Source organism: Chryseobacterium sp. MFBS3-17 (genome assembly GCF_020687745.1).
Classification (GTDB): domain Bacteria; phylum Bacteroidota; class Bacteroidia; order Flavobacteriales; family Weeksellaceae; genus Marnyiella.
Map to the genome: position 1 here is coordinate 115,343 of NZ_JAJEWK010000011.1, position 107,857 is coordinate 223,199.

At 44.5% G+C, this 107,857-nt stretch carries 105 protein-coding genes and 1 pseudogene (1 of these 106 only partly in view); 52 read left to right on the top strand and 54 right to left on the bottom strand.

What is annotated here, in order from left to right:
* The 3 genes from LKO26_RS09790 to LKO26_RS09800 form a co-directional block, all read right to left on the bottom strand.
* On the bottom strand, positions 1–351 hold the 5' portion of the coding sequence (locus LKO26_RS09790; RefSeq protein WP_227587675.1) for an AI-2E family transporter. Its footprint begins 735 nt before the window's first position; 351 of the gene's 1,086 nt are visible here — the first part of the coding sequence; it begins with the start codon at positions 349–351; its stop codon lies off the left edge, out of view.
* A gap of 68 nt (positions 352–419) precedes the next feature.
* Positions 420–1,184, bottom strand: a complete 765-nt coding sequence (locus LKO26_RS09795; protein WP_227587676.1) for a beta-carotene 15,15'-monooxygenase — start codon at positions 1,182–1,184, stop codon at positions 420–422.
* 63 nt (positions 1,185–1,247) lie between these two features.
* Positions 1,248–1,964 (bottom strand): hypothetical protein, encoded by a 717-nt coding sequence (locus LKO26_RS09800; RefSeq protein ID WP_227587677.1) that lies wholly within the window; start codon positions 1,962–1,964, stop codon positions 1,248–1,250.
* A 48-nt stretch (positions 1,965–2,012) separates the two neighbouring features.
* Here LKO26_RS09800 and LKO26_RS09805 point away from each other — a divergent pair, with 48 nt between their 5' ends.
* Together LKO26_RS09805 and LKO26_RS09810 are read left to right on the top strand one after the other, a co-directional pair.
* Positions 2,013–2,990, top strand: a complete 978-nt coding sequence (locus tag LKO26_RS09805) for an aminodeoxychorismate synthase component I (RefSeq protein ID WP_227587678.1) — start codon at positions 2,013–2,015, stop codon at positions 2,988–2,990.
* Entirely contained in the window at positions 2,974–3,600 is a 627-nt protein-coding gene (locus LKO26_RS09810) for an aminotransferase class IV (RefSeq protein ID WP_227587679.1), read from the top strand. Before LKO26_RS09805 ends, LKO26_RS09810 begins: the two co-directional genes overlap by 17 nt.
* A 5-nt stretch (positions 3,601–3,605) precedes the next feature.
* Here the strand turns inward: LKO26_RS09810 and menD are convergent, their stop codons facing one another.
* From menD to LKO26_RS09825, 3 genes are all read right to left on the bottom strand, one after another.
* Positions 3,606–5,270, bottom strand: a complete 1,665-nt coding sequence (gene menD / locus LKO26_RS09815; RefSeq protein WP_227587680.1) for a 2-succinyl-5-enolpyruvyl-6-hydroxy-3-cyclohexene-1-carboxylic-acid synthase — start codon at positions 5,268–5,270, stop codon at positions 3,606–3,608.
* 379 nt (positions 5,271–5,649) lie between these two features.
* Positions 5,650–6,897: a T9SS type A sorting domain-containing protein gene (locus LKO26_RS09820; protein ID WP_227587681.1), complete on the bottom strand. Its 1,248-nt coding sequence runs from the start codon at positions 6,895–6,897 to the stop codon at positions 5,650–5,652.
* A gap of 286 nt (positions 6,898–7,183) precedes the next feature.
* Entirely contained in the window at positions 7,184–7,378 is a 195-nt protein-coding gene (locus LKO26_RS09825; RefSeq protein WP_227587682.1) for a hypothetical protein, read from the bottom strand.
* Between the two features lie 100 nt (positions 7,379–7,478).
* On the opposite strand from LKO26_RS09825, the gene LKO26_RS09830 reads away from it, so the two are divergent.
* Entirely contained in the window at positions 7,479–9,587 is a 2,109-nt protein-coding gene (locus LKO26_RS09830; protein WP_227587683.1) for a prolyl oligopeptidase family serine peptidase, read from the top strand.
* 220 nt (positions 9,588–9,807) lie between these two features.
* Here the strand turns inward: LKO26_RS09830 and LKO26_RS09835 are convergent, their stop codons facing one another.
* The 8 genes from LKO26_RS09835 to LKO26_RS09870 all read right to left on the bottom strand — a co-directional run bounded on the left by LKO26_RS09835 (position 9,808) and on the right by LKO26_RS09870 (position 16,832).
* Positions 9,808–10,044, bottom strand: coding sequence for a DUF3820 family protein (locus tag LKO26_RS09835; RefSeq protein ID WP_227587684.1), 237 nt, complete (start codon positions 10,042–10,044; stop codon positions 9,808–9,810).
* A gap of 136 nt (positions 10,045–10,180) precedes the next feature.
* The gene (locus LKO26_RS09840) at positions 10,181–10,480 is read right to left on the bottom strand and encodes a hypothetical protein (RefSeq protein ID WP_227587685.1); all 300 of its coding nucleotides are present in this window, start codon (positions 10,478–10,480) and stop codon (positions 10,181–10,183) included.
* A 7-nt stretch (positions 10,481–10,487) separates the two neighbouring features.
* Positions 10,488–11,897, bottom strand: a complete 1,410-nt coding sequence (locus LKO26_RS09845; RefSeq protein ID WP_227587686.1) for an MBL fold metallo-hydrolase — start codon at positions 11,895–11,897, stop codon at positions 10,488–10,490.
* Positions 11,898–12,040: 143 nt separating this feature from the next.
* Positions 12,041–12,841 (bottom strand): sulfite exporter TauE/SafE family protein, encoded by an 801-nt coding sequence (locus LKO26_RS09850; RefSeq protein WP_227587687.1) that lies wholly within the window; start codon positions 12,839–12,841, stop codon positions 12,041–12,043.
* A 25-nt stretch (positions 12,842–12,866) separates the two neighbouring features.
* Entirely contained in the window at positions 12,867–13,310 is a 444-nt protein-coding gene (locus tag LKO26_RS09855; RefSeq protein WP_227587688.1) for a hypothetical protein, read from the bottom strand.
* A 180-nt stretch (positions 13,311–13,490) separates the two neighbouring features.
* Positions 13,491–15,479 carry a TonB-dependent receptor domain-containing protein gene (locus LKO26_RS09860; protein WP_227587689.1) on the bottom strand — a complete coding sequence of 663 codons (1,989 nt, stop codon included), beginning with the start codon at positions 15,477–15,479 and terminating at the stop codon, positions 13,491–13,493.
* A gap of 56 nt (positions 15,480–15,535) precedes the next feature.
* Positions 15,536–16,384 (bottom strand): hypothetical protein, encoded by an 849-nt coding sequence (locus LKO26_RS09865; RefSeq protein WP_227587690.1) that lies wholly within the window; start codon positions 16,382–16,384, stop codon positions 15,536–15,538.
* A gap of 79 nt (positions 16,385–16,463) precedes the next feature.
* Positions 16,464–16,832, bottom strand: coding sequence for a hypothetical protein (locus LKO26_RS09870; protein WP_227587691.1), 369 nt, complete (start codon positions 16,830–16,832; stop codon positions 16,464–16,466).
* 131 nt (positions 16,833–16,963) lie between these two features.
* Between LKO26_RS09870 and LKO26_RS09875 the strand changes: the two genes are divergently transcribed.
* From LKO26_RS09875 to LKO26_RS09920, 10 genes and pseudogenes are all read left to right on the top strand, one after another.
* Positions 16,964–18,487: a helicase HerA-like domain-containing protein gene (locus LKO26_RS09875; protein WP_227587692.1), complete on the top strand. Its 1,524-nt coding sequence runs from the start codon at positions 16,964–16,966 to the stop codon at positions 18,485–18,487.
* A gap of 40 nt (positions 18,488–18,527) precedes the next feature.
* Positions 18,528–19,751, top strand: coding sequence for a PolC-type DNA polymerase III (locus LKO26_RS09880; protein ID WP_227587693.1), 1,224 nt, complete (start codon positions 18,528–18,530; stop codon positions 19,749–19,751).
* 122 nt (positions 19,752–19,873) lie between these two features.
* Positions 19,874–21,076 (top strand): annotated as a pseudogene (lysA, locus tag LKO26_RS09885) (diaminopimelate decarboxylase); the annotation flags it as partial.
* 42 nt (positions 21,077–21,118) lie between these two features.
* Positions 21,119–21,601: a hypothetical protein gene (locus LKO26_RS09890; RefSeq protein ID WP_227587695.1), complete on the top strand. Its 483-nt coding sequence runs from the start codon at positions 21,119–21,121 to the stop codon at positions 21,599–21,601.
* Between the two features lie 74 nt (positions 21,602–21,675).
* The gene (locus tag LKO26_RS09895) at positions 21,676–22,398 is read left to right on the top strand and encodes an energy transducer TonB (protein WP_227587696.1); all 723 of its coding nucleotides are present in this window, start codon (positions 21,676–21,678) and stop codon (positions 22,396–22,398) included.
* A gap of 123 nt (positions 22,399–22,521) precedes the next feature.
* Positions 22,522–23,955, top strand: coding sequence for a tRNA (N6-isopentenyl adenosine(37)-C2)-methylthiotransferase MiaB (miaB, locus tag LKO26_RS09900; RefSeq protein WP_227587697.1), 1,434 nt, complete (start codon positions 22,522–22,524; stop codon positions 23,953–23,955).
* A 262-nt stretch (positions 23,956–24,217) separates the two neighbouring features.
* Positions 24,218–25,501 (top strand): sigma-54 interaction domain-containing protein, encoded by a 1,284-nt coding sequence (locus LKO26_RS09905; RefSeq protein WP_227587698.1) that lies wholly within the window; start codon positions 24,218–24,220, stop codon positions 25,499–25,501.
* Between the two features lie 68 nt (positions 25,502–25,569).
* Positions 25,570–26,058: an LptE family protein gene (locus LKO26_RS09910; RefSeq protein WP_227587781.1), complete on the top strand. Its 489-nt coding sequence runs from the start codon at positions 25,570–25,572 to the stop codon at positions 26,056–26,058.
* 1 nt (position 26,059) lies between these two features.
* Complete coding sequence (locus tag LKO26_RS09915; RefSeq protein ID WP_227587699.1) at positions 26,060–27,904, top strand: hypothetical protein; 1,845 nt, start codon at positions 26,060–26,062, stop codon at positions 27,902–27,904.
* A complete protein-coding gene (locus LKO26_RS09920) occupies positions 27,904–28,293 on the top strand; it encodes a sulfite exporter TauE/SafE family protein (RefSeq protein ID WP_227587700.1) in 390 nt (129 codons plus the stop codon). The genes LKO26_RS09915 and LKO26_RS09920 overlap by 1 nt, the downstream gene beginning before the upstream one ends.
* An 8-nt stretch (positions 28,294–28,301) precedes the next feature.
* On the opposite strand, the gene LKO26_RS09925 is transcribed toward LKO26_RS09920, so the two are convergent.
* The 4 genes from LKO26_RS09925 to LKO26_RS09940 form a co-directional block, all read right to left on the bottom strand.
* Positions 28,302–28,949 carry a DUF4126 domain-containing protein gene (locus LKO26_RS09925; protein ID WP_227587701.1) on the bottom strand — a complete coding sequence of 216 codons (648 nt, stop codon included), beginning with the start codon at positions 28,947–28,949 and terminating at the stop codon, positions 28,302–28,304.
* A 63-nt stretch (positions 28,950–29,012) separates the two neighbouring features.
* Positions 29,013–29,384, bottom strand: a complete 372-nt coding sequence (rnpA, locus tag LKO26_RS09930; protein WP_227587702.1) for a ribonuclease P protein component — start codon at positions 29,382–29,384, stop codon at positions 29,013–29,015.
* Positions 29,377–30,102: a ThiF family adenylyltransferase gene (locus LKO26_RS09935; RefSeq protein ID WP_227587703.1), complete on the bottom strand. Its 726-nt coding sequence runs from the start codon at positions 30,100–30,102 to the stop codon at positions 29,377–29,379. The genes rnpA and LKO26_RS09935 overlap by 8 nt, the downstream gene beginning before the upstream one ends.
* Positions 30,103–30,750, bottom strand: a complete 648-nt coding sequence (locus LKO26_RS09940; RefSeq protein ID WP_227587704.1) for a TatD family hydrolase — start codon at positions 30,748–30,750, stop codon at positions 30,103–30,105.
* A gap of 60 nt (positions 30,751–30,810) precedes the next feature.
* Between LKO26_RS09940 and LKO26_RS09945 the strand changes: the two genes are divergently transcribed.
* From LKO26_RS09945 to LKO26_RS09980, 8 genes are all read left to right on the top strand, one after another.
* Positions 30,811–31,440, top strand: coding sequence for a TetR/AcrR family transcriptional regulator (locus tag LKO26_RS09945; RefSeq protein ID WP_227587705.1), 630 nt, complete (start codon positions 30,811–30,813; stop codon positions 31,438–31,440).
* 102 nt (positions 31,441–31,542) lie between these two features.
* A complete protein-coding gene (locus tag LKO26_RS09950; RefSeq protein WP_227587706.1) occupies positions 31,543–32,481 on the top strand; it encodes an outer membrane protein assembly factor BamD in 939 nt (312 codons plus the stop codon).
* 41 nt (positions 32,482–32,522) lie between these two features.
* On the top strand, positions 32,523–32,849 hold the full coding sequence (locus LKO26_RS09955) for a DNA-directed RNA polymerase subunit omega (protein WP_227587707.1): 327 nt from the start codon (positions 32,523–32,525) through the stop codon (positions 32,847–32,849).
* Between the two features lie 105 nt (positions 32,850–32,954).
* Entirely contained in the window at positions 32,955–34,154 is a 1,200-nt protein-coding gene (coaBC, locus tag LKO26_RS09960; RefSeq protein ID WP_227587708.1) for a bifunctional phosphopantothenoylcysteine decarboxylase/phosphopantothenate--cysteine ligase CoaBC, read from the top strand.
* Positions 34,155–34,192: 38 nt separating this feature from the next.
* Entirely contained in the window at positions 34,193–35,095 is a 903-nt protein-coding gene (locus LKO26_RS09965; RefSeq protein WP_227587709.1) for a DUF4835 family protein, read from the top strand.
* A 71-nt stretch (positions 35,096–35,166) separates the two neighbouring features.
* The gene (locus LKO26_RS09970; RefSeq protein WP_227587710.1) at positions 35,167–36,816 is read left to right on the top strand and encodes a DNA repair protein RecN; all 1,650 of its coding nucleotides are present in this window, start codon (positions 35,167–35,169) and stop codon (positions 36,814–36,816) included.
* Positions 36,817–36,924: 108 nt separating this feature from the next.
* Positions 36,925–38,397 carry a DUF5687 family protein gene (locus LKO26_RS09975; protein ID WP_227587711.1) on the top strand — a complete coding sequence of 491 codons (1,473 nt, stop codon included), beginning with the start codon at positions 36,925–36,927 and terminating at the stop codon, positions 38,395–38,397.
* 31 nt (positions 38,398–38,428) lie between these two features.
* Entirely contained in the window at positions 38,429–39,133 is a 705-nt protein-coding gene (locus LKO26_RS09980; RefSeq protein WP_227587712.1) for an ABC transporter ATP-binding protein, read from the top strand.
* On the opposite strand, the gene LKO26_RS09985 is transcribed toward LKO26_RS09980, so the two are convergent.
* From LKO26_RS09985 to LKO26_RS10005, 5 genes are all read right to left on the bottom strand, one after another.
* Complete coding sequence (locus LKO26_RS09985) at positions 39,134–39,643, bottom strand: NUDIX hydrolase (protein WP_227587713.1); 510 nt, start codon at positions 39,641–39,643, stop codon at positions 39,134–39,136.
* Positions 39,640–40,545 (bottom strand): site-specific tyrosine recombinase XerD, encoded by a 906-nt coding sequence (gene xerD / locus LKO26_RS09990; RefSeq protein ID WP_227587782.1) that lies wholly within the window; start codon positions 40,543–40,545, stop codon positions 39,640–39,642. The genes LKO26_RS09985 and xerD overlap by 4 nt, the downstream gene beginning before the upstream one ends.
* A gap of 26 nt (positions 40,546–40,571) precedes the next feature.
* Positions 40,572–41,003: a deoxycytidylate deaminase gene (locus LKO26_RS09995; protein ID WP_227587714.1), complete on the bottom strand. Its 432-nt coding sequence runs from the start codon at positions 41,001–41,003 to the stop codon at positions 40,572–40,574.
* A gap of 33 nt (positions 41,004–41,036) precedes the next feature.
* A complete protein-coding gene (locus tag LKO26_RS10000; protein ID WP_227587715.1) occupies positions 41,037–41,804 on the bottom strand; it encodes an enoyl-CoA hydratase-related protein in 768 nt (255 codons plus the stop codon).
* 74 nt (positions 41,805–41,878) lie between these two features.
* On the bottom strand, positions 41,879–43,369 hold the full coding sequence (locus LKO26_RS10005) for a catalase (RefSeq protein ID WP_227587716.1): 1,491 nt from the start codon (positions 43,367–43,369) through the stop codon (positions 41,879–41,881).
* A 114-nt stretch (positions 43,370–43,483) separates the two neighbouring features.
* Here LKO26_RS10005 and LKO26_RS10010 point away from each other — a divergent pair, with 114 nt between their 5' ends.
* The 5 genes from LKO26_RS10010 to LKO26_RS10030 all read left to right on the top strand — a co-directional run bounded on the left by LKO26_RS10010 (position 43,484) and on the right by LKO26_RS10030 (position 48,140).
* Positions 43,484–44,431, top strand: a complete 948-nt coding sequence (locus LKO26_RS10010) for a LysR substrate-binding domain-containing protein (protein WP_227587717.1) — start codon at positions 43,484–43,486, stop codon at positions 44,429–44,431.
* 184 nt (positions 44,432–44,615) lie between these two features.
* On the top strand, positions 44,616–45,899 hold the full coding sequence (metK, locus tag LKO26_RS10015) for a methionine adenosyltransferase (RefSeq protein ID WP_227587718.1): 1,284 nt from the start codon (positions 44,616–44,618) through the stop codon (positions 45,897–45,899).
* 75 nt (positions 45,900–45,974) lie between these two features.
* Positions 45,975–46,463, top strand: coding sequence for a hypothetical protein (locus LKO26_RS10020; protein ID WP_227587719.1), 489 nt, complete (start codon positions 45,975–45,977; stop codon positions 46,461–46,463).
* A 182-nt stretch (positions 46,464–46,645) separates the two neighbouring features.
* Positions 46,646–47,236: an RNA polymerase sigma factor gene (locus tag LKO26_RS10025; protein ID WP_227587720.1), complete on the top strand. Its 591-nt coding sequence runs from the start codon at positions 46,646–46,648 to the stop codon at positions 47,234–47,236.
* Between the two features lie 208 nt (positions 47,237–47,444).
* On the top strand, positions 47,445–48,140 hold the full coding sequence (locus tag LKO26_RS10030) for a YjjG family noncanonical pyrimidine nucleotidase (RefSeq protein WP_227587721.1): 696 nt from the start codon (positions 47,445–47,447) through the stop codon (positions 48,138–48,140).
* Between the two features lie 113 nt (positions 48,141–48,253).
* Here the strand turns inward: LKO26_RS10030 and trpS are convergent, their stop codons facing one another.
* From trpS to ileS, 4 genes are all read right to left on the bottom strand, one after another.
* A complete protein-coding gene (gene trpS, locus LKO26_RS10035) occupies positions 48,254–49,222 on the bottom strand; it encodes a tryptophan--tRNA ligase (RefSeq protein ID WP_227587722.1) in 969 nt (322 codons plus the stop codon).
* 102 nt (positions 49,223–49,324) lie between these two features.
* Positions 49,325–49,966, bottom strand: a complete 642-nt coding sequence (locus LKO26_RS10040; RefSeq protein ID WP_227587723.1) for a lipoprotein signal peptidase — start codon at positions 49,964–49,966, stop codon at positions 49,325–49,327.
* A 76-nt stretch (positions 49,967–50,042) separates the two neighbouring features.
* Positions 50,043–50,423: a TraR/DksA family transcriptional regulator gene (locus LKO26_RS10045; protein ID WP_227587724.1), complete on the bottom strand. Its 381-nt coding sequence runs from the start codon at positions 50,421–50,423 to the stop codon at positions 50,043–50,045.
* A gap of 59 nt (positions 50,424–50,482) precedes the next feature.
* Entirely contained in the window at positions 50,483–53,875 is a 3,393-nt protein-coding gene (ileS, locus tag LKO26_RS10050) for an isoleucine--tRNA ligase (RefSeq protein WP_227587725.1), read from the bottom strand.
* A 206-nt stretch (positions 53,876–54,081) separates the two neighbouring features.
* Here ileS and LKO26_RS10055 point away from each other — a divergent pair, with 206 nt between their 5' ends.
* Both LKO26_RS10055 and LKO26_RS10060 read left to right on the top strand, forming a co-directional pair.
* Positions 54,082–55,389, top strand: a complete 1,308-nt coding sequence (locus tag LKO26_RS10055) for a phenylacetate--CoA ligase family protein (RefSeq protein WP_410681612.1) — start codon at positions 54,082–54,084, stop codon at positions 55,387–55,389.
* 17 nt (positions 55,390–55,406) lie between these two features.
* Positions 55,407–55,994, top strand: coding sequence for a hypothetical protein (locus LKO26_RS10060; protein ID WP_227587727.1), 588 nt, complete (start codon positions 55,407–55,409; stop codon positions 55,992–55,994).
* Positions 55,995–56,059: 65 nt separating this feature from the next.
* Here LKO26_RS10060 and LKO26_RS10065 read toward each other — a convergent pair whose 3' ends face one another.
* The gene (locus LKO26_RS10065; RefSeq protein WP_227587728.1) at positions 56,060–57,307 is read right to left on the bottom strand and encodes an NAD(P)/FAD-dependent oxidoreductase; all 1,248 of its coding nucleotides are present in this window, start codon (positions 57,305–57,307) and stop codon (positions 56,060–56,062) included.
* A 75-nt stretch (positions 57,308–57,382) separates the two neighbouring features.
* Between LKO26_RS10065 and hutH the strand changes: the two genes are divergently transcribed.
* From hutH to LKO26_RS10100, 7 genes are all read left to right on the top strand, one after another.
* Complete coding sequence (gene hutH, locus LKO26_RS10070) at positions 57,383–58,900, top strand: histidine ammonia-lyase (protein WP_227587729.1); 1,518 nt, start codon at positions 57,383–57,385, stop codon at positions 58,898–58,900.
* Between the two features lie 9 nt (positions 58,901–58,909).
* A complete protein-coding gene (fabG, locus tag LKO26_RS10075; RefSeq protein ID WP_227587730.1) occupies positions 58,910–59,641 on the top strand; it encodes a 3-oxoacyl-ACP reductase FabG in 732 nt (243 codons plus the stop codon).
* Between the two features lie 48 nt (positions 59,642–59,689).
* On the top strand, positions 59,690–60,913 hold the full coding sequence (locus tag LKO26_RS10080; protein ID WP_227587731.1) for a beta-ketoacyl-[acyl-carrier-protein] synthase family protein: 1,224 nt from the start codon (positions 59,690–59,692) through the stop codon (positions 60,911–60,913).
* A 13-nt stretch (positions 60,914–60,926) separates the two neighbouring features.
* The gene (locus LKO26_RS10085; protein ID WP_227587732.1) at positions 60,927–61,187 is read left to right on the top strand and encodes an acyl carrier protein; all 261 of its coding nucleotides are present in this window, start codon (positions 60,927–60,929) and stop codon (positions 61,185–61,187) included.
* A gap of 42 nt (positions 61,188–61,229) precedes the next feature.
* Entirely contained in the window at positions 61,230–62,111 is an 882-nt protein-coding gene (locus tag LKO26_RS10090; protein ID WP_227587733.1) for a lipid A biosynthesis acyltransferase, read from the top strand.
* Positions 62,112–62,331: 220 nt separating this feature from the next.
* Positions 62,332–63,849, top strand: a complete 1,518-nt coding sequence (locus LKO26_RS10095) for a phytoene desaturase family protein (protein WP_227587734.1) — start codon at positions 62,332–62,334, stop codon at positions 63,847–63,849.
* Positions 63,849–65,528, top strand: coding sequence for a C45 family autoproteolytic acyltransferase/hydolase (locus tag LKO26_RS10100; RefSeq protein WP_227587735.1), 1,680 nt, complete (start codon positions 63,849–63,851; stop codon positions 65,526–65,528). The genes LKO26_RS10095 and LKO26_RS10100 overlap by 1 nt, the downstream gene beginning before the upstream one ends.
* A gap of 3 nt (positions 65,529–65,531) precedes the next feature.
* Here the strand turns inward: LKO26_RS10100 and LKO26_RS10105 are convergent, their stop codons facing one another.
* From LKO26_RS10105 to LKO26_RS10195, 19 genes are all read right to left on the bottom strand, one after another.
* Positions 65,532–66,128 (bottom strand): hypothetical protein, encoded by a 597-nt coding sequence (locus LKO26_RS10105; RefSeq protein WP_227587736.1) that lies wholly within the window; start codon positions 66,126–66,128, stop codon positions 65,532–65,534.
* Positions 66,129–66,267: 139 nt separating this feature from the next.
* Positions 66,268–67,449 carry a DUF2062 domain-containing protein gene (locus LKO26_RS10110; protein ID WP_227587737.1) on the bottom strand — a complete coding sequence of 394 codons (1,182 nt, stop codon included), beginning with the start codon at positions 67,447–67,449 and terminating at the stop codon, positions 66,268–66,270.
* A gap of 7 nt (positions 67,450–67,456) precedes the next feature.
* Complete coding sequence (locus LKO26_RS10115) at positions 67,457–67,933, bottom strand: hypothetical protein (RefSeq protein ID WP_227587738.1); 477 nt, start codon at positions 67,931–67,933, stop codon at positions 67,457–67,459.
* Position 67,934: 1 nt separating this feature from the next.
* Positions 67,935–68,300 carry a 3-hydroxyacyl-ACP dehydratase gene (locus LKO26_RS10120; RefSeq protein WP_227587739.1) on the bottom strand — a complete coding sequence of 122 codons (366 nt, stop codon included), beginning with the start codon at positions 68,298–68,300 and terminating at the stop codon, positions 67,935–67,937.
* Positions 68,301–68,310: 10 nt separating this feature from the next.
* The gene (locus tag LKO26_RS10125; RefSeq protein ID WP_227587740.1) at positions 68,311–68,943 is read right to left on the bottom strand and encodes a hypothetical protein; all 633 of its coding nucleotides are present in this window, start codon (positions 68,941–68,943) and stop codon (positions 68,311–68,313) included.
* A complete protein-coding gene (locus tag LKO26_RS10130) occupies positions 68,909–69,529 on the bottom strand; it encodes an outer membrane lipoprotein carrier protein LolA (RefSeq protein ID WP_227587741.1) in 621 nt (206 codons plus the stop codon). The genes LKO26_RS10125 and LKO26_RS10130 overlap by 35 nt, the downstream gene beginning before the upstream one ends.
* 3 nt (positions 69,530–69,532) lie before the next feature.
* Complete coding sequence (locus LKO26_RS10135) at positions 69,533–70,282, bottom strand: polysaccharide deacetylase family protein (protein WP_227587742.1); 750 nt, start codon at positions 70,280–70,282, stop codon at positions 69,533–69,535.
* 345 nt (positions 70,283–70,627) lie between these two features.
* The gene (locus tag LKO26_RS10140) at positions 70,628–71,689 is read right to left on the bottom strand and encodes a beta-ketoacyl synthase N-terminal-like domain-containing protein (RefSeq protein ID WP_227587743.1); all 1,062 of its coding nucleotides are present in this window, start codon (positions 71,687–71,689) and stop codon (positions 70,628–70,630) included.
* A complete protein-coding gene (locus LKO26_RS10145; protein WP_227587744.1) occupies positions 71,686–72,885 on the bottom strand; it encodes a beta-ketoacyl-[acyl-carrier-protein] synthase family protein in 1,200 nt (399 codons plus the stop codon). Before LKO26_RS10145 ends, LKO26_RS10140 begins: the two co-directional genes overlap by 4 nt.
* 9 nt (positions 72,886–72,894) lie before the next feature.
* Positions 72,895–73,146 (bottom strand): phosphopantetheine-binding protein, encoded by a 252-nt coding sequence (locus tag LKO26_RS10150; protein ID WP_227587745.1) that lies wholly within the window; start codon positions 73,144–73,146, stop codon positions 72,895–72,897.
* A 7-nt stretch (positions 73,147–73,153) separates the two neighbouring features.
* Complete coding sequence (locus LKO26_RS10155) at positions 73,154–73,693, bottom strand: 3-oxoacyl-ACP synthase (protein ID WP_227587746.1); 540 nt, start codon at positions 73,691–73,693, stop codon at positions 73,154–73,156.
* Entirely contained in the window at positions 73,690–74,829 is a 1,140-nt protein-coding gene (locus LKO26_RS10160; RefSeq protein WP_227587747.1) for a beta-ketoacyl synthase N-terminal-like domain-containing protein, read from the bottom strand. The genes LKO26_RS10155 and LKO26_RS10160 overlap by 4 nt, the downstream gene beginning before the upstream one ends.
* The gene (locus LKO26_RS10165) at positions 74,829–75,269 is read right to left on the bottom strand and encodes an acyl-CoA thioesterase (RefSeq protein ID WP_227587748.1); all 441 of its coding nucleotides are present in this window, start codon (positions 75,267–75,269) and stop codon (positions 74,829–74,831) included. Before LKO26_RS10165 ends, LKO26_RS10160 begins: the two co-directional genes overlap by 1 nt.
* The gene (locus tag LKO26_RS10170) at positions 75,244–76,512 is read right to left on the bottom strand and encodes an ABC transporter permease (RefSeq protein ID WP_227587749.1); all 1,269 of its coding nucleotides are present in this window, start codon (positions 76,510–76,512) and stop codon (positions 75,244–75,246) included. Before LKO26_RS10170 ends, LKO26_RS10165 begins: the two co-directional genes overlap by 26 nt.
* Entirely contained in the window at positions 76,502–77,257 is a 756-nt protein-coding gene (locus LKO26_RS10175; protein ID WP_227587750.1) for an ABC transporter ATP-binding protein, read from the bottom strand. Before LKO26_RS10175 ends, LKO26_RS10170 begins: the two co-directional genes overlap by 11 nt.
* A gap of 177 nt (positions 77,258–77,434) precedes the next feature.
* Positions 77,435–77,734: a DUF4872 domain-containing protein gene (locus LKO26_RS10180; RefSeq protein ID WP_317206382.1), complete on the bottom strand. Its 300-nt coding sequence runs from the start codon at positions 77,732–77,734 to the stop codon at positions 77,435–77,437.
* 44 nt (positions 77,735–77,778) lie between these two features.
* Positions 77,779–78,360 (bottom strand): DUF6705 family protein, encoded by a 582-nt coding sequence (locus LKO26_RS10185; protein ID WP_227587751.1) that lies wholly within the window; start codon positions 78,358–78,360, stop codon positions 77,779–77,781.
* Positions 78,361–78,362: 2 nt separating this feature from the next.
* On the bottom strand, positions 78,363–79,076 hold the full coding sequence (locus tag LKO26_RS10190) for a hypothetical protein (RefSeq protein ID WP_227587752.1): 714 nt from the start codon (positions 79,074–79,076) through the stop codon (positions 78,363–78,365).
* Entirely contained in the window at positions 79,073–79,549 is a 477-nt protein-coding gene (locus LKO26_RS10195; protein WP_227587753.1) for a hypothetical protein, read from the bottom strand. Before LKO26_RS10195 ends, LKO26_RS10190 begins: the two co-directional genes overlap by 4 nt.
* 186 nt (positions 79,550–79,735) lie before the next feature.
* Between LKO26_RS10195 and LKO26_RS10200 the strand changes: the two genes are divergently transcribed.
* Entirely contained in the window at positions 79,736–79,951 is a 216-nt protein-coding gene (locus LKO26_RS10200; protein ID WP_227587754.1) for a helix-turn-helix domain-containing protein, read from the top strand.
* 16 nt (positions 79,952–79,967) lie between these two features.
* Here the strand turns inward: LKO26_RS10200 and LKO26_RS10205 are convergent, their stop codons facing one another.
* The 7 genes from LKO26_RS10205 to LKO26_RS10235 are packed head-to-tail and all read right to left on the bottom strand — an operon-like array spanning position 79,968 to position 88,011.
* The gene (locus LKO26_RS10205; protein WP_227587755.1) at positions 79,968–80,978 is read right to left on the bottom strand and encodes a BtrH N-terminal domain-containing protein; all 1,011 of its coding nucleotides are present in this window, start codon (positions 80,976–80,978) and stop codon (positions 79,968–79,970) included.
* Positions 80,979–81,383: a hypothetical protein gene (locus LKO26_RS10210; RefSeq protein WP_227587756.1), complete on the bottom strand. Its 405-nt coding sequence runs from the start codon at positions 81,381–81,383 to the stop codon at positions 80,979–80,981.
* Between the two features lie 18 nt (positions 81,384–81,401).
* Positions 81,402–81,836: an ABC transporter permease gene (locus LKO26_RS10215; protein WP_227587757.1), complete on the bottom strand. Its 435-nt coding sequence runs from the start codon at positions 81,834–81,836 to the stop codon at positions 81,402–81,404.
* A gap of 9 nt (positions 81,837–81,845) precedes the next feature.
* Positions 81,846–82,277: a hypothetical protein gene (locus LKO26_RS10220; RefSeq protein ID WP_227587758.1), complete on the bottom strand. Its 432-nt coding sequence runs from the start codon at positions 82,275–82,277 to the stop codon at positions 81,846–81,848.
* Positions 82,277–83,416 (bottom strand): beta-ketoacyl-ACP synthase III, encoded by a 1,140-nt coding sequence (locus LKO26_RS10225; RefSeq protein WP_227587759.1) that lies wholly within the window; start codon positions 83,414–83,416, stop codon positions 82,277–82,279. The genes LKO26_RS10220 and LKO26_RS10225 overlap by 1 nt, the downstream gene beginning before the upstream one ends.
* A 12-nt stretch (positions 83,417–83,428) precedes the next feature.
* Positions 83,429–84,331: a dialkylrecorsinol condensing enzyme DarA gene (locus LKO26_RS10230; RefSeq protein WP_227587760.1), complete on the bottom strand. Its 903-nt coding sequence runs from the start codon at positions 84,329–84,331 to the stop codon at positions 83,429–83,431.
* A 35-nt stretch (positions 84,332–84,366) separates the two neighbouring features.
* Positions 84,367–88,011 carry an MMPL family transporter gene (locus LKO26_RS10235; protein ID WP_227587761.1) on the bottom strand — a complete coding sequence of 1,215 codons (3,645 nt, stop codon included), beginning with the start codon at positions 88,009–88,011 and terminating at the stop codon, positions 84,367–84,369.
* A gap of 182 nt (positions 88,012–88,193) precedes the next feature.
* Between LKO26_RS10235 and topA the strand changes: the two genes are divergently transcribed.
* The 16 genes from topA (at position 88,194) to LKO26_RS10315 (ending at position 107,644) form a co-directional block, all read left to right on the top strand.
* Entirely contained in the window at positions 88,194–90,752 is a 2,559-nt protein-coding gene (topA, locus tag LKO26_RS10240; RefSeq protein ID WP_227587762.1) for a type I DNA topoisomerase, read from the top strand.
* Between the two features lie 109 nt (positions 90,753–90,861).
* Positions 90,862–92,223 (top strand): hypothetical protein, encoded by a 1,362-nt coding sequence (locus LKO26_RS10245; RefSeq protein ID WP_227587763.1) that lies wholly within the window; start codon positions 90,862–90,864, stop codon positions 92,221–92,223.
* Between the two features lie 3 nt (positions 92,224–92,226).
* A complete protein-coding gene (locus LKO26_RS10250; RefSeq protein WP_227587764.1) occupies positions 92,227–93,360 on the top strand; it encodes an EpsG family protein in 1,134 nt (377 codons plus the stop codon).
* A 35-nt stretch (positions 93,361–93,395) separates the two neighbouring features.
* Entirely contained in the window at positions 93,396–94,475 is a 1,080-nt protein-coding gene (locus LKO26_RS10255) for a formimidoylglutamase (protein ID WP_227587765.1), read from the top strand.
* Between the two features lies 1 nt (position 94,476).
* The gene (locus tag LKO26_RS10260; protein WP_227587766.1) at positions 94,477–95,475 is read left to right on the top strand and encodes a glycosyltransferase family 2 protein; all 999 of its coding nucleotides are present in this window, start codon (positions 94,477–94,479) and stop codon (positions 95,473–95,475) included.
* A 31-nt stretch (positions 95,476–95,506) separates the two neighbouring features.
* Positions 95,507–96,631, top strand: a complete 1,125-nt coding sequence (locus LKO26_RS10265; RefSeq protein WP_227587767.1) for a glycosyltransferase family 4 protein — start codon at positions 95,507–95,509, stop codon at positions 96,629–96,631.
* Positions 96,632–96,674: 43 nt separating this feature from the next.
* On the top strand, positions 96,675–97,541 hold the full coding sequence (locus LKO26_RS10270) for a polysaccharide biosynthesis/export family protein (protein ID WP_227587768.1): 867 nt from the start codon (positions 96,675–96,677) through the stop codon (positions 97,539–97,541).
* 1 nt (position 97,542) lies between these two features.
* The gene (locus LKO26_RS10275; protein ID WP_227587769.1) at positions 97,543–100,035 is read left to right on the top strand and encodes an exopolysaccharide transport family protein; all 2,493 of its coding nucleotides are present in this window, start codon (positions 97,543–97,545) and stop codon (positions 100,033–100,035) included.
* A gap of 201 nt (positions 100,036–100,236) precedes the next feature.
* Positions 100,237–101,133: a DUF6089 family protein gene (locus tag LKO26_RS10280; protein ID WP_227587770.1), complete on the top strand. Its 897-nt coding sequence runs from the start codon at positions 100,237–100,239 to the stop codon at positions 101,131–101,133.
* Position 101,134: 1 nt separating this feature from the next.
* Positions 101,135–101,887 (top strand): isoprenyl transferase, encoded by a 753-nt coding sequence (locus LKO26_RS10285; RefSeq protein WP_227587771.1) that lies wholly within the window; start codon positions 101,135–101,137, stop codon positions 101,885–101,887.
* Between the two features lie 26 nt (positions 101,888–101,913).
* Entirely contained in the window at positions 101,914–104,451 is a 2,538-nt protein-coding gene (bamA, locus tag LKO26_RS10290) for an outer membrane protein assembly factor BamA (RefSeq protein ID WP_227587772.1), read from the top strand.
* Between the two features lie 16 nt (positions 104,452–104,467).
* Positions 104,468–105,001: an OmpH family outer membrane protein gene (locus tag LKO26_RS10295; protein WP_227587773.1), complete on the top strand. Its 534-nt coding sequence runs from the start codon at positions 104,468–104,470 to the stop codon at positions 104,999–105,001.
* Positions 105,002–105,065: 64 nt separating this feature from the next.
* Positions 105,066–105,563 carry an OmpH family outer membrane protein gene (locus tag LKO26_RS10300; protein WP_227587774.1) on the top strand — a complete coding sequence of 166 codons (498 nt, stop codon included), beginning with the start codon at positions 105,066–105,068 and terminating at the stop codon, positions 105,561–105,563.
* A 61-nt stretch (positions 105,564–105,624) separates the two neighbouring features.
* Positions 105,625–106,107 carry an acyl-CoA thioesterase gene (locus tag LKO26_RS10305; protein WP_227587775.1) on the top strand — a complete coding sequence of 161 codons (483 nt, stop codon included), beginning with the start codon at positions 105,625–105,627 and terminating at the stop codon, positions 106,105–106,107.
* Between the two features lie 2 nt (positions 106,108–106,109).
* Positions 106,110–106,976 carry a dTDP-4-dehydrorhamnose reductase gene (rfbD, locus tag LKO26_RS10310; RefSeq protein WP_227587776.1) on the top strand — a complete coding sequence of 289 codons (867 nt, stop codon included), beginning with the start codon at positions 106,110–106,112 and terminating at the stop codon, positions 106,974–106,976.
* Entirely contained in the window at positions 106,973–107,644 is a 672-nt protein-coding gene (locus tag LKO26_RS10315) for a hypothetical protein (RefSeq protein WP_227587777.1), read from the top strand. The genes rfbD and LKO26_RS10315 overlap by 4 nt, the downstream gene beginning before the upstream one ends.
* Positions 107,645–107,857 lie beyond the last annotated feature (213 nt).

Here is a 107,857-nt window from a genome sequence, read left to right on the forward strand (position 1 = left end):
GTAAATGAAATCATGGATTTTATCCAGAAAAATATTGAATTTCTCCATATATTCCTTGGAATCTCCCAGACGCTGAACAATCATATCGCCTATCAGATAAACAGGAATTACCAGAACCACCAGGCAAATCAGAATGATGAGCAGGGAAGCCCAGACCGGTTTCCACTCGCGGATTTCCTGCAGATAAAAATTAAATTGCCTGCACACGATATACAGGGTGAGCGCTCCCAGTACAGAGGGTATAAACATGGCCAGATTCCCAAGAATCAGTGTGATGAGTGCGGTGATGATGAGGATCAGAAAAACCTGTTTGATTTTTACCGGGCTTATTTGTGAGTTGGAATTCGGCATAAACAGATGAGTTTAAAAAGAGCAACAGTGTTATGCTGTCGCTCTTTTATTATTTTTTAGGTAAAGGCTTATGACTGCGCAATCTGCCTCGGTACGCCATTGTAGGCCACATAGGCACTGTACATGGCGGCGTAGAAGAACGGAGCGGTAGCCAGAATACCGATTCCACACAGAATAATTCCCGCAATACAAATCAGAAAGGCCACAAAACTTACACCAAGAAGCGTTCCGTAATTGGCTTTGGCAATGTTAAAACTTTTTGAGAGTGCTGCAGTAGCACTTGCGTTTTCAAACAGAATGATCGGGATTCCCAGGAAAAACAGCGGCAATACGAAGAATACCGGAATAACACAAAGCATTGCAGCAATCATCAGGCAAATACCCATAATCAGTCCGTATACAATATACTGAACCGTATTCTGTCTGAACCCGATGAAGAAATCGCCGAAACCTACAGATTGCCCGGTGTTTACCTTATGCATTGCATACACGAAACCGGCATATACCGGATACAGAAGCAAGCCGAAAACATAAGAAAGAATGATGCTTTCCTTATACCCCGGCACACTCATCATCTGGGTAATGGCATCTGTGGGATTCATAGAGCCGCCACTCATCATGTCTTCCATCTGAGCCTGCGCCTCCAGTTGATTATAACCTACCAGTGAGCCCAGCAGCGTAGAAACCAGTGAAGAAACAATCGCAATAAGGATGATGATTAAAATGCTCCAGCCAATAATTTTTACGTAATGGTTGAAACCATGACTGATGATGTCGCTTAGATTTCGCTGTGGGGCAGTGCCCTGCGTGTCAAATTCATTGAATGTGTCCATTGTTTATTTTTTAATGATTTAAATGTATAAATTTTTTTCAACCCGGACAACAAAGCCTTCCGACTATTTGTTTTCTTTGAAAATGTTACGGTAAAGGGCGTATATCACCGCATGGGGAAAGGCAAATGTAAACGGAATCAGAAACATTGTGAAGAAACCGGCATATTTCACCATCAATGCCAGTACAAGTCCTGCAAAAACCGATGGAAAGAAATGTCGCCACGCTTTGATGTTGTACCCGAAGGTTTCAAATATTCTTTTATCCATAAAAAACATCAGCGGCCCTGTAAAAAGGGTAAGCGCTACCCAGATCATGCCCAGAATAAGCGTGGGTGCCGTGTACAGGAAGATGATGAGCCAGAATAAATAATAGCTGGTGTAGATGAAGAAATTGATGCCCAGATACCCTGCAAAAAGGTCCTGAACTGATATTTTTTCGCCCAGATCAATCTTGCGGAACATTTTGTAGAAACCCATATTCAGGGGGAACAGCAAAACCAGGGTACCAATGAGCGCCCATGTAAAATTCATGTAATTGGGATTCTCGGCCATGGCTTTCTGAGCATCTACCATGCTTCCGCCGTTTTGCATGGACTCCACACCGGCCAGATAGTCTGCCAGAATTCCATAATGATCCGCAAAAAAGAATAATACCGTAATTAGAACGGAGAAATACAGCAGTGAAAAAATAATCTGATACAGCAGCGTTCTGTTCCAGTAAAAAAGAGCTTCCTTTAAAACATTCTGAATGCCGGCCTTTCCCGGATCTTTCTCAATCATCAAACCTAAATTTCTGCAAAGTACGCTTAAAAAAATTATTTTTGCGGAATGAAACAGCAATTTCACCCGGCATTTGATACCATGGACGCACTTTCCATGCAGGGCGAACCCTTCTTTTTTATGGTTGATTTCCTAATGGAGCAGGTGGAAGTCTTTCCGCTGCATGAGTTGGAAATTGCGCCACTGTGGATCAGTTTTCCGGGACTTAACTCCGGATATAGACCAGAGGAAATTCAAAAACCATTGCTGCTAAGCGCCAGGCCAGTGTCTGAAGAAGTGTACAAAAAAGGGTTTGATGAGGTTCAGAAGCATTTGAAACTCGGCAATTCCTATCTGGCCAATTATACCACCCAAACGGAAATTGAAGTTAATTATTCACTGGAGGAAATTTTTCTGGCTTCATCAGCAAAATATAAAGTCCTGTACCGTGACCGCTTCGTGTTTTTCTCACCGGAAACTTTTGTGGAGGTTAAAGATCAGCGCATTTATACCCACCCCATGAAGGGAACTATAGATGCAGCAGTGCCCGATGCAGAGCAGGTACTGAAGAATGACATCAAGGAAAAAGCCGAGCATTATACCGTAGTAGATCTCCTTCGGAATGACCTCAGTATGGTGGCTGATGAGGTAAGGCTTACTGAATTTCAGCGGATTGACTTTATCAGAACTCGACAAAAAAACCTGTTGGCCATGAGTTCGGAAATCAGCGGTGCGCTGAAACCTGAATTTCAGGATAAAGTGGGTTCGCTGATGAAAACATTACTGCCGGCAGGCTCCATTCTGGGTGCTCCCAAGCCGAAAACCTTGGAAATCATTCTGGAAGCCGAAGAGTATCACCGGGGTTTTTATACCGGTGTCTGCGGTTATTTTGACGGCCAAAATCTGGACTCCTGCGTCATGATCCGGTTTGTCGAAAAGCTGAATGATCAGTTGTTTTTCAAAAGTGGCGGTGGCATCACTCATTTAAGTAAATTAGCAGACGAGTATCAGGAAATGAAAAACAAAATTTATGTCCCAGTTCATTGAAAGTATTAAAATTGAGGATCAGAAACCTTTTCTGCTGAATCTGCATCAAAAACGTGTGAATGAAACCTTTGCGTATTTTGGCAAAGAAGGAACTGTGAATCTGGAGGCCGTTGTAAAAGCACTGGATCCGGATGAAAATGGTCTGTTTAAACTGCGCGTGGTGTACAGCCTGGATCATACCTTCAGTACCCGCCTGATTCCTTATGCCATTTCCTCCATTGAGTCCTTTGAACTGGTGGAGCATAATTTCCTGGACTATGCCTTTAAATCTGAGGACCGCAAAATTTTCGATCAGATGAAAGCCCGTGCCAAATCTCCGGAAATTATCATTGTAAAAAACAATCACATCACCGATACTTCTTTTTCTAATCTGCTGTTCAAAAAAGGCAAAACCTGGTACACGCCATGTACCTGCCTGCTGAACGGGGTGCAGAGACAGCATCTGCTGAAAACCAAAAAAATAAAAGAGGCCGATATTACCCTGCAGAATATCCGTGAATATTCTCATTTTCAGTTAATTAATGCGCTCAATGATTTTGATGATATGTTCATCTATCCTTTGTCCAGAATCCGCAATCTGCCCGGAAATGACGATGATTTTCTGCTCTGAAAAATCTAATCCAGATGTCTGAAATAATCCTTCAGGATTTCTGCATTTTCTACAGCTGAGGTATCCACTTCCAGAATTTTGGGTTTGCTATCGGGTTTAAAGAAGTTATCGAGGACGCGGATCAGCGTTTCTTCGTCATCCACACGGGTGTATCCGAAACCGAAATTTTTGGCCATCAGTTCGGCATTGCGTTGGTGTTTGGTCAGGATGAACTCGTCTAGCGCATTGGTAGAGGCGGGTCCGGGGATGATTCTGAAAATGTCGCCACCGCCATTATTGAAGACGATGATGCGGGTATAGGGCGGAATATACTGATTCCACAATCCGTTAATATCATAGAAGAAACTCAGTTCACCGGTAATGAGCAGGGTGGGCTCGGGATTCTTCATGGCGTATCCCATGGCTGTGGAGGTGGAGCCGTCTATGCCACTGGTACCGCGGTTGCAATGCACGTGGTATTTCTGAAAATCAAACAACTGTGCATACCGGATGGCTGAACTGTTGCTGAAGTGCACATGCCAGTTTTCCGGAATTTTATAGGACAGTATTTCAAAAAGCTTGAAATCTGAAAAGGAGGATCTTCTGCAGTATTCCAGGTGTTTTTCGTCCTTTTTATCGCGCAGCACATCCCAGAGATTGAAATAGGTGCGGGGTTCCAGTGCAATGAAATTCAGGAGCCTTCCAAAGAACGCCTCGGCAGAAACTTCTATTTTTTCAGTCAGCGCAAAGTAGGTATCCGGTTGCCAGTGCGGGTCTATGTGCCAGTGCTGTTTGGGTGCCGCCTTCCGCAGAAACTGTTTTACTCTTTTGGATACGACGTTCTGCCCCACTGTAATCAGAAGATCAGGGGCATAGGTTCGGAAATCTTCTTCTGTAAAGGAAGTGATGTAGCGGTCTGTATGGCTGAAAAACTTGGGATGATTCAGGTTAGAGTTCACTTCTGTAAGGACTACAGCACTGTGATTCTTTACCAGTTGCTGCAGTTGCATGTCCAGATCCTTGCTGTGATCGCGCGTGCCGGTCAGAATCATAATTCTTTTTGCCAGATTCCACTCTGCTACCAGCGTACTAGGAATTTCATATTTCTTTTTCTGTATCGTTTTTTCTACGGCAGGATACATGGGCAGTTCAGAAAGTAATTCGTACAGGGGTTCTGCCAGCGGTATATTGATGTGTACCGGGCCGCATTTTTCCAGACAAAGTTCAATGGCTTTTTTTGCAAGATTAAAGTTGGTATCGTCTGCGCCTTCTGCATCGTCTTCCAGCAACTGGAAATCCCCGTAAGAGTGCTGCTGAAACAGGTGCTGCTGCCTGATGGTCTGGCCATCAAACAGATCCACATAATCTGCGGGGCGGTCTGCAGTAAGAATCAGCAGGGGGATGTTCTGATAAAAAGCCTCGGTTACGGCAGGATAATAATTGGCCGCCGCCGAACCGCTGGTGCATGTGATGGCTACCGGTTTCTTTTCACTTTTTGCCATGCCCAGTCCTGCAAATGCTGCGCTGCGTTCATCTACAATGCTATAGCAGTTAAAATCGTCTGTTTCAGAAAAATGAATGGCCAGAGGTGCGTTTCGGCTTCCGGGTGAAATGACCACATTGTGAATGCCATATTCTTTTAACATATGGGCCAGAATTTGTATGCTGCGTTTAGACGTAAATTGTTTCATTGAAAGTATCTGCTTTATTTTTTATTCCTGCGGAGCAATGCCGGCAAAAGGTAAGTAAAATTTTTTATCTGAATTTCTTAATGTTGAAATATGGGGCTTGTTTTTATCATTAAGGGTTTCAGATTGACGTTATTATATTTATTAAGCATATCAATATATTGATTTGTTTTTAGAAGTTTAAGTTCAAAGCCCGTTTCCTAAAAATCTTCATCAGAATTAATTTCTTCATTGAGTACGGTTGTTAAACTCAATTTGCAAATTTAAAGAATATTCAACGAGAATATTTATTTTATGGTGTATTCTGCCACACCTGGATTTCCCAAACATGGTCATTAAAAAAGGGACAGTCATTTGTCCCTTTAAATTGTATTGATGGTGTTTACTTTTTAATGAAGATGTGTGAACTGGTGTTTTTGTTGGTTTCTATTTTCAACAGATAAGTGCCTGCGGTCATTTGGGAAACATTGATGGTATTCCGGACTGGTTTGGGAGTGCTTATCAATCGGCCGGAGGTATCGTAAATGTTAAGGCTGAGTATTTTGACTGTTCCCGAAATGTGCAACTCTGTAGTGGCAGGATTCGGGTAAATCTTAAAGGGCGAACGGTCATCGGTTTCCCGGACGGATAGTTTATCCTCACAATTGAAGGTGATATAAACCGGATAGTTTTTTGAGATATTGGTGCCATCTCCCAGCTGCCCATAATCATTATTGCCCCAACTCCAAAGCGTTTTGTCACTCTTCATGGCATATTGGGTGGTATTCGCATAGTATCCGAGGGCACTCCAGGCAGTTTCGGTTCCTACTTGCGCCGGAACGGTGTTTCCGATATTGGTGCCGTTGCCCAAACCGCCAAAATTGTTAGATCCCCAAGTCCAAAGCGTGCCGTTATTTTGAAGGGCGGCACTATGGAAGTATCCGGAATTGATTTCCTTCCAGTCTGTTGAGGTTCCTATTTGAACCGGAGTGAACTTGGTACTGGTTGTGCCGTCACCCACTTGTCCCCAGCCGTTGTAACCCCACCCCCACAGCGATCCATTGTTTTTGATTGCCAAAGTATGAGAGCCACCCGCAGCGGCTGTCTTCCAGTCATTGGCAGTGCCTTGTTGGTGTGGCGTATTCTGCATGGCCGAGCCGGCGGAGGTTTGCCCTGAGGTATTATTGCCCCAGCCCCAGAGTGTGCCGTCGTTTTTAATGGCCATGCTATACTCTTCACCGCTGGTGATGAATCTCCAGTCTGTTGCGGTTCCGATCTGCAGGGGTAGGGAGCGGTTGCTGAAGGTACCATCTCCAAGTTGTCCATATTCGTTGCCGCCCCAAGTCCAGAGAGTTCCGTTGGTTTTTAGGGCAACACTGTGATTAAAGCCTGCGGCCACTTCCTTCCAGTCTGTGGCGGTGCCTATTTGTACCGGATTCCATTTATTGTTGGTGGTGCCGTCGCCTACCATTCCCTTGTTGTTCCAGCCCCAGGCCCAAAGCGTACCGTCTGTTTTGATGGCTAAGGCGTGGTGATATCCCCAACTTATTTTGGACCAGTTGTTTGCTGTTCCCACTTGAGTAGGTATATTTTTGTCAATATTGTCGCCAACACCTAATTGACCAATACCATTCCAGCCCCAGGCCCACAAAGTACCGTCTTCCAGAATGGCAAGTGCAGATCCACCGCCCCCGTCTATTGTTTTCCAGCATTGTGCAAAAGATATTTGCCAGGCCAGCAGGCAGAGTAAAAGAGTAGATTTTCTTACCAGAATTATTTCTTTAGATTAGCTAAGTTAATGATTATGTTGAATATAAAGAATAAAAAAAGAATTTTTTCAGTGATTAAATTTTGGCAGTGGGTATATGTGGCATTCAGAGCACAAAAAAAAATCCTGCTATTAAAAACTGCAGGATTCTTTTCGCTGGCAGTAATGCCTACATCATTGATAAATATTCTACGCCGTGCGCAGTTTCTTCGCGGTATCTTTTGTCAAAATGACGGTGGAAATCAGAATAGTAATCATCGTAATCCTGATTTCTTTTTTTGAAAAACCTTTTAAATCCATATATCCCTAACCCAATCAGAACGCCCAGGCTCGCCGCCAATACTATTTCACTCCCATTTTTCATAAATCGATATTTGACAAATCTGTTGCAAATTTTATTCCCTTTTTCCTTACATACTTTAAGCATCTGTTAAATTTTACTTAATTTTGACAAAAATCTGTATATGAAACTGAATACCGTATTCGTAACTGCAGGAGCATTTTTTCTGACATCCTGCGCCACTCATATGGCCCAAAATCTGAAATACCCCGAAACCAAAAAAATCCAGCATACTGACACTTATTTTGGCACCCATGTGGAAGACCCGTACCGGTGGCTGGAAGATGACCGTGCCGCAGATACCAAAGACTGGGTGCAGCGTCAGGTGAACTTTAGCAGTGACTACCTTTCGAAAATAACTTTCCGGGAAGAGATCCGCAAGCAGATGAAAGACCTGTGGAATTATGAGAAAATAGGAGCGCCGTTCAAGGAAGGAGATTATACCTATTTCTACAAGAATGATGGTCTGCAGGCGCAATATGTTCTTTACCGCACAGACAAAAACGGCAAAACAGAAGTTTTCCTGGATCCCAATACTTTTTCCGCTGCGGGAACCACATCGCTTGCATCGGTTTCATTTAATAAGAAGGGAAATCTGGTCGCTTATTCTATATCAGAAGGTGGCAGTGACTGGAATAAAATCATTGTGATGGACGCTATCACCAAGAAAAAAATCGGTGAACCCATTCAGGATGTGAAATTCTCCGGGATCAGCTGGCTGGGAGACGAAGGCTTCTTCTATTCCAGCTATGATAAGCCGGATGGCAGTGAACTCTCGGCCAAAACCGATACCCATAAAGTGTATTTCCATAAAATCGGAACACCGCAGAGCAGCGATCAGCTCATCAAAGGGGGTGCAGATTTCAAACGGCGCTACATGAATGTAGGCCTCACAGAAGATCAGCGCTTTCAGATTCTGAGTGCTTCTGAAGCGACCAATGGCAATGAATTGTATATCAGGGATATGAAGACGGGGAAAGATTTTGCTGCCATTCAGAAGGGATATAAGTTTAATACTGATGTAGTAGATTCCAAAGGTGATTTCATCTACATGCTGACGGATAAAGGTGCGCCCAACCGGCGCCTTGTGAAGATGAATGTCAACAATCCGGGCGTGTGGACAGACGTGATCCCGGAAACAGACAATGTGCTCAGTGTTTCCACAGCTGGCGGATATCTTTTTGCAAGATATATGCAGGATGCGGTCTCAGCCATTAAACAATATGATTATGACGGAAAACTGATCCGGGAGGTGAAACTTCCGGGAGTGGGTACAGCAGGCGGATTTGGCGGTAAAAAGGAAGACAAGGAAATTTATTATTCTTTTACCAATTACATTACGCCGGGAACGATTTACAAATACAACCTGGCGAGTGGCGCCTCTGAAGTATATCAAAAACCAAAAGTGAACTTTAATCCGGATGATTATGTGTCAGAGCAGGTGTTTTATACATCAAAGGATGGTACCCGCATCCCCATGATGATTAACTATAAAAAAGGAACGAAACTGGATGGAAAAAATCCTACCATTCTGTATTCTTATGGTGGTTTCAACATCAGCCTGCAGCCCGGTTTCTCGGTAGTAAATGCCATCTGGATGGACAATGGCGGAATCTATGCAGTACCGAATATCCGCGGGGGCGGTGAGTATGGCAAAAAATGGCATGATGCAGGAACCAAGTTGCAGAAGAAGAATGTTTTTGAAGACTTTATCGCAGCTGGAGAGTATCTGCAGAGCAAGGGCTATACATCACCGGAATATATGGCGCTCTCAGGCCGTTCAAACGGAGGTCTGCTGGTAGGTGCTACCATGACCATGCGTCCGGATCTTGCCAAAGTGGCTTTCCCGGGTGTAGGCGTTCTGGATATGCTGCGTTACAACAAGTTTACAGCCGGTGCCGGCTGGAGTTACGACTATGGAACCGCCGAGGATTCCAGAGAAATGTTTGATTACCTGAAGTCGTACTCACCGGTGCACAACGTGCGCAAGGGCGTGTGCTATCCGTCTACCATGATTATTACCAGTGACCATGATGACCGCGTGGTGCCTGCCCACTCCTTTAAATTCGGGGCTGAACTGCAGGAAAAACAATCATGCAGCAATCCTGTGCTGGTCAGAATTGAAATGAATGCGGGTCATGGCGCGGGACGCAGCACCGATCAGGTGATTGGCGAAAATACAGACATGCTGAGTTTTGCCCTATATGAAATGGGCGTCCGCAGTCTGAAGTAGATATAATCGGAGGCCGCACTACCGGCGTCTGAAAAACCATCCGGAGGTCATGCGATCTCCGGATTTTTATTTAAATGTCTGATATTCAGCGATGTATTTTTGTGAAATTCCTGCAGTCGGATTTCTCAGGAGCAGATTCGTGTTGGTGTTCGGAAATCAAAGACCGGTTTGAGTCATTGCAAATATTCCTGACCCGAAAATTACTTCTGCCGTATGGTCATTACATCTTCCTCAGCTGCTGCTTTACCGGAATCAGCAGGTCTGTAAGACCATTCAGTTTGATTTCGTAAATGGTATGCAGTTGCATCCCGAGTTTACCTTTGGGCATCCCCTGGCGCATAAACCATTCCAGATAAGATACGGGTAAGTCCGCGATGAGGGTGCCTTTGTATTTGCCAAACGGCATCTTTTCGGTACATATTTCTACCAATATTTGAGGGTTCGCACCTTCATTCATAATAAAGTTTTGAGTGTTCAGGAAATCCGGAATCGGCAAGCATCGTTTGAACTCATCAGATAAAAAAAGCACAAATCCCGGAACGTTCCGTAATCTTGGGGCAAAGGAACGACTCGTTCTGGAATCCGTGCAGATCTTAAATGACTTTTTTGGTAATCAGAAAAAGGTTTTCTGCATCCAGCCCTTCCACGTGATGCACTTCTTCCAGTGGAATTTCAAAAAAATCCAGACTGTTCAGTGTCAGTTCGCGGTCCGGTAATACAAATCGGATGCTGCCTTTCAGGACAATAAGCGTAGCCGGAATACTGGTTTTATGCTTCTCCAGCACGGCACCTTTGCCCAGAGCTATCGCTATTTGTTGAATCCGGTCGGTTATCTTAATCTGAAAAACAGAGGACCTGTCCGGCAGGAAATCGGTGTATTTTAAGATGTTCATATCAGTTTCAGGCTTTTTTGGAAGAACAGATAAACTGGGAAGTCGGAATTTTTTCGGTTTTCTTAATCCCGTTGAATCCGCCTCCTATTTCGGTGAAATTACGTACTCCTCTGGAATTCAGGATGCTGGCGGCTATCATACTGCGGTATCCGCCTGCACAGTGCAGGAAAAAATGTTCGGTATCATCTATTGTTCCGGCCCACTCAGCAATCTGATCAAGCGGCAGGCTATGGGCATTTTCTATATGTTCCGATTCAAATTCAGTGTCTTTACGTACATCGATAATTTTGGTTCCCGGCTCAAATTTCCCGACAAACTCTTCGGGTGTAATGCGTTGAATTTCATCGGTTTCACCGCCAAAGTCGTTCCAGCTTTCATATCCGCCTTCCAGATAACCCAGCACCTGATCAAAACCTACACGGGATAACCGGGTGATGGCTTCTTCTTCCGTTCCAGGATCAGAAACAAGCAAAATGGGTTGTTGTACGTCCACAATCATGGCCCCTACCCATGGGGCAAAATCACCCTTCAATCCTATATTTACCGAGTTGGGCACAAATCCTTTATGAAAATCTGCTGCGCTCCGGGTGTCCAGAATCAGGGCGTTGGTATCTTCTGCAGTCTGTTCGAAATCAGATGCTGGAACCGGATTGAGGCCTTTCTGAAGTACCTGGTCAAAACTGTCATAACCGCCTTTGTTCATGGCCACATTCATTCCGAAGTATTTCGGCGGTGCAGAAAGTCCGTCCAGTACAGCTTCTATAAATGCTTCACGGTTAGGCTGATTGAGGGCATAATTGGTGCGCTTCTGATTTCCGAGGGTGTCCACAGTTTCCTTCTGCATATTCTTTCCGCAGGCAGATCCGGCACCATGAGCGGGATATACGGTAATGTCATCTGCCAGCGGCATAATCTTCGCCTGGAGGCTGTCATACAGCATTCCTGCCAGGTCTTCCTGAGTCATGCTGGCAGCTTTCTGAGCAAGATCCGGACGGCCTACATCTCCCAGAAACAGAGTGTCTCCTGAGAAAATGGCGGTTTCTTTTCCGTTTTCGTCAATCAGCAGGTAGGTAGAACTTTCCAGCGTGTGACCCGGTGTATGCAGTACTTTAATTTTTATTTTTCCAATTTCGAAAATCTGATTATCAGTAGCCGTGATGGCCTCAAAAGCAGGCTCGGCAGTGGGTCCGTACACAATGGGTGCACCGGTTTTCTTGCTGAGGTCCAGATGTCCCGAAACAAAATCTGCATGGAAATGCGTTTCGAAGATATATTTCAGGGTTACACCATCCTGTTCCAAACGGTTCAGGTAGGGCTGGACTTCGCGCAGCGGATCTATAATGGCAGCTTCACCATCAGAGACTATATAGTATGCACCCTGTGCCAGACATCCGGTATATATTTGTTCTACTTTCATATCATGTTCGTTTTTTTGGTTCAATGCAAATTTCGGTTTATTTATTGGATTGCGATGTGATGAATGTCAGTTTTAACGATTGATAACATCAATGATTATGATGATTGATTTTTGCTTTTGTCTGATTGTCAAATGTTTGTTTGTTACATCACCTGCTTCACCAGCAGCTCATTCAGGATGATGAAGATGGCCATGCTGAGTACAAACCATCCGAATACAGGCCTCAGTTTCCGGCCGGCAATCTTGCGGGAAATGCGTACGCCAATGAGAATTCCGATGACGGAAAGTGCCGTAAAAGACAGCAGAAAAACCCAGTTGACATCTACCTTGTCCAGTGAGGAAATAAATCCGATGAGTGAATTGACTGAAATAATCACCAGTGACGTGGCCACCGCCTGTTTCATAGACACCCGGAGCAGCATCACGAGAGCCGGCACAATCAGGAATCCGCCGCCGGCACCTATGAACCCGGTTACAATGCCTACCAGCAATCCCTGGGATACCAAAAGAGTGTAGTTCACTTCCTCTGATTTCGGAATCCGCTGCCGGTCTATTTTTTTAATCATTTTGAAAGATGAAACCAGCATCAGAATGGCAAACAGTACCAGGATGAACATATCCTTGGTAAGGGTGATGCCCCAGCGGTTAATGATGTATTCCGGCAAATGCGGCAGTACCACACGCCTGGAAAACAAAATCCCGGCCACCGAAGGGAGTCCGAAGAGGAAAGCGTTTTTAAAGTGAACAATCCCCTGGCGAATGTACCCCACGGAACCCACCGAGCTGGTGACTCCCACTACAAAAAGTGACAGCGTGGTCGCCGTCATGGCATCAATCCCGAAGATATAAGCGAATACCGGAACGCTCAGGATGCTTCCGCCCCCACCAATGAGTCCCATGACGAACCCGATGATGATGGCAAAAAAATATCCGAGAAATTCCATACCGGTGCTCTACTTGGTTTAGTGATTAATGAATAGCGGTGATGTTGATGGTTTTGTTGCCCATTTCTAAAGCATCGCCCTCTTTTTTGCCTTTTATTTTACCGTAAATAGGTGCCTCCGGTGAAATACAGAACACATCTTTTCCCTGAAATTTAAAAGCTGGCAATGCTACCCCCAGAAAGAAATAATTCTGGTCGGTTTCTATCAGTGCGCCCTGTTCTGCTTCGGTGTGGCTTTTATCTTTTTCTGCCAGCACAAAAAGAAGGTCGTTTTTTTCCTTACTCAGCATTTTTTCAAACCGCAACTGCATGTCTTTGGCCTCAGTTTGCCGGGCATAATCATCCGGGTCAGAGGTGTCGTCCTCATCCATATCAGACTCTTTTTTATACAATTCCACAGAGTGTTGCAGGTTGTCAATGACTTTATATTGTTCTTCTAAAATTTTACTTAAAATTTCGGTTCTTATCATGATTGTAAGTTTATCGGGTATCAAATTTAATAAAAATAAACCATTGAACAGTCAGACTTTCACTGATAAGAATCAATTTTTACGGTGATTTATGTGGAGTACCTCCGACAACTTATGGTGATTATTTCATTCTGATTCTTTGGTGGGTTTTTACTTGAAATGCTGATAACCGAACTCAGGTTAATAGTCAAACTGAAGGTGAATAAAGAAATTTCGCCCGGGTCTTGGGATATGGTTCCAGTCTGCATAAGTGGTATAGTGCCGGTCCAAAAGGTTTTCCACGCCGGTTTTTAACTGCCATTTTCCATTTCCGCTGCCGAACGTATATCCTGCGGCAGCATTCAGCAGAAAATACCCGGAATTCGGAAGTTCTCCCTGTTCGGCACTGTAGTTTCGGTGTTTACTGTTTCCTGATGCAGAAACCTCAGCAGTCATTTTTTTTAAGGTGTATCTGAGTTTCGAAGTATATGCAAACGGACTGATGTACGGCAGGTTCTTTTGGGCAACATCCTTACCCCGGGCATAAACAAGCCCGACATGCCACTGCAGAGCCGGCCACAGTTTCCATTCTGATTCATAACTGACATTCAGAATCCTGGCATGAGGAAGCGCACTGTAAATCTTCACGCCATGTGCTCCTATGGTCATGGGTGATAAATCCGGATTGATTTTGCCGGTGATAAAATTTGAAATATGAAAGAACGTACCGTTTATTCTGGCTGAAAACTCATCAGTTTTGTATTGCAGGAATGCATTGAGTTCGGCAGAAGTTTCGTTTTTGAGGTCCGGATTTCCAATATAATCATAATTCTCCGCACTGTTAAACAAATAAAATCCATAACCTTCGGATACAGAGGGGGCGCGGTCTCCGTATCCGGCTCCAATGCCATAGGAAAACCGGCGGATACGGTTGCTGTACTGCGCTGATGCGCTTTTTACAAACCTGTTCTGGCCGTCGGTCATCTCGGGATAAAAAATCTGGAGACTGTTCAGGCCTTCCTCCCGGGCTATGCTGTTGCGGTGAAATCCGATGGCTACCGAAAGTTTTAGTTGATTGTCCGGTCTCAGCGAGATGCGGTCTTCCAGATACAGGCCCTGGTACAGGGTGCGGACATCCGGCCAGGTGTACATGAACATCAGATGCTCTTCCGGATTCTCCGGATACATGGTCATTTCTGCCAGCGACTGGTTATAGTATCCGTTCAGGTTAACTGAGATTTGATGTGAATGCCGGATTGCAGATGCTTTGGAGTAATAACCGTACGTTTTACTCCAGCCGGGCATATCCATGTGTATGGGAACATTCGGCCTTTTGGTATCGTCCATGCGGTGGGTAATCGTGTTGTAATACAATTTGGTTTCCCACTCCTTTAGGGAAGCTTGCTCTGGTTGATAAAGATATTTCAGAGAAGCAATGGTGGCTTCTGCCAGAGAAACATCCATGGGAAGGGCAGGGTAGCCCACGTCATGAGCCTTGTCATAGATGACAGAGGTTTCCAGGGTGTAGTGTTCTTTCACGAGGAGGCCGGCAGTACCGGAGACATTCAATTTGCTGAACTGAGAAAAGTCCACTTCTTGACCGCCACCGGATTTGTAATTTTCTGCGTCGCGGTTCATAAAATCAATCGAAGTGTACAGTTTCGGATTTCTATAATGTACTGATGCGCCGAATATTTTCTGCTGGTTCACACTTTCATATCCGGAGTGAATGCCATATTTCCAACGCTTCTCACCGAAGTTTCCGGTTTTGCGCTTCAGGTCTATCGCTCCACCGATGGTCGAGCCGTGGCAGGAACCTGATTGCCCGGAAGAAATTTCAGCAGCAGCGAGGTTAGAAACTTCCACGTAGGAGGTTATGGGATCCATTTTATCTGTGCACGCCCCGAAAATTCGCATGCCATCAATGGTGAGGACGGTTCTTTCGGTACTCATATTGTTGATGAGCGGTTCCCATGCATAAGCACCGCGTTTCAGCATTTGTACCTGTGCAGATTGCTGCAGGTATTCGTCTATGGAACTCAGAGGCTTTGCCTGGCGGGATCCGGGATCTCCGTGACCTATAATGATCACTTCCTGAATCATTGCATGTCCCGTACTGTCCCCAGGGTGATGTTGTGCAGGCGATGTGCCCGTGGCCAGCAGCATTACGGGAATTATTATTTTTTTCATGTAAAGGGAGGTTTAAATGAACCGGGCGTGATCTGTAGATGCCACCCGGTCGGTAATTAAAATTCCAGTTCAAAAAATAAACTGCTTTCCGGGTGGATGTCAGTCACGGCTTCTCCTTTCAGAATGCTGCCGTCTGCTGCCAGTAATTGCAGGTTCAGTTTCCAGTAACCGGTCATGGTAAGTGACACTTTACCCTGATAAAAACCATTGGTCTGGCTTTGTATGGCATCTTCATTATTTGGCGAACTGTGATTGCCCATTCCCGGCATGCGCGGATCCAGTTTTAGTTTCAATCCGTTGGCCACAGGAAATGTCATCATATCCTGCATTTTCCAGATGCCTACAGTCCAGTTGTTGATGGCTACTTTTGGCGATGATGGCTCTATGTGGGCAATGACATAGCGCTGTCCATCTGCACCAAGTACCGCATTTACATTTTTGCGCTGTACAGGCTGTACGGTAATGGGTGCTGTGGCCGTATAAGCTACACCATTAAGGACATAATCAAGCGTCAGATCCCAGTATTCTGTATTGTTTTGGGGCATCTGAAACACGATATATCCGTGGTATAGCGAGGTGGCAGAAGGAGTAATGGCAGACCGCGGGCAGGAATGTGTCATGGAGGTCATGTGCATGCGGGGGGTCCACGTGATGTTTGCATTGGCCTCATATTGATTATTGCTGAGGTTCCTGATGCGCAGCGTAATGTCATTATATCCGGTCTGGAAAGTGCCGCGTACGGTATACAGTTCTATGGCATGTGTACTGTTGGTGATTTCCTGGACTTTTAGCAGATTCTGTAAGCCGTTGGTCTCGGGAATTTTGGGGTCTTCGGTGCTGCGACAGGACAGCATGATGGCGGACATGACGATGAGCGCCATGAATATTTTAAAAGAAAATTTCATTTTGAATAAAATTTAAGGGGTAAAATTGGGTTCTGAACAGATGAATGTCCGGAACCTTTGAAATAAATCCGAAAAGAGTTTACTTTTCAATCTTTGGCGGGTGCGGCAATATACGGTGATAGCCTTTGAGGGTATCAGCGGTTTTGTGGAGGACAAGATCTTCACTTTTTCGGTAAACAACCGCATTCTTTAGTGGAAATTCAACTGCAGCGAGTGGAAAAATGTGAAACTCAAAATGCTTTTTGATGACCTGTACCGGTGCTGAACTGTTTTCATTGACTTTTTTTACCTCACACTTGCCGTGGCATTCCAGTTCGGGATTTGCAGTATTGATGCAGTGTTTTTCGTAAAAATTCCGGTTCAGATAATAGTCTGCCAGTATCAGCGTGTTCTGGAAACTTACCAGAAAAACAAGCGTGGACAGTATACTGAGCAGAATGGTTTTCATTTTATGAATCAAATTTAAGACTTTTTAGTTTTAAATAAAAATGATTATAATCAGTAGATTCATCTGTTTTCCTGTTCCACACAGATTCTCGTGATTTTTTTTATCTTTAGCTCGTAAAACAGAAAACACTCATGGCAGACCAAGCAAAATTTATAGAGCAACTCTCCGCAAGATATACACCGAAAGGTGAGTTTATTACCCTGGGAAAAGGAATGCTGGATGGTGAAGTGGTCACAGAAGTAGATGTAACCATTCCGCTGAAGACCATAAACCGCCACGGACTCATTGCAGGAGCTACCGGAACAGGGAAAACCAAAACGCTGCAGGTCTTTGCCGAGCAACTTTCGCATCAGGGAATTCCGTCACTGGTCCTGGATATCAAAGGAGATTTCTCCGGAATTGCAGCGGCAGGAGATCAGAATGCAGTGATTACCGAACGCTATGCAAAAACGCAACTGCCCTACAATCCGCAGTCATTTCCGGTGGAGCTGATGACCATTTCCGGTGAACAGGGAGTGAAGTTACGGGCCACGGTAACCGAGTTCGGACCGTTACTCTTATCTAAAATTTTAGATTTGAATGAAACCCAGACCAGTATTATTTCCATTGTATTTAAATATTGTGATGACAAGGGTCTGCCGCTTATTGACCTGGAGGATCTGAAGAAAGTACTGCAGTATGTGACAGATAATCCTAACGGGAAAGCCGAACTCATCAGCCATTATGGTTCTATTTCTCCTGCTTCACTCGGTGCCATTCTCCGGTCTATCGTAGCACTGGAGCAGCAGGGTGCAGCACTTTTTTTTGGAGAACCGAGTTTTGATGTGGAAGATTTGCTGCAACACCGAAACGGAAAGGGGGTGGTCAATATTCTACGGGTAGGCAACATCCAGAGCAAGCCCCAGCTGTTTTCTACTTTTATGCTGTCACTTTTTGCCGAAATTTATATGACGTTTCCGGAGGAAGGTGACTCGGGAAAGCCAAAGCTGGTTCTTTTTATAGATGAAGCGCATCTGATTTTTAAAGAAGCCTCCAAAGCATTGCTGAGCCAGATTGAAACCATGGTGAAACTGATCCGCTCCAAAGGGGTGGGTATCTATTTCATTACACAGATTCCGGGAGATGTGCCCGAAAATGTGCTGAGCCAGCTGGGGTTGAAAATTCAGCATGCGCTGAGAGGATTTACTGCCAAAGACCGAAAAGAAATTCAAAAAGCCGTAGAAAATTATCCGATTACTGAATTTTATAAAGCAGAAGACCTGATTCAGAATCTGGGAATTGGTGAGGCCTTTATCACTGCACTGGATGAAAAAGGAATTCCCACGCCGCTGGTACACACCTACCTTATTTCTCCGGAATCGCGGATGGATATTCTGAGCGATGCCGAAGTCTACGAACTGACCAACCGGTCTGCGCTTGTGGCAAAATATGAAGAAGCGGTCAATAAAGACTCGGCCTATGAGATGTTGGTGACACGCATGGAGCAGGCCGCTGAGCAGGCACCGCCCCAAAGAAGCAAGAAGGTGAAAGAGGAACCCGGCATGTTCGAATCGGTCATGAAATCCCGCGCTGGCAGAACCTTTACCAATACTCTGGCTCGGGAAGGCGCAAAATTTGTGCTGGGAATGCTTGGATTGGGCGGCAGAAGAAAGTAAATTGCGCTCTGCTTTAAAATAACAAGCCCGAACCACAAAAATGTATGCTGTAATAGACATAGAAAGCAATGGAGCCGGTTTCCGGCAGGAGTCCATTATCGAGATCGCCATTTACCGGTATGACGGGCATGAGATTGTGGATCAGTTCATCTCTCTGGTCAATCCGGAGAGTGATATCACTCCTTTTGTGCAAAAACTCACCAAAATTACCCCAAAAATGGTGAAAACTGCACCAAAATTTCACGAAATAGCCAGAAGAGTGATTGAGATTACAGAAAAATGTACACTGGTGGGACACAATATTGAATTTGATTACCGTATGCTGCGCCAGTCCTTCAAGCGATTGGGTTATGAATTCAAAATCAATACTTTAGACACCATACCTTTGGCCAAGAAACTGATTCCGGAAGCCGAGAGTTATTCCCTGGGCAAACTGGTGAAAAGTCTGGGAATTCCGCTGGTAGATCATCACCGGGCATCCGGAGATGCACGGGCTACGCTGGAACTGTTTAAACTGCTCATGACAAAAGATCAAAACTCTGAAATCATTCAGCAGCACCATGAAGAAGTAAATGCGAAAACGTACGTGAATAAAGTGCGGGATCTTACCCGGGATTTACCTGCAGAACGGGGTATTATTTACTTTCAGAACGGCGAAGGCAAAATTATTTTCTTTGATTTTGTGGAAGACCTGAGCCGCTTTTCCAAAATGATATTCAACTCAAAATCCAAACGCTGGCAGGCGGTGCAGCAAGATACAGAGCAGATTCACTATGAGCTGACCGGCAGTGATATACTGGCCAGATTGATGATGAAAACCAAAGGGCTGCGCAAGCGCGAAAAGCTTCCTTTCGGAATGTATTACCAGAAAGGCCGATACTATGCCGAGAAAATCAGCAATGAAAAGGAAAAAAAACCTTTGCTGAAATTTAAATCCTTCACCCAGGGGCTGAAAGCAGTAACGTATCTCCAGTCTCAGGAAAAATTCGCCGATGTCAATGCTCTGGCAGCTGCCATCAGCATGAAAGGCCGCAGCGAGATGTGGCTCATCCCCGGCCGTACGCTGGGAGAAAAAGCTTTTCTGATTTTTGCCAATGGAAAACTGACCGGTTATGGTTTTTACGATTTGCATACCCGCATCAGTTCCCGCAAAAAACTGGATGCAATCACTATTGAAGTTGCTGGCAATGCGGCAGATATGACCAATGATTTGCAACTGGCACTCCTGCGGGGAGAACCGGAAATTGTGAAGCTTCCGCGGTAATTATATTCTGATTTTTTTTACTTTTGCAAGCGCTTTTGCTTTTCACCGATTTGCGGTGGCGGCAATGCTGCAAATAACGCTCTGAGTCTGCACAGCCTTGCAGACAGCTAAATAATTCATTAACAATGACCAATAAAGATCTTTTACACATTGCCGGCGAATTCGGAACCCCGACCTATGTTTATGATGCAGAATCCATTAAAATTCAGTACGAAAAGCTGACTTCGTCTTTTCATAAAAGCACCCGGTTTTTCTATGCGTGTAAAGCTTTGTCCAATATCAATATTTTAAAATACATCAACAGCCTCGGCGGTAACCTGGACTGTGTATCCATCAATGAGGTAAAACTGGGACTGAGAGCAGGCTTCAAGCCGGAAAACATCCTTTTTACACCCAATTGCGTGGATCTGGCAGAGATAGAAGAAGCCATGGCATTGCAGGTGCACATCAACATAGACAATATCTCCATCCTGGAACAGTTCGGAAATAAATACGGCGGTTCTTATCCTATCTTTGTAAGAATCAATCCGCATATTTTTGCCGGAGGTAACTATAAAATTTCAACGGGACATATTGATTCTAAATTTGGAATTTCCATCCATCAGTTGCGCCATATAGAACGGGTGATGAAAACTACAGGGATTAATGTGGAAGGTCTGCACATGCATACCGGCAGTGAAATTAAAGATCCCAATGTGTTTCTGGAAGGCTTGGAAATCATGTTTGAACTGGCAGAGCATTTCCCGAATCTGAAATATCTGGATATGGGAAGCGGTTTCAAAGTGCCGTATCAGGAGGGAGACCTGGAAACCGATGTGAAAACTCTGGGGAAGAAAGTGGAAAAAGCCGTAGCCGATTTCTCGAAAATCTCAGGTAAGAAATTCCAGCTCTGGTTTGAACCGGGAAAATTTCTGGTGAGTGGCAGCGGACATTTACTCGTGAAGACCAATGTCATTAAGCAGACTACCGCTACGGTATTTGCAGGCATCAATTCCGGGTTTAATCATCTGATCCGGCCTATGTTCTACGATTCTTATCACATTATCGAAAATCTGTCTAATCCGAAAGGAAAAGAACGAATCTATACCGTGGTAGGAAATATCTGTGAAACCGATACTTTTGCGTGGGACCGCAAACTCCATGAAGTGCGGGAAGGCGATATCCTGGTGTTCCGCAATGCCGGTGCCTACGGTTTTGAAATGAGCTCTAACTTTAACTCCCGGCTGAAGCCTGCAGAGGTGCTGTTTCTGGATGGTAAGGCGCACCTGATCCGTAAGCGCGATGAATTTGAAGATTTGCTGAAAAATCAGATCGAAGTATTGTAATCGTAACCTTCAGTTTTCGTACTTTTACGTTAAATTTAGAGAATGAAAAAGCTATTGTTACTGCTTTTGTGCTCCTGCTCGTTCCTGCAGGCACAGTATCTCATTGAGGATAATGATATTACAGAAAACATCAAGGAAACCGGGCGGCAGATTATTTCATATGACATGAATAATCCTATGGAGTTCTACCGCCTGAAGTGCGATAATGCCACCTATGCGCAGTTTCCGGGTGGCGAAAATGCTTTTAAGAAAGTGCTGTCTGAGCACATGAAAAGCTATCTGGATTCTGGTGTGTATTCGGTAAATGGCACCTTTGAAATCATTTTATTCGTGACTAAAGATGGCCGCCTGCAGCGGATTCAGTTGAAGCCGGAAGTTCCGAACAGTAATTTTCTGTACCGCGATCTGGAGCTGTCCGTACGCAGTGTAAAATCCAACTGGACTCCCGCTGAATGCAACGGTATTCCCGTAGATTCCAAAATCAGGCAGAAGATAAATTTCCGCACAGACGGATTTGATTTTTAGAGATAACGCTTAGGCCTTGCACTATTTGCAAGGTTTTTTTATTGATTAAATTTGCCGCAAACCCAAAAAATCCAATGATGAGAAATCAGTTCATTTTTTTTATGGCACTTCTGGGATGGTGTACCGCCACTCAGGCACAGATTCTGGAAACCTACCCGGAGGGTCAGGAGAGCTATAAGGGAGGTAACATTCAGTTCTACAAAGATTTTAACCGGATTTTAAAGGAACAGAACGCCCAACCCTGTAGCGATACAAAAGAATATCATGTTTTTAAGGTAGTGGTCTACCCGGACAGCACCATAAAGTATCTGAAAGTTGATGAGGATATTGCAAATAAGCAAAAATGCGCCATAGAACTCAGCAGGCAGACTGCAAAATATATGAAGGGCTGGAAACCGGCCGAAGTAAATGGAGAGAAAGTGGCTGCTGTTGCACGTTTTTGGATTATTCCACACGAACTTTTTGGTGATTTGCCGAAAAATTACGATCCCGAAGCCCATCTGAAAATAGCCTCCTTTGATGGCGGAATGAATAATTTCAGAGCGCTGGTAGTCCGCAATATAGACCTTACCCGTTTTAAATTTGATTCCACAGTCAGATTAGAAGTGGTCTTTGTGATAGACCGCGAAGGCAATATAACTGAGTTGGAACTCGCTCAGTCGTCGGGGCTGAAGGAGTTTGATGATATGGTATTGGCCGGTATTTCCCGCATCCGCAAAAAATGGAAGCCTGCCCATATAAGCAATATACCGGTACCTTTCAAATTCAGGCTGCCGCTTGTATTTGCAACCCGATAATTCCTCTGCCATTCTGGCAGAAAAATGCTTATCTTTGCACACTAACTTTTAGTTTGAGGTTTAATGTTTTAGGTCGTCGTGCCTTCATGTGGATTAGCCTGAAACCGCATCAAATTTAGAATTGTGCAAGAAAAATACATAGACGAAACCAAACAGGGCGAAGCTTTCGCCATTGCAGAAAAACCACAGAATACCAAGAAGTTATTCCTGGAAAGCTACGGCTGCCAGATGAATTTCTCGGATTCTGAAATCGTGGCTTCCATCCTGAATGAACAGGGGTACAATACCACCCTGAAGCAGGAAGAAGCAGACCTGATTCTGCTCAATACCTGCTCTATACGGGAAAAGGCTGAACAAACCGTACGCATGCGCTTGTCCCAGTTCAAAAATCTTAAAAAAGAAAAACCCAACCTTACCGTGGGTGTACTGGGCTGCATGGCCGAACGGCTGAAAACCAAATTCCTGGAAGAAGAACATCTGGTAGACCTGGTGGTGGGCCCCGACGCTTATCGTGATCTTCCAAACCTACTGAAGGAAACCGACGGCGGCCGGGATGCCATCAATGTGATCCTGTCCAAAGAAGAAACCTATGCAGACATCAATCCCGTACGTTTGGGAGGCAACGGGGTAACCGCTTTTGTCACCATCACCCGCGGTTGCGATAATATGTGTACCTTCTGCGTAGTGCCGTTTACCCGTGGCCGGGAGCGCAGCAGGGATCCTCATTCCATCATAGAAGAATGCAAAGATCTCTGGAATCAAGGCTATAAAGAGGTGACTCTGCTGGGTCAGAATGTGGATTCCTACCTGTGGTATGGCGGTGGTCCCAAAAAAGACTTTGCAAAAGCCTCAGAAATGCAGAAACTGACCGCTGTCAGATTCTCGCAGTTGCTGGATATGGTGGCGGTGGCAGTGCCCCACATGAGAATCCGTTTTTCTACGTCCAATCCGCATGATATGACCACAGACGTGTTCGAAATTATGGCAAAGCACAGTAATATCTGTAAATATGTGCACCTTCCGGTACAGAGCGGCAGCGACAGGATGTTGGAAAAAATGAACCGCCAGCATACACGGGCAGAGTATCTGAACCTTATTCACAGCGCCAGAAAAATCGTTCCGGATATCGCATTTTCACAAGATATGATCATAGGATTCTGTGGCGAAACCGAAGAAGATCACCGGCTTACCCTCTCCCTGATGAAGGAAGTGGAGTATGATTATGGCTATATGTTTGCCTACTCCGAGAGACCGGGCACGCCGGCGCACAAGAAAATGGAAGACGATGTGCCGGAAGACGTGAAAAAACGCAGACTTGCAGAGGTCATTGCGTTGCAGGGCGAGTTGTCACGCCACCGGATGGCATCTTACGTGGGCAAAACCCATGAAATCCTGATTGAAGGCATCTCCAAAAAGAACGAAAATCAGTGGAAAGGAAGAAATTCCCAGAACGCTGTGTGTGTGTTTGATAAAAAAGAAGGCCAGAAACCGGGTGATTTTGTGAACGTATACGTGCACGGAAACACTCAGGGAACATTGCTGGGAGAAGTTATTTAAGAGGCGTAGTGTTATGCTGCTTCTTTTTTTAGGGCAGCAATTCCGTCCTCCGCTCCCGCTTTTTTGCTCGTCGTGCCTCCTCACAAAAAGAGCTCCGCTCAGGCCGGGCTGCAGTGTGGCCGCTGACGCAACAGTCCGGGAAAAATAAATACAGTGTGGGAATCCGCACACAAGAAAAAGAACTTGCAGCACAAATCATTGATTTTCAGATGATGGCCTGCATAAATATGTAACAGAACGGTAATATTCGAATCATTTAAAAATGACAGACTTACAATCCATAAAAACCCGCTTCGGCATCATCGGTAACTTCCCGGCGCTGAACCGCGCGCTGGAAAAAGCCATACAGGTGGCTCCTACAGATATTTCAGTGCTGGTCATTGGCGAAAGTGGGGTGGGAAAGGAATTTATCCCCAAAATCATTCACGGAGAATCCCGCCGCAAACATCAGCCCTATATTGTGGTAAACTGTGGCGCCATACCGGAGGGAACCATAGATTCTGAACTATTCGGGCACGAGAAAGGAGCCTTCACGGGCGCTACGGCTACCAGAAAGGGTTATTTTGAAGTGGCAGATGGCGGAACCATCTTCCTGGATGAAGTAGGAGAACTGCCTCTGCAAACCCAGGTACGCTTGCTGCGCGTGCTGGAAAGCGGCGAATTTATGAAAGTGGGTTCTTCGCAGATTCAGAAAACGAATGTCCGGATCGTGGCTGCTACCAATGTGAATATGATGAAAGCCATTGCAGACGGCCGTTTCCGGGAGGATCTGTATTACCGCCTGAATACCGTGCAGATTGATATGCCGCCGCTGCGCGAGCGCAAAGGAGACATCCACCTGCTGTTTCGTAAATTTGCCATAGACTTTGCCGAAAAATACCGCATGCCGGAACTGCAGCTCACAGAGGATGCCATCAATTATCTGGAAAATTATGCGTTTCCCGGAAATGTTCGGCAGCTGCGAAATTTGGTGGAGCAGATGACCGTGGTAGAACAAAACCGTAGCGTAAATTCTGTGAAACTGGCAGAATATATCCCGATGAATGCGCATCTGCCCGCCGTTGTGAAAAAGGAATCACAGGGCGGTGTGTCCAGCAGTGAGTTTCACTCTGAGCGCGAAATCATGTACAAAATTCTCTTTGACATGCGCAATGACCTGAACGATTTAAAATCCTTAACTTCGGAACTGATTAAAAACCGGGACAGAAGTGACCTGAGTTCTCAAGAGCAGAATCTCATCAACAGGGTGTTTACTCCGGATGCTTCTGCACAGAACCAGAACTCCTTACTGTATTTTGAAAACAATCCGCAGACTTCTTCCCAGTCAGTAATGTACTCCGGAACGGGAGATAATTATGATGATGTGGAAGATGTAGAGATTGAAGAAACAAAAGAAGATTCCCTGTCCCTGCAAAATAACGAAAGGGAACTGATTGTGAAAGCCCTGGAAAAACACAAGGGCAGAAGAAACAAGGCTGCAGAAGAACTGGGAATTTCACAGAGAACCCTGTACCGAAAAATCAAACAGTATAATTTAGAAGATTAATGGTTTTATTTTCATCTACAAAAACATCCGCCTGCCGCAAAAGCCGCACAATCGCTGCAGCGTTTTTTATGGCATTGCTGGTCCTGCAAAGTTGCTATTCATTCACAGGATCATCACTCAGTCCGGAGATTAAGACGGTGCAGATCAATGAATTTGTCAATAATGCGCCGCTGGTGAACCCTACGCTGGCACAGCAGTTTTCCACAGATATCCAGAACCGTTTTCTGCAAAGAACTACGCTGAAGGGAACCAAAGAAAATCCGGATATGCTCATCGAAGGTGAAATTATTGATTACAGCATTTCGCCTACTACCATCTCATCCGGGGTCAATGCAGCCGGCGGAAGCATTCAGGCTGCTCAGAACAAACTGACCATCACCGTGCGGGTGCACTATGAGAATAAAATAGAGCCGGACAAAAGTTTTGACCGGACATTTTCTGACGAAGCGGTTTTCAACAGTGATCTGGACATTAACGCCATAGAAACTTCGCAGGTCAAGATTGTGAATGAAAGAATCATCAATAAAATTTTTAATGATATTGTAGCCAACTGGTAATATGAACGCAAGAGCTTTAGAACTTATTAAAAATCCGCAATTGCTGCAGGCAGAAGATCTGGGCCTTCTTTCTAAGGAGATTCAGAAAACCCCCTATGCACAGAGTCTCCGGGCCTTGTATCTTTTGGGAGTTTCCAGATTTGATTCAGAAAATTATCAGCAAACACTGGCTACAACCGCAGCATATACCACAGATAAAAAAATACTCTATCACCTCATCAATGGTGAATCTTATGCGGTGCAGACTGCAAAAGACACGGAGAACCGGGAATCAGAAGAAACGAGTCATTCTTCCGGCACACAACCGGAAAACGTTGGCCACCAACACATTCCTGAGCAGACTGACAGCGGTTTCGTACAGCACATTATTACCGAAACACCGCTTCCCAAACCCGTTTATGTAAACGGTGAACTGAACCGGATTCTTTTTGAGGGTGAAGAAGAATTTATGAATCAGGATGCCGGTACAATAGATCTGGAAGCCTCCCAGGAATCCGGAACTCTGGTGGTGGAATCTGCCGGCAAACGCGGAGAACAGACGAAAGAATCATTGCCTGTTGCAACAGAAACACAGAAATCTGAAACAGTGGAACCTGTAGAAATTGCACCGATGCACGTACAGCCTGAGGAACTCACGGCTGATGATCTTAGTACAGAAATAGTGATTGCTGCCGGTGAAGACACTCCCGTTTCGGAAACGATTACCTCAGATTTGCAAGAAACTCCTGCAGAGCCGGAAGTTCAAAAAGAAATAGCAGGGGAAGACCAGCCCGCAGATCGCTCCAATTCCCCGGAAACACCAACGGAACATCCAGACCAGCCAATTGGTGAATCTGAGGCATTAAATTTACATGATACGGCATCCTTCCTCCCCGAAGTGAAATTGCAGCCTGCCGCTACTGCACCACTGAAAGCAGCGCCTCAGAGTGCCAAGGCCAATAAACATGAAGAGGAAATGAAGCGACTGCTGGAAGAAGTGGAACGAAAAATTCAGGAGAACAAGAAAAACAGGCAACCCAAAGCGCCCGAGACAGATGCAGAACCGCACACAGATGCCGGAATCAGTTTTGCAGAAACTCAGAAATTTTTAGCTGCAGAGCCGGTTACAAAAGTAGCTGAAGAAAAACGTGAGGAGCAGATTCAGGAGGAGAAAACAGCCGCCTCAGAAGAAATAAAGGAGCATTCAGCGGTTCAGACGCCGGTTGTAATTCAGCAGACCGCAGAAACCGGAACAGAAATGCCATCTGCGTCATCTTCCTGGAAGCCCATGAATTTTAACGCCGGTACGCCGGATGCACTCATCGGCAAAGTGCCCGATGCACCTGTGACAAAAACTCCGGAAAGTGAACCGGCAGAAATCACCACGCACCTGGAAGCAGTTGAGTTGCCGGAAGCAGCAGTGAGCCTGTCTGCGGATCCGGAAATTCCGGCCAAAGAAGATGTGGATCCGGAAATTTCCACCGCAAATAAAGCAAACATCGAACAGGACAGCAACGTTCCGCAGTTCATCAATACCTGGCAAAACTGGCTGAAAATAGACCGTTCAGCAAAACAAAAAACGGAGGAGCAGCCAAAGGAGAAAGCAAAAGCCGAAATCATAGAAAAATTCATTGAAACGGCCCCTAAAATTTCTCAGCTGAAGGAAGAAACATCTTATGTGGTGAAGGAGAAAAAAGATGATATTTCCCATTTAATGACCGAAACACTGGCCAATATTTATCTGGAACAGAAGCTCTACGCCAAGGCGGTGGAAGCATTTCAGATTCTGGCCAAAAAGCACCCGGAAAAGAAAGCCTATTTCAGAGACCGCATCAAAGAGGTCAATCAGCTCCGGAGTAAAATTTAATGATAAACCGAATGAAAATGGATGGCATCACATTAATTATAGGATTGGTTATTCTCGGGCTGATAGCCGGCTACCTCAGCGGGTTAGTAGGCATTGGCGGCGGCATTGTGATGGTGCCGGTGCTGGTATTGCTATTCGGTTTTACACAGTATAAAGCGCAGGGAACAACCCTGGCGCTCCTGATGGTGCCGGTAGGATTTTTCGGAGTGATGAATTATTACAAAACGGGTAATGTGGATGTGAAAACGGCGTTGCTCCTTTGCTGTGGTTTCATGCTCGGGTCGTATCTGGGCAGTAAAACAGCGATTTCACTGTCTCAGGAAACCCTCCGAAAGGTGTTTGCCGTGCTGATGTTTGTGGTGGCCGTCAAAATGTTTTTTCAGAAGTAACGCTCCGGCTATTCAATGTTTTTTCGGTCTACAGCTTCCACATCAATGGTGTGCGAAGGTTTATCTGACTGATAGTTCCGGAATTTTTTCCAAATTTTTTTGCCCAGAACCCAAACGGTAATCACCAGAATCAGCGCTACTATGGCTGCAATTACGGGGGCTGCAAGCGCCAGAACAGACATCAGACCTGCGCCTGCGGTTTCGGTGGTGGCAACTACAGAATTTCCCAGGCCACCGGTGGTGGCAGTAGAGGCAGCCCTGGTTCCCGCAAATCCGGAACTGATGGTTGCTGCTGTTCCTCCACCGGCAATCAGAGCAAGTGCCCAGAGCGGCAGCGTCCCGATATCTGTAAACTGAGTGGCAAAAATTACGGAACCGGCAATGGTAGCCAGCGGTACCGAGAGTGTGTCCAGCAGGTGATCTACAAAGGGAATATAATACGCCAGAATTTCTACCGCAGTGGCAATTCCTGTGGTAATGAGTGCCGGAAGTCCAGAGAGCCATTCAAAATTTTCATTCATGGGAATCCAGCCCAGATAAGAAGCCAGACTTACGGCAAACATGGGCAGAAAAACTCTGAAACCGGTAGCCGCAGCCAGACCAATTCCAATGAAGGCACTCAGAATATAAGGGAGATATGGGATGTGATCCAGCATTTTGTAATTTTTTTGAATGATTTTAACTCAAATTTACAAAAAGTATGCAAATGAAGCCCAGATTTATTTTTGATTCCGGCACAGCTTAAGGAATTGTGCTTCTACTTCCTGATAGTGTTCTGGTTTTTTTGATGAAGCCCAGAACAGCATGGATATGCCTGAACTTCCGAATGCCTGGACGAATTCAGATTTGTTCAGTCGGTAAGCCTCGCGCAGCAGTCTTTTCACACGGTTACGATCCGTGGCTTTCTTGAAATTTCTTTTGGATACAGAAACGGCCAGTTTTGGAACCTGCAGGTCGGCTTGTGGCAGTGTGATGATTCGCAGATGGCCGCAGGTGAACCACTTACCCTTTTCAAACAATAAGGTAATTTCTTTTTTGGATTTCAGTTTTTCCTGTCCGGGATAGCGGAAGTTAGGGCTGGTATCACTCATTTTTCAGCAGATAATTGATGACTTCTGCAGCGGCATATAATCCAAATTGAGCCGGTATGAAGCTGATGGTTCCATAAAAGGACTTTTTGAAATTGCTGCCGTCTGTCATTTTCAGGCTCTCCTCTTTCTGGATTTCTGTGGAAAAAACACAGCGGAATCCTTTATTGATGTGCTCTTTCTTCAGTCGTTTTCTCACCTGCTTGGCCAGGAAACAGTTGTGGGTTTTACTGATGTCCCGCACCATCACCTTGGCCGGATCGGTCTTTCCGCCGGCTCCCATACAACTTACGATTTTAATCTTACGTTTCCGCGCTGCTTTGATCAGGGTGATTTTCGGCGTCACGCTGTCTATACAATCCAGCACATAATCAAAACGATTCTGGTCCAGGATTTCTTCCATGCGTTCGGGTTCCAGAAATTCATTAATGGTGGTGAGTTCCAACATCGGGTTAATGTCCAGTAGACGGGTAGTCATCAGTGCGGCTTTGGATTGTCCTGCGGTGGAGTGCAGTGCGGGCAATTGCCGGTTGATGTTAGTGAGATCTACCACATCACCGTCTGCTATGGTCATTTTTCCTACCCCCGCTCTGGCCAGAAATTCTGCAGCAAAAGAACCTACACCGCCCAGTCCTATGACCAGCAGATTGGCGTTTTTGAGTTTTTGAATGCCCTCCGGGGTAATTAACAGTTCTGTGCGTTCCAGCCAGTCTTTATCCATTTAATCTGTCAGCTTTAATAAGGTTTGTACATTATTTGTGATGATTCCGGACAGGGTTTCAATGCTGATGCCCTTTAGCGAACTGACTGTTTCGTATAATTCTGCCAGATTAAAATCTGCCGAATCGGTTTCCAGAAACAGACGGTCTGCAGGGAATACTTTCACAAACTGCTGCAAATTTACATGATGAAGGACAGATTTTCCAAAACTGAGATAAAAATTATGTTTCATCATTTCCTCGCCTATGGTGCTGCGGTTGTTAAAGCCATGAATCACCATCGGCACTTTCGCTGTCTTTTTATAATGCAGCAATGCGGAATGCCGTTTTACACAGTGAATAATCAGCGGCTTACGCACCTCATTAGCAATTTCAATCTGTTTCATGAATATTTCTGCCTGAATTTTTTCATCGGTCGCAATCAGTCCGTCCAGTCCGCATTCGCCTATTGCCACACATCTTGGGTGCAGTACGGCTTCCTTTAACCATTGAAAATGCGGCGCAGTATCCGCGGGAATATCATGCGGATGAATGCCAGCCGAAAAGTAAGACGGTGGCCATGGCTCGCCGTATCTCAAATTGTAAATCCCACCGGTTTTTCCGTCAGTATGATGGTGGAAGTCAAAGAAATCTGTGGTGGGAATCTTCATTTTTCGGACTAAACGTTTGTTTGTATCTAGATTTTTGATAAATTTACTCAAAATCACTGTATGGCGAAAAAATTTACGGAAAAACAAATTCATATTCTGAATACCGCAGAGGAGCTGATTGCAAAAAAAGGATTTGACGGAACCTCGGTTCGTGATATTTCTGCGGGAGCGGGGGTCAATGTGGCCATGATTTCCTATTACTTTGGCTCTAAGGAGAAAATGATGTACTATCTGTATCATTTTCGGGTGCAGCGTACAAGGGAGCATTTTTCTGAATTTGCGGAAACCATCAAGGATGGTAAACCGGAAATGCAGTTGCGTGAGATTGTGAAATATATTGTGAGTCATTTGTATAAATACGCCTATTTCCACGGATTTGTATCTCAGGAATTGCGGCAAAATGATCATCTGAAACAGGAATTGATGACCTTTTACCAGTATTGTGTATTAAAATTTGATGAGATTCTGAAGAAGGGTATCGCTTCGGGGGTATTCACTTTTGCGCCGAAGCCGGAGGATATCCTGTCTATTTTGCTGGGCACAACGTTATTTAACATCCGCAACCGGAGTTTTCTGGATCTATATGTGCGCTATGATTCTGAAGAAGAGTACCTGCGTGAGGCAGAAAAAAAGACCAAATCCAGCGTGATGCTCACTGTATTTGCGCTTTTGGGTTATGTGCATGAATAAAACAGCGTTAAATACTCTTAAAATCAAAACTATTGGCAAAAAAATTATATTTTTGCAATCGCATGGGCCGGAAAAATATTTCGGGCCTCTCTACAATATCTTATGAAAAAAATATTTTTAATTCTTATTGCCGCTGTTCTTGTTACGGCTTGTAAAACAGCTCATGATGAAGCACTGAAAAGTGCAGATAAGGATTTTATTCTGAAAGTGGCCAATGAACATTTTGCCAATAGAAAATGGCATAAAGCCGTAGCCCTGTACGAGAGACTCTCGAATCTGGTAGCCGGGACAGATGATGCACCCAATGTGGTCTTTAATTCTGCCTATGCCAATTACTATGACAAAAATTACAAGCTGGCCGGGCATCAGTTCAAGAATTTTGCAGTAACCTTCCCGCAGGATCCGCGCAAGGAGGAAGCGGCCTATATGTCTGCACTGTGCTACTATGAAGGGTCTATGGACTATAACCTGGATCAGACCTCTACGGAACTGGCGATCACCGAACTCCAGAATTTCCTCAATGATTATCCGGAGTCCGAAAGATCCAAAAACATCAGTGAACTGGTAGATGAACTGTCATATAAACTGGAGTTTAAAGCATACGAAAACGCAAAACAGTATTACAGAATGGCAGAATATAAAGCTGCCGATGTTGCCTTTGAAAATGTGCTGGATGATTACCCTTCCACGAAATTACGCCCAAGCATATATGACTATATCATGAAATCCCGCTACGAACTGGCCGTGAACTCCGTGTACAGTCTGAAAGAAGAAAGAATAGAAAATGCACTGGCATTTTCCAGACAGGTAGAAAAGGATCTCCCGGATTCAGACGTGGCCAAAACTGCTGTTTCATTAAGAGAAAAACTGGTGAAAGAGCAACAGGATTTCAGCAAATTGAAAAAACAGATAGAAGAACAGAAAGAGGCTTATGAAGCAAAACAACTGCGTGAAGCAGAGAAGCAAACCGCCCAGGCACTGCGTGACAGCGTGATAGCAACCACGCCGCCACCTTCTGTAACTATTCCAATTCAAAAATAATCACTACATTTGCAGTCTAAATTTTTAACAACCCTCTCAAAATGAGCGCAAAAGATATTAAAGCAGAATTAAACACCATTACCTACGACAGAGATAAAATTGAAGAAAAAGTGGATTCAATTTACGAGGCGATCGTGATTATGGGTAAAAGAGCAGAGCAGATTAACGCAGAAATCCGCACCGAACTGCATTCTAAACTGGATGAATTTGCAGTGCATAATGCTACGCTGGAAGAGGTTTTTGAAAACCGTGAGCAGATTGAGATTTCCAAGTATTACGAAAAACTGCCGAAGCCTACTTCCATAGCAGTGGCAGAATGGCTGCAGGACGAAATTTATTTCAGAAAAACAGAAGACAGAAACGCTTAATATTTGTTTCTTATGCTTATAAAGTCACCACAGTTTTGCTGTTGTGACTTTTTTTATTTCGGTATTTATGGTAAAAATGGGTAAATTAGTCCCCAAAATGACAAGATGAGTCTTCAGGATAAAAAAATACTGATCGGAATCACCGGCGGTATTGCTGCATATAAAATTAGTTTTCTGATCCGCGATTTTGTGAAGCAGGGTGCAGAAGTACAGGTCATCATGACGCCGTCTGCCAGAACGTTTGTATCAGAACTTACCCTCGCTACCCTCAGTAAAAATCCCGTGTATTCTGATTTCTATGGTGAAAACGGCACCTGGAACAATCATGTGGAACTGGGCATGTGGGCAGATGCCATGATTATAGCACCCTGTACGGCCAATACGCTGTCCAAAATGGTGCATGGACAATGTGACCATTTGTTACTCGCTACCTATCTCTCTGCGAGGTGCCCGGTGTTTATTGCGCCGGCTATGGATCTGGATATGTACGCTCATCCGTCCACCAGACAAAATCTGGAAATGGCCGAAGATTTTGGTCATATCGTCATTCCGGCCGAGGAAGGGGAGCTGGCCAGTGGTCTTGTGGGACCGGGACGTATGGCCGAGCCGGAAACCATTTTGTATGCTGTAAAGAATTATTTTCTGCCGCAGCATAAAAGCCTGCAGGGCAAAACCGTGCTGATTACAGCCGGACCTACGTATGAAGCCATAGACCCGGTGCGTTTCATCGGCAATCATTCTTCGGGAAAAATGGGATTTGAATTAGCCAAAGAAGCCGCTGCCAGAGGTGCAAAAGTAATCCTGGTAAGCGGGCCCACAGCACTTGTGCCGGAAAACCGGGAGATAGACCTGCACCGGGTAACTTCGGCGGCAGAGATGCTGGATGAGGTTTTCAAGCATTATCACCATGCTGATATTGCCATCGCCAGTGCGGCTGTAGCAGACTATGCACCAAAGGAAATCGCACCAGAAAAAATTAAGAAAAATGACGACCATCTTACCATAGAACTGGTGAAAAACCCGGATATTCTGAAAACCATGGGCGCACAGAAAAAGCAACAGTTTCTGGTAGGGTTTGCGCTGGAGACTCAGAATGAAGAAGCCAACGCCCTGGCGAAACTCGAAAAGAAAAATCTGGATATGATTGTCCTGAATTCCCTTCGGGACGAAGGCGCCGGATTTAAAAATGACACCAACCGCATTACAATTTTCACAAAACAAGAGCAGATCGGATTTGACCTGAAATCCAAGAAGGAAGTTGCAGCAGATATTCTGGATGCGGTAGAAATGAGATTATTAAAATAAATTAAGTAAATTTCCGTTTTGAAATTCAGATGTTTACCATGAAAAAATTCTTTACCTTATTTATATTCTTATGTTTGGCAAGCCTGATTCCTGCACAGGAAATTATGGCAAACGTCACCGTAAACTCCCAGCAGCTGGGTGGCAGTAACCAGCAGGTGTATCGCACACTGGAGAAAAACATCCGGGATTTCATCAATAAAACCAGCTGGACGGGAAAACGTCTGGAAAATTTTGAGAAAGTAAAATGTAACTTCGCCTTCATTATTTCTGGAAAAGACGGGAATAAGTATAACGGATCGCTGGTAGTGCAGGCGGTAAGACCGGTTTTTAACTCTACTTATGAATCCCCGTTGGTGAATGTAAACGATACCAAAATTATTTTTGAGTACGTGGAAAATGAAAATCTGATCTTTAACGAAAGACAGTTTTCCGGGAAAAATTTAACAGATATCATCAGCTTTTACGTATATCTGGTTCTGGGATACGATGCAGACAGCTTTCAGGCCATGGGCGGGCAATCTCACTTTCAGAAAGCACAGCAAATTTCCCGCAATTCTATGAATAAAGGATTTGAAGGATGGTCTGTGGTAGAAGGACCCCGTACACGAGGAGGTCTGATAGACGGCATCATCAATCCTTCTTACAACGGAATCCGTGCCTTGTCCTATAAATACCACCGCTCCGGACTGGACAATTTGTATAATCAGGATCAGTCTTCTGCCAAAAAAGTGATTGCTGACGCAGTGATGGGCCTTAAACAGTATGAAAATACCTTTCAGCAGAATTATGCCATCAATCTGTTTCTGGATACCAAGGTGAATGAGATTTATAATATTTTTGATTCCCGGAATAACGGACCGGTAAACATCAACGAACTGAAGCAACTCATGATTGTGATGTCGCCCAAAAACACTGAATCCAAGTGGAATAACTGGAAATAATTTGCAGCGTTAACAATTTACCAATATTTTTGCAGAGCTTTAGGTTTTTCTTAAAGCTCATCTTATTATCTATGCTGAACCGAATTTTCATCACGAATTTTGCTTTGATCGACTCCCTGGAGATTTCTCTGAATAAGGGTTTACAGGTGATTACCGGTGAAACCGGAGCGGGTAAGTCAATTATTCTGGGGGCTCTGCGTCTGATTCTGGGAGAGCGGGCAGATGTGAAAAGCATACAGAATGCCTCTGCCAAAAGTATTGTGGAAGCAGAATTTACCGTCAACGAAAGTCTGAAGCCTTTTTTTGACGATCATAATCTGGATTTTGAGTTACAAACCATCGTGCGCAGGGAGATCATGCCCTCAGGAAAATCGCGGGCTTTTGTCAATGATGTACCGGTCACGCTGGATGTTCTGAAATCCCTTACTGCCAGATTGATAGACATTCATTCCCAGTTTGAAACTTCCAATCTTTTTAATGAAGATTATCAGTTCCGGATTATCGACGGACTTTCCGGGAATGCAAGTTTGATTACGGCATACCGGTCAGATTTTCAGGAATATAAACGGTTAAAACAAGTGCTGAGCCGTAGCATTACAGAACTGGAAGAACAAAACCGGGAGACCGATTATAAGCAGTTCTTACTTCAGGAACTGGCAGATATGAATCTGGATGAATTTGATCTGGAGGAGGTGCAGAATCAACTCAGAAAACATGAAAATGCAGAGTTGATTACCGATACGCTGCACGATATTTTTGCCCGACTGGATGCCGAGGAGATTGGAATTCTGGATACCCTGAATGACCTTAAAAGTAAAGTGGGGAAGGTGTCTGAGCTCTCTCATGAGTTTTCTGAACTGAATACGCGGCTGAACGAAACTCTGGTAGAATTCAAGGACATTATCTTTGAACTTCATAACGAGTCCGAGAAAATTGAAATAGATCCCGAATCCCTGCAACAACTGCAGGAAAAAGTAAATGCCGTACAGTCCCTGTTCCTGAAACATCATGTGAATAGTGTAGAAGAGCTGATTGTAATCCGTGATACGCTGCAGGCAGAGCAAGCCGGTTTTGACGGACTGAAGGAGCTTATTGCTCATACAGAAAAAGAAATTGAAGCCAAAGCGCAATCCCTTACTGAACAGGCCGCTTTACTTTCTGAGAATCGCCGGAAAGCAGTTCCCGTATTCAAAGATAAGATGGAATCACTTCTCCGGAAACTGGGGCTGCCGAAAGCAAAAATCGAGGTAGAGCTGAAGGATACAGAAGATTTTAATCACCTCGGCAAAGAAGGTATACAATTTTTATTTCAGGCCAATGCCGGTTTCCCGCTGAAGCCGGTTCAGGAAGCGATCTCCGGCGGTGAACGCTCCCGGGTGATGCTTTCTGTGAAGAAAATTATGGCAGAAAATGCCGAACTTCCCACCCTGATTCTGGACGAAATAGACACCGGTGTATCCGGCAAAGTGGCAGAGGAAATCGGAAATCTGATGCGGGAAATGTCTGCAGATACACAATTGATCGTCATTACCCATCTGGCACAGGTCGCCGCCAAAGGAGATGACCATTTCAAAGTGCAGAAAGACGAAACAGCCGGAAAAACCCAAACCCGGATTGTACACCTGAATGAGGAGCAGAAATTACTGGAAGTAGCACAATTGCTTTCCGGATCACAGATTACTGATGCTGCCATTTTGCAAGCCAGAGAATTGATGAAATAATACCACTTTTCTGCTCATTTTGACCGAAATTCTATTTTTTGTTGCTGTTTTTTGCCGTTTTATGTAACATTCTGTGAAATTTCTCTACTTATTTCTATAAAATAAATCATGGTATATCTGAAACTCTTAAGGCTGGAGCTTAAAAACTTTTTGCGCAATCCACAGTTTGGAACCCAACTGGCCATGAGAATATTGATGGCTTTTTCCTTTGCCAGCATTGCAATGATGTTTTTGGTCATGGCGGTGGCATTGTATTTCATCTCTGTAGAGGAACTGAACGAGGATCCACTGCTGATTTTTTCCAGATATTTTCTTTATTATGCTGCTTTTGACCTGGTCGTGCGGTATCTGTTGCAACAAATGCCTACTCAGAATATCAAGCCATTTCTCACGCAGAATATTGCCAAAAGTAAACTGGTAAACTATACCATTCTGAAAATTATTTTTAATTTCTTCAACTGGGGTTATCTGATTTTCATGCTGCCGTTTTGCATCCTGCTCATCTTCCATGGTGGTTATTCATTTGTGGGCGTGCTGATGTTTCTTATCGGGGTTATTGCCGTGTTTTATTTCATTAACTTCCTGAATATTATTCTCAATAAGAAAAATGCCGTGGTATGGGCCGTGGGCATTCTTATGGCTGCTTTTGGTTTTCTGGAATACGCAGGCCATCTGAAGCTGTCGGTTTTTTCAGAGCAGATTATTTCTGCCTTATACCATGTTCCGGGTGCATTTCTGGTGCCGCTGCTCATGGCTGCAGGAATGGGCTATTGGGCGTACCGCAATATCCGGGCAAATTTTTACCTGGACCGCGGACTGCAACTAGAACAGGCAGTGGGAAAGACTGAAAATATAGAATTCCTGAACAGATTCGGCTACCTGGGAACCTTTATTAATAATGATATCCGGCTTCTGAAGCGGAGTAAGGCGGCAAAAACAGCAGTGGTTTCGGGCGTGATGTTCTTGTTTTACGGATTGCTTTATTTTGCGGGCGACGCGTACAGTACAGATTTTATGAGGGTGTTTCTGGGTATTTTTGTAACCGGTGGCTTTATGATGATGTTCGGACAGCGGGTACCGGCATGGGACAGTTCATATTATCCTTTGATGATGACCCAGAAAGTGCCCTATAAAGAATACCTGAAAGCCAAATGGTATGTAGTGGTTCTGGCTACGGGAATTTCAATTATTGCGGCGTCTGCGTACCTGCTCATCAGCTGGGAGTTTTATCTCACGGTGCTGGCAGCCGGATTATACAATCTGGGGGTCAATTCTTACCTCACGCTATTGGCCGGAGCCTTTAACAAACAACCTATTGATCTGAACGCTACTTCCAAATCATATGGAGGTGGCGGGAATAATTTTAACATGAAAGTGCTGCTGATGATGATTCCACAAATGGTGGTGCCCATGTCTGTTTTTGCAATCGTGAAATATTTTTTCGGCATAGAACTGGCGGTGGCAAGCCTGGGGATCTTGGGACTCATCGGTTTTCTGTTGCGCAATAAAATATTCAATCATATTGTAAAACTGTACAAATCTCATAAGTACAATACTCTGGAAGCCTTCAAAAAAGGATAAACAGCAATTTTTAATTATTAATAACATCATCATGATAAAAATTCAGAATATTTCTAAAATTTACGGTTCCACAAAAGTGCTGGGCATAGACCACCTCGAGATTCCCAAAGGTGAAAGTTTCGGACTGGTAGGAAATAACGGTGCCGGAAAAACAACCTTGTTCTCGCTATTGCTGGATCTGATAGAAGCCAGCAGCGGAGAGATTCTGATTGATGATGAAAACGTGGCTGCCTCAGAACAATGGAAACAGAAAGTATCGGCATTCATAGATGATACCTTTCTGATAGGCTATCTCACGCCGGAAGAGTACTTTTATTTTCTGGGTGAATTGCGCGGGCAGGACAAAAAAGCGGTGGATGCTTTCCTGGTGCAGTTCAGTGATTTCTTTAACGGGGAAATTCTCAATGCCAAAAAATATATCCGGGATTTGTCTAAAGGGAATCAGAAAAAAGTAGGAATTGTAGGAGCGCTTATTGGTACCCCGGAGATCATTGTTCTGGATGAACCCTTCGCCAATCTGGATCCTACTACGCAATTTAAGTTGAAAAAACTCATCAAAGACTGGTCTCAAAAAGAGCAGGTGACCTTCCTGATTTCCAGTCACGATTTGGCACACACCACAGAAGTGAGCAACAGGATTGTGGTACTGAACAAAGGAGCAGTGGTTCGGGATATCATCACCAATCCGGAAACGCTGAAAGAGCTGGAGTCTTTCTTTGCTGGCTCTGCAGAATAATCAGGAACAATATTCCTTCAGGAACTTTTTCTGAGAGTCAAAGGCCAGATCATCTGGCTGAATGCGGCTTTTCGGAATCCAGACGGTTTCGGAAATTTCTGAAATCTCGGGATCCGGCTCAAACCTGGCATCCACAGTATATTCGTAAAAAAGATCCAGTGTCTGGTAATCTATTCCTTTATAATGATAAATATTGGGCAGGCTGCCCATATATTTTAACCGGGACAGATCTACCTCCAGTTTGAGTTCCTCGTAGAGTTCGCGCCGGCAGGTTTCTTCTCCCGTTTCACCGGGGTCGGTGAATCCTCCTGCCAGATCCAGTTTCCCTTTTTGCGGATTTTGGTTTCTGCGGGTGAGGAAAATCTCATCCCCATGCCTGATGATGACAGCCACCGCCGCAGCCACGTTGTTAAACAGTACAAAACCACAATTGCAGCTCCATTTTTTCTCCAAGTCCCAGCTCAGGGTGTCACCACCACATGCAGGGCAGTATTTCAGTTCATTGTTCATGCTTTGTTGCGTGGATGGTAGTTCAGGATTACTTCCCGTAATTCCTCAGTTTTCAGATGGGTGTACACGGAGGTAGTGGTGATGCTGGAGTGTCCCAGCATTTCCTGTATATAGCGAAGGTCAGCCCCATTTTGCAGCAAATGGGTGGCAAATGAATGCCGGAAAGTATGCGGCGAAATTCTCTTGCTGATGCCGGCTTTTTGAGTAAGCTCTTTAATGATGATGAAAACAATCACCCGGGACATGGCAGATCCGCGGCTGTTCAGAAAAAGCACGTCTTCGTGTTTTTTGTTGATTTTGTACTGCGACCGCACCTCCTGTATATAATCCCGGATCAGGCGCGCGGTGTAGTCTGCAATGGGTACAAATCTGGTCTTGTCTCCTTTTCCATCAATTTTAAGGTAGTTTTCCCTGAAGTTAATGTTGGAAATTTTAATGTCAATAAGTTCCGAAACCCGCAGTCCGCAACCGTACAAAACCTCAATCATGCAGTGGTTTCTTCTGCCCAGATCTGTCGTTTTGTCTATAGCGGTGATAATGCGCTCTATGTCTTCAAAAGAAAGCGTGTCCGGCAGATAGAGACCCAGCTTGGGGCCTTCCAGCAAGGTGGCGGGATTATCTTCGCGGATTTCCTCTTCCAGAAGAAAATTAAAGAACGCCTTTATAGAAGATACCCAGCGGGCCTGTGAGCGCTCACTGAATTTTTGTTTGCTGAGCTGGTACAGGTATTCCTGCAGCTGATCAAACGAAATAACAGCCGGGCTTATGCCTCCCAGGTCTGTTTCTGCATACGCTTGTAGTTTTCTGATATCTCTGGAATAGGCGTCTAGAGTGTTGTCGGAAAAGTTTCTTTCGAATTTTAAAAAATTTTCGAAGTCTTTTAATTTTTCTTGCCAGCTCATCATTTGTGTGTTTTTATTGGGGATTATCAGGGATGGTGTAACTCATTTTCCGGAATTTGAAGTACTTCTATGCCGTGGTTTTTAAGGAAGGTGATGCCTTCTTCATCTTTATATCCGTGCAGGTACACCACACGGCTTATGCCGGCCTGCAGGACCAGTTTGCTGCAATCACGGCAGGGAGAAAGCGTGAGGTACAGGGTGGATCCCTTGGCAGATTGTGTGCTTGCAGCCAGTTTCAGTATGGCGTTGGCTTCTGCGTGCAGTACATACCAGTGGGTGTCTCCTTCATCGTCTTCACATTGGTTTTCAGATCCGGACGGGGTACCGTTATACCCGTCAGAGATAATCATACGGTCTTTTACAATCAGGGCGCCTACCTGTTTTCGCTTGCAGTAGGATAAAGTAGCCCATTCCCTTGCCATGCGCAGGTATGCCAGATCAAATTTATTATAAGTCAACGTTTCCAGTTGTTGTTTTTTAAAGGTTAAAGATCAGAAATTAGGTTTTCTTTTTTCCAGAAATGCATTCACACCTTCTTGCTTGTCGGCCATTTCAAAAAGCTTTGCAAAGGACATGATCTCCGCTTCGTAGCCCGCGTCTGTGTCCGAAAGGTTTACAGCACGGATGGCTTCAGAGATTCCCATCGGGGAATTGGCTGCAATTACGGAGGCCAGTTCTTTAGCTTTCGGCAGTAATTCTTCCTGGCTGAAAACTTCATTTACCAGACCCGTTTCTCTGGCCCGGTCTGCAGAAATCATTTTAGCAGAAAATATCATTTCATTGGCAATGCCTTTCCCAACCAGTTTCGCCAGCCTTTGTGTACCGCCATATCCAGGGATAAGTCCCAGAGTGACTTCCGGTAATCCCAGTTTTGCGTTAGACGATGCATACCGGATGTGACAGGCCATGGCCAGTTCCAGACCGCCACCCAGTGCAAATCCGTTGACGGCAGCAATGACCGGTTTATTCATATCTTCAATTTTATTGAACAGCGTATTTTGGCCGTTCCGTGCCAGTTGTTCTGCTTCTTTTGCATTGAAATTACTGAATTCCTTGATGTCTGCACCGGCAACAAAAGATTTTTCACCGCTGCCCGTAAGCAAAATCACGCGTATGCCATCATCTTCGTTCATGGCATCCAGCGCAGTGCTGAGTTCAGCGATGGTTTGTCCGTTCAGAGCATTCAGTGCCTGTGGCCGGTTAATGGTGATGGTGGCCATTTTTTCTTCGCGCAGGACGGTAATATTCTCGTAGTTCATGTAGTGGATTAATTATAGATAAAGGTTTGCAAATTACTAATTTTTTTAATGGGAAAGAAAAGTGTTTCTTTCTCTTATATTTTGCTGTGATTCAGCATGCTGGAGTCAATGGTGACCTGGAGTCCCTTGGCGATTTTCATTCCCATTTCCAGGTTCGCACGGAAAAAATGACACAACTGTCGGTTCACAATTTCGTCCCGCTTTTCACCACTGATTTTACTCATGCTGGTGATGATGTTTTGCACAAGGTTTTCCCGGTCTGTAGGGTTCATCGCTCTGGAATAGAGCAGTCCCGGCTGCGTATAGTGGTCATCATCATTAAGGTTCCGGTTAAAATGACTGATGTAATTGCTTTCTGTTTCATATTCAAAACTCCGGTATGCGGCATCCGGTTTTATGGTGTCAAAACTGTTCGGGTGATAATTGGGTAGGTCAGCATATGCGGCAGAATCTGCCATGGCACCGTCCCGCTGGTAGTTCCGGAATCCGAATGGACATCTGTTTACCTCCAGCAGGTGATAATTGGCTCCCAGTCTGTATCTTTGCGCATCTGCGTATGACAATAATCTTCCCTGCAACATTTTATCCGGCGAAAAACTGATTCCGTTAATCAAATTGGCAGGCGAAAAAGCAGCTTGTTCCACGTGCGCAAAATAATTGACCGGAATTTCATTGAGTTCCAGTTCTCCCACTTCTATCAAAGGGAAATCATCATGAAACCACACTTTTGTGACATCAAAGGGGTTCCAGCGGTAATGTTTGGCCTGTTCTTCGGTCATCACCTGGATGTACAGGGTCCACTTCGGGAAATTTCCTCCGGCAATAGCTTCGCATAAATCCTGCTGAGCAAAATCCGGATTCTCACCGCACATCATGACGGCTTCCTGATGGGTGAAGTTCCGGATGCCCTGCCGGGTTCTGAAATGAAATTTGACCCATAACCGCTCGTTTTCTGCATTGATCATGGAAAAAGTATGAGATCCGAATCCGTGCATGTGGCGGTATCCCACAGGCGTGCCGCGGTCTGACATCAATATGAGAACCTGGTGCAGGCTTTCGGGGTTCAGGCTCCAGAAATCCCACATCATGGTGGCGCTTTTCAGGTGGTCTTTTGGTGTTCTTTTCTGACTGTGTATAAAGTCCGGAAACTTCTTGGCATCTTTAATGAAAAAGACCGGTGTATTATTGCCTACCAGATCCCAGTTGCCGTCTTCGGTATAGAATTTCAGGGCAAAACCGCGTGGATCTCTGGCTGAATCGGCACTTCCTTTTTCGCCGCCTACCGTAGAGAACCTGGCAAAAACCCTGCAGGTATTGCCTGTTTTCGCAAACAACTTTGCTTTGGTATATTTTGTAATGTCATGGGTCACGGTGAACTTGCCGTAGGCACCGGTGCCATGTGCATTTACTACCCGCTCCGGTATGCGTTCCCGAACAAAATGTGCAAGGTTCTCCTGCAGTATGAAATCCTGCAATAAAACCGGTCCGCGCGGCCCAGCCGTCTGCGAGTCCTGATGTTCGTAATAAGGTGCACCTGATGAGGATGTTAATGGTTCGGTTTTCATCTGAAAATGATTTGCGTACAGCAAATTTAATGAATTAAATGAGGGAAACAAATGAGATGTTTTGATACATATTATCAAAAACAATGTATATTTGTAATAGATAAAATTGATTTTATGAACATTCAGCAATTGGAGTATCTTATCGCTGTAGATAAGTATAAGCATTTCGGAAAGGCCGCACAGGCCTGTTTTATAACCCAGCCTACGCTCAGTGCAATGATTCAGAAACTGGAAGATGAATTGGATGTTAAGATCTTTGACCGTACCACGCACCCTATACGTACCACAGATGTGGGCGTACAGATCATAGAGCATGCCACGCGTGTGATAGATGCAGTGAATGAGTTGCGCAATAAAGCAGATTTACTGAATAATGTACTGGGCGGCAAGATCAATCTGGGCATTATCCCTACGGTTTCTTCCTATATCATTCCCACAGAGATTTTCGGGTTTTTAAAAGAACACCCGAAAGTAGAAATGACCGTGAAGGAAATGACCACGGATAATATCATAAAAGCCCTGAAATCCGGTGAGCTAGATGCGGGGATTATCTCTACGCCCTATGAGGGTGCCAATGAGTTTTCTCAGGATTTCCTCTTTAACGAGGAGCTGATGCTCTATACCACAGACCAGACCATGAACGAAGACAGCTTTGTCATGCCAAAGGACATCAATGTAGAGCGGGTATGGTTGCTGGAAGAGGGCAATTGCCTGCGCACCCAGTTTGAGAATATCTGTCATTTGAAGGAGAACGAAATGAAACCCAAAAACCTGGAGTTTCTGGCCTCCAGTGTGAGCACTATGGTGCAGATGGTAGATAAAATGGGAGGTATTTCCATACTGCCGGAACTGGCTGCAGAGGAATTTACAGAAGCACAAAGAAAGAATGTCCTGCGTTTCCGCAAGCCATTTCCTTACCGCGAAATCAGCATTATTTATTATAAACCTACCTACAAGCAAAAAATCATTGATGAACTGGTGCAGGCCATACAGCAGTCTATGGAAACCAAGCTGAATTTTAATAAAAATCCGGAAGATTACAAGAGTGTTTCTCCGCAATAAATTTTTTGGAAGAAAAGGTTTTTTGCCGTGTGAAAAATAGTCTGTAAATTTGCACCGATTTATCAGAGGAAAAATTTGACTGATTGCAACCTCAGAAAAAAAATGCTAAAACAGAATTTCTATTTCTTTCTGGCTGTTTTCTTTTCAGATTTTCCTGGTTTTTTAACTTTTTTAAAACATAATTATGTCATATTTATTTACGTCTGAATCCGTTTCAGAAGGACATCCGGATAAAATATCCGACCAGATTTCAGATGCGCTTATTGATAATTTTTTGGCTTACGACCGTAACTCAAAGGTGGCCTGCGAAACTCTGGTAACCACCGGACAGGTAGTTTTGGCGGGAGAAGTAAAGTCTGAAGCGTATCTGGATGTTCAGGAAATTGCCCGCAAGGTCATCAACCGGATCGGTTATACCAAAAGTGAATATATGTTTAATGGGGATTCCTGCGGCATCATCTCTGCCATACATGAGCAGTCTCCGGATATCAATCAGGGTGTAGACCGCGTGGCAGATGATGCTGATCCCGAAGCGAAAGCCAATAGCCAGGGTGCAGGTGACCAGGGAATGATGTTCGGGTATGCCACCAGCGAAACCGACAATTATATGCCTCTTGCACTGGATCTGGCACACACCATTCTGAAAGAACTTGCTGTACTGAGAAGAGAAAATGATGCCGTAAAATACCTTCGTCCGGATGCAAAATCCCAGGTGACCATCGAATATTCAGATGACCACAAACCGGTGAGAATTGATACTATTGTGATTTCTACCCAACATGATGATTTCGATAATGAAGAGGTGATGCTGGCGAAGATTAAAAAAGACATGATAGAAATCCTGATGCCGAAAGTCATTGCAGCACAGAAGCCGGAGATTCAGAAATTGTTTAATGACCAGATTCAATACCACATCAATCCTACCGGTAAATTCGTAATCGGCGGCCCTCATGGGGATACCGGACTTACCGGAAGAAAAATCATTGTAGATACGTACGGCGGTAAAGGCGCACATGGAGGTGGAGCCTTCTCCGGGAAAGATCCGTCTAAAGTAGACAGAAGTGCCGCTTATGCCACCCGTCATATTGCCAAAAATCTGGTGGCAGCAGGTGTTGCAGATGAAGTGCTGGTGCAGGTTTCATACGCCATTGGTGTGGCACAACCTTGCGGTCTCTACATCAATACCTATGGTACATCAAAAATCAATATGACAGATGGCGAAATTTCAGATGCTGTTCTGAAATTATTTGACCTTCGTCCGTATGCCATAGAACAGAATTTGAAACTGAGAAACCCTATTTACGAAGAAACCGCTTCTTACGGACATATGGGCAGAGATTATTACGTAGGTAAAAAAATCTTTAACGAAGGAAAAAAGAACGAAAAAATCATCGAAAACCTGGAGTTTTTCACCTGGGAAAAACTGGACCGGGTAGATGATATTAAAGCCGCATTCGGATTGGCTTAATGCAAACGCTGACTGCTTTATCTTCCGGATAAAGCAGTTTTTTTTAACTTTACACCCGATCACTAATCCAATTTCATGAAAAAGTTTCCGGTCGTTTTACTTTTTTTGCTTGCATGGGGCACACAATTCAGCCAGGCACAACTGACCATGCACCCATTAATCCATGCAGGGTATGTGTATCAGAATCAGAGTTTTGGTGAAATTGGCGGCCGACTGCTTTTTTTGGAAAATGATGATGTCATCTACCGCATTGGTGCTTCGGCATTGCTGGGTTCTGTAAACCATGAATTTGCAGCCATGCCCAAAGTCCAGGCAGATGTTCTGCTTAATTTTGAGCGGAATGTAGATTTTTATCACTCGTATTATTTTCTGGCGGGAGCAGAAGCAACCAGCAAGTATGTAGCACCCAAAGTTGGTGTCACGCTTTTTGGTTTACTGGACCTCACCGGGGGTTATGCGTTCCCGGTAAGTAAAACCGGACTGAATGGCAAGGAATTGAAAGGTCTTAATATTAACTTTACCCTCAATATCCCCGTAGTCATGATCCGGGAAGTGTTATTTTGATTATAAATTCAAAGAAATATTGAATTTTATGTTAAAGTGGCACCATATTAAAATTATGTTTATATTTACACCATAATATCTGAGCGTATAGAATAAAATTTACTTCTTTTTTAACCCCTTGCAATCTTTTGTCTCCGGCCCGCCCGGGGTGGATGACAGAGTAATTATATGAAGTAAATGTTATGAAAAATAAGTCTGACAGCTCACTTATTTCCCAATACCAGTCCGGTGACGAAAAAGCCCTTGCCATTCTTATAGAAAGATACCAGAAGGAACTCTATTCCTTTATTTTTTATAAGGTGATGGATGAAGATCTGGCCAATGATATTTTTCAGGATGCCTTCATGAAAATTATCGTAACCCTGAAGGATGGAAAATACAACGAAGAAGGAAAATTCATTCTCTGGGCCAAACGGATTTCCCACAACCTGATTATTGACCATTACCGGCTGAAAGCAAAACATATCAAAGTTTCTGAAACCTCTTATGAAAATGAAGAATTTTCAATTTTTGACCTCATCCGTGAGCAGGACGAGAACGTGGAAGACCGCCTGGTGACAGAGCAGATCAACAGTGATTTGTTCCGGATGCTGACCTATCTGCCGGAAAACCAGCAGGAAGTCATCAAACTTCGCTTTTTTGATGGACTGAGTTTCAGAGAAATAGCAGAGCAAACGGACTCCAGCATCAATACCACGCTGGGCCGGGTGCGCTACGCGTTGATTAACCTGAGAAAAATCATGCAGGAAAACCACATAATTTTAACGCGGTAACAATATTTTGAAATATGTGTCGTTTCAAAGTAAAACAAGCATTCGCCTATGAAAAAAAATGACACTTTAAGCAAGAAATTGTTGAAACCCAGAAAACAAACCATCGATTTTTTATTGCAATACTCCAAAAGTATTGAAACAGTGAAAACCAAAACTAAGATGGTGATTGTTAGTAAAAACTGATCTTTAATCCTTAATTTTGTGCTGTATGAATATTCAGCACATTTTTTTTGACCTGGACAATACCCTCTGGGATCACCGCCGCAATGCCTACCTTACCCTGAAAGAAATTTTTGCAAGAGAACGGGTACACGAAAAATACAATATCGGTTTCGAAGATTTTCATAAAGAATACTTTACCATCAACGAACGCCTCTGGGAGCAGATCCGCGATGGCGAAATAGACAAGGAATACCTCAGAAAGCACCGGTTTTACGATTCATTTCTTTTTTTTGGTATCGATGATGCCGAACTGGCTGATGTCTTTGAGAATAATTTTCTGGATCAGATTCTGAACTATAATGATTTGGTGGAGGGAGCTTTTGAGTTGCTGGAGCACCTTTCCGGTCAGGGCTATCAGTTGCATGTCCTCTCTAATGGTTTCCAGGAAGTAACAGCCCGGAAATGTGAATTGTCAGGAATTAAAAACTACTTCAAAACCATTACCAGTGCTGATGAAATAAATATCCGCAAACCGCATCCTGAAATCTATGAGTACGCCCTGAATAAAGCCGGTGCAGAAAAAGGGAACAGCGTGATGATTGGTGATGACTGGATTGCCGATGTGGAGGGCGGGAAGGCCTTCGGTATGCAGGTGATTTTCTTTGATGTATTTGATGATCATTATAAAGCAGACGGCGTACGGGTCATCCGGAAACTGAGTGAATTGATGGATGTTTTTTAACCGGATAACATCTATAGGGGGTTTTCACTGCAGATGTCATTTGCAAAACATCTGAAGTAAAAGCAATATGCCGTTCACTTCACAAAAAACCTTGCCGGCGGCAAGGTTTATCATTACATTCCTAAGCTTTCGCGAACCCTCTGCAGTGTTCCGGCCGCTATTTTTCTTGTTTTCTCAGCGCCTTCCTGCAGTTTGGCTTCCAGTTCGTCCCGGTGCTCCATATAGTAGGCAAACAGTTCGCGCTCCCGGCCAAAGCGTTCCAGAACCAGATTCAGGAGCTCGGTTTTGGCGTGGCCGTACCCGAAGTTGCCGGCCAGATATTTTTGTCTTAAAATTTCGGTTTGCTCTGCGGTACCGATGAGTTCGTAAATGGCGAAAACCTTGTCGGTTTCCGGATCTTTCGGTTCCTCCAGAGATCTGGAATCGGTTTCAATGCTCATTACCTGCTTCTTGAGTTGCTTTTCCGGTAAGAAAATATTGATAATGTTGCCTCTGGATTTAGACATCTTCTGGCCGTCTGTGCCGGGCACATACATGGTGTTTTCCTGAAGCTCGGCTTGTGGCAGCACGAAAACATCACCCATTTGATTGTTAAAGCGGGCGCCCATGTCACGGGCCATCTCCAGATGCTGAAGCTGGTCTTTGCCCACGGGGACAATTTCGGCATCATACAGCAAAATGTCTGCAGCCATGAGTACGGGATAGGTGAAAAGGCCGGTGTTTACATCCTGAAGCCGGTCTGCCTTGTCCTTGAAAGAGTGTGCCAGCGTAAGGCGCTGGTAGGGAAAAAAGCAGGAAAGATACCAGGACAGTTCGCACACCTCGGGGATGTCACTTTGCCGGTAAAAGTAGGTTTTATCTGTATCCAGTCCGCATGCCAGCCAGGCTGCCGCTATTTCGGCAGTGTTCTGCTTCAGTTCTTCCGCATTTTTGATCTGCGTAAGCGAGTGCATGTTGGCAATAAACAGAAAAGATTCGTTTTCTGCTTTTTGGGAAAGTTCAATGGCCGGGATGATGGCACCCAGCAGATTGCCGAGATGCGGAGTTCCGGTAGCCTGGATTCCGGTGAGAATGCGTGACATAATCGTAAATTTGTAGTTGCAATATTGTTCTGCGAAAATAAGCAAAAGAAAAACTTCAGGCAACGCACTGAAGTTTTGATATCCATATAAGATGATATATTTTTAAAAATCCAACCCGTTTGGAAATGCTTTTTTCCTGAAAATAAAAAGTAACGCGGCTCCTACCGTAATGGCAGAATCGGCAATATTAAAGATGTATTTGAAGAATTCAATGTGTTTTCCGCCAATCACCGGCCAGCTTTCCGGTACGTACCAGTCTACCAGAGGGAAGTGCAGCATATCTACCACACACCCTTTCATGAAGGAGGAATAGCCGTTCCCGAAGGCAGTTACCTGGGAAATTCCACCATAATCAATCCATCTGCCGATGCTTTCATCATATACGGTTCCGCTGTCGAAGATCATTCCGTAGAACATGCCGTCTATGAGATTTCCAATGGCTCCGGCAAAAATCATGGACATGGGCAGCAGCAGGTAGTTGCTGTTACGGCCTTCTTTTATCCATTTACTGAAGAGGTACACCATCCCGCCAATCAGAAAAATGCGGATGATGACCAGAAGATATTTGCCCAGCAGTCCTCCAAAATGAAACCCGTATGCCATGCCAGGATTTTCCACAAAGGTGAGTTTGAAACCGGGAAAAACATCTACACTTTCCCCCAGGTGAAAAGTGGTTTTAATGTAAAATTTGGAAATCTGATCGATTAATAAGATGATGATCGTGACAAGGGCGATTTTCTTCATTGGGAAATTCTGAAATGGTGAACACAGAGAGGAGAGACCGTTTTTGGCGGTCTCTCAGGTGTGCTCAGGTCGTATATTATCGTTGCATATTTTTGGCTTCAATGCTCAGCGTGGCGTGTGGTACCGCTCTCAGCCTTTCTTTGCCGATGAGTTTTCCGGTGACCCTGCAGATGCCGTAGGTTTTGTTTTCAATACGGATCAGAGCGTTCTTCAGGTCCCGCACAAACTTTTCCTGTCTGCCGGCCAGAATGGCGTTCTGTTCCTTACTCAGGGTTTCCGCTCCCTCTTCAAATGCCTTGAAGGTGGGCGAGGTATCATCGGTGCCGTTATTCTGGTCATTGATGAAACTTTCGCGGATGAGTGCCAGATCTTTTTCTGCTTTTTCTATTTTTTGTTGAATGAGTTCTTTAAATTCCTGCAAATCTGCATCGCTATAGCGTTGTCTTTCTTCTGCCATGTCTGTTAAATTTATTGGTTCCGAAGAGCATCAAAGCAAATTATGCTGCTTTAATGATTTCAGATTTTGTTAATACTTACATTAAATTCACGTTCATCAATTTCTATTGTGTCAGAAATTGTGAGTGAAGATACTATTTCTATTTTATCTGACAATACTTCTGCGGAGATATATTGTTCGTTGTGTATAAGTTCTTTTTCAAAAGGTGAATTTTCCTCCAGGCGGATGCTGATCCGGTCTGTGAGTTCAAAATCCTTGTCTTTGCGCAGATTTTGAATCCGGTTGATGAACTCGCGGGCGATTCCTTCTGATTTCAGTTCGTCTGTAAGCGTCAAATCCAGTGCCACAGTCAGTTTTCCTTCGCTGGCAACCACCCATCCCGGGATATCTTTGGTAAAGATTTCTACATCTGCAGTGGTGATTTCGTGTCCGGAAATCTGCATTTTTCCTTCCTTTTCCAGTGCGGCAATTTCTTCTGTACTCATGTTGCTGATGGCAGAACCTACCGTTTTCATATCCTTGCCCAGACGGGATCCGAGTGCTTTGAAATTCGGTTTGATTTGTTTTACAATCAGATGCGCGGCCTCATCTGCGTTGATGAGTTGTAATTCCTTTACATTCACTTCCTGTTTGATGAGGTCTGAAACGGCGGTAATCTGAGCGGCTGTTTTGTCGTCCAGTACCGGAATCATGACCTTCTGAAGGGGTTGTCTTACCTTGATGTTTTCCTTTTTTCTCAATGAAAATACCATGGAGGTAATTTGCTGCGCCAGGTGGGTTTTTTGAACCAGTTCAGTATCAATCAGATTTTCGGCCGCCACAGGGAAATCGGTAAGGTGTACAGACTGTGCGGCGTCTTTTCCGGTCATCTCATTCAGATCCCGGTAGAGTTGATCCATGAAAAACGGTGCAATGGGCGCCGAGATTTTGGCTACCGTCTCCAGACAGGTGTAGAGGGTCTGATATGCCGAAATTTTGTCTTCGGTATAATCACCTTTCCAGAAGCGTCTGCGGCAAAGTCTCACGTACCAGTTCGACAAGTTGTCATTGACAAAAGTATTAATGGCACGGGCTACCTTGGTAGGTTCATAGTCTTCGTAGAATGCTTTTACATCTTTGACCAGTATATTGAGCTCAGACAGAATCCAGCGGTCTATTTCCGGGCGGTTCTGAACTTCTGTTTCTGCATATCTGAAGCCGTCTACATTGGCATACAGTGCAAAGAACGAATACGTGTTGTACAGGGTTCCGAAGAATTTTCTGCGGACTTCATCAATTCCGTCTGCATCAAATTTCAGGTTCTCCCATGGGTTGGCATTGGCAATCATATACCAGCGCGTGGCATCGGGGCCGTATTTTTTCAGCGTTTCAAAAGGATCTACGGCATTCCCGAGGCGCTTGCTCATTTTTTGCCCGTTTTTGTCCAGTACCAGCCCGTTGCTCACTACATTTTTGTAGGCAACGGAATCAAAAACAGCAGTGGCAATGGCATGAAGCGTGTAAAACCAACCGCGGGTCTGGTCTACGCCTTCTGCAATGAAATCTGCAGGAAATGCTTTGCCTTCATCTATCAATTCTTTATTTTCAAAAGGATAGTGGAGCTGCGCATACGGCATGGAACCCGAGTCAAACCAAACATCAATAAGGTCGCTTTCGCGTTTCATGGGTTTTCCCTGGTCTGAAACCAGCGTGATGGCATCTACAATATTTTTGTGAAGGTCAATTTTTGCGTAATTTTCTTCTGACATATTGCCGGCCTCAAATCCGCTGAAGGGATTTTCAGTCATGAGTCCTGCGGCTATAGATTTTTCAATCTCCTGATACAGTTCTTCTACCGAGCCCATGATTTTTTCTTCTTTCAGATCTTCGGTACGCCAGATGGGAAGCGGGATGCCCCAATATCTGGACCGGGACAGATTCCAGTCGTTCACATTTTCCAGCCAGTTGGCAAAACGTCCCTCACCGGTAGATTTTGGCTTCCAGTTGATGGTTTCGTTCAGTTCTACCAAACGGTTTTTCACGGCAGTCATCTGTACAAACCATGAATCCAGCGGGTAGTAGAGTACCGGCTTGTCGGTACGCCAGCAATGCGGATAACTGTGAACGTATTTTTCTACTTTAAACGCTTTATTTTCGGTTTTCAGAAGGATGGCGAGTTCCACGTCCCAGGATCTTTCCGGTGCAGTTCCTTCGTCATAATATTCGTTTTTAATGTATTGGCCGGCAAAAACCTCCGGTGTATTGCCCCCGGTAATGAATCTTCCCTGCAAATCTACCAGCGGAACCAGATTGTCATTCTCATCTTTTACCAACATCGGCGGTACGCCGGCTTCTTTGGCCACGCGGGCATCGTCTGCACCAAAAGTAGGTGCGGTATGCACAATTCCGGTACCGTCTTCTGTGGTTACAAAATCTCCCGGAATCACCCGGAATGCCTGTTCAGGATTTTCTGCCGGTAAAAACCACGGAATCAGCTGTTCATAAGTGGTTCCTGTAAGGTCTCTGCCTTTAAATTCAGCCAGTATCTGGTAAGGAATTACTTTACTTTCTGAAGTATATTGTGCAAGGTCTTCAGCGCTTCCTTCGCTGTATTTTTTGCCGAACTGTTTGTTAATCAGTGCTTTTGCCAGAATAACATTAATGGGTTCAAATGTATATTGGTTGTAGGTTTTGATTAAGACGTAGTCTATGTCATTGCCTACCGTAAGAGCAGTGTTGGAGGGCAGCGTCCACGGTGTGGTGGTCCATGCCAGGATGTGTGCCGGCAAATACTCAATCAGATGAGATAAGCTGGCAGATAATTCTTTTATCTTAAACTGCGCCACAACGGTGGTATCGGTCACGTCACGATAGGTTCCGGGTTGGTTCAGTTCGTGAGATGAGAGTCCGGTTCCTGCTTTCGGGGAATACGGCTGAATGGTATAGCCTTTATAAATCAGTTTTTTATCATACAATTGCTTCAGCAGCCACCATACGGTTTCCATGTATTTCGGCTCGTAAGTGATGTAAGGGTTTTCCAGATCTACCCAGTAGCCGATTTTTTCGGTAAGGTCGTTCCAGACATCGGTATAGCGCATTACAGCTTCGCGGCAGGCTTTGTTGTAATCTTCTACCGAGATTTTTTTTCCGATATCTTCCTTGGTGATGCCCAGTTCTTTCTCAACACCCAATTCTATGGGCAGTCCGTGGGTGTCCCAGCCGGCTTTTCTGAAAACTTTTTTTCCGTTCTGAGTCTGGAAGCGGCAGAAAATATCCTTGATCGCACGTGCCATTACGTGGTGAATTCCCGGCATACCGTTGGCCGAAGGCGGTCCTTCATAAAAAACATATTCAGGCTGTCCTTCACGGATTTCTACTGATTTTTTAAACGTGTGTTGCTCTTTCCAGAAATTTGAAACCTGTTCCGCCACTTCGGTCAGATTCAAATTTTTATATTCCTTAAACTTCTTCATTTTCAGGTGTTTCTCTACGAAAAATTTAGTGTGCGAATATAGTGATTTCTGATGGATTAATCATGGAATTGCCACCGGTTTTTTGCTCCGTTTCAGCATGAAATGGCACTTTGATGGGTGGAAATTATATTTTTTAGCTTTTTTATCATGCAGTTTGCCATCTTTTCTGAGAATGATTACTTTTGAACAAAATCCATTAAGCATCAATTTTGAACCTCTATCCACCTATAGAATTTGCTTCCGCCGAAGAAATAACAGCGTTGCAGGAGCAGAAACTCCGCACATTGCTGCAGTATCTGCAGGAACATTCACCGTATTACCGCCGGCTGTTTTCCGAACATCAGATTCGCATTGATGAAATCCGGACGGTCGCTGATCTGGTGAAAATTCCGGTTACTTCCAAAACCGATCTCCAACAGTATAATATGGATTTTTTCTGTGTTCCCCAAAACAGGATTGTAGATTACAGTACCACATCCGGCACTCTGGGCGATCCGGTAACCTTCGGACTTTCAGATGCGGATTTGGAACGGCTTTCCTATAACGAAGCGGTTTCCTTTGCGTGCGCAGGCATTAAACCAGGTGATCTGGTGCAAGCGATGACCACCATCGATAAACGCTTTATGGCCGGACTGGCATATTTTCTGGGACTGAGGAAAATGGGAGCCGGTATCATCCGGATGGGACCCGGTATTCCCGAACTGCAATGGGATTCTATTCTCCGGTACCAGCCGAAATATCTGATAACGGTGCCGTCTTTTTTACTGAAGATGATTGAATATGCGGAAAGGCAGGGCATTGATTATCGCAATTCATCTGTAAGAGCAGCCGTGTGTATTGGTGAAAGTTTGCGAAACCAGGATTTTACTCCGAGTCCGCTGGCCAGAAAAATAGGTGAAAAATGGAATCTGAAACTGTATTCCACCTATGCTTCCACAGAGATGAGTACAGCATTTACGGAATGTGAACATCAGCAGGGAGGGCACTTGCATCCCGAACTCATCATTACCGAAATTCTGGATGATAATCTGAATCCCGTGGCGCCCGGCGAAAGCGGGGAACTGGTCATCACCACGCTGGGGGTAGAAGCGCTGCCGCTGTTGCGGTTCCGGACCGGCGATATAGTACGTGCCCACCATGCACCCTGTGCCTGCGGAAGAAATACCTTGCGTCTGGGACCGGTGCTGGGGAGAAAACAACAGATGATTAAGTACAAAGGAACCACTTTGTATCCGCCGGCTTTTAATGATTTACTGAGTATTTACCCCGGTATTTCGGTGCATCAGATTGTGATTCAGAGTAATGAAATCGGGATGGATGAAATTATTGTGAAAATCAGCTGTGATGATGAGTCAGAACTGTTTACCAAAGAAGTACGGGATCATTTCAGGGCCAAATTAAGGGTGACCCCGGAAATCCGGATCTGCCCGAAAGAACAGCTGATGAAAGATGTTTTTCGCGAGACCGGGCGCAAACCGGTGTACTTTGTAGATTTGCGCAAACAAAACTATTAACCCTAAAAATTATATTTATGAAAAAATTATGTGTACTGATGGTGTTGTTGACTGGTTTTGTAGTCAATGCCCAGAAATTAAAGCTTATTTCCGGTGACTTGTCTTTCCTGAAAGGTCAGACCTCTGTTGTGGTAGATTTTAATTATGACCACGTACTGTTTTACAAAGAAAACATGAATGAGAAAGAGTATGTGAGCAAACGGAGAACGGAGATTGCAGCAGATAAAGGTGCAGCAGAAGCTGACAAGTGGGAAAAAGACTGGAACCATTCAAAAAACAACACATTCCCAGAGAAATATAAGGCCTCCTGGAATAAAAACAGTAAATTGAAAATCGCTGATACCGCTCCATATAGAATGGTGGTGGAAACGGTTTGGATTTATCCGGGCTGGTTTGCAGGAGTGATGACTCAACCGGCAAAGGTGTCCACCAAAATTCATTTTGTGGAAAGTTCTAAACCCAAAACTATTCTGGCTACAATTGACAGTAAAGACGCGCCAGGTAATGGTAATTTTGTGGGGGTGGCCAATAATAATGACCGTATAGCAGAAGGATACGCCAAAACAGCAAAATCTGTTGCAGGTTTGGTGAATAAAAAACTGTAAAACCAATAATGAAAAAGAGCTGCTTCCCGAAAAGCAGCTCTTGTTTTACAGCAGGTCAAGTCAAACTAAACTTTCAGCTCAGTATTATTGTCGATAAGCATCGCCAGGTTGCGAATCACGTGTTCATGTTTTTTTACGAAAGGATTTTCCTTGTCCCACACGTAACCGGCCAGAACCGCACATATTTTTCTCTTGATGTCCGGATTTTCCGGCTGATGAAAGAATAACTTCTGCAGATTTCCCGTGTACCATTCCTTCACATAAGTATGGAATACCCGAACCCCCGAAAGGATGTATTCCGAGTATTCTTTTTCCCAGTCTATTTTTTCGCCTTCCAGTTGCCGTTTGGCCAGTTTGGCAGCCAGCATACCGGATTCTGTGGCAAAAGCCATCCCCGATGAGAAGACCGGATCCAGAAATTCGGCCGCATTTCCCGTAAGCGCATAACCTTCCCCGTACAATTGTTTTACCGCACAGGAATAATTGGTCATCCGTCTTGGCTCAAAAAGAAATTCCAGGTCACCATAGCGGTCACGGTAATAATCTGAACGTTTAATGGCAGTGCGCAGTGCTTCTGCCGTGTCACCACTCTCAGAAAGTGCATCTATATATTCTGTAGGACCTACAATGCCTACGCTGGTATTTCCGTTAGAAAAAGGAATGACCCAAAGCCATACCGTAGTTTCCAGAATGTCAAAGGAAATCAGTGTTCCTTCTTCACCCGGGACCCGTGTGGTGTCTTTTACATGGGTAAAAATGGCAGAATGAGGATCCAGAGATGATGGTTTCTCCAGATTCAGCAGTCGGGGCAGTACACGTCCGTAACCGCTGCTGTCTATCACAAATTTTGCATGGATTTCCCGGGATTCACCCTCTTTATTTTTTACCGTCACTACAGAATTGCTTCCGTCAAAACGGATGGCGGTTACTTCGGTTTCATATTCCAGATCTACACCTTTTCGCACCACTTCATCGGCCATTACTTTGTCAAAATCTGCCCGGGGTACTTGCCAGGTCCAGTCCCAGCCTTCGCCATACTTATTACTAAAATCAAAGATGCAGACCTCTTCTCCCCGGATAAAACGGGCTCCTGGTTTTTTCTCAAATCCCTGACTGTTCAGCGCGTCGAAAAGTCCGGCTTCGTCAAAGTGATCCATCACTCTGGGAATCAGGCTTTCGCCGATGACAAATCTGGGAAACCTGGCTTTTTCCACCACTTTCACCCGGATACCATTCTGGTGAAGGTACGATGAAGAAACACATCCGGAAGGGCCGGCTCCAATCACCAGTACGTCTGTAACTTCTTTAATCATTTTCTGTAGAGTTTTAATATCTTTGCCACAAATTTAGTCATTTTGAGCTATCTTTTTTATATAATGTTAAGTTGAATGAAATTAGTCAATAATTTGAAAATTGAAGACTTTCAGCGGGTTATTTTCCAGAATGAAAGCGTGGAACTGGATGAAAGCCTCCTGGCCAAAGTAGAAAACAGTTTTCAGTTTTTAAGGAAATTTTCTGAAAAGAAAGTGATATACGGGGTGAATACCGGTTTCGGGCCTATGGCACAATACCGCATCCCGGAGGAAGATAAACATCAGTTGCAATACAACCTCATCCGCAGTCATTCTTCCGGTGTAGGGGTTCCTCTGAAGCCGCAAGCAGCCAAAGCAGCCATGCTGGCACGTCTGAACACACTGGCTCAGGCCAGGTCGGGTGTGCATCCTTCGGTCATTATTTTGCTGAAGGAACTGATTAACCGCGAAGTTACACCGCTGATATTTGAACATGGTGGCGTGGGCGCCAGCGGCGATTTGGTTCAGCTGGCACACCTGGCACTGGTGCTGATTGGTGAGGGCGAAGTTTTTTATAAAGGAGAAAGAAGACCTGCCGCAGAAGTTTTTGAAGAGCTGAACCTGAAGCCCATTCAGATTGAATTGCGCGAAGGTCTGGGACTGATGAACGGAACCTCTGTCATGTCCGGCATCGGCATTCTGAATTCATACAATACCAGAAAGCTGGTTGATATTTCCGTAAGGCTCAGTTGTGCTATAAACGAAATTGTACAAGCGTATGACGATCATTTTTCGGAATCGCTCAATGCCACAAAAAGACATGGCGGGCAGCAGAAAATCGCAGAGAAAATGCGTGAACTGCTGAAGGACAGTAAACTGATCAGAAAACGCGAAGATCATTTGTATAATAAAGAAACCAGTGAAGATATTTTCAAGGACAAGGTTCAGGAATATTATTCACTGCGCTGTGTGCCTCAGATTCTGGGCCCTGTACTGGATACGCTGGATTTTGCAGAGAAAGTGCTGGAAGATGAGATTAATTCTGCTAATGATAATCCCATCATCATCCCGGAAGAAGCACATGTGTACCACGGCGGAAATTTCCATGGAGATTATGTCTCATTGGAGATGGACAAGCTGAAACTGGTGGTTACCAGACTGACCATGCTTGCAGAGCGGCAGTTGAACTACCTGCTGAACGCCAAAATCAACGAAATCCTGCCGCCTTTTGTAAATTTGGGCAGACTGGGCTTCAACTTTGGAATGCAGGGCGTGCAGTTTACAGCGGTTTCCACTACCGCAGAAAATCAGACCTTGTCTGCATCCATGTATGTACACAGTATCCCGAATAATAATGATAATCAGGATATTGTAAGTATGGGAACCAATGCAGCGGTGATCTGTAGTAAAGTCATTGAGAATGCCTTCGAAGTGCTTGCGATCGAGCTGATTACCATAGTGCAGGCCATAGAATATCTTGGATATCAGAACGAAGTGTCTGAATCTACGGCGAAATTATACCGGGAAATCCGCGAACGGGTACCACCTTTCCGCGATGATTTGATTATGTATCCCTATGTGGAGAAAGTAAAAAACTATCTTATCAATTTTTAAGATTTGACTATGAAATGTGCTTTAGTAACCGGCGGATCTAGAGGGATTGGCAGAGCAGTCTGCCTGAAACTTGCCGAAGACAAAAAATACCATCTGCTCATTAACTATACCTCTAATGAAGCTGCTGCAGTTGAGACTCTGGAAAAGGTTCAGGCGCTGGGAGCTACCGGTGAGATTCTGAAATTTGATGTATCAGACGGGGCAGAAACGCAGGGAGTGCTGGAAAAATGGCAGGAAACTCATGAGGAGGCCGTAGTGGAGGTTATTGTTAATAATGCCGGAATTACCCGTGACGGACTCTTCATGTGGATGAAGCCCGAAGACTGGTCTGCCGTCATCAATACCAGCCTGAACGGTTTTTATAATGTAACCAGTTTCTTCATTCAAAAAATGCTGCGGAACAAATATGGCCGCATTATCAATATGGTATCGGTTTCCGGAGTGAAGGGTACTGCCGGGCAAACCAACTATTCTGCCGCAAAAGCTGCTCTGGTGGGTGCTACCAAAGCCTTGGCCCAGGAAGTGGCGAAGAGAAAAATTACCGTAAATGCCGTGGCTCCGGGGTTCATCAGAACAGATATGACGCATGAGTTTGATGAAAACGAACTGAAACAAATGATTCCGGCCAACCGTTTCGGTGAGGCAGAAGAAGTGGCTGATCTGGTGGCATTTTTGGCCTCAGACAAGGCCTCGTACATTACCGGCGAAGTGATTAACATCAATGGTGGTATATATTCCTAAAAATCCGTAACTTAGAATTCAGATTATTCAGCAAAACTATTTTTTCAGATGGAGAACAGAGTTGTAATCACCGGAATGGGGATCTATTCCTGTCTCGGAATTACGTTAGATGAGGTAAAGGAATCTCTTTACCATGGAAAATCCGGCATCATTTTCAATCCGGAACGCAAGGATTTTGGCTACCGCTCCGGGCTTACCGGCTACGTGCCAAAACCAGACCTTAAAGCATATCTGAACCGCCGCCAGCGCATCAGCATGGGCGAGGAGAGTGAATATGCCTATATGGCTACTATTCAGGCATTTGAAAATGCCGGTATTACTCAGGAATTTCTGGATGAGCATGAAGTCGGGATTCTCTATGGAAACGACAGTGTATCTCAGGCAGTAATTGAAGCTACCGATATTGTACGCGAGAAAAAAGACACCACGCTCATGGGTTCCGGCGCTATTTTCAAGTCTATGAACTCTACCGTCACCATGAATCTTTCCACCATTTTTAAACTCCGCGGCATCAATATGACCGTGAGTGCAGCGTGCGCCAGCGGCTCCCACTCGCTGGGTTTGGCATACATGATGATTAAAAATAAAATGCAGGATATTGTGGTCTGCGGCGGTGCACAGGAAACCAATCAATACGGGATGGCAAGTTTTGACGGGCTGGGTGTTTTCTCGGTTCGTGAAGAAGATCCTGCCGGAGCCTCCCGTCCTTTTGACAGCGGCAGAGACGGCCTTATTCCCAGCGGCGGTGCGGCTACACTCATTGTAGAAAGTCTGGAAAGTGCACGGAAAAGAGGTGCCCCCGTGATTGCAGAAATTCTGGGTTATGGATTCTCATCAAATGGCGGACATATCTCTACGCCCAATGTGACAGGACCTTCCACCGCGATGAGACGCTCGCTGGAAAATGCAGGTCTCCGGGCTTCAGATATAGACTATATCAACGCACACGCCACTTCTACGCCCATTGGCGATGCCAATGAAGCAAAAGCGATTTATGAAATCTTCGGTGGCGATGTGCCAGTAAGTTCTACCAAATCCATGACCGGCCATGAATGCTGGATGGCCGGTGCCAGTGAAATTGTGTACTCACTGCTGATGATGCAGCATAGTTTTATTGCACCGAACATCAATCTGGAAAATCCGGACGAGGATGCAAAAAATATTAATTTAATTGTGGAGACAAAAAATCAAAATATTGACGTATTTTTGTCGAATTCTTTTGGCTTCGGCGGAACCAATTCTGCACTGATAGTCAGCAAGTTTAAAAACTAAAATGTATAGAGAGATGGAAAAAGAAAGAATTATTACCATAGTCAATGAATTTCTGATCAATGAGTTTGAAATTGATGCAGGAGATATTCAGAATAATGCACCGCTGAAGGAAACATTAGGACTGGACAGTCTGGATTATATAGATCTGGTGGTGATCATTGAAAGTAATTTCGGGGTAAAACTGGGCGAAGCAGATTTTAAAAAGATGATTACGTTTGATGATTTTTATACCGCAATTCAGGATAGAATAGAAGCCAAACCTATGGTTTCTTAATGAAGTAGTTTCACACAAAATCAGTTTCAGAGCAGCACAGACATGGCAAAATGGACCGGGAAATCGCGCGGTACCCTGCTGGGATATAAAATTTTTGTTTTTTGTATCCGCTATCTGGGAGTCCGGGCGGCCTATACCGTGCTGTATTTCGTGGCCGCATACTATGTTCTGTTTCTGAAGAAAAGCAATCAGTATATTTTCTATTATTTCCGGAAGAGACTGGGATGGACTGCCGCCAAAGCACGCAGAGCTGTCTATCGGAATTATTTTATTTTCGGGCAGACCATCATAGACCGTACCGCTATCAGTGCCGGTTTGCGTAACCGGTTTACCTATGAATTTGACGGGATAGAAAACCTGAAGAAAATGATGTCGGACCGCAAAGGTGGCGTACTGATCAGTGCGCATATCGGCAACTTTGAAATTGCAGAGCGTTTTTTTGCCGAAATCGATTTTGATTATCAGATTAATCTGGTCACCACAGATCTGGAGCACAGTGTCATCAAGGAATATCTGGAAAGTGTATCAGTGCAAAAGAGTTCGGTAAAATTTATTTTTATCAGAGAAGATATGTCGCATATTTTCGAGATCAATCGTGCACTGGCAAATAATGAACTCATTTGTTTCACCGGAGACCGCTATTTCGAAGGGTCTAAATATTTTGAGGGTGATTTGCTGGGCAAAACAGCTAAGTTTCCCCCCGGGCCTTTCCTCATTGCTTCCCGCCTGCAGGTTCCCGTAGCTTATGTGTATGTGATGAAGGAGCCGGATCTGCATTACCATCTGTATGCACGCGTGGCACAGGTAAAACACCGGGACGCCCAGGGACTGCTGAATTCCTATGTGGAAAACCTGGAAACCATGCTGAACAAATACCCTACCCAATGGTTCAATTATTTCGACTTCTGGGAGGAGGTGGATTAATTGCTGGTCAGATTTTAGCAATTCGCGTAAAAAAAGTTCCGGATTTGCTCGATAGAAGGAATAAACCACCGCAGGATGTGATGACAAGCCTGTCCGAATCATTGAAAAACGGAAAGCAGATAAAATACATACTGATAAAAGATTAAATGATACCTTTGTAACGCTGAAATTTTCAGCGTTTTTTATTTAATCAGCAGATTTTAAAACGTTTCAGATTGTTTTGACAAAAGAATTCGACATCGTCATCATCGGCAGCGGGCTCGGCGGTCTGGTATCTGCTCTGGTATTGGCCAAAGAAGGCCTCAGCGTCTGTGTGCTGGAGAAAAACAACCAGTTCGGTGGCAATCTTCAGACCTTCTCGCGCCGCAAATTGATTTTTGATACCGGGGTTCATTACCTCGGCGGACTTTCTGAAGGTCAGAATTTGTATCAGTACTTTTCGTACCTCGGCATTATGGATCAGCTGAAACTGAAAAAATTGTCAGAAGACGGGTTCGACAGGATTACATTTGATAATGATGAAACCGAATATCCGCACGCCCAGGGATATGATAATTTTGTAGAGCAACTGGCGCGTATTTTCCCTGATGAACGGCAGAATCTGCAGCGGTATGCTGGAGAAATACAGCATGTCTGCAACCAGTTTCCGCGCTACAATCTGGTGGGCGAAAATAAATACGATGACGACCTGCTCTACGTCAATGCGGTGGATTTTATAAAATCCATTACCCAAAATGAAAAATTGCAGGCAGTGCTTTCGGGATCAAGCTTTTTGTATGCCGGGGTGGCACAGCGCACACCGCTCTACGTGCACGCGCTTACCATAAATTCCTATATTCAGAGTGCCTATAAGTGTCTGAACGGCGGAAGTCAGATTTCGAAGCTCATCATCCGGGAGTTGCGGAAATACGGTGCCGAAATTCATAAACATGCAGAGGTTACTGCATTTTGCTATGATGAAAATGGTATTCTGAATGCCGTGAGAACTAAAAATAAGCACAAATATTACGGTAAAAATTTCATTTCTAATATTGAAATCCGGGAAACTTTGAAACTTGCCGGCGAGGGAAAATTCAAAAAATCCTTTATTCACCGGGTAGAAGATCTGGAGCCTACCTCTTCGTGCTTCAGCATTTATCTGGCGTTGAAACGGGGTGAAGTGCCTTATTTTAACCACAATTATTACCATTACCGCGATACAGAAGCCCTCTGGAAAACCACCACTTATGATGCTGAATCCTGGCCGGAATCTTATATGCTTTCCTGCTCTCCAGACCGCAAAAATCCGGGCTTTGCCGAAAGTTTTACCGCCATTGCCTATATGAATTTTGACGAAGTACGGGAGTGGGCAGATACACAGAATACGGTGGCAGACCCCGAAGACAGAGGTGCTGGCTATGCTGAATTTAAAAGAAAAAAAGCCGAGAAATTCCTGGATTTTCTGGAGCAAAAGTATCCAGGACTCAGAAATTCAGTGGCAGAAATCCATACCTCCTCGCCCTTGTCGTACCGGGATTATATTGGCAGTTACCGGGGCAATATGTACGGCTATGTAAAAGATGCCGGCAACCCGCTGAAAAGTATTATTTCGCCTAAAACAAAAATCAGCAATCTGTTTCTCACCGGGCAAAGCGTGAATATGCACGGCATTTTGGGCGTCACCATCGGGGCTTTTGTCACCTGCTCCGAAATTCTGGGTAAAGAAGTGATTGATGAACGGCTGAAAACAGTTTTGTAATGAAGGATACTCAGAAAGTAATGAGGTTTTGTACGGCCATCTTCATGGTGCTGTTCTTGTGCATATCCTGCGGTACTGCAAAACTGGACTCGTACTTGCCGGATCTCACCTCATATACCGTGGAAGTTCCGCAGGTAAAGAAGAAAAACGACAGTACCTTCGTGTACGGAGATAATTTTCTCACCAAAAACAAACAGTCACTCTGGGAAATGTACCTCAGCGGAAATGCACTGCAACTTGGGTATAATAACGGCGCACTGAGTCAGAAACTGCTGCAGAATCAGGAGCGTATTTTCTTTTCCAAAGTAGAGGAACTGGTGCCCTCACCCCGTAAACAGCGCCTGCTGCGCACGGTACTGAAATTTTATAACAGAAAGATGCCGGATTTTATCCGAAATGATTTTCAGGCAGAAATCTATGGATTGTCCCGCTATTCCTCAGACCGGTATGATGATATTGCTCCCAAATTTCTTCGCAATCTTTATTTGCATGGTGCCCATGATATAGGTCATGCCATGCAGGATTTGATGCTGGTGGGGTGCTCCTCTCTGGCCGTGTGGAACAAGCAATCTGAAAACGGAAAATTGCTCATCGGCAGAAATTTTGACTTTTATGCAGGCGATGATTTTGCAGCCGAAAAAATGGTGGTTTTTGTAAAACCTGAGCGTGGAATTCCTTATTTGTCCGTCGGCTGGCCCGGAATGACCGGCGTGGTCTCCGGAATGAACAAAAACGGCCTTACCGTGACCATCAATGCCGGAAAATCCCGGATCCCCTGGTCTGCCAAAACACCGGTGTCACTGGTGACCAAAGAGATTTTACAGTTTGCCTCTACCATAGACGAAGCCATCGCCATCGCCCGCCATCGTCAGGTTTTCGTCTCCGAAAGTATCATGGTAGGGAGTGCACAGGATGGTAAAGCTGTATTAATTGAAGTTTCACCTAAAAATTTCGGTGTACATGAAGTGGCCAACACCGGCAGGCTGATCTGCTCCAACCATTTTCAGTCAGAGTCGTACCAGACCGACCGCAGAAATGCCCGGCATCAGGCAGAGAGTCATTCGCAGTACCGCTGGGACCGCATGCAGGAACTGCTGGCGGCAGAACCAAAACTCAACCCCGAATCTATGGCGGCTGTTTTGCGGAACCGCCAGGGACTTCAGGATGAGTCGCTGGGTTATGGTAATGAAAAAGCATTGAACCAGTTACTGGCACATCATGCGGTTATTTTTTCACCTGATGAGCGCCTGGTTTGGGTTTCTTCCAGTCCTTACCAACTGGGCGAAATGGTGGCGTATGACCTCAACGAGATTTTTTCGGAAGACCCTGTAAACGGCCTGCTTGCCGCAGAGGATCTGAATATTGCACGGGATTCTTTCGCTTCTTCTCAGGCATTTCTCAATTATGAAGAATACCGCGCTGAAGACCGGCGCATTGCAGGCATGATTCAGGAAGGTAAGCCGGTGAGTGATGAAAGATGGCAGGCATGGCAGCAGCTCAACCCGGATTTGTGGTCGGTATATTATAAGGCCGGCATCTACTATTATCACCGTGGTGCATATGCCAAAGCAATCTCGCAGCTGGAAACTGCGCTGACTAAGGTCATTACCACAGTGCCCGAGGAACAGCGGGTTCAGAAATACCTCCGGAAAGCACGCCGTAAAGCCTCAGGGAATTAAGCCTTAGTTCAGCATCTGCCCGATATCCTGCAGTACCTTGTTCAGTTGGTCAGCCGTTTTATGACTGGTCATTTTAATGACCATTTTATCAATGGCGGGCTTGTTGTTTTTCAGCCTGGTGCAGACCACATTCAGGTAGGCAATATCATCATCCCGTTTGGATACTTTGTGGAATTTAATAATCTTTTCCAAATCCCAGTATTCTGCTATTCCGGCAGGGTTTCCTCTCTTTGAAACCGGGGAGAGTTCCAGAATATGTCCGTTAAACACCGCAGATATGCGAACCGTTTTGCTGCTTTTGGAAATGGCATAAGTGTTAATCAGTCGCTGTGCCTCTTCTTTAGCTTCCTCCACATTGCTGTATTTGCCGTAGATTTCCTCGGTTCCGTTCTGATAGCGGATTTTATACACATCACCTTTGGCGATTTTAACCCGGGGACCTTCGGGTGTGTTTTCAGACACGTATTCAATCTCATGATGGAAGATGGTCATTACTTTTGCATTAATTTCGGTTCCGTTTTTAAGGATGATGTGGTCTTGTGCAGTAAGATTGGTAGAGGCCATAATCATTGCAGCCAGCATTAAAATTTTAATTCTCATGAGTGTATTTTTCGGAGCCAAAATTACAAAATTTCCTGCAGAATTGCAGTATCCGACGGAGTAGTGCACATGAAATCAGGGGGTATGAGGACTTCGGCTGATTGGTTTCTAATTGCCGCAATAGCAGGTTGTACCTGAGTCAGTTCTGTTTTTTTCGTTCGGGATTCACCTGTTCGAGAAACAGATAAAAACCCGTTCCCAACACAATAGAAGTGGTGGTGGCCAGAACGAAACTGCCGATGGCATACTGCAGAAAATGCTGTTTCACCAGATCCCAGTTCAGCTCGGTATCCGTAAGTGAAACAGAATGACCGGTGATAAAGCCGCCAATGCTGAGTGAAATAAAGATGATAAACGGAATAAACGGCGGAATACTGAGGTTGGAAAACGCAAACGCCAGTAACTTATTAAGTTTCAGTAATACGGCAAGTGAAATGGTAAGCAGGGTGTGTAGTCCAAACAAAGGCGTGAGGCCTATGAAGGTGCCCAGGGCAATGGATAGTGCCTTGCTGCGGTTGCTTCCGCTGCTCTCCAGTACATCTTCCTTTACAAACTGACGAAAGCTTTTTTTGCGGAAATTGCGGATGAAATTTCGCGGGGCTATGTAAAATATGGTGATGAAAACCAACACAATATTCAGTACGCTGATCCTCGCAAAATCTTTTACAGGCCGGAAGTGCGAAACCCTTTCGGCCGGATCGTACAGCACCCGTACAGGAATGTTTTTCAGGGGAACGCCTTTCCATGCGGTGCGCACCATGATTTCGATTTCAAATTCAAATTTGGGCGTATAAAATTTCTGCGGAATTTTGTGCAAAGGGTAAAGACGATAGCCCGACTGGGTGTCCTGAAGGCGGATGCCGGTTTCAAACCAGAGCCAGAAACTGGAAATACGGTTACCAAAACTGCTTTTTTTGGGAATGCCGCCAGCAGCCATATTCCGGTCGCCAACCAGCAGCACATCTCCCTTTTCTTCTTGCAGTGCCTCTACAAACACCGGTATATCGTCCGGATAATGCTGTCCGTCAGAATCCAGGGTAATGGCATGATGAAATCCGAGTTTCCGCGCCTCCCGGAAGCCGACACGGAGTGCATTGCCCTTACCTTTATTCTGCAGAAGATGGATCGTGTGCAAGGCCGGATAACGGCTCAGAATTTCATGTGTATCATCGGTAGAGCCATCATTAATGACCAGAATATCATCGGTATAAGCCAGTACGCCGTTCAGCACCCGTTCCAGGGTTTTACAGTTGTTGTACGTGGGAATCAGAATACAGATCCGGTGATGTTTCAGTGTAATTCTGGTCTCGTCTGGGGTCATGGTGTCACTATTTCAGGCGCTCGCGGTCGGCTGCAGTAAAGCTTTTGGAGTTGGCGGCAAACTTGCGGATATAAGATTTCAGGGCGCTGTTTTGTGCAGCGTAGCTGCGCAAAAGATATGCTTTGTCCTTTTCTATGGAAGAACGGTAATTGATGATTTTCGGCAGGCTTTCCTGTATGCTGAGGCGGATGAGTCGTAACTCGGCATTGTCCGGATCTTTTTTGATGATTTGCTCCAGCGCGGCGGCACCTTCTTTAATGAGCTTCGTACGCCCCTCACCCTTTGCATATTTAGCTTGAATGATGCGTGCGGCAGCCTTGTATCCTTCCATGGTGTTGCCTTTGCCACCGGCTACCAGCTTCGCAAAACGGTCTGCGTTCAGGCTGGAGGAGTGTGCGGCAGGATATTGTTCGCGCACGGTTTCCAGATCGGTTGCGGCAATCATCCATAAAAAACTGCTGAGGAGCAACAAGATTGTTTTCATATCAGTTATTTTTAAATTGAACTGACATCTTTAAAGCAATAGTCTCGCCAAAACGGGTTACATTTTTTACCCGTACACCATCCTCTTCTTCCTTCAGATCCAGTTCCAAAGACAGGTCCGGGGTTTCTTCCGGATTAATGATGGCCATAAATTTCACATTGGAGGCTGAGCTCAGAAACAACGGGCGTTTCAGGATGTTTTCTGTAAGTTCTTTAATCATCTGAATCATGCACACGCCCGGCGCAACCGGATTTCCGGGAAAATGCCCTCGGAATATTTCATGCTCCGGATTCAGGGTGATTTCGGCGGTGTACAGCCCGTTGCCTGTACAGGATTTTACGGTATAAAAGTCTTTTAATAGGCTCATTGGCTTGGTTTTACTGTGAGTCTCCGGTAATATGAGTCAGCTCTATTTGCAGGGAAATATCTTTGTGAATCAGCTGTACCGCATCGGCGAAGATAGGAGATTTTCCTTCAAAACTGAAAACTAATTGCTCTTTTCCACGGCGCAATTGCTGCAGGTTTGTCAGTAAACCCTCACTATTGTAGTACAAATTTACGGTTCGCCCGTTCTGAGCAGCGGTATAGATGCTTTGTTCCGTATCATCCACCGAGGTCTGTATGTAAAATTTCGGGGTGAGCAGCAGCCGGAAGTCTTGTTCCAGGATTTTGCGAACCACTTTGCGGTCCATTGCCGGAGCAGCATAGTGCATTTGAAATTCCGATTGGGAGATTTCAAAATCCAGCATTTTATTGCCAAAATCCGTGGTGAGAACAACACGGTGTTTTTCCGGACTTATTTTTTTGATGATGAGTAGCCCGCTGAGATTGTGGCCGTAAATCTCCATCCGCATTTTGTACAGATAATCGGTTTTGAGGTCGGAAAAATACAGGTTTTCGGCCGTCGTCAGATGGTCAGGGATTACGTTTGTGCCTGCCGGTCGGTTTGTCGTGCAGGCGCTCAGCGTGAGGAGGTTAATGAGCAAAAACAGATGCAGGAACAGGCGCATTGACTTTGGTGTTTTTAAAATCTATGGTAGTGGTATCGCCGGAGGCTTCCAGCATGGTCACACGGGATGCCGTGGTTTTGCCTATAGGGAACTGTATTTCAACCTGTCTGATGTATTTCAGCAGTTGGGCAGATTTTGGTGTGAACCGGGCAATGTTATGGCTGCCGGTTTTCAGATAGGCAATGCTGAACTCCCGGTCGGTAAAGAGTGTGCCGCTGGCACTGCCCATCATCAGCTTGTTAATCTTTTCAAACATTTTACTGCGGGCATCGGCAGTTGATTTTTTGCCCTGATCGTTGATGTATATTTTGTTGTTTTTAAATTTAATGCTGTATTGATAAGGATGGGTGTAACTCCAGCTGAGCAGATCCGGTGCCTGAAAGGCCATTTTCCCGGAAGTCACAATATCCTTATTTAGAAAATCCATTTTTTTGGTTTGTACGAAATCGTTCTGAAGGGTTTTGAACTGTTTGCCGTCGTAGGTAACTTTATAGACAAAATCTCGAATCTCTGCCTTGGTCATGGCGGTTTGTGAGTGAAGAAAACTGCTGAATAAAACAGTGAATATCAATAAATAAACTCTCATTTTTTATTTAAAATCAAATAGTTGGGACAGCGTCACGCTGCGGTAATTTTCCTGCTCCAAAAATACTAATAATTCTTTCAGTACCCGGTATGTTTTCTCTGAGGTATCATGCAACAGAATCACACTGCCCGGTTTTACAGCCGGGATAATGCGGTTCAGAATCCGGGTTTCGCTGTCCCCGGTGGTATCCAGGGAGCGGATGGTCCACCCCATGCTTTTTTTACCGGTACGTTGTATGGCACGGGCAATATGAGGATTGGTAATGCCAAATGGCGGCCGGTAGAGATCGGTTTTAATCCCGGCATGCTTTTCCATGATTACATCTGCCTTTTCAATTTCGGAAACCATGGCCCGGGTAGAGAGAAATCCTGTTTTTGTTTGGTGCGAAAAGGTATGGTTGCCGATTTCATGTCCGGCATTAATCGTCCTTTTAAAAACTTCCGGGTATTGCTCAATCTGCTTTCCGATGCAAAAAAAAGTGGCTTTCTGGCCATATTGATTGAGTAATTCCAGAAACTTCGGGGTAAGTGGCGTGGGACCGTCATCAAAAGTAAGGGCTACAAGGCGTTCTTCCTGTCCCGGCGGTTTCGTATAATTTTTCAGGAACCAGTTCAGGTCCATGCGGGCCACACCCAGAGTGGTGAGTGCTAAAAAGATAATAACTACCGCTCCGGAAAACCACAAGTTTCTGGTCAGAAAGTAAATAAGTGCCACTGCAATGAGGCAAATCAGTATGGCAAAGCGGTGTTTCAACGAATTTGGTTATAAACGTGCAAATTTAAATAAAAATTACTGCATGTTTCACCTTTTCAGCAAAATCAAATTGTGGTCTTCTCCCAAAAGGTGATTGTAAATCAATATATTGCGGATTTCGGAGGGGGTGTTGCTGTTCATGCGCATCACCTCCGGAATCTGCTGTTTTATTTCAGGATTGCACAAGCCATAAACCTATAATTAAAAGCTTGCCTAAAGGTTTGAGAAGTGAAGTTTACCGGGGTAGGTGCTTGAAATGTAATGCATTAAGTGTTTCTACATGACCTCTGAAAATGATTTGATTATGGAGAAGATGATTGGGAACACTATACGTGATTGATTTTTTTAGCATCTCTTCAGCAAAATCAAACTGTGGTCTTCTCCCAAAAGGTGATTGTAAATCAATACATTGCGGATTTCGGCGGGGGTGTTGCTGTTCATGCGCATCACCTCCGGAATCTGCTGTTCTTTCAGGATTGCACAAGCCATGAACAGTGCAAATCCTGAAGCAGTATTGTATTCCCCGCACAGATGTTTGAAGTATAACTGTGCCGAGCCGCCAAATGCAGGAAGTGCTTCTTTGTAATAGGTATCGCTTGCTGCATCACCGCTGAACCCCGTCAATATTACGTCTATGTCTGAAGGTTGTAATTGGTTTTTAGCTAAAAAACTACGGATGAATTCCGGAACTTCTTCCGGAGTCTGCCGGTTTGTAAAACAGGTGTCTGCCAGTTCTGCCCGGGTATTTTCGGCGCGCCGGGTGTCCAGCACAAAAAATGCAGAACCTTCTCCCCAGATCACACCAGGTGTTTCGGCATTCAGATAATCTGCCGGCAGGTACGCTTCTTTTTTAATGGTACCGTTCAGCTGATACAATTCCATGGTGCGCGCTGCTTTTTCATCGGTACCGCCCACCAGCACAGCGTTCGACTCGCCGTTCTGCAACTGCAGGCTGGCATCCAGCAGACTCATTTCCAGGGAAGAGCCGGTATTGACATAGGTGAAATTGTACGCATGGCAGGACTGCACCAGCGCAATTTGTCCGGCCACGGTATTGTGGGTAGATTGTATAAAATGCGTGGGGGTCAGGAATTCCTCATTGTTTTCAATGACATTTTTCAGAAATTTTTCCGAATCTTCCTCACAACCCATTCCGGTGCCTACAATAATGGCATCGGGCTTTTCCACGCCTGCTTCCGTTAAGGCTTTCTGAGCGGCTACAGAGCTCATTTTTACGGTTTTAGACATCCTTCTGATTAGTGCCGGCGGAATGTATTCTTTGTAATTGGGCGCTATGGCATTCAGGAAAAGGGTGGTGGTATGAGGCTGAAGTTGTTTAAAGTCAAAATCCTCTAAGGTGTCCTGTGCAGAGATGCATTTTGCACTGTTGATGTAAACCGGCTTCATGATTTTGAAAAGATTAAAGTGGAACAGTTGCCCCCGAATCCAAAGGAGTTAGAAAGTATATGGCGAATTTCCTTATGCTGAAGCTCCGTAACCGGTATCAGGTTGAATTCCTTCATTTTGGTCCTGAAGTTAAGGTTCGGGAAGATCACGCCGTGCTCTAAAGCCAGCAGTGAATATACGGCTTCTATGGCTGCCGCCGCCGCCAGGGTATGGCCGGTGAATGCTTTTGTAGAACTGAAATCCGGCACATTTTCTTCGCCGAAAATTCTGATCATGGCGCGCCCTTCAGACAAATCATTATTCGGGGTGGCCGTGCCGTGGACATTGATGTAGTCAATATCTTCCTTTGCCAATCCGGAGATTTTCAGTGCCTGTTCCATGGCCAGAAATGCACCCGTACCTTCTTCTGAGGAAGCGGTCTGGTGGTGTGCATCATTGGCATTGGCATAACCGGTAAGGTATCCCAATACTTTTTTTCTACTTTTTTGAACTGCGGCATCGCTTTCCAGCACCAGGAAGGCCGCTGCTTCGCCCAGGTTCAGACCTTTCCGGTCATCATCAAAAGGGGTATTGTAACGGTCTGTGACAATCATCAGAGTGCTGAAGCCGTTCAGGGTAAATTTGGAAAGTGCATCAGTACCACCCACAATCACACGATCCAGAATTCCGGCCTTAATGAGTTTTGCACCCATCATGATGGCATTGGCAGCAGAAGAGCAGGCTGTGGAAATGGTAGAAACCATACCCCTAAGCCCCAGTTCATTGGCAATGGCATGGGAAGAATGTCCTGCATCATGTGCGGCAATATATTTTTGCTTGTCCGGATGGTCTTCGTAGGAGTAGAAATATTTTTCAGTCACATCCATACCGCCTACACTCGTAGAGGAAATGAGTCCGGTGCGAAGATCGTTGATGCCGGTAATGCCCGCGCTTTGCACGGCTTGTTTTGCAGCAATAATGCCCAATAATGTTGTTCTGGGATAGTTATGACCGGTTGCTACACCCGCTTTTTCTGTCAGTTGGTCATTGGTGAGTTTTATTTCGCCCAGTTTTACGGCTCCGCGGTGCCGGGTTTCCAGGATTTCGATATCAGAAATGCCGTGCCGGGAGTGGATTAAAGACTGATAGTTTTCTTCGGCATTGTTCCCGATACACGATATAATGCCCATACCGGTAATGGCAATTTTCTGACTCATGAAGGTGATTTATCTGTTGGCTTCTATGAACTGAGCCATGGTTTCTATGGATTCAAAGATTTCTTTTCCTTTTTTTGGATCAGAAAGTTTAATGCCGTACTGTTTGTCCAGCAATACGATGAGTTCCAGCGCATCTATGCTGTCCAGACCCAGACCGCCGCCGAAGAGGGGTGCGTCATTGGCAATATCTTCCGGAGATACATCTTCCAGATTCAGTACTTCTATAATTTTGTGTTTGAGTTCTTCTCTTAAATTTTCCATTGTTTTTCTATAAGGTCAACAAATATACAAAACCTTTATAATTTTCCTGAAACATTTCTGCCCATCCGCAGAGTACCTGCGTGGCTTTTCCGCTTTTCAGAAGGTTTTCACTGTATTTTTTTAAAAATGTCTCATCATATTCATCCAGCACAAAAAAAGCATTTTCGGTCTGTAAACCGTGTCGGATGCTGATTTCACCAATGCAGATATTGGGCAATGTGTACACAAATACGGCGGGACTGGGGAAATAATCATCCGGTGAGTTGATGCTCTGCTGATATTTCAAATCGGTATCCAGACTTGCTGAACGGTTGGCCAGCACCAGTGCCGTGTTTTTGTGCTTCTCGTCACGCAGCAGAACTTCGGCGGCCAGAAAGGCAAGTTTGCTCAGCGCATCCATTTTATGGAATTTCGGATAATCGGTTTTCAGATGTTTATAGGCGGCTTTGGCAAAATCATGAAATGAAGTTCCGGCGGCCGTAAACAGGGTGTTACCATTCAGTTCGATTTTTGAATTTTCGATAAGACAGGTTTTCTGTACAGTCATGGCTTGTGTTTTTTGAGGATTACTGCGGCATTGCACCCCCCGAATCCCGAGGCGGTTTTCAGGATATAATTTGTTTCCTTCTCCAGATGTTCCGTGAGGATATTCAAAGGATGAGAAACTCCGGATTCCCGGTAATTTTTGGAGGCGATCAAGGTATTTCGTTTTGCGCTTTCCATGGCCAGTACGAGTTCCAGCAGACCTGCCGCTCCCAGCGTATGACCGTAGAAGCCTTTCAAGCTGTTTACCGGTACTTGCTGCAATCCGGCTCTGGTAAAGGCAATGCTTTCCATTTCATCATTGTACACAGTAGCCGTGCCGTGTGCCGATAGATAGTCTATGGCCGCTGCAGGTATGCCGGCTTCCCGAAGCGCATTGGTGATGCTGAGGTACAGTCCTTCGCCCGTGCGCGATGGTCCGGAAATATGATTGGCGTCATTCACTGCGCTTTCACCGCATATTTCGAAAAAGATTTCATTTTCGGGAACCGTGGTGGTTACATACACTGCCGCTGTGGCCTCACCGATGGAAATGCCGTTCCGCGACGCATCATATGGTTTGCAGGGTTCAGGACTCAGAGCCTGGAAGGAGTTGAAGCCGGAAAGTACAAATTCAGAAACTTCATCTCCGGCAATGACAAAGGCATCACGGTACATGCCGCTTTCCAACAGGTTTTTGGCAAGAGATACCGCCATCACTCCGGAGACGCATGCATTGGAGATGATCACCGGTCTGGTGCTGAAGGCAAAAAAATCTGCGATGCGCTGTGCCAGTACCGGGAGGTAAGATGCTTCCGGCGGAAATGCGCAATTTTTCAGGTGGCTTATATTTCCTTTGGTGGTAGAGAGAATCAGCACCGAATCCGGTGAAACGGTATGTTTCTCGATCAATGGTTTCAGGCTCAGCATCAGCATTTTTTCCAGTCGGGTAAAGGAAGGATGGTCAAAATTGTCCCGGAATTTCTCATTCAGCGCATCATCATCCATGCGTGAGGCCAAAAATGACGGCTGGCCCTCAATGAGGGTGTGGTTTTTTATTTCGGAATGGCCTGCCAGAAGCTGCTGCCAGTTGGTATCGGTGTCAAATCCCAGTGGCGTCACACACCGGCCTTCGGTGATATAGGTTTTTATGGCAGACATCAGTTTAGTTTCATTTTAGATTTCCAATCCGCAAAAAACGGCGGATTATACAATTGCAGATCTCCGTTCTGATCGATGAAAACCTGAGTCGTCTCGCCGGCGCACACCCGTTGATTGGTTTCATTAAACAATTCGTAACAGAAGATCATTTTGGCGCTGTTGCTGTTCATGAAAGTGGTTTCTATGCGTACAATTTCGCCATATTTCAGGGGGAGAAAATGCTCGGTGGTGGTTTTCACAATGGGGGTGGCAAATCCGTTGCGCTGCACATCCAGATAGGTAAGTCCGTGCTCTCGCCCGAATGCCTCGCGTCCGTCTTCAAAGTAAACGATATAATGTCCGTGCCATACAATGCCCAGCGGGTCGCATTCATTGAACCGGACCCGGGTGGTATGGCTGTTTTTCAGCAAAATGTCAGATGGAGTTTTTCTTTCTTTCATAGAGTAAGGCAATAAAAACAGTGATGCAGTAAAAGGCAAAAAGCAGCGCCGTTTTCGGCAGGATGTCGCGGAAGCCGGAGTTGCGCAGAATGATGTCATAATAGGCATTGAGTCCCCAGTTCATAGGAGAAAATTGGGAAATGGTCTGCATGAAGGCAGGCATCATGAACACCGGAACCCAGATCCCGCCGATAGCGGCGAGTATTACCACAGAGGTGGCACCCATGGGGGCAGATTGTTCCTGAGTATCGGTAAGGGTGCCCAGCAAAATTCCGAATCCTATGGCTGCCAGTCCGGCAAAGAAGGTGACGAAAAGCAGCTGCGGCATATTCCCGCCGATTTCAAATGTGGGCAGTCCGATGAGCGGAAACAGAAAGACACCCACGGCCAGCATCAGCAGAAATTGAATCATGCAGATGATGAGGTAGGTAAAGGTTTTGCCCAGTACATGAACTACATACGGCGTATGGCTGGTAAGGATCCGCACCATGGTTCCCTGATTTTTTTCTTTCACCAGATTGATGGAAAGCGGGACCACGATGAAGAAAATAGCAAACAGCGCCCAGGCAGGAACATTGTGCTGTACCGAGTTGGGCAGGGCATCCTCATGACTGGCAGGCGTGATTTCTTTAAAACTGATGAATTTCTGATTCAGGGACAAATCCTCTTCTGTGCCCAGTTCTTCCTGAAAAGCTGCATAAATCTTCTGATTTTCTATGGTAGCCAGCATTTCATTCACCGAACTCCGCACGCCACTTTTGAAACCGGCACTGGTTACCGGGTCAAAATACAGATGGATTTCACGGTTTTCGGGCAATGGTTTGGTAGCTGCTGCCGAATCGGTTTCGCCTACGCCCATAGAACTGATGATGCTCTGAACTTTGGAATCAATACTGAGGTTCATGTTCCGGGTCAGGTTTTCGGGGATGACGATGGCCATCTGATACTCGCCACCAAAAACGGCATCTCTTGCAGTCTCTTCTGTGAATTTTCCGCTTATCAGCTCAAAGGTATCATTGTGCATCAGCCCTTTGCGGATGATTTCCGAAACATCAGAACGGTCGTGATCTACCAGAATGAGCGGAATTTTGGATCCTTCTAAGTTTTTGAAGGTGCCATCCTGAATGAGGGTGATGGTGACAATGAGAACCAGCGGCATGAAGAAAATAATGACAATGCCGCCCAGATCCCGTTTCAGTAGCAGGATTTCTTTCCAGAGTGCGCGTCTTAGTTTATATAGCATCTCGTAGGTCTTTTCCGGTGAGTGTAATGAAAACGTCTTCCAGATTGCGGGCTTCCGGTGTGGAGGCAATCAGTGCCGCCGGACTGCCTTCCGCGTATATTTTTCCGTGGTCTATGATGGCGATTTTCGTGCAAAATTCCTCGGCCTCCTGCAGATGATGAGAGGTGTACACAATGCTCATGCCCTGCTGGTTCAGTTCCTGCAGATATTCTATAATCATGCTGCGGGACTGCACATCTACCCCTACGGTAGGTTCGTCCAGAAAAAGAATCCTGGGCTGGTGCATAATGCCGGCCACCAGATTGCACCGACGCTTCATGCCTCCGGAGAAATGCTCTATTTGTTTGTCTGCAAAAGCGCTGAGGCCTACACGGTCCAGCATTTCGTTTATGGTGTGTTTTAGGGTCTCATGTTTCAGACCGTAGAGTGACCCGAAGAACATCAGGTTTTCCCTGGCGGTCAGCGTGGGGTAGAGTGCGTATTCCTGTGGCACAATGCCGGTGATTTTCTTCATGTCATTCAGCCGGTCTTTGGGCGATAAGCCGCAGAGGGTGTAGTGGCCGGCGGTAGGCTTTATAAGCCCGCAAAGCATGGAGATGAGGGTGGTTTTCCCGGCACCGTTGGGTCCCAGGATGCCGTAAATTTCACCCTGGGCGATCTGCAAGGAAACATTCTGGACAGAGAAATCTGCCGCATTCTTATATTTCTTGTAGAGCTGGTGAATTTCAATAATGGGTGTAGCCAAAGTCTGATTTTTTCAGCCTGCAAAATACTGAATAATTGTGAAGCGGAGAAAAGTAATAGTTGCAGAAAGTAATTTTTGCTAATCGATTATAAACTATGAGTGAATGCACGCAATACTGTATTAATTCTTGAAAGATTGTTATATCCACTTGTATTTTCGAAAATTTTTATTAAAAATCTATTCATTTATAAGAAAATTTATATTATCTTTATTAAATCGAAACATTAAAAAAATTAGATTATAAAAAAAGTATTTTACTGTATCAGTATTTTGAGTTTGCATGCGGATCAGCTGACCCAGATAATGGTTCGTGGTTTTCGCTCCTTTTTTATCGGCCCATTTCGGGATGCTGCGCGCTACCCACCGGATGGCTTTCACACCAATTAGCGGTACAGGCGCCAGCATTTTGTTGCAGGTGTCTTTAATGCCTTTCACTATGGCACCTTTCAGATCCGGATTTTCGCTGATGTATTGCAAAAATCCCCTTCAGATGAAGAGGATTTTGGAGTTATTGGATAAGGTTATTGCTTTGTAAACACTAAGTCCTGACTGACGGGTAAATAAACTTTTAAATCCTGCCCGGAAGGACAATTGGAATCATTGAGTAAACTTGAATTGGGTGAATACTTCCATAAGAATTGATTATTGTTCAATTTTGTGATTTCAATACCACCCCATCCAACACCGCAATTTGTTCCTGAATAGGTAAAGAGAACAGAATTACCATTATCTTCTGTTTTGTAACTGTAAATCGCATGTTTGTCGTACGTTGTATTAAAATTTAAATTTTGGGTATCTTGTAAAATTAAAACTTCGTTTTCCGTTTTTATCGTATAACGAATGGAAAGCATATCCTGATAAATATCAAGAGTATTATTTAATTTATTGATACTTTTTGATATGTAAAAAGTGTATGATTTTCCGTCAAATGCAGCCTTCCAGGTACCTACTAAGGTGTCCAGATCTTGGTTAAGATCCTTCATGTACGAATGAGTGGGCAATGTGTAGGGATTCGAGTTCAGGGGATGTATTTGTTGAGCTTTAATAGAGATATTTATTAATAGCACTACTAAAAGTATTTGATATTTTTTTATTGTTTTCATATTTAATTACATATTATGGGTAAATTAATGCTGCCATCAGCATCTTGTGTAATATTTATGATTGTGCTATTGTTTTCAATTCTTTGCAAAGTTATTAAACTTTCAAGACCCATATCCTGCAAAGTTTTGAAAAATACTTTTTCTCTACCTTCTTGATTAATGAAACCATTGTCCGGTACATTTTTATAAGCGTCTCTTAAAGTTCGTTCAAACATAGTTTGATTAGTGCTCCATTTTCTTAATTTATTTTCGGAAAACGGAAGTTGCAAATTTTGCATTTGTGCTGGGGTTCCGGTAAATCGGATTACATAATGAATATACTTTATACCACCGGGACAATTGGCACAAGGTTCTTTTGCTATTAGTCCTACATAGCCATTGCTTATATGGCTGGAAGGTGTCTGGACAAGTGCATAGTCAATTAAACTAGCTATGTCTTTTGGTGAAAAAATGTTTATGCTTCCAAGTCCATTAGGATGAACATGGTAGACACCATAATGTCCCATTGCTGGTCCTGACGTAGTAGAATATTCACCAACGGTTGTCATAGAAATATTACCATTGAAATCTTCTGTAAAACCTGTTTCATTTTTTTCCGCCTCCGGCGTATCTAAGAACTCTATTAAATCCTCAATGCCTTCCTCAACATTTGAATTTTCTAAAGTGTTCTTAGTTTGAGTACATATGTCTTTAGGTTTTCCGGGTATAATAATCACACCAGAACCATCATTACAATGTGCCGATACTTTTTGTGCAGTTTCATCCTCGTGCTCAACAAGATAAATATAATCGTTTGTGCAATTATTGTAATATCCAACTGTTTTTTCCGGATCTTCAGCGAATTGATCAATACTGCCGGCTGTGATAATTTCCCAACATCCGGTATCTCCGCCACCTGTGTTAGAGCCAGTATTATTCCCAGGCCAGCCGGGTGCGGAAATAGGGCTCCCCGGATTTCCAGGATATACTGGCTTAGGAGAAGGATAATTTTCGCTTCCGCCAGCACTACCTCATCGCCGTGATAGAGCTGCGGTTCAGCATCTTTGTTAAATAGATCTTGCCTGCAACTACCTGGCAGCACAGCAAGCACTATCATTGCCAGAGCAATGACCCAATTTTTTTCTTCACTTTGTTGTTGTTTAAATGTTCTACAATATTTTTCCGATAGCAGTTTTGATTTTCCGGACAATCAAAACTGGTAACCGAATTGCAAAAATTATAGAATGTTTTTGATTATAAAAGGGGAAAAACACCCTTTTTTACAGTGCATTTTTTTACCATTATGACTAATGTTTTAGAAATTTTATCAGACAAGGATAAATAAAAACTCAAAACGAGCAAATATGCCTGCTGTAAACTTTTCAAATTTTGTACAATGAAAATAGGTCGGCCACTAAAACTAGAGGTAAAAGAATTCGTGAATTACGTTTGCAAAGAAATCACACAAAAAGATTTGGCATTTGAAATTAACGTAGAAATATCACAAATAACAAGAATTGAGAGGGGAGTTATAAATACTTCTATCCTCAATTTGGTAAAGATTTCAAAAGCTTTAAATGTTCATATAGCAGAATTGTTCGTTACGGTTTAACGAAACTGTTTTTTCCTTATTTCACCGCTTGTTTTAGTTTTTTGAAGAAGGCTTCCTCACGGTCGGCAATTTGTAACAAACTACGGGAGAGGTGATTGTACACATCAGACTGGCTGTTGCGGTTTTTATAGACCCGGGCAATAGCTACTGCAAAATCCCGCCATTCATCCCCAATAGATGTAATCTCTGCCGAAAGTTCCTTCAGTTCCGGCCGGTTCAGAATCTCTGAAGCTTCGTGCAGAAATGCCCCGTAAATATACCGGAAACCACCGCCACCGGTTCCTATCTCCTCTTGCATGCGGATCAGCTGACCCAGATAATGGTTGGTGGTTTTCGCTCCTTTTTTATCGGCCCATTTCGGGATGCTGCGCGCTACCCACCGGATGGCTTTCACACCAATTAGCGGTACAGGCGCCAGCATTTTGTTGCAGGTGTCTTTAATGCCTTTGATGATGGCACCTTTCAGATCCGGATTTCCCGGAATCTGCGTAGGGTAGTACATGTGACCTTTGGGTGCCATCACCCCTTTGGCATACCGTACGCGTTCCAGTTCAGCTTCGGTAAGGCGGGTGGTCTCATTCATTACCGGATCACTGATCAGAAACTCACCGTCCTGCTTACCGTACACCACCAGATTGTGAGCGTTGAAATGGAATTTGTACTCCTCCGGAAAATAGGTGAGGTGAAAAACGCCCACCTGTAAACCGGTGGGAATGTTGTTTTTAAGATTCTGCTCCAGTGCTTTTTGCGCCTCCGCAGGATTACGGAATTTTTGTCTTTTTATTTTGATGCCCAGTCGCCGTGCTGCTTTGCTGAAGATGTGTCCGGGCATAGGCCGGTAGCTGAATCCCGGGGCAAAATTCACTTTAAGGAAAGGCAGATAGACGAAGTATAAGCCGGACCCGATCCCGAAAATCATGGGTTCGCTCAGGTTCAGTCCTTTATCTTTCAGGAGGTTAGAGGCTACACCGTTTTCGCAGTGTGCCGCCTGGTGGTGGGTGAAGTCCAGTTTGAGTTCTTCGTTCATTTATTTACCGTCAAAATTGATGAGTTCTTCTTTAGAAATCCCGAAGGCATCGGCGTATTTCTGAAGGGTTTTGTTTTTTAATTTTTTAAATTTAGCTGCCCTGGCATGCTGTTTTACGAAGAAAGTCCAGATTCCCGTATAGCTGGCCAGTATTCCGAAGTCCATTTTATTGAGTTCCATAAAGTACACAATGGGACTTGCCGTACCTTCTGCCACTGCTTTGCGGGCGGCTTCCATGCGCTCGCGGATCAGTTCCATACTTTCGTCCAGTGCTTTGGCTTTGGCATCCCAGCCGGTGCTTTGTGCCGTGGTGAAATTTCCCTCGTCATCGGTCACATAGTACAGATCCGTCATATTGGCGGATTCCAGTACGCTTTTTTCCTGCGGAACTTCTTCTTTTTTCATGGTTCTGAATTCAATTTTTTAAACTGCTTTGATGAACAGACTGATTTCTGCTGTGGCCAGCAGGGTATTCCCCGCAAACGTCTCGCAGAAGATGCTGCAGATTTCGCCAAACTGCGATAACAGCGTCGCTCTGGAGGTGATTTCCGTACCCGCCGCTGGCTTGTGCTTAATGGTCAATTTCTTAATCTGGGTAATGAAACCGATGACCCTGGCTCCCGGATCGTCACTCTGCCGGATGTCCTCGCCGAAATCCTGCCCAATAATCGCCGAACACGTCTGCGCAATATGTTCAATCATCCCCGCTTCTGAAAACAGGCCATTTTCCACAAAAATATTGTCATCCTTAATGAAAAATGAGGTTACGGCATGCTCCCGGCCAATCTCTACAATTGCATCTGCCATGAGCATGGGCTCGCGGTGCGGCAGGTAGTTTTGTATGTTGATGGTTGGCATGCTCCAGGTTTATTTAATTACTGTTTTCATTTCAGACGATGCGATTGCACTGCCGTTCAGCAGGGTGGTGGTTTTCACCAGAGTCACGCCCATCATTTCGCTCAGAATATGAACATGGGTTTCCAGTGTATCGCCGGCGGCCGGCAATGCGGTTACTTCGAATCGCTTTACAGCACCGATATATCCTACGGGAGGTGCTTCATTCTTCAGGAAATAATCATATCCGGTATGCAGTGCTACGCTCTGTGCCTGGTGCTCCAGAATTCCTGCGGCCTGAAAGATGCCGTTTTCCACAAAAATATGATCTCCCGGAACGGTAAATGCCGATTGCAGTTCAGTATCCTGCCATTGCAGCAGCGCATCTACCATCACGAAAGGTTTTTTCTGCGGAATGATGCTTTCCACGAAAGCTTTATCTCTTACAGGTAATACCTTGCTCATTACATTACGGTAAGCAGTGCACAGGAATAGGCAAATCTGCCACTCTCCGGAATGCACAGCAGTACTTTTTCTCCGGTTTTCAGTTTTCCGGAAGCCATTAATTCCTCCAGCGCGATATAGATGGATGCAGCGCCAATGTTTCCTACTTCAGACAGGTTATAAAACCATTTCTCCTGCGGGAAATCCATGCCCAATGCGGCAAACTCTTCACGCAGGCCGTCCTTGAAGAAATTGGAGGAAATATGCGCCAGTACATAATCCATATCTGCCGGGTTCAGGTTGTGCTTGTCAAAAGATGCCCGCAATGCCTGAGCTCCTTTTTTCAGGATGTTTTCACCCAAAAGTTTGGTGTCCTGTTTCAGGGAGAAGATGGATTGCTTCAGCCATTCGTCGGCAGAATATTCTGCCCAGGATTTCAGGCTTCCGTCTTCCTGTTTTTCGCAACCGGCATACATACATGCTTCCAGCTCATGGGCGTAGGAATAGAAGTCAATGAATTCTACCCGCAGATTTACGCTGCCTTCGCGGGGTTTATTTTCCAGCAGGAAGGTTCCGGCACCGTCTGAAAGCATCCATCTCAGAAACTCTCTTTTGAAGGCGATGATGGGTTTTTCTTCCAGCAGCTTCAGATTTTCGGCTTCGTGGTTGAATTTATCAGCCGTCATCCAGGCAGAGAAACGCTCGGAACCTACACAAACGGCGTTGTTGGAATTTCCAGATTTCACAGACATATACCCATATTGCATGGCATTCATTCCTGCATTACACAATCCCATAGAAGTATTGATCTCTATAGAGTGGCTGGGTTTCAGCACGCCGTGAACCATAGACGCATGAGACGGCTGAATCTGATCTGCAGAGGTAGTACCGCAGGACAGGAGCTCCATATCCTCTCTGGTAAAATCTTCGTCAAACAGTTTTTCAATCGCTTTGGCCGTAATTTCGGCATTGGTTTCGGTAGGCTTCTGGTTTTTGTCTAAGGCGTAGTATCTGGTTTTGATTCCGTTATTTCTCAGAATCAATGCTTTAGCTTTAGATGGGGTGTCATTTACGTATCCCAGGTAGTCTTCCATTTCGTCGTTGGACACCGGGGCGCCCGGAAGATATTTTGCAGCCCTGGTGATGTACACTTGGTTCATATAATATAGGTGTTAAATTCCTTGATAGTTTTCAATTTGTTTCTTTCTTTTTTTCAGGAAAAAAGGAGTGAGCAATGTATAAAAAAATAAAACAATGGGCGAAACGACCCAGATGGCAAACATCAGATAAAATTTATAGACGCCCACCCAGAATTTTCTTTTGGCTGGATTGCGCTTAATAATCCGGGAAAATACGGTAAACAGTTTATTGCCCACTGTCTCCACTTTCAGCAGAAAAGGTCTTACTTCTACGGCCCCGTGGCTTACCAGTTCTTTCTGCATGCCTTCATAATTTCCGTGTGCCGCATATTTTTCAATAATGACACCAAATTTTCCGCACTGGTCTATTTCCTGCTGTGACACGCCGGCCGGCGGCAAAGGTCTGGGTTGTTCTTTTTTACCGGTTTGCAACCAGTTCAGGATAGTGATGACGCTGGTATAATTGTCATGCCGGTCTACCAGCGCAATGTTTCCCACCAGTTCTGCCTGAAGGCGGTTCAGGTGAATTTTCAGTTTATCCTGAGAGAGCATCCACATATTGCGCGTTCCGGAAACGGTGACTACCGCTGTCTGGCCCAGTATTTTTGCAGCATACGGGCTTTTCAGAAAAGAGATGACCGGAATAGAAGGGGTAAGAAACCATACCTGATAACCGAACAGCACCAGATCGTACCGGGTATTCAGAATCTCTTCTGAAGGTGGCAGAATTTCCCGCGGTTCCTGCAGATAGCTTTCGGGGAAGGTATCATAAAAGACCTCGGGTTTCCAGGGGAACTCAAAATCTTCTTTCAGCCTGATTTCATAGTATGTAACCTCGTATTCATCGTGGTTTCTGAATACTTCAGACACGTTCTTCATAATTTCCTCCAGCTGTCCCGTCTGTGAGTAATACGTTACCAATATTTTCTTCGGCATTGTTCTCTGTTGATGTTTGTACAAAAATATTAAAATTAATCTATTATGGTAAAAATATAAAGCCCGGTTTTGTCTGTGATTTTCTGATACCCTTCTATATGATCCGGCGCAAAACTTTCTTCCATGAAAATAATCTGCGGAACTTCTACAGACAGAATTTCCGGTCTGTAACCGGGGTCAGAAATCAGCAGCACATCCGGGGTTTCCGCAATGATTTCCCAGGAATCCGGATACTTGATTTTACGCTTTTTTACCAGGTAATTCTGACCGGCAACTGCTCTTTTTTCAAGATCCCGGATATAGGAATAAACCGTTCTGGCCGCTTCCTGCAAGGTGAGCAACACATCGGTCTGACCAAAATTGTCGGCCATATGAAATATGGTGTCTTTTTTGCCAATATACCGGTTCAGACGGTGGTATTTCTTTTTGTTCTGCTCAAAATCCCGTTTTACGGCATCTGCCACTTCATTTTCTTTATAATGAAAACTCAGAAACAGCATTTTGCGGAAGTAATTTTCATCTTCAAGCAGGGTGCGCAGTTCTGCAAATTCCTGGCGGAACAGGGAATTGATTTTTTTGGTCTTTTCAGAATAATTTTTTCCGAAAGAGGCATCATCCTTAGAAATCCGCTGCCCCACTTTTACGGTGATGCTGCCATCAAAAATAAACAGTTCGCCCTTTGGCATGACCTCAGAATTGCCATGAATATAAATGGGCAGGATGTCCAGGTTCAACTCTTCGGCCAGATAGAAAGCTCCTTTATGAAATCTGCGGATGTTATTATCCGGGGATCGCTCTGCTTCCGGAAATGCCATCAGGGAATAGCCTTGCTCCACTTTCTTCCGCAGGAGTTCCGTACTGCCTTCCACACCCTGAGATACCGGATAGAAGCCCAATGCCTGTACCAGTTTGCCAAAAACCGGCGACTGGTACACCCAGTCATTAACCAGATACACGATTTTATGATGGGCCAAAGCCAGTGCCAGCGTATCCAGCGAGGAATTGTGATTGGCAATAATCACCGCAGGCCGTTCAAATTTTTCGCCCACATCATTGATTAATTTTTTCCGGACAAAAGGATTGGAATACAATACGGTTTTCAGATAAAAAGCAATGAAACGTTTGATGTTTCCCAGGGTTTTGCCTTTGGCTTCAGGAATAATGAACCTGCCGGTGCTGCCAAAGAAAATCCCTCCGAAGGTATAGATGAACAGGGAGAAAACAGAATTGATGATGATGCGGAATGTGACCGGAGTAAGGCCTTTGGCTGAGCGGTTTTTAATGAAATTAAACATCAGCGGGTACATGGCAAATGAAATGATGACCACCGCCACCAACCCGATGAGTGCTACGGCAGATACGGAATGCAGTGCGGGATGTTTGGCAAAAACCAGCGCCCCAATGGCCAGAATGGTGGTGAGCAGCGCCAGAATAATGGATACCCGATACACAGGCAACTGATCCTTGCCCGTAGTGAGTTCTTTCTGCAAGGCCTGAGTGAGGAAAATATTGAAATCCACGCCTGCTCCGAAAATAAGAGTGCAGACAATGGTAGAGAAAATATTCAGTTCCAGTCCCAGAAAATAGAGTATCCCGGCAGTGACTACACCGGAAAGCACAATGGGAATGACCGCCATCAGGGTGAGATCCACATTTCGGAAGAATAACAAGAAAATAATGATGACGGCAATGAGCGAGTAATTAATGAGGTTTCCGAAGTCGTCCTTCAGCAGTCCCAGGAAATTTTCATTCAGCTGCTGGCGGTCTATGGCAAGCACTCCGCCGGATTCTTCCACATTTTTGATGAAGGTATCGCGGTGATTTTCATCCAGTTTTACCAGGGTGGAAACGGTATGAAGGCCTTGGCTCTCATTCATGACTCCTGAGAGTTTCAGTGCTTTCAGTTCGCTGTAGTCCTTCGGAGTCAGGATGCTGTAGGTTTTATTCAGCATTCCACTGAAATCCTCAAATGCAGCGTCATTAAAACCCAAGGGTGTTCCGGCGCGGTGTAAATCGCGTAGAATGCGGTTCTTTTTTTCTTCTGTCCAGAAAGCATTCCACCGGTTTATTTTCTTTTGCTGATCTTCCCTGGACTGAATTATTTGTCCTGCAGAACTGTAACTGGAAATGCGCTGCGCCTGTTTTTCCTGCTCCAGAATCCGGGTAATTTCTGTGTTTTTCTGCAGGGCTTCATCGGCTGTATTCCCGTAAGAAACCACATAGATAGATTTATCCGTATAATCAGAAAGTTCGCTCAGTTTTTTCTCACTGGCTTTCATATCATCCGGTACATAATTGAGATCGGCAATATTCTGGTTGAATTGTATATGTCTGAATCCGAAAAAGGTGGCCACAATCAGCACCGAGCAGATGATGACCAGCCATTTGTTTTTTTCATAAGGATAAGCACCTACTTTATCAATAATGGTAGGGGCAGTGCCGGCTGCTTCTGCTTTCGGATGATAGAGATGCGGGATGATGATTAATGTAAATACTGCTGAAACCATCACCGTTACGGAAGCGAAAATTCCCAGATCCTTCAGTGCTTCAGAACGTACAAAAACCAGACATAAAAATGAAATGGCGGTAGTGGCAGCGCTCATGATGACCGGATGCGTAATCTCTTTGAAAACCTCTTCAATATTGCTTTTATGCTTGTAATGAGTGAGTACATGTATGGCATAATCTACCGTGATGCCAATGAGAATCGCACTCACACTGAGGGAGATTGCAGAGATTTTATCTTTTACAAAATACAAGAGCATCAGTCCGGCCGCGGCACCGAAAATGGTGGGAATAAAGATGATGAGCGGTGCAAAAAAATTCCGGAAATAAAAGATGAGCAGAAATAACAAAACGGTAGCTGAAATGGCTACTGTGCTCTGAATGTCTTTTTTGATCTGTTTGGCATTGGCCACCGCAATAAATGGAGAACCGAAATAGCTGATTTCTGTATCCCGGAACTTTGCATTGAGGTCATCCCTGATGCGGTTCAGTGCTTCTGTGAAGGCTTCGTTGTTTTTGGTTTCACTGCCACCGTACCGGGGTTCAATGAAGAGCAGCAGATTTTTGCCGTCACGGGTCATCACGTAATTGTTTTCCAGAATGAAATCGCTGCTTACGTTCAACTGGTTCAGTTTTTCGAGGCCGGTAAATGAAATCCCGAGCGGATCTTTTTTAATGAAATCTTTGGTCACCAGCGCAGTGGGCGAAACCAGTGCGCGGTAGTTGTTTTCTACGCGGGTGGAAATACTGTCCGGGTGCAGCCGTTTTTCAAGATGAGCATAATCTTCTTCATCCAGAAAAAGGGGAATATTGTCATACACAAAACTGAAGGCTTCAGAGATGTTTTCGTCTTCGATTTTTCCCTCCACAGATGAAATATAGGGTTTCAGTGGTTCTATTTCCTCCAGAAAAGCATCTGCAGCACCGGCAAGATTGCTTTCGGATTCCGTGCTTTCAAAAATCACAACAATTTTGTCTGAGAAATTCAGTTGGGACAATACTTTAGCGGTAATGTCGGATTTTTCATTTTTTGGGATGATCTGATTGATGTCTTCGTCAAAATCGATTCTGGAGGCAAAATACGCAGCCGTTGCCAGAAAGCACAGCGCAGCCACCACGGCCGGTAGCCGGTTTCTGCGGATGAGGTAATATATGTATATGAAAATCCTGTGCATTGATGAATCTGCAAAAGTAATTCTTTCTGATTAATAGAAAAGAATTTGTGATCCTTTAGCCATTCATGTACACGCCTTTAAATCCGGTTCTGCATATATGAAATACAAAACCGGAGTCCTCCGGAAATGCAGCAAAAATTGGCACTTAAAAAAAATCTTCTACTTTTGCAAAAAATTCCTGCATGTCGAAAAATTTAGTGATTGTTGAGTCCCCTGCGAAAGCAAAGACCATTCAGAAGTATCTTGGGAAGGATTATGAGGTAAAGTCCAGTTTCGGGCATATCCGTGATCTTCCGAAGAAAGGAATGGGCATTGATCTGGAAAATTTTACTCCGGATTATGAAGTTCCTGCAGATAAAAAGAAGATTGTAGCAGATCTGAAAGCTGCAGTGAAAAAAGCCGATATGGTGTGGCTGGCGTCTGATGAGGACCGTGAAGGAGAAGCCATAGCCTGGCACCTGGCGCAGGAACTGAAATTGAATCCGGACAATGCAAAACGAATTGTTTTTCACGAGATTACTAAAAATGCGATTCTGAAAGCCATTGAAAATCCGCGCAGCATAGATCAGAATCTGGTGAATGCACAGCAGGCCCGCCGTGTGCTGGACCGTATTGTAGGTTTTGAGATGTCCCCCGTACTCTGGAAAAAAATTAAAACCGGACTCTCTGCCGGTCGCGTACAATCTGTAGCGGTACGGTTAATTGTGGAAAGAGAACTGGAAATAAGAGCGTTTCAGCCCAAATCCAGTTTCCGCGTAGATGGCGTTTTTCTGAATGACGGCAAACAGGAAATTGCTGCAAAGCTGAAAAAAGATTTTGCCGCCGAAGAGGAAGCCGAAGATTTCCTGAAAAAATCTCAGCACACAGAATTCAAGGTACTCAATGTAGAGAAAAAGCCCGGAACCCGGTCTGCATCTGCTCCTTTTACCACCTCTACGCTGCAGCAGGAAGCCAGCAACAGGCTGGGTTATGGCGTGACTGCTACCATGCGGGTGGCGCAGCGGCTGTATGAGGAAGGGTACATTACCTATATGAGAACAGACTCGGTAAACCTTTCTCAGGAAGCCATAAACGGTGCCAAAGCGCAGATTATTTCAGAATATGGCGAGGAATATTCCAACCCCAGAAATTATACAACCAAATCAGCATCTGCTCAGGAAGCTCACGAAGCCATCCGTCCCACGGATTTCTCAGTGAAAACTATTGGCGATGCGCAGCTGAACAAACTCTATCAGCTGATTTATAAAAGAACCCTGGCCAGCCAGATGGCCAATGCCCGGATAGAGAAAACCGTAATTGAAATCGGTAATCCGGCGCTGACTCAGCATTTTGAGGCGCAGGGAGAAGTCATTGTTTTTGATGGATTCCTGAAGGTGTACGGCATTACCAAAAATGAAGATGACGAAGAGGAAAGCAATGATAAACTCCTGCCGAAAGTAGCGGCCGGTGAAGTATTGCAGTACAAAAAAATAGAAGCTACACAGAAATTCACCAAACCGGCAGCCAGATATACCGAAGCCGGACTGGTGAAAAAACTGGAAGAACTGGGCATTGGACGGCCTTCCACGTATGCGCCTACCATTCAGACCATTCAGAATCGTGAGTACGTAGATAAAAGAGAGATTTTGCCGCAGGAGAGAGAGATTGTGAAGATGACTTTAGGCAAAACAGATCTGAAAAAGCAGGTGCTCACTGAAAAGTTCGGGGGCGATAAGAATAAATTTGTTCCCACCGATATCGGTGAGGTGGTTAATGAATTTTTAACCGAAAATTTCGCAGAAGTTCTGGATTACGGATTTACCGCAAAAGTAGAGCAGGAGTTTGATGAAATTGCAGACGGCGGGAAGGAATGGAAAAATGTGATGACGGATTTTTACGAATTTTTTCATCCCAGAATTGAGGAAGTGGAAGCCCATGCAGACCGTGCTACCGGAGAAAGACTGCTGGGCAAGGATCCTAAATCCGGAAAGAATGTGTATGCCAGAATGGGTCGCTACGGTGCCATGGTACAGATTGGTGAAACCGATGATGAAGAGAAACCGGCCTTCGCAAGCCTGATGGTATCACAAAACATAGCCACCATTACTCTGGAAGAAGCTCTGGAACTTTTCAGACTTCCGTTTGATCTGAAAGAAGTAGACGGATTGCCAGTACTGGTAGGGGTGGGGCGTTTCGGTCCGTATGTGAAGTGGGGTGATTCCTTCATCAGTATTCCGAAAGGCGAAGATCCGCTCACCGTCACCCAGGAGCGTGCCGAAGAAATCATTAACGAAAAGAAAATTGCAGATGCGCCGGTAGCTACCTTTAAGGGAGAGCCGGTAACCAAAGGAACAGGACGTTTCGGTCCGTATATCAAATATCAGTCTATGTTTGTGAATGTGCCGAAGCGTTATGATTTTGATCATCTTTCGCAAAGCGACATCAACGAACTTATAGAAGCCAAACTGGAGAAGGAAGCCAACCGCTATATTCAGCAGTGGGAAAAAGAGAAAATCTCTCTGGAAAATGGAAGATGGGGTCCCTTCATCAAATTCGGGAAAACCATGTATAAAATTCCGAAGAATAAAAAGGATGAAAAATACACTGCAGAAGAACTGAAAGAAATTTCTCTGGAAGAGGTGAAAAAATGGATTACGGCGCAGGATAAAGATGCCTTCAAAGAGAAACCTGCAAAAAAAGCTGCTGCCAAGAAAACCACTGCCCGGAAAACCACCGGTGGTAAGTCTTCTTCAAAAAAGTAAAAAACAACGCGAACCTGCCGGATCACCGGCAGGTTTTTTTGTGCTCAGCAGGTTTTACCGCAGATATCTCAGCAAAATTGTGTTATTTTGTGCTGCAAAAACCAAACTGATGAACAATTTTAAACTGACCCCGGATATGAGGTCCTTTTTTCCGTTGAAATCCTTCTATTGGATTATAGGCGTATGGCTTGTGCTGGCAGCGCTGAACTTCTGGTCATTGGAGCACTGGAAGTTTACGGGTGCCGACCTGTTTTTTCCATTTTCAGTACTCTATCCTTCAAACTTCCTGCTTTCCGGATTTTTATTTGCCGGTGTTTTTTTGCTGATGGGCTATTATTTCTGGCAGCGGCAAGAGGGTTTCAGTATTACTCAGGTGCTTTTTATTTCGGTTTTACTGGTCATCTTTGGGAATATGGCACAGGGAAACCTGGACATCGCCATGGAGCAGCCTTTTTATCTGAAAGGACGTCAGTATTATCATGATGCGGTACACGTGTTACATCCTGCGCAGTTCTTGGAAACTTTTAATGCAAATCAGGATCAGTTTCAGATGCATACCAGAACGCACCCGCCATTTGTGGTACTTCTGCACTGGGTTTTTCTCAAAATTTCGGGAGGCAGTATCTTATTTTTATCAGTCGCATTCTTTTTAATTTCTGCCTTGTTTTTTCCGGTGCTTCATCAGATTCTGAAGAATTTTGGTTTCAGTGCGCGCCGCCGCAGGAAAGTGCTGCTTCTGGCTGCGGTGATTCCTTCTGTCAATATCTATCTGCTGGTTTCGCTAGACGGAATTATACTGATGACGGTTTCCCTCCTGCTATGGGCCATCAGCCGGATTTATCGTGACGGAAGAACCGACGCAAAATCTGTTTTGCTGATGGTGTCCTCTGTTATTTTAACCAATATGCTTTCCTTTTCAGGATTGTTTCTCCTCGCTTTTCTGGGTCTCTATTCATTATTCTTTATGGCGAAGAGGCAGTTTGGTTTTGTGTGGATTACAGCAGCGCTGACCGGCATCATGATTCTGTTTTTCACTATCATTTATTGGGTTTCCGGATACCATCAGCTGGATGCGTTCCTGCATGCCTCTGCCTCAGAAAATCCAAAGGGATTCATGTTGCTTCATCAGCCTTATATTTACTTCTGGACCAGGCTTCAGGCAGCGGGTGAAATTATGATGTTTCTTTCTCTGGGGTTCTGTGCCGTGCTGCTGGGCGGCCACAAATATTCTGTGCAGCTTTTTGCAGATGCTGCCATCAACCGCGTCTTTATAGCAGGGGTGTCTGCATTACTCCTGATGTTCCTTACCGGAGCCTACGGAACGGGTGAGACTGCCCGCGCATGTTTGTTCATTGTACCGTTTTTCTTATTATTGCTGAAGAATCTCAGAAACGAGACAATTTTTATCGTATATTTCTTAAGTTTGTTTCAGACATTTGGTATGCAGACTATAGGCAATTTTTTCTGGTAATTTATGGTATTTTTACATCCGGTATTTACAGTGGTTTTCATCGTCATGATTCTTTTCAGTTTCATGGAGATCAACGGAAACCGAAAATATTCCAAACTGGTCATGATCCTGCTTTGCATTGCGCTGATTATTTTTTCGGGGCTGCGGGGGTTTGTAGGCGCAGATTACGGGGTGTACCGTCAGATGTATAATGTGTACTTTCCTACCATGGTAGAGTACAGTGAGCTGTACGATAAGGCACTGTTTCGGCAGACCGCGGTAGAAATAGAATGGCTCTACGCGTGGATTAATAAATTTTTCCTGCAACTTACCGGTTTGCCGTTTCATTTTTTCACCCTGCTTGTGTCTGTTTTTGTGATTTCACTGAAATTTATCACCTTTTTTAAAAATTCGGCAGCACCGGTCTTCGCACTGCTCTTCTATTTTATACCGGTATATTTCATTGCAGACAGTGGCCACATGCGGCAGGCATTGGGAATGACGGTTTTGCTGTTTTCATTCAAATATATTAAAGAAAGAAAAGTCTGGATGTATCTGCTCTGCATCTATATTGCGTTTGGATTTCACAAATCCAGTATTGTTTTTTTGCCGGCGTATTGGTTTGCTACGGTAAATCTTAATGCGCGGAAAATAGTGGCGCTGGTTCTGGTGAGCATTGCATTGTCGCCCCTGCAGATTTACGAATACTTTGGTTTTTTTCTGGACGCCGTCTCAGTACAGGAAATAAATGAAGGTTTTGAAGGCTATATTATTTATGAAATAGATGAAACCGGAGTACTGAAGTTCCCGGATGTGCTCTCCTTGTTCTATGCCGTCATGATGATCATGTATGATAAGGAAACCTGCCGGAAGATTCCCTACTACGAGTATATGAGGAATATAGGCGTGCTGGGAGTCTGCATTTATTTTGTGATGCGGGAGAATCCGGTGTTTTCTACCCGTCTGGTAGGCCCGTATATGCTTTACATGACCCTGATAATGTCTAATGTCTTCGCCAGCATAAGTGATGGCCGGCGCCGGTCTCTGATGCATGCGTCGTATATTGTTTTTATTATATTTTATTACTTTGTATTTGCACGGTATCAGGCGGTACAGGGGCGTTTTACATGGGATTTATATGAGAATTTCCTTTGGTAAACGCCCGCAGTTATTAACTTTAGCTAAAAAAAATTATGAATATTGAAGATCTGACGATCGCCCCGAAACCCGACCAGTATGAGCCCTGGCAGCTGGGCAGCCTGCTGAAGGAGGATCTGCCCGAAGTGGGTATTGCTTTCATCTTTGTCTCAGATTGCAGAGGTGCCGGCAGAGGTGCCGAAATTCAGGATTTCACGCTGCTCCGGCAGCAGTTGTATACTTTATCTGCACTGGATTTTGAAACACCTCTTTATGATTACGGAGATTTGATTTCCGGGAAAACCCTCCAGGACACCCATTTCGTACTGCAGGAAATACTTTCTCAGTGCCATTACAAAAATACGATTCCGGTAGTGATAGGTGGCGGAAATGACCTGGCATTTTCATTATTTCTGGCGCTGAATTTCCATCATCAGCATCTCAATTACACTCAGATTTCCAATGTGGTGAATCTGGGCGATACGCCGGGAGAAATCACAGAGAAAAATTTCCTGAACCGGATTTTTTCGGCTAAAAACTTCTCTTTAAAGAATTACCATCATCTTGGATATCAGAAACATCTGAATGCCACAGACAGCATTAAACTCATAGAACAGGTAGAGTTTGATGTCATGCGTCTGGCAGAAATGATGGGTACTACCGCAGCAGCAGAACCGTTTTTCAGAAATGCCGATCTGGTCACCATCAATTGTGATGCAGTAGAGAGTTTTGCAAGTCCTTTTTCCCTGAATCCTCAGGTTAATGGTCTGAACCGGCGCGAAATCTGTGCCTATATGAAGGAGGCAGGTCTGAGTTCCCAACTGAAATGTGCGGGGATATTTAATTTTGAACTTCAGACACGGAGTTTTCTGAACGTACAATTGCTGGCACAGATGGTCTGGCATCTGGCAGAAGGCATCAATATTCAGAAATCACATCCGAAAGAGAAAAATCTGGAAACCTTCTGGGTGCTGATTGATGATGAACAATATGCTTTTAAGCGGGATGTTTTTACCGGTTTGTGGTATTTTGGGAATGATGATGCAATAGAAAATTGTCTGCCATGCTCTGAGCAGGAGTTTAACAAGGCGAAGCAAGGCGTGCTGAGCAGAAGACTGGAGAAATTTTTGAAATAAAATGGCAAAGGTTTCCGTAATTGTCCCGGTGTATAATGTAGAGTGTTTTCTGGCTAAATGTCTGGATTCATTGGTAAATCAGACCCTGGATGATATGGAAATTATTGTGGTAAATGACGGCAGTACGGACCGTTCAGCTGCCATTATGAGGGATTTTGCAGAGCGTTTTCCGGAAAAAGTAAAAACATTCAGTAAACCAAACGGTGGTCTCAGTGATGCCCGCAATTTTGGTCTGGATCGCTGCACCGGTCAGTTCATTGGTTTTGTGGACAGTGATGATTATGTAACCGGCACCATGTTCGAAGATATGCTGAATCTGGCCGAAAAGCACGATGCCGAAATGGTCATCTGTAATCTGCAGAAGGTAAATGAGGATGGAAGTATAAGCCGGAAACTCACGCAGATTCCGCATTTGCCTGAAGTGTTTCTGCTGAAGGACTATTTTTCGGTGTTTTCAGACCTGGGGTACTTTGCCTGCAATAAACTCTTCAGCAAGGAACTGTTCCGGGAGGCCCGGTTTAAAAAGGAGGTACATTTTGAAGATATACAGCTTATTCCGCAGTTATTGCTGAAGTGTAAAACGATAGCGCAGACCCAGGCGTATCATTATCACTATCTGGAGCGCACCGATTCCATTTCCAAAACCCATACAGAAAAGGGGCTGGACATGCTGCATGCGGTTCGTGATGTAGAAAAATCCTTTCAGGGGTCCGCCTTCTCAGACCGGGCCGGTGCGCTGAAGAACTTCCAGATTCTGCAGGGGGTATATTCGTTTCTGGCTTATATGGCTTTTGTAAAGGATGAGGATATTTTCAGAAAACTGTCTGCAGAACTCAGTAAATTTATGAAGGAACGGGGGATTTCCCGTACAGATATCTTACAATATGAAAGGTTTGATAGAAATTATCTGTTATCTTTGCCCCTGAAGAAAAAAATTTATTACCTGCTTTACATTTGGGGCTTTGAGTCACTTTTGCGAAGCTTGATCAAAAATACCTGAGAAAATACAAATAAACAGATGAAAAAGAATTATGGACAAAATAGAACATCTGCTGAATAGTAGTGGAATACATATCTTCTACGTAAAAGTAATATTCGGTTTTGTGTGTTCGTTTCTGGTGACGTTTTTTTCCATACCGGTGATCGTTAAAATTTCACGCAGAAAGAATCTCATGGATGAGCCGGGATCCAGAAGTTCCCATATCAGAAAAATTCCGAATCTGGGTGGCATAGCACTGTTCTATGCCATTTGCATCTGTGCGTCGGTTTTCGCATATGAATTGTTTGATATTTACCGCTTTCTTTTTGCCTCTCTGGTCATTCTGCTCTATATCGGGGTTATGGACGATATTGTGGTGATGCGGGCTTACAAAAAACTCATTGCTCAGATTATTGTATCCATTCTGATTGTAGTGGGATCAGATGTGCGGATCCGGAGTTTCTTCGGCATCATGGGGGTGTATGAACTGAATTATTATGTAAGTGTCATTTTCAGTGTCCTCACTTTTATATTCCTCATTAATGCTTTTAATCTGATAGACGGCATAGACGGTCTGGCAGGGGGTTATTCGGTAATCTGCAGTGCGCTCTTTGGCATTAGTTATTACCGGCTCGGCCCTTACAATTATCCGGTAGTGGTGCTCACAGTGGTCATTATAGGTGCAGTCCTGGGTTTTCTGTATTATAATCTGAAACGTACCCCGCGCGGGAATAAAATTTTTATGGGAGATACCGGTTCCATGATTCTGGGATTTCTCCTGGCCTTCACTTCCATTCTTTTTATTGACATTTTTATAGACAAACATTTGCCGAATGTACCGCGATATCACCTGATGTCTGCGCCGGCAATAGCAGTAGCCGTTCTCATTATTCCTATTGTGGATACTTTATATGTCATGATTCAGCGTATCATCCACCGGAAATCATTGTTCATAGCAGACCGCAATCATATTCATCACAAACTGATTGATCTGGGACTTACTCACCGCAGGGCTACTTTATGCATTATTTGCTATTACTTACTGGTCGTTTTACTGGCTTATTTCCTGAGACACACAGAAGTGAATAAATTATTGATTATCATATTGCTGGCAGGGTTTTCGGGAGCTTTGATTCCGGATATTCTGTTGAAGTTTAAACGAAACAGGGCGCTATAATGCTCTGAAATGTATATTTTTGCCTAACATTAGAAAAAAACAGATGAAACAAACCAGATATATACTACTTTTAATATTGCCGTTCTTTCTGGCATCATGCATCACGACCAAAGACGTAAGATACCACCAGCCCAGCGAAAGTCTGGTGATTAATGAGGAAGGTCTGGTGCCCTATAATGTGCCGGTATACCGCATTACCAAAAATGACATGTTGAATCTGAATATCGTAACCACTCCCAAAGGTGATGCTGCACAGTTCTATTCTACCCTGAATGCGTCACTGCCGGGCGAAAACGAAACTAAATTACCCACAGGAGGGTTTCAGACCGGTACCGGACAGGGAAGTTCGTCAGTAGGTGGGAATGCCAATTTTTATTTTAATGGTCTGAAGGTAGATGCAAACGGAGATCTGAATATCTTCGGAATTGGTTATGTGAAGGCAGAAGGAAGAACCATAGATGAGGTTTCTGCAGAAATACAGGCCCGTGTCAATGAAAATTTTCTGGACGGCAAATCGCAGGTGAGACTCAACACAGACGGAATCACTTTTTATATTCTGGGCGATGTGGAAAGTACGGGTCTTACCGGCGAAAAGAAAGTGCATAAGAATACCCTCACCATTACCGAGGCACTCGCCATCAACGGAGGTTTGAACCGTACCGTAGACCGTACCAATATCACCATTCACAGAAAATTACCGGAGGGCATCAAGATTGCCAAAATAGACCTTACCCGCGAAGATGCCATGAATTCTCCCTACTATTGGGTGCAGAACGGAGATGAAATCTATCTGAATACCCATGCCAAAAACCTGAATGGCTTCGGCAAGGATCCGGTACAGAGTCTTACTACCGGAGTCACGGCGCTTACCACTTTACTGTCCATCTATTTAATTTTAACAAGACTGTAATATGATACCGGAAAAAGAGAATAAAGCAGCCTTGGAAAAAGAAAAGGCAGGCTCATTTACATTTTTTGATATAGAACATTTTCTCCGCAGGGTGCTCCGAAACTGGTATTGGTTTGTGCTGATGGGATTCCTGGGGTACGGAATCTTCTGGTTCTATAACAAGTATTATGCTCAGCGGATTTATTCGTCTAATCTGACCCTGAGTATCTCTAATAATACATCCAGCTATTTTACGCCCAATCAGTCTATCAATTTTATCTGGGGGCAGACCGGCAATCAGGATGGTGTTTATCTGAAAAAAATGCTGCTTTCACGTTCTCATAATGAATATCTGGTGAAGGAACTGAAACTGTATGTGAATTATGCTACAAAAGGACGAGTAAGAAGCACGTATCTGGACAAATATGACTCGCCTTTCTTCCTGGAAGTAGATGAGAGTCACCTGCAACAGACCGACTACCCGGTAACCATCAATATTAAAGGAGAGGGACGTTTTGAAGTCGTATTGCCGGAAGATCAGCAGTCCACGAATTTATACAGCTACGCCACAGAAGGGTTTCACAATATTCCCGCATATGCCAGAGTTGCACCCAGAACCATTACCTATGATGAATGGTACACCGCGCCCAATCTGCGCTTCAGATTGGTGAGAAATCCCAATAAGACTCCTATAGAACTGGATAATGTAGTGGTAAGACTTTCTACCGTGAATGCTACCGTGAGGAATCTTATTGCCACGATAGGCGTGGAGTTTGACAAGGAAATTAATTCCATCATGATTATTTCCAAACAAGGGTATAATCTGAACGGTACGGTAAACTTCCTCAATAAATCTGTGGACGAACTCACTAAAAAACGACTGGTAGACAAAAGTATCGTAGATAAGAATACAGAAGAGTACCTGCGGGAAAGCATGACCGGAATCCGGGAAAAGCTCGATTCTGCCGCTCAGATTATGAATCATCTGCGGGTCACAGAAGGGCTGTACGACATCAAAGACCGGGACGAAAAGTCTCTGGCACTCATTAAAGATCTGGAAACCCGAAAAGCAGATCTGGTAACCAAGATCAACTCGCTGAACACGATTCAGAATACCCTGGCTTCGCAAAATCTGGACAGGCTCATCAGTGCCAGTGCAGCCGGCATAGAAGACGGAGCATTTACAGCCACCGTGTCAGAATTAAAAGCCCTGTATGCCAAAAGAAGGGAAATGGCCGCTATTTACACCCCGGATTCTGAACCCATGAGGGAAATTAACCGGATGATTAATGAACAACGGGGAAATTCCAGAAGTACACTCCAGAATTACTATACCGGTTTCTATGACGAACTTTCCCGCATCAATCAGCAAATTGCAGAGGCCAGCACCGGTCTGGACACCTACCCGGAGAAAGAAAGAAAGTATCTGGATGCAGAGCGTGGCTATAATATGATAGAAGCTACCTATAACAGCCTGCTTTCCAAGCAGAACGAAACGCAGATGCGTGTGGCCGCGGCAAAATCTGATATTACGGTCATTGACCCCGCCAAAAATTTGGGTCAGGGACCCATCGCTCCAAATGTGAAGCGCATCAAGTACACCATCATGGGGACACTTTTACTGCTCCCATTGCTGGTTTTGCTGGGTGTGGAGCTTCTGGATAATAAAATCCGGAACATCAAAGAATTACTGAATGCTACCAAAATTCCGATGTTGGGCATTATCGGTAAAAATAATACAGAGAACAATCTTACGGTGCTGGAACAGCCCAAATCGTCGGTTTCCGAAGCGTTCCGCGGATTGCGGGCCAATATGCAGTTCTTACTCACCGGTGACCAGAAAAGTAAGGTAGTACTCATTACTTCCTCCATCAGTGGCGAAGGCAAAACCTATGTTTCCATCAATATGGCCTCTGTACTGGCACTGAGTGGCAAGAAAACGATTTTATTGGGAATGGACTTGCGAAAACCTAAAATTTTCGGAGATTTTAAAATCAATAACGAGTTTGGGATTTCCAACTTCCTTACCGGCGAAGTCACCATGGAGCAGATCATCAACAAAACCAGAATTCCGCATCTGGATGTAGCCACCTCGGGACCTATACCACCTAATCCGTCAGAATTGCTGATGAGTGAACGCAATACTCAGTTCGTGGAAGATCTGAAGAAAATCTACGATTACGTCATCATAGACTCGCCGCCGGTAGGATTGGTAGCGGATTCCTTCGAGCTGCTTAAACTTTCTGATGCCAATATTTATGTGGTTCGTCATGAATACTCGGAAAAATACATGTTGAAACTCATTACAGAGAAATATCACCGCAAGGAAGTGAAAAATCTTGGTCTCGTGTACAATGATTATTATGCACCAAAGGGCTATGGCTACGGCTATGGCTACGGCTATGGTTATGGAAACGGCTACGGCTATGGATATTTTGCAGAAGATGTGAATTATGAAGAACCTTTTTTGGTGAAAGTGAAAAATAAAATTTCGAGAATTTTTAATAAAAATTAGAAAAAATCCCTCTTTTTAGAGGGATTTTGCTTATTATTGAACCAATGTTTAGGATAAAATAACAATTTTTAGCTTCTTTGCAGAAAATTTATATATTTTTTGTTTATATTTAACTAATCATTAAGAATTTCAGAAATATAAAATTGTTTTATATTTGCACAAATTAAAAATTAATACATAACGAAAAACCCGCGTTCTTCTATGAATAAAAAATTATTACTTGGCTTACTTGTTTTTGTTGTGTCTATGGCAAACTTGAAAGCACAAAGACATGAGCTTGGCGTCCGTTTTGGAACCAGCAGTATGGTTGGAGATATTGGAAGAACCAGTTACCTGTTACAGGCACCCCTGGATTTTGACCGGGTGGCAGATTATGGTCTGCCTCTGTACGGCGGACTTATTTACCGGATGAACTTCAATCCGCATCAGACTTTAAGATTTGATTTGGGGTACAGCCATATCCAGTTTGATGACAAAGTGGCCAAGGAAGAATACAGAAGAAACAGACAGATGTGGGGAACCAATAATCTTCTGGAAGCCGATGCGATTTTTGAATATAACTTTTTCCCGGTAAATAACGAGCAACAGTACGGTATGGTGAGCCCTTATATCTTTGCAGGTATAGGTGCCATGATGCATGATGTAACGCAGGCTACCCTGAACCATGATTTCAGAAGAGATGCAGATGGTGTGGCACAGGCACCGGTAAATGAACTGGACTATAATACCACGGTGGCATACGAGACCGGCCGTAAGGTAACCGCTTTTATACCCTTCGGGATCGGATTGAAATATAAGTTCAATTACAACTGGGCAATCTCCGGTGAGATGATGTTCCGTACCACATTTACAGATCAGCTGGATTATAGCACCATCAGTGCAAAAGATGTGAAATCTACCTTTAATGCAGATATTCTGGCACCCAATACCAATACCTCATTGCTGCAGACAGATGTGTACTACGCCGTATCAAAAGAGCGGGAAAGGGAGTTTATAAATAGCCGTACCGTAGGAGATCCGAATGGGAATGACTGGGTAAACAGTGTGACCATAGGGGTAACCTATTCATTCGGCAGACCTCCATGTTATTGCGATTGAGATGTCATCAGTAAAAGATAAAATAGATTTAAATCATATTCCGAAGCACGTTGCCATCATCATGGATGGAAACGGAAGATGGGCAAAATCCCGCGGCGAAGAAAGAACATTTGGTCATAAAAATGCGATTTCTGCCGTAAGAAATGCCATCAATGCCTGTAACGAAATCCATATTCCATACCTTACCCTCTACACCTTTTCTTCAGAAAACTGGAGCCGGCCGGATGAGGAAGTGAGCACTCTTATGAACTTGCTATCCGAAACCCTGATACTTGAAGCAGAAGAAATATTTACTAAAGGATTGCGTTTGCATATTATTGGTGATATAGAAAAGCTGCCTGCGCTTGTGCGTGACCAACTGATGCATGTAGCAGACCTTACTAAAGATAATACCGGCGGCAACCTGATTCTGGCATTGAGCTACGGATCCAGACAGGAGATCCTGCAAGCAGTGAAAAGGATCAGTACGAAAGTGAAGAACGGAGAAATCACAGAAGAAGATATAGACGAAAAACTCTTTGAAGATCATCTGTATACCAGAGATTTTCCACCTGTAGATCTCATGATCAGAACCAGCGGTGAAGTCAGAATCAGCAATTTCCTGCTCTGGCAAATGGCCTATGCAGAAATGCAGTTTCTGGATATTCTGTGGCCGGATTTCACCAAAGACTCCTTTTTTCAGTGTATTGTAGATTATCAGTGCAAGGAAAGAAGGTACGGCAAAACCAGTGAACAACTGGGCAGCGGATTATAAAATATAAAAAGTTAGTAAAATATATAATGAAGTTCAGATTCATCCCTATTATTATGTTTGTAGCCTCGGCACATTTATATGGCCAGGTAACACCACAGGGAAACCCGCAGGATACCAACCCTGTATATACGGAAAACCAGACCGGCACCTACACGCTGAAGGATATTGTGGTAGATGGTGTGAAAAGATACACCCCTGCACAAATCCTGCGCTTTACAGGATTATACAAAGGAGAATTGGTTGATATTCCCGGATCCAAAATCAGTTCTGCAATCCGGAAACTCTGGGAAACCAATTCGTTTTCAGAAGTAGAAGTCTATGTAGAAAGCATAGAAGGAGAAACCGTAGTGCTGCGCTTCTATCTGCAGGATCTGAAGGAGCTGGGAGAGGTTACCTTTACCGGAAAAGGTATGGGTAAATCCAAAAACGAAAAACTGGCCAAAGATCACAATCTGAAGCCCGGAACCAAAATTACCCAAAATTTAGTGTCCGGCATCAAAACCAATATTCCTCAGGAATATGTGAATAAAGGTTTTGCCGATGCCAAAATTACCATTCAGGATAAAGTGAATGCCAGCGACCCGAATCTGGTAGACTGGACCATAGAGGTGGACAAAGGGAAAAGAATCAAGATAGACCATATTGAATTCGAAGGAAACCAGGACGTGACCGATGCCAAACTGCGTAAGAAAGGATTTAAAGACACCAAGCAGAAGCGGTTCGGAATTGGCGGAATTCTGAAATCTTCCAAGTTCATTCAGGAAAAATACGAGAACGATAAGCATAATCTGGTGAATTATTACAACTCACTGGGATATCGTGACGCCCGCGTAATTTCTGACTCTGTATGGAGAAATCAAAAAAATAACTTCGAAATCAATGTCAAGGTAAACGAAGGAAAAAAATACTACATCGGCGACATCAGTTTTGTGGGCAATACCGCTTTCTCTACAGATTACCTGGAAAGAGTACTGGGGTACAAAACCGGTGATATTTATGATGCCGTAGGGTTTAATAAAAAAGTAGGCGAAGACGGTGGCAAGGAAGATGATTCTGACATCAAGTCTATTTATATGAATAACGGATACCTCTTTTCTAACGTGACACCCGTAGAAAAATCCGTGAAAGGGGATTCCATAGATCTGGAAATCCGGATTTCTGAAGGCGAAAAAGCCACCTGGAACCGCGTAACCTGGAGTGGAAATACCACCACGCACGACCACGTGGTCCTGCGCTCACTCAGAACCAGACCGGGAAGCCTTTTTGCAAAAAGCGATATCAAAAGAACCTATTTTGATCTGGCTTCTATGTCGTTCTTTGATCCTCAGCAGATCGGGCAGGACATTAAACCCAATCCGCAGGATAATACAGTAGATGTGCACTGGTCGCTGGTAGAAAAAGGATCTTCACAGGTACAGCTGCAGGCCGGCTATGGCGGGAACAGCTTTATCGGAACCCTGGGACTGACGTTCAATAACTTTTCACTCAGAAATTTTCTGAAATTTAAAGATTTCCGCCCGGTGCCGCAGGGAGACGGACAAACCCTGTCCATCCAGGCTCAGGCCGGATATTATTTCCAGAATTATGGTATTTCATTTATAGAACCATGGCTTTTTGGTACCAAACCTACAGCTTTGTCGGTAGGAGTGAATCAGTCACTGGTCAATTATGATGATATGTACGGCAACAGCCAGAAGCTGAATATCTTCTCGGCCAGTGCGGGTCTGAACCGGTTGCTGAAATGGCCGGACGATTATTTCTCTCTCTATACCGGAATTCAGTTCCAGAGTTATAACTTTAATAACTATCCGTTCCAGTTTGGAGAAACAACCGAGTACTATGGTAATGCCAATAACTTCAGCATCAATCTGGGACTCAGCAGAAATTCTGCCGGTATAGACCCTATTTTTCCTACTACAGGGTCTAATGTGGAAACTTCTGTGAAGTTTACGCCACCATACTCACTGTTCAACAATAAAGACTACTCCACTATGGCTCCTATGGAAAAGTACAAGTGGATGGAGTTCTATAAAGTGAAACTGAAGGGAGATTTCTATAATGAAATCATCGGCAAACTGGTGCTCAGAAGTACCGCTGAGATGGGATTCATGGACGGGTACAGCAAGGAACTGGGCGCACCTCCGTTTGAGAGATTTTATGTGGGAGGCACCGGACTCTTCGGTGGCCGCTATGACGGGCGTGAGCTCATTCCGCTCCGGGGTTATGAAAACGCATCTACCAACGGAGGAACCATGGAAGATATTACGCAACTGGGCGGAGGTACTATTTACAACCGTTTCTCGTTAGAATTAAGATACCCGATCTCTATGAACCAAACAGCAAAGATTTATGCACTCTCTTTCCTGGAAGGAGGTAACGTCTGGAATAAGTGGGGCAACTTTAACCCGTTCCAGCTCAAAAGATCTGCCGGCGTGGGGGTAAGGGTATATATGGGAGCGTTCGGGCTTATTGGTTTTGATTTTGCTTATGGTTTTGATAAGCCATTGTACAACTCAGATCCTTCCGGCTGGAAAACACACTTCCTGATGAATCAGACACTGTAACCCTATATCTATTATCATGAAAAGTATTGTAGCTTTCGTCTTCGTTATTTTTTCGTTTTTAGCACCTGCACAAAAGATGGGCGTGGTAGATACCGAATATATCCTGCAGAGGCTTCCGCAATATAAGGAGGCAGAAGGACGTCTGAATACACAGATTGCCACCTGGCAGACAGAAATTCAGAATCTACAGTCAGAATACGAACGTAAAAAAGCAGCCTTCGAAAGTGAAAAAGTGCTGCTGATAGGCGAGCAGCTTCGCCAGAGAGAAAAAGAAGTGGCCGATCTGGACAAAAATATCAAAACAACTTTAAGTCTGAGGTTCGGCACCAATGGCGAAATAGCCAAACTTCGCGCAAATCTGGTGCAGCCTTTTCAGGACCAGATCTGGGATGCCATCAGAACAGTATCAGAAAAAAACGGATTGGGTATAGTCTTTGATAAAAGCAATGATATCAATGTAATCTTTCTGCAGAAAAGATATGATTACACGGACCGCGTACTGGATCTTCTTACAAAAGGTACAGGAGCAAAGTCTTCCGATAGGAAATAAATTTTTTAACTTTGACCCGGATTTATTATCAAAAAAAAGAACCATTAATTATTTAACCTAAATTATGAAAAAATTAAGTGTATTATTTGCTGCAGTATTGATGCTGATGACTGTAGGCGTAGCAAAAAGCCAAAAAATAGCTGCCTTGGATTATGAGCAAGTTTTGTCTCTGATGCCAGAAGCAAAGAAAGTTTCTACGGACCTGGATACATTCAGTAAAACCAAAGAAAACGAACTGAAGAAACTGGGAGATACTTTTCAGGCAGACGTACAAAAGTACCAGACAGAAGGTGCGAAAATGACAGAAGCACAGAGAACTGCCAAGGAAGCAGAACTGCAGAAAACCCAGCAAAACCTTCAGCAAATGGCCGTTACTGCACAGCAGGATCTGCTTAAAAAAAGAGAAACACTGCTGAAGCCGGTGATTGACAAACTGAACGGAGCTATAGAAAAAGCTGCCAAAGCAAACGGCTGGGATTTCATCATAGATGCCAGTGCACTGATTTACAGAGGAGGCACAGATGCTACCGCTGCTGTAAAAAAAGAATTAGGTATTTCTTAATTTAACAAAGAATTAGTAAATACAACCGCCTTGTTAGAGGCGGTTTTTTTATTTTTGCCCTATGGATAAAGAAATTTCAAGCGTCATGAAGATCCGGTTCAGCGATTGCGACCCCATCGGACATCTCAATAATGTAAAATATCTGGAATACATGCTCAATGCACGGGAGGATCATGTGGAAGCATTTTATGGATTTACCTATGAAGAGTATACCCGCCGCACCGGCTGTACCTGGATTACTGTGCAAAATGAAATTGCCTATCTGAAGGAAGTGCGGTATAATGCAAAAGTGCAGATTTCGAGCAAAACTCTGGAGGTAAGAGACCGCATTTCAAAAATTGAAATCCTGATGAAAAGCGAAGACGGAAAAACCATTCATGCGGTATTGTGGATGACGATCATCTACTTTAATTTGAAAACCAGAAAATCTGCTGTTCACCCACCCGAAACCAAAGAAAAATTTGAAAAATTTCTGGTCAATATCGAAGAGACCAGTTTTGCGGAACGGGTGTCATCATTCAGAAAACTAAATAAACAGAACTAAATATGAAAAAAATACTGGTAACAGGAGCCGGCGGGCAACTGGGGAACTGTATACAGAAACTGGCAGCATCCCGTAATCTGGATTACCATTTCCATTTTGTGACCTCTGCACAGCTGGACATCACAGACGCTGCTGCGGTACAAGAACTTTTTGCGGAGATCAAGCCTGATTTTTGCATCAATGCAGCGGCATTCACTGCCGTGGATCTGGCAGAAAAAGAATCTGAAAAAGCATTTGCGGTAAATGCCACAGGTGCAGAAAACCTGGCCAAAGCCTGCGCAGAAGTGAAATGTATGCTGCTGCACGTCTCTACAGATTATGTATTTGATGGCGAAACAGAAATAAGTTACAGTGAAGATAATTTTACAAACCCGGCCAGTGTGTATGGCCAATCAAAACTGCAGGGCGAAGAACTGGCGCTGGAGCATCATCCGGAAACCGTGATTATCCGTACCTCATGGTTGTATTCAGAATTCAATAAGAATTTTGTGAAAACCATGCTCGCCTTATTCGCATCGCGGGAGGAAATAGGGGTAGTGGGAGATCAGTACGGACAGCCTACCAATGCCAATGATCTTGCCGAAGCACTGATGCAGATTATTGAAAGCGGTGTCAAAGGTTATGGAGTGTTTCATTTCTCCAATTATCCGGAAACGACCTGGTATGATTTTGCAGCAAAAATAGCAGAGTATACCCGCGCAGATACCAAGATCAATAAGATAACGACTCCGGAATATCCTACTCCGGCCAGCAGGCCGCGGCGCAGTACGCTGAGTCTGGACAAAATAGAAGAGGTATATGGCATAGAAAGCCGGCACTGGGAAAACAGTCTGGAGGAATGCCTGGACATTTTAGCTGCTGAGAAATGAAGAATATCCTCATCACGGCCTCATTATTAATCAGTGGACTCTGGTCTGCACAGCAGGTCACCTGGAACGAGGTGGCCGGAACGCATAATAATTCGGATAAGTTCCTGTACAGAATCACAGAGACTACCGGCGCTACCTATCTTGGCGAGGTAGAAGTACAAGGATTTACAACAGATGATGCAGCGGTTTTCGGTAAAGTGTACGAAAAGGCCAGGGAAGTAGGCGCAAATGTGTTCTTCTACCAGCCATTTCAGAGCATAGACGAATCAGAGTCTGCGTTTGATCCTGCACATTATAAACTGCGGTTGTATTATCTGTCGCCGGAGCGGTTACCGAAAGACGAAAATACTTTGTATATATATGCATCGCCTGCCAGGGGTCAGAAAATATCCTTCAATAAGGAGGAGGTCTATTTTGAGCCCCGTACCTTTACCAAAAGAAAATTAATGCATGGTGAAGAGTATATTTTATCCACCAGAAAACTATTGGGATCATCGGTCAGATTTTCTGTATTGCCGGATTCATCCCCTCAGTTTTTCCAGTTGCATGGCTTTCACCTGAAGAGCAGTCCGTATGGAGCGGCAGGAATCAACTTGAAATCCGGCGATATTATTCGCCTGGAACGTTCGTTTGCAGATTTTCTGTCGGTAATCTACCGGGAATTTTAAACAAGCGTTCAATTGTGTGAAAATTTTTCCTCTTAATATTCAATTGGTTAAGTGTTTTTTTGAAAATTATTTCATATAATATTTGGAGGATATTAATTTCCCCTTATCTTTGCAGTCCCAAATCGAGGTAACGAGATGATGGGGAGCGCAGGAGATAGATTGGAAGCCAGGTGGGTCTTTAGGGAATAAGATGAAGAAGAGAAGGTCTTGAAA

What these genes read in the sequence shown, in the direction of transcription:
- LKO26_RS09795 (WP_227587676.1), bottom strand. Translation starts at nt 1,184, where the DNA reads ATGGACACATTCAATGAATTTGACACGCAGGGCACTGCCCCACAGCGA.
- LKO26_RS09800 (WP_227587677.1), bottom strand. Translation starts at nt 1,964, where the DNA reads ATGATTGAGAAAGATCCGGGAAAGGCCGGCATTCAGAATGTTTTAAAG.
- LKO26_RS09805 (WP_227587678.1), top strand. Translation starts at nt 2,013, where the DNA reads ATGAAACAGCAATTTCACCCGGCATTTGATACCATGGACGCACTTTCC.
- LKO26_RS09810 (WP_227587679.1), top strand. Translation starts at nt 2,974, where the DNA reads ATGTCCCAGTTCATTGAAAGTATTAAAATTGAGGATCAGAAACCTTTT.
- menD (WP_227587680.1), bottom strand. Translation starts at nt 5,270, where the DNA reads ATGAAACAATTTACGTCTAAACGCAGCATACAAATTCTGGCCCATATG.
- LKO26_RS09825 (WP_227587682.1), bottom strand. Translation starts at nt 7,378, where the DNA reads ATGAAAAATGGGAGTGAAATAGTATTGGCGGCGAGCCTGGGCGTTCTG.
- LKO26_RS09830 (WP_227587683.1), top strand. Translation starts at nt 7,479, where the DNA reads ATGAAACTGAATACCGTATTCGTAACTGCAGGAGCATTTTTTCTGACA.
- LKO26_RS09835 (WP_227587684.1), bottom strand. Translation starts at nt 10,044, where the DNA reads ATGAATGAAGGTGCGAACCCTCAAATATTGGTAGAAATATGTACCGAA.
- LKO26_RS09840 (WP_227587685.1), bottom strand. Translation starts at nt 10,480, where the DNA reads ATGAACATCTTAAAATACACCGATTTCCTGCCGGACAGGTCCTCTGTT.
- LKO26_RS09845 (WP_227587686.1), bottom strand. Translation starts at nt 11,897, where the DNA reads ATGAAAGTAGAACAAATATATACCGGATGTCTGGCACAGGGTGCATAC.
- LKO26_RS09850 (WP_227587687.1), bottom strand. Translation starts at nt 12,841, where the DNA reads ATGGAATTTCTCGGATATTTTTTTGCCATCATCATCGGGTTCGTCATG.
- LKO26_RS09855 (WP_227587688.1), bottom strand. Translation starts at nt 13,310, where the DNA reads ATGATAAGAACCGAAATTTTAAGTAAAATTTTAGAAGAACAATATAAA.
- LKO26_RS09860 (WP_227587689.1), bottom strand. Translation starts at nt 15,479, where the DNA reads ATGAAAAAAATAATAATTCCCGTAATGCTGCTGGCCACGGGCACATCG.
- LKO26_RS09865 (WP_227587690.1), bottom strand. Translation starts at nt 16,384, where the DNA reads ATGAAATTTTCTTTTAAAATATTCATGGCGCTCATCGTCATGTCCGCC.
- LKO26_RS09870 (WP_227587691.1), bottom strand. Translation starts at nt 16,832, where the DNA reads ATGAAAACCATTCTGCTCAGTATACTGTCCACGCTTGTTTTTCTGGTA.
- LKO26_RS09875 (WP_227587692.1), top strand. Translation starts at nt 16,964, where the DNA reads ATGGCAGACCAAGCAAAATTTATAGAGCAACTCTCCGCAAGATATACA.
- LKO26_RS09880 (WP_227587693.1), top strand. Translation starts at nt 18,528, where the DNA reads ATGTATGCTGTAATAGACATAGAAAGCAATGGAGCCGGTTTCCGGCAG.
- LKO26_RS09890 (WP_227587695.1), top strand. Translation starts at nt 21,119, where the DNA reads ATGAAAAAGCTATTGTTACTGCTTTTGTGCTCCTGCTCGTTCCTGCAG.
- LKO26_RS09895 (WP_227587696.1), top strand. Translation starts at nt 21,676, where the DNA reads ATGATGAGAAATCAGTTCATTTTTTTTATGGCACTTCTGGGATGGTGT.
- LKO26_RS09905 (WP_227587698.1), top strand. Translation starts at nt 24,218, where the DNA reads ATGACAGACTTACAATCCATAAAAACCCGCTTCGGCATCATCGGTAAC.
- LKO26_RS09910 (WP_227587781.1), top strand. Translation starts at nt 25,570, where the DNA reads ATGGCATTGCTGGTCCTGCAAAGTTGCTATTCATTCACAGGATCATCA.
- LKO26_RS09915 (WP_227587699.1), top strand. Translation starts at nt 26,060, where the DNA reads ATGAACGCAAGAGCTTTAGAACTTATTAAAAATCCGCAATTGCTGCAG.
- LKO26_RS09920 (WP_227587700.1), top strand. Translation starts at nt 27,904, where the DNA reads ATGATAAACCGAATGAAAATGGATGGCATCACATTAATTATAGGATTG.
- LKO26_RS09925 (WP_227587701.1), bottom strand. Translation starts at nt 28,949, where the DNA reads ATGCTGGATCACATCCCATATCTCCCTTATATTCTGAGTGCCTTCATT.
- rnpA (WP_227587702.1), bottom strand. Translation starts at nt 29,384, where the DNA reads ATGAGTGATACCAGCCCTAACTTCCGCTATCCCGGACAGGAAAAACTG.
- LKO26_RS09935 (WP_227587703.1), bottom strand. Translation starts at nt 30,102, where the DNA reads ATGGATAAAGACTGGCTGGAACGCACAGAACTGTTAATTACCCCGGAG.
- LKO26_RS09940 (WP_227587704.1), bottom strand. Translation starts at nt 30,750, where the DNA reads ATGAAGATTCCCACCACAGATTTCTTTGACTTCCACCATCATACTGAC.
- LKO26_RS09945 (WP_227587705.1), top strand. Translation starts at nt 30,811, where the DNA reads ATGGCGAAAAAATTTACGGAAAAACAAATTCATATTCTGAATACCGCA.
- LKO26_RS09950 (WP_227587706.1), top strand. Translation starts at nt 31,543, where the DNA reads ATGAAAAAAATATTTTTAATTCTTATTGCCGCTGTTCTTGTTACGGCT.
- LKO26_RS09955 (WP_227587707.1), top strand. Translation starts at nt 32,523, where the DNA reads ATGAGCGCAAAAGATATTAAAGCAGAATTAAACACCATTACCTACGAC.
- coaBC (WP_227587708.1), top strand. Translation starts at nt 32,955, where the DNA reads ATGAGTCTTCAGGATAAAAAAATACTGATCGGAATCACCGGCGGTATT.
- LKO26_RS09965 (WP_227587709.1), top strand. Translation starts at nt 34,193, where the DNA reads ATGAAAAAATTCTTTACCTTATTTATATTCTTATGTTTGGCAAGCCTG.
- LKO26_RS09970 (WP_227587710.1), top strand. Translation starts at nt 35,167, where the DNA reads ATGCTGAACCGAATTTTCATCACGAATTTTGCTTTGATCGACTCCCTG.
- LKO26_RS09975 (WP_227587711.1), top strand. Translation starts at nt 36,925, where the DNA reads ATGGTATATCTGAAACTCTTAAGGCTGGAGCTTAAAAACTTTTTGCGC.
- LKO26_RS09980 (WP_227587712.1), top strand. Translation starts at nt 38,429, where the DNA reads ATGATAAAAATTCAGAATATTTCTAAAATTTACGGTTCCACAAAAGTG.
- LKO26_RS09985 (WP_227587713.1), bottom strand. Translation starts at nt 39,643, where the DNA reads ATGAACAATGAACTGAAATACTGCCCTGCATGTGGTGGTGACACCCTG.
- xerD (WP_227587782.1), bottom strand. Translation starts at nt 40,545, where the DNA reads ATGAGCTGGCAAGAAAAATTAAAAGACTTCGAAAATTTTTTAAAATTC.
- LKO26_RS10000 (WP_227587715.1), bottom strand. Translation starts at nt 41,804, where the DNA reads ATGAACTACGAGAATATTACCGTCCTGCGCGAAGAAAAAATGGCCACC.
- LKO26_RS10005 (WP_227587716.1), bottom strand. Translation starts at nt 43,369, where the DNA reads ATGAAAACCGAACCATTAACATCCTCATCAGGTGCACCTTATTACGAA.
- LKO26_RS10010 (WP_227587717.1), top strand. Translation starts at nt 43,484, where the DNA reads ATGAACATTCAGCAATTGGAGTATCTTATCGCTGTAGATAAGTATAAG.
- metK (WP_227587718.1), top strand. Translation starts at nt 44,616, where the DNA reads ATGTCATATTTATTTACGTCTGAATCCGTTTCAGAAGGACATCCGGAT.
- LKO26_RS10020 (WP_227587719.1), top strand. Translation starts at nt 45,975, where the DNA reads ATGAAAAAGTTTCCGGTCGTTTTACTTTTTTTGCTTGCATGGGGCACA.
- LKO26_RS10025 (WP_227587720.1), top strand. Translation starts at nt 46,646, where the DNA reads ATGAAAAATAAGTCTGACAGCTCACTTATTTCCCAATACCAGTCCGGT.
- LKO26_RS10030 (WP_227587721.1), top strand. Translation starts at nt 47,445, where the DNA reads ATGAATATTCAGCACATTTTTTTTGACCTGGACAATACCCTCTGGGAT.
- trpS (WP_227587722.1), bottom strand. Translation starts at nt 49,222, where the DNA reads ATGTCACGCATTCTCACCGGAATCCAGGCTACCGGAACTCCGCATCTC.
- LKO26_RS10040 (WP_227587723.1), bottom strand. Translation starts at nt 49,966, where the DNA reads ATGAAGAAAATCGCCCTTGTCACGATCATCATCTTATTAATCGATCAG.
- LKO26_RS10045 (WP_227587724.1), bottom strand. Translation starts at nt 50,423, where the DNA reads ATGGCAGAAGAAAGACAACGCTATAGCGATGCAGATTTGCAGGAATTT.
- ileS (WP_227587725.1), bottom strand. Translation starts at nt 53,875, where the DNA reads ATGAAGAAGTTTAAGGAATATAAAAATTTGAATCTGACCGAAGTGGCG.
- LKO26_RS10060 (WP_227587727.1), top strand. Translation starts at nt 55,407, where the DNA reads ATGAAAAAATTATGTGTACTGATGGTGTTGTTGACTGGTTTTGTAGTC.
- LKO26_RS10065 (WP_227587728.1), bottom strand. Translation starts at nt 57,307, where the DNA reads ATGATTAAAGAAGTTACAGACGTACTGGTGATTGGAGCCGGCCCTTCC.
- hutH (WP_227587729.1), top strand. Translation starts at nt 57,383, where the DNA reads ATGAAATTAGTCAATAATTTGAAAATTGAAGACTTTCAGCGGGTTATT.
- fabG (WP_227587730.1), top strand. Translation starts at nt 58,910, where the DNA reads ATGAAATGTGCTTTAGTAACCGGCGGATCTAGAGGGATTGGCAGAGCA.
- LKO26_RS10080 (WP_227587731.1), top strand. Translation starts at nt 59,690, where the DNA reads ATGGAGAACAGAGTTGTAATCACCGGAATGGGGATCTATTCCTGTCTC.
- LKO26_RS10085 (WP_227587732.1), top strand. Translation starts at nt 60,927, where the DNA reads ATGGAAAAAGAAAGAATTATTACCATAGTCAATGAATTTCTGATCAAT.
- LKO26_RS10090 (WP_227587733.1), top strand. Translation starts at nt 61,230, where the DNA reads ATGGCAAAATGGACCGGGAAATCGCGCGGTACCCTGCTGGGATATAAA.
- LKO26_RS10100 (WP_227587735.1), top strand. Translation starts at nt 63,849, where the DNA reads ATGAAGGATACTCAGAAAGTAATGAGGTTTTGTACGGCCATCTTCATG.
- LKO26_RS10105 (WP_227587736.1), bottom strand. Translation starts at nt 66,128, where the DNA reads ATGAGAATTAAAATTTTAATGCTGGCTGCAATGATTATGGCCTCTACC.
- LKO26_RS10110 (WP_227587737.1), bottom strand. Translation starts at nt 67,449, where the DNA reads ATGACCCCAGACGAGACCAGAATTACACTGAAACATCACCGGATCTGT.
- LKO26_RS10115 (WP_227587738.1), bottom strand. Translation starts at nt 67,933, where the DNA reads ATGAAAACAATCTTGTTGCTCCTCAGCAGTTTTTTATGGATGATTGCC.
- LKO26_RS10120 (WP_227587739.1), bottom strand. Translation starts at nt 68,300, where the DNA reads ATGAGCCTATTAAAAGACTTTTATACCGTAAAATCCTGTACAGGCAAC.
- LKO26_RS10125 (WP_227587740.1), bottom strand. Translation starts at nt 68,943, where the DNA reads ATGCGCCTGTTCCTGCATCTGTTTTTGCTCATTAACCTCCTCACGCTG.
- LKO26_RS10130 (WP_227587741.1), bottom strand. Translation starts at nt 69,529, where the DNA reads ATGAGAGTTTATTTATTGATATTCACTGTTTTATTCAGCAGTTTTCTT.
- LKO26_RS10140 (WP_227587743.1), bottom strand. Translation starts at nt 71,689, where the DNA reads ATGAAGCCGGTTTACATCAACAGTGCAAAATGCATCTCTGCACAGGAC.
- LKO26_RS10145 (WP_227587744.1), bottom strand. Translation starts at nt 72,885, where the DNA reads ATGAGTCAGAAAATTGCCATTACCGGTATGGGCATTATATCGTGTATC.
- LKO26_RS10150 (WP_227587745.1), bottom strand. Translation starts at nt 73,146, where the DNA reads ATGGAAAATTTAAGAGAAGAACTCAAACACAAAATTATAGAAGTACTG.
- LKO26_RS10155 (WP_227587746.1), bottom strand. Translation starts at nt 73,693, where the DNA reads ATGACTGTACAGAAAACCTGTCTTATCGAAAATTCAAAAATCGAACTG.
- LKO26_RS10160 (WP_227587747.1), bottom strand. Translation starts at nt 74,829, where the DNA reads ATGTCTGCCATAAAAACCTATATCACCGAAGGCCGGTGTGTGACGCCA.
- LKO26_RS10165 (WP_227587748.1), bottom strand. Translation starts at nt 75,269, where the DNA reads ATGAAAGAAAGAAAAACTCCATCTGACATTTTGCTGAAAAACAGCCAT.
- LKO26_RS10170 (WP_227587749.1), bottom strand. Translation starts at nt 76,512, where the DNA reads ATGCTATATAAACTAAGACGCGCACTCTGGAAAGAAATCCTGCTACTG.
- LKO26_RS10185 (WP_227587751.1), bottom strand. Translation starts at nt 78,360, where the DNA reads ATGAAAACAATAAAAAAATATCAAATACTTTTAGTAGTGCTATTAATA.
- LKO26_RS10200 (WP_227587754.1), top strand. Translation starts at nt 79,736, where the DNA reads ATGAAAATAGGTCGGCCACTAAAACTAGAGGTAAAAGAATTCGTGAAT.
- LKO26_RS10205 (WP_227587755.1), bottom strand. Translation starts at nt 80,978, where the DNA reads ATGAACGAAGAACTCAAACTGGACTTCACCCACCACCAGGCGGCACAC.
- LKO26_RS10210 (WP_227587756.1), bottom strand. Translation starts at nt 81,383, where the DNA reads ATGAAAAAAGAAGAAGTTCCGCAGGAAAAAAGCGTACTGGAATCCGCC.
- LKO26_RS10215 (WP_227587757.1), bottom strand. Translation starts at nt 81,836, where the DNA reads ATGCCAACCATCAACATACAAAACTACCTGCCGCACCGCGAGCCCATG.
- LKO26_RS10220 (WP_227587758.1), bottom strand. Translation starts at nt 82,277, where the DNA reads ATGAGCAAGGTATTACCTGTAAGAGATAAAGCTTTCGTGGAAAGCATC.
- LKO26_RS10225 (WP_227587759.1), bottom strand. Translation starts at nt 83,416, where the DNA reads ATGAACCAAGTGTACATCACCAGGGCTGCAAAATATCTTCCGGGCGCC.
- LKO26_RS10230 (WP_227587760.1), bottom strand. Translation starts at nt 84,331, where the DNA reads ATGCCGAAGAAAATATTGGTAACGTATTACTCACAGACGGGACAGCTG.
- LKO26_RS10235 (WP_227587761.1), bottom strand. Translation starts at nt 88,011, where the DNA reads ATGCACAGGATTTTCATATACATATATTACCTCATCCGCAGAAACCGG.
- topA (WP_227587762.1), top strand. Translation starts at nt 88,194, where the DNA reads ATGTCGAAAAATTTAGTGATTGTTGAGTCCCCTGCGAAAGCAAAGACC.
- LKO26_RS10245 (WP_227587763.1), top strand. Translation starts at nt 90,862, where the DNA reads ATGAACAATTTTAAACTGACCCCGGATATGAGGTCCTTTTTTCCGTTG.
- LKO26_RS10250 (WP_227587764.1), top strand. Translation starts at nt 92,227, where the DNA reads ATGGTATTTTTACATCCGGTATTTACAGTGGTTTTCATCGTCATGATT.
- LKO26_RS10255 (WP_227587765.1), top strand. Translation starts at nt 93,396, where the DNA reads ATGAATATTGAAGATCTGACGATCGCCCCGAAACCCGACCAGTATGAG.
- LKO26_RS10260 (WP_227587766.1), top strand. Translation starts at nt 94,477, where the DNA reads ATGGCAAAGGTTTCCGTAATTGTCCCGGTGTATAATGTAGAGTGTTTT.
- LKO26_RS10265 (WP_227587767.1), top strand. Translation starts at nt 95,507, where the DNA reads ATGGACAAAATAGAACATCTGCTGAATAGTAGTGGAATACATATCTTC.
- LKO26_RS10270 (WP_227587768.1), top strand. Translation starts at nt 96,675, where the DNA reads ATGAAACAAACCAGATATATACTACTTTTAATATTGCCGTTCTTTCTG.
- LKO26_RS10275 (WP_227587769.1), top strand. Translation starts at nt 97,543, where the DNA reads ATGATACCGGAAAAAGAGAATAAAGCAGCCTTGGAAAAAGAAAAGGCA.
- LKO26_RS10280 (WP_227587770.1), top strand. Translation starts at nt 100,237, where the DNA reads ATGAATAAAAAATTATTACTTGGCTTACTTGTTTTTGTTGTGTCTATG.
- LKO26_RS10285 (WP_227587771.1), top strand. Translation starts at nt 101,135, where the DNA reads ATGTCATCAGTAAAAGATAAAATAGATTTAAATCATATTCCGAAGCAC.
- bamA (WP_227587772.1), top strand. Translation starts at nt 101,914, where the DNA reads ATGAAGTTCAGATTCATCCCTATTATTATGTTTGTAGCCTCGGCACAT.
- LKO26_RS10295 (WP_227587773.1), top strand. Translation starts at nt 104,468, where the DNA reads ATGAAAAGTATTGTAGCTTTCGTCTTCGTTATTTTTTCGTTTTTAGCA.
- LKO26_RS10300 (WP_227587774.1), top strand. Translation starts at nt 105,066, where the DNA reads ATGAAAAAATTAAGTGTATTATTTGCTGCAGTATTGATGCTGATGACT.
- LKO26_RS10305 (WP_227587775.1), top strand. Translation starts at nt 105,625, where the DNA reads ATGGATAAAGAAATTTCAAGCGTCATGAAGATCCGGTTCAGCGATTGC.
- rfbD (WP_227587776.1), top strand. Translation starts at nt 106,110, where the DNA reads ATGAAAAAAATACTGGTAACAGGAGCCGGCGGGCAACTGGGGAACTGT.
- LKO26_RS10315 (WP_227587777.1), top strand. Translation starts at nt 106,973, where the DNA reads ATGAAGAATATCCTCATCACGGCCTCATTATTAATCAGTGGACTCTGG.